Annotated in this window: 116 protein-coding genes, 1 tRNA gene, 1 pseudogene and 3 riboswitches (1 of these 121 only partly in view); of the genes and pseudogenes, 103 read left to right on the top strand and 15 right to left on the bottom strand. The window is 26.7% G+C overall.

What is annotated here, in order from left to right; all coding sequences use genetic code 11:
* The first annotated feature begins 53 nt into the window (after positions 1-53).
* From I2A66_RS03295 to I2A66_RS03410, 24 genes and pseudogenes are all read left to right on the top strand, one after another.
* Positions 54-1,217: a M20 family metallopeptidase gene (locus I2A66_RS03295; protein ID WP_122640029.1), complete on the top strand. Its 1,164-nt coding sequence runs from the start codon at positions 54-56 to the stop codon at positions 1,215-1,217.
* A gap of 176 nt (positions 1,218-1,393) precedes the next feature.
* Positions 1,394-2,815, top strand: a complete 1,422-nt coding sequence (locus I2A66_RS03300; RefSeq protein ID WP_195250948.1) for an NAD(P)/FAD-dependent oxidoreductase — start codon at positions 1,394-1,396, stop codon at positions 2,813-2,815.
* 4 nt (positions 2,816-2,819) lie between these two features.
* Positions 2,820-3,719 carry an NAD(P)/FAD-dependent oxidoreductase gene (locus tag I2A66_RS03305; RefSeq protein WP_147516723.1) on the top strand — a complete coding sequence of 300 codons (900 nt, stop codon included), beginning with the start codon at positions 2,820-2,822 and terminating at the stop codon, positions 3,717-3,719.
* 135 nt (positions 3,720-3,854) lie between these two features.
* Positions 3,855-4,292: a MarR family winged helix-turn-helix transcriptional regulator gene (locus tag I2A66_RS03310; protein WP_122640027.1), complete on the top strand. Its 438-nt coding sequence runs from the start codon at positions 3,855-3,857 to the stop codon at positions 4,290-4,292.
* Between the two features lie 11 nt (positions 4,293-4,303).
* A complete protein-coding gene (locus tag I2A66_RS03315) occupies positions 4,304-5,680 on the top strand; it encodes an MATE family efflux transporter (protein WP_122640026.1) in 1,377 nt (458 codons plus the stop codon).
* A gap of 150 nt (positions 5,681-5,830) precedes the next feature.
* Positions 5,831-7,918, top strand: coding sequence for a CgeB family protein (locus I2A66_RS03320; protein WP_195250950.1), 2,088 nt, complete (start codon positions 5,831-5,833; stop codon positions 7,916-7,918).
* 22 nt (positions 7,919-7,940) lie between these two features.
* Complete coding sequence (locus tag I2A66_RS03325) at positions 7,941-9,638, top strand: heparinase II/III domain-containing protein (RefSeq protein WP_147516721.1); 1,698 nt, start codon at positions 7,941-7,943, stop codon at positions 9,636-9,638.
* A 52-nt stretch (positions 9,639-9,690) separates the two neighbouring features.
* On the top strand, positions 9,691-10,407 hold the full coding sequence (locus I2A66_RS03330; RefSeq protein ID WP_147516720.1) for a glycosyltransferase: 717 nt from the start codon (positions 9,691-9,693) through the stop codon (positions 10,405-10,407).
* 28 nt (positions 10,408-10,435) lie between these two features.
* Positions 10,436-11,266, top strand: coding sequence for a glycosyltransferase (locus tag I2A66_RS03335; RefSeq protein ID WP_195250952.1), 831 nt, complete (start codon positions 10,436-10,438; stop codon positions 11,264-11,266).
* A gap of 100 nt (positions 11,267-11,366) precedes the next feature.
* Positions 11,367-12,197 (top strand): glycosyltransferase, encoded by an 831-nt coding sequence (locus I2A66_RS03340; protein ID WP_195250954.1) that lies wholly within the window; start codon positions 11,367-11,369, stop codon positions 12,195-12,197.
* 12 nt (positions 12,198-12,209) lie between these two features.
* Positions 12,210-13,334 carry a DegT/DnrJ/EryC1/StrS family aminotransferase gene (locus tag I2A66_RS03345; RefSeq protein WP_195250956.1) on the top strand — a complete coding sequence of 375 codons (1,125 nt, stop codon included), beginning with the start codon at positions 12,210-12,212 and terminating at the stop codon, positions 13,332-13,334.
* 10 nt (positions 13,335-13,344) lie between these two features.
* Positions 13,345-14,424, top strand: a complete 1,080-nt coding sequence (locus tag I2A66_RS03350; protein WP_122640017.1) for a glycosyltransferase family 2 protein — start codon at positions 13,345-13,347, stop codon at positions 14,422-14,424.
* A gap of 33 nt (positions 14,425-14,457) precedes the next feature.
* A complete protein-coding gene (locus I2A66_RS03355; protein ID WP_122640016.1) occupies positions 14,458-15,033 on the top strand; it encodes an acyltransferase in 576 nt (191 codons plus the stop codon).
* Positions 15,034-15,052: 19 nt separating this feature from the next.
* Positions 15,053-15,640: pseudogene (rfbC, locus tag I2A66_RS03360) on the top strand (dTDP-4-dehydrorhamnose 3,5-epimerase).
* 7 nt (positions 15,641-15,647) lie between these two features.
* Positions 15,648-16,499 (top strand): dTDP-4-dehydrorhamnose reductase, encoded by an 852-nt coding sequence (gene rfbD / locus I2A66_RS03365; protein WP_122640015.1) that lies wholly within the window; start codon positions 15,648-15,650, stop codon positions 16,497-16,499.
* A gap of 36 nt (positions 16,500-16,535) precedes the next feature.
* Positions 16,536-17,405 (top strand): glucose-1-phosphate thymidylyltransferase RfbA, encoded by an 870-nt coding sequence (rfbA, locus tag I2A66_RS03370; RefSeq protein WP_195250960.1) that lies wholly within the window; start codon positions 16,536-16,538, stop codon positions 17,403-17,405.
* Between the two features lie 15 nt (positions 17,406-17,420).
* The gene (gene rfbB / locus I2A66_RS03375; RefSeq protein ID WP_122640013.1) at positions 17,421-18,377 is read left to right on the top strand and encodes a dTDP-glucose 4,6-dehydratase; all 957 of its coding nucleotides are present in this window, start codon (positions 17,421-17,423) and stop codon (positions 18,375-18,377) included.
* Positions 18,378-18,517: 140 nt separating this feature from the next.
* Positions 18,518-19,309 carry an ABC transporter ATP-binding protein gene (locus I2A66_RS03380; RefSeq protein ID WP_122640012.1) on the top strand — a complete coding sequence of 264 codons (792 nt, stop codon included), beginning with the start codon at positions 18,518-18,520 and terminating at the stop codon, positions 19,307-19,309.
* Positions 19,299-21,335, top strand: a complete 2,037-nt coding sequence (locus tag I2A66_RS03385) for an ABC transporter permease subunit/CPBP intramembrane protease (protein ID WP_195250962.1) — start codon at positions 19,299-19,301, stop codon at positions 21,333-21,335. The genes I2A66_RS03380 and I2A66_RS03385 overlap by 11 nt, the downstream gene beginning before the upstream one ends.
* A gap of 73 nt (positions 21,336-21,408) precedes the next feature.
* Positions 21,409-21,885, top strand: coding sequence for a hypothetical protein (locus I2A66_RS03390; protein WP_122640010.1), 477 nt, complete (start codon positions 21,409-21,411; stop codon positions 21,883-21,885).
* Positions 21,886-22,000: 115 nt separating this feature from the next.
* Entirely contained in the window at positions 22,001-22,357 is a 357-nt protein-coding gene (locus tag I2A66_RS03395) for a GntR family transcriptional regulator (protein WP_122640009.1), read from the top strand.
* Between the two features lie 12 nt (positions 22,358-22,369).
* Positions 22,370-23,068: an ABC transporter ATP-binding protein gene (locus tag I2A66_RS03400; protein WP_122640008.1), complete on the top strand. Its 699-nt coding sequence runs from the start codon at positions 22,370-22,372 to the stop codon at positions 23,066-23,068.
* On the top strand, positions 23,062-23,874 hold the full coding sequence (locus I2A66_RS03405; RefSeq protein ID WP_122640007.1) for an ABC transporter permease: 813 nt from the start codon (positions 23,062-23,064) through the stop codon (positions 23,872-23,874). The genes I2A66_RS03400 and I2A66_RS03405 overlap by 7 nt, the downstream gene beginning before the upstream one ends.
* A 129-nt stretch (positions 23,875-24,003) precedes the next feature.
* Positions 24,004-25,284, top strand: coding sequence for an aminotransferase class V-fold PLP-dependent enzyme (locus I2A66_RS03410; protein ID WP_122640006.1), 1,281 nt, complete (start codon positions 24,004-24,006; stop codon positions 25,282-25,284).
* 58 nt (positions 25,285-25,342) lie between these two features.
* On the opposite strand, the gene I2A66_RS03415 is transcribed toward I2A66_RS03410, so the two are convergent.
* The gene (locus I2A66_RS03415) at positions 25,343-25,708 is read right to left on the bottom strand and encodes a hypothetical protein (RefSeq protein ID WP_122640005.1); all 366 of its coding nucleotides are present in this window, start codon (positions 25,706-25,708) and stop codon (positions 25,343-25,345) included.
* A 251-nt stretch (positions 25,709-25,959) separates the two neighbouring features.
* Here I2A66_RS03415 and I2A66_RS03420 point away from each other — a divergent pair, with 251 nt between their 5' ends.
* Positions 25,960-26,373, top strand: a complete 414-nt coding sequence (locus I2A66_RS03420) for a hypothetical protein (RefSeq protein ID WP_122640004.1) — start codon at positions 25,960-25,962, stop codon at positions 26,371-26,373.
* Between the two features lie 68 nt (positions 26,374-26,441).
* On the opposite strand, the gene ftsH is transcribed toward I2A66_RS03420, so the two are convergent.
* Together ftsH and I2A66_RS03430 are read right to left on the bottom strand one after the other, a co-directional pair.
* Complete coding sequence (gene ftsH / locus I2A66_RS03425) at positions 26,442-28,334, bottom strand: ATP-dependent zinc metalloprotease FtsH (RefSeq protein WP_195250963.1); 1,893 nt, start codon at positions 28,332-28,334, stop codon at positions 26,442-26,444.
* A 198-nt stretch (positions 28,335-28,532) separates the two neighbouring features.
* The gene (locus tag I2A66_RS03430; RefSeq protein ID WP_195250965.1) at positions 28,533-29,189 is read right to left on the bottom strand and encodes a hypothetical protein; all 657 of its coding nucleotides are present in this window, start codon (positions 29,187-29,189) and stop codon (positions 28,533-28,535) included.
* A gap of 234 nt (positions 29,190-29,423) precedes the next feature.
* Between I2A66_RS03430 and bioB the strand changes: the two genes are divergently transcribed.
* The 8 genes from bioB to I2A66_RS03470 all read left to right on the top strand — a co-directional run bounded on the left by bioB (position 29,424) and on the right by I2A66_RS03470 (position 37,798).
* On the top strand, positions 29,424-30,377 hold the full coding sequence (bioB, locus tag I2A66_RS03435) for a biotin synthase BioB (protein ID WP_147516711.1): 954 nt from the start codon (positions 29,424-29,426) through the stop codon (positions 30,375-30,377).
* A gap of 17 nt (positions 30,378-30,394) precedes the next feature.
* Positions 30,395-31,093: a dethiobiotin synthase gene (bioD, locus tag I2A66_RS03440; protein WP_195250966.1), complete on the top strand. Its 699-nt coding sequence runs from the start codon at positions 30,395-30,397 to the stop codon at positions 31,091-31,093.
* A 15-nt stretch (positions 31,094-31,108) separates the two neighbouring features.
* Complete coding sequence (bioA, locus tag I2A66_RS03445; RefSeq protein ID WP_330615442.1) at positions 31,109-32,464, top strand: adenosylmethionine--8-amino-7-oxononanoate transaminase; 1,356 nt, start codon at positions 31,109-31,111, stop codon at positions 32,462-32,464.
* A gap of 32 nt (positions 32,465-32,496) precedes the next feature.
* Complete coding sequence (locus tag I2A66_RS03450; RefSeq protein WP_122639999.1) at positions 32,497-33,000, top strand: hypothetical protein; 504 nt, start codon at positions 32,497-32,499, stop codon at positions 32,998-33,000.
* Between the two features lie 3 nt (positions 33,001-33,003).
* Complete coding sequence (locus I2A66_RS03455) at positions 33,004-33,795, top strand: 6-carboxyhexanoate--CoA ligase (RefSeq protein WP_195250968.1); 792 nt, start codon at positions 33,004-33,006, stop codon at positions 33,793-33,795.
* Between the two features lie 18 nt (positions 33,796-33,813).
* On the top strand, positions 33,814-34,959 hold the full coding sequence (gene bioF / locus I2A66_RS03460; protein ID WP_195250970.1) for an 8-amino-7-oxononanoate synthase: 1,146 nt from the start codon (positions 33,814-33,816) through the stop codon (positions 34,957-34,959).
* A gap of 141 nt (positions 34,960-35,100) precedes the next feature.
* Entirely contained in the window at positions 35,101-36,534 is a 1,434-nt protein-coding gene (locus I2A66_RS03465) for an MATE family efflux transporter (RefSeq protein ID WP_147516706.1), read from the top strand.
* A gap of 175 nt (positions 36,535-36,709) precedes the next feature.
* A complete protein-coding gene (locus tag I2A66_RS03470; RefSeq protein WP_243113365.1) occupies positions 36,710-37,798 on the top strand; it encodes a tetratricopeptide repeat-containing glycosyltransferase family 2 protein in 1,089 nt (362 codons plus the stop codon).
* A 76-nt stretch (positions 37,799-37,874) separates the two neighbouring features.
* On the opposite strand, the gene I2A66_RS03475 is transcribed toward I2A66_RS03470, so the two are convergent.
* On the bottom strand, positions 37,875-38,882 hold the full coding sequence (locus I2A66_RS03475) for a LacI family DNA-binding transcriptional regulator (protein ID WP_122639994.1): 1,008 nt from the start codon (positions 38,880-38,882) through the stop codon (positions 37,875-37,877).
* A gap of 189 nt (positions 38,883-39,071) precedes the next feature.
* Between I2A66_RS03475 and deoC the strand changes: the two genes are divergently transcribed.
* From deoC to I2A66_RS03505, 6 genes are all read left to right on the top strand, one after another.
* Positions 39,072-39,722: a deoxyribose-phosphate aldolase gene (gene deoC, locus I2A66_RS03480; RefSeq protein WP_147516705.1), complete on the top strand. Its 651-nt coding sequence runs from the start codon at positions 39,072-39,074 to the stop codon at positions 39,720-39,722.
* Positions 39,723-39,923: 201 nt separating this feature from the next.
* The gene (locus I2A66_RS03485) at positions 39,924-40,475 is read left to right on the top strand and encodes a fascin domain-containing protein (RefSeq protein ID WP_195250972.1); all 552 of its coding nucleotides are present in this window, start codon (positions 39,924-39,926) and stop codon (positions 40,473-40,475) included.
* A gap of 126 nt (positions 40,476-40,601) precedes the next feature.
* Positions 40,602-41,138 carry a flavodoxin domain-containing protein gene (locus I2A66_RS03490; protein ID WP_164489032.1) on the top strand — a complete coding sequence of 179 codons (537 nt, stop codon included), beginning with the start codon at positions 40,602-40,604 and terminating at the stop codon, positions 41,136-41,138.
* Positions 41,139-41,209: 71 nt separating this feature from the next.
* A complete protein-coding gene (locus I2A66_RS03495) occupies positions 41,210-41,557 on the top strand; it encodes a BMC domain-containing protein (protein ID WP_122639990.1) in 348 nt (115 codons plus the stop codon).
* Between the two features lie 4 nt (positions 41,558-41,561).
* Positions 41,562-41,993 carry a EutP/PduV family microcompartment system protein gene (locus I2A66_RS03500; RefSeq protein WP_122639989.1) on the top strand — a complete coding sequence of 144 codons (432 nt, stop codon included), beginning with the start codon at positions 41,562-41,564 and terminating at the stop codon, positions 41,991-41,993.
* Between the two features lie 26 nt (positions 41,994-42,019).
* Positions 42,020-42,364, top strand: a complete 345-nt coding sequence (locus tag I2A66_RS03505) for a BMC domain-containing protein (protein WP_122639988.1) — start codon at positions 42,020-42,022, stop codon at positions 42,362-42,364.
* Positions 42,365-42,407: 43 nt separating this feature from the next.
* Here the strand turns inward: I2A66_RS03505 and I2A66_RS03510 are convergent, their stop codons facing one another.
* On the bottom strand, positions 42,408-42,839 hold the full coding sequence (locus I2A66_RS03510; RefSeq protein WP_147516703.1) for a hypothetical protein: 432 nt from the start codon (positions 42,837-42,839) through the stop codon (positions 42,408-42,410).
* Positions 42,840-43,013: 174 nt separating this feature from the next.
* The gene (locus tag I2A66_RS03515) at positions 43,014-43,211 is read right to left on the bottom strand and encodes a cold shock domain-containing protein (RefSeq protein ID WP_122639986.1); all 198 of its coding nucleotides are present in this window, start codon (positions 43,209-43,211) and stop codon (positions 43,014-43,016) included.
* A 273-nt stretch (positions 43,212-43,484) separates the two neighbouring features.
* On the opposite strand from I2A66_RS03515, the gene I2A66_RS03520 reads away from it, so the two are divergent.
* Positions 43,485-44,384, top strand: coding sequence for a mechanosensitive ion channel family protein (locus tag I2A66_RS03520; RefSeq protein ID WP_122639985.1), 900 nt, complete (start codon positions 43,485-43,487; stop codon positions 44,382-44,384).
* A gap of 164 nt (positions 44,385-44,548) precedes the next feature.
* The gene (locus I2A66_RS03525; RefSeq protein ID WP_122639984.1) at positions 44,549-45,145 is read left to right on the top strand and encodes a TVP38/TMEM64 family protein; all 597 of its coding nucleotides are present in this window, start codon (positions 44,549-44,551) and stop codon (positions 45,143-45,145) included.
* A 57-nt stretch (positions 45,146-45,202) separates the two neighbouring features.
* Here I2A66_RS03525 and I2A66_RS17760 read toward each other — a convergent pair whose 3' ends face one another.
* On the bottom strand, positions 45,203-45,757 hold the full coding sequence (locus I2A66_RS17760) for a metal-dependent hydrolase (RefSeq protein WP_306666827.1): 555 nt from the start codon (positions 45,755-45,757) through the stop codon (positions 45,203-45,205).
* A 150-nt stretch (positions 45,758-45,907) separates the two neighbouring features.
* Here I2A66_RS17760 and asnB point away from each other — a divergent pair, with 150 nt between their 5' ends.
* From asnB to I2A66_RS03545, 3 genes are all read left to right on the top strand, one after another.
* Positions 45,908-47,746: an asparagine synthase (glutamine-hydrolyzing) gene (gene asnB / locus I2A66_RS03535; RefSeq protein ID WP_147516702.1), complete on the top strand. Its 1,839-nt coding sequence runs from the start codon at positions 45,908-45,910 to the stop codon at positions 47,744-47,746.
* A gap of 69 nt (positions 47,747-47,815) precedes the next feature.
* Positions 47,816-49,060 (top strand): sensor histidine kinase, encoded by a 1,245-nt coding sequence (locus I2A66_RS03540; protein WP_122639981.1) that lies wholly within the window; start codon positions 47,816-47,818, stop codon positions 49,058-49,060.
* A complete protein-coding gene (locus I2A66_RS03545) occupies positions 49,053-49,820 on the top strand; it encodes a response regulator (protein WP_122639980.1) in 768 nt (255 codons plus the stop codon). The genes I2A66_RS03540 and I2A66_RS03545 overlap by 8 nt, the downstream gene beginning before the upstream one ends.
* A 57-nt stretch (positions 49,821-49,877) precedes the next feature.
* Here I2A66_RS03545 and I2A66_RS03550 read toward each other — a convergent pair whose 3' ends face one another.
* Positions 49,878-51,020, bottom strand: a complete 1,143-nt coding sequence (locus I2A66_RS03550) for a 1-propanol dehydrogenase PduQ (protein WP_122639979.1) — start codon at positions 51,018-51,020, stop codon at positions 49,878-49,880.
* A gap of 391 nt (positions 51,021-51,411) precedes the next feature.
* Here I2A66_RS03550 and pduA (I2A66_RS03555) point away from each other — a divergent pair, with 391 nt between their 5' ends.
* The 19 genes from pduA (I2A66_RS03555) to I2A66_RS03645 all read left to right on the top strand — a co-directional run bounded on the left by pduA (I2A66_RS03555) (position 51,412) and on the right by I2A66_RS03645 (position 67,712).
* Positions 51,412-51,690, top strand: a complete 279-nt coding sequence (gene pduA, locus I2A66_RS03555) for a propanediol utilization microcompartment protein PduA (protein WP_122639978.1) — start codon at positions 51,412-51,414, stop codon at positions 51,688-51,690.
* A 28-nt stretch (positions 51,691-51,718) separates the two neighbouring features.
* Entirely contained in the window at positions 51,719-52,543 is an 825-nt protein-coding gene (gene pduB, locus I2A66_RS03560) for a propanediol utilization microcompartment protein PduB (protein ID WP_122639977.1), read from the top strand.
* Between the two features lie 30 nt (positions 52,544-52,573).
* Positions 52,574-54,235 (top strand): propanediol/glycerol family dehydratase large subunit, encoded by a 1,662-nt coding sequence (locus I2A66_RS03565; RefSeq protein WP_122639976.1) that lies wholly within the window; start codon positions 52,574-52,576, stop codon positions 54,233-54,235.
* Between the two features lie 16 nt (positions 54,236-54,251).
* A complete protein-coding gene (locus I2A66_RS03570; protein ID WP_122639975.1) occupies positions 54,252-54,929 on the top strand; it encodes a propanediol/glycerol family dehydratase medium subunit in 678 nt (225 codons plus the stop codon).
* Positions 54,930-54,944: 15 nt separating this feature from the next.
* Positions 54,945-55,448 carry a diol dehydratase small subunit gene (locus tag I2A66_RS03575; RefSeq protein WP_122639974.1) on the top strand — a complete coding sequence of 168 codons (504 nt, stop codon included), beginning with the start codon at positions 54,945-54,947 and terminating at the stop codon, positions 55,446-55,448.
* A 24-nt stretch (positions 55,449-55,472) separates the two neighbouring features.
* Positions 55,473-57,290 carry a diol dehydratase reactivase subunit alpha gene (locus I2A66_RS03580; RefSeq protein WP_147516701.1) on the top strand — a complete coding sequence of 606 codons (1,818 nt, stop codon included), beginning with the start codon at positions 55,473-55,475 and terminating at the stop codon, positions 57,288-57,290.
* A gap of 7 nt (positions 57,291-57,297) precedes the next feature.
* Entirely contained in the window at positions 57,298-57,651 is a 354-nt protein-coding gene (locus I2A66_RS03585; protein WP_124097565.1) for a glycerol dehydratase reactivase beta/small subunit family protein, read from the top strand.
* Between the two features lie 30 nt (positions 57,652-57,681).
* The gene (locus tag I2A66_RS17370) at positions 57,682-58,320 is read left to right on the top strand and encodes a BMC domain-containing protein (protein WP_147516700.1); all 639 of its coding nucleotides are present in this window, start codon (positions 57,682-57,684) and stop codon (positions 58,318-58,320) included.
* An 18-nt stretch (positions 58,321-58,338) separates the two neighbouring features.
* Positions 58,339-58,617, top strand: a complete 279-nt coding sequence (gene pduA, locus I2A66_RS03595; RefSeq protein ID WP_122639970.1) for a propanediol utilization microcompartment protein PduA — start codon at positions 58,339-58,341, stop codon at positions 58,615-58,617.
* A 28-nt stretch (positions 58,618-58,645) separates the two neighbouring features.
* Positions 58,646-59,287, top strand: coding sequence for a phosphate propanoyltransferase (gene pduL, locus I2A66_RS03600; RefSeq protein ID WP_195250974.1), 642 nt, complete (start codon positions 58,646-58,648; stop codon positions 59,285-59,287).
* A 22-nt stretch (positions 59,288-59,309) separates the two neighbouring features.
* Positions 59,310-60,131, top strand: a complete 822-nt coding sequence (gene eutJ, locus I2A66_RS03605; RefSeq protein ID WP_122639969.1) for an ethanolamine utilization protein EutJ — start codon at positions 59,310-59,312, stop codon at positions 60,129-60,131.
* A gap of 14 nt (positions 60,132-60,145) precedes the next feature.
* Positions 60,146-61,003, top strand: coding sequence for a flavoprotein (locus I2A66_RS03610; protein ID WP_122639968.1), 858 nt, complete (start codon positions 60,146-60,148; stop codon positions 61,001-61,003).
* Between the two features lie 13 nt (positions 61,004-61,016).
* Positions 61,017-61,286, top strand: a complete 270-nt coding sequence (locus I2A66_RS03615) for a EutN/CcmL family microcompartment protein (protein WP_122639967.1) — start codon at positions 61,017-61,019, stop codon at positions 61,284-61,286.
* Between the two features lie 13 nt (positions 61,287-61,299).
* Entirely contained in the window at positions 61,300-62,280 is a 981-nt protein-coding gene (locus tag I2A66_RS03620; protein ID WP_147516699.1) for a cob(I)yrinic acid a,c-diamide adenosyltransferase, read from the top strand.
* A gap of 17 nt (positions 62,281-62,297) precedes the next feature.
* Positions 62,298-63,704 (top strand): aldehyde dehydrogenase family protein, encoded by a 1,407-nt coding sequence (locus tag I2A66_RS03625; RefSeq protein ID WP_122639965.1) that lies wholly within the window; start codon positions 62,298-62,300, stop codon positions 63,702-63,704.
* A 13-nt stretch (positions 63,705-63,717) separates the two neighbouring features.
* Positions 63,718-65,049 (top strand): SLBB domain-containing protein, encoded by a 1,332-nt coding sequence (locus I2A66_RS03630; protein WP_195250976.1) that lies wholly within the window; start codon positions 63,718-63,720, stop codon positions 65,047-65,049.
* Position 65,050: 1 nt separating this feature from the next.
* Positions 65,051-65,980, top strand: coding sequence for a hypothetical protein (locus I2A66_RS03635; RefSeq protein ID WP_147516697.1), 930 nt, complete (start codon positions 65,051-65,053; stop codon positions 65,978-65,980).
* 27 nt (positions 65,981-66,007) lie between these two features.
* Positions 66,008-66,556 (top strand): BMC domain-containing protein, encoded by a 549-nt coding sequence (locus I2A66_RS03640; RefSeq protein WP_122639962.1) that lies wholly within the window; start codon positions 66,008-66,010, stop codon positions 66,554-66,556.
* Between the two features lie 136 nt (positions 66,557-66,692).
* Complete coding sequence (locus I2A66_RS03645) at positions 66,693-67,712, top strand: phosphotransferase (RefSeq protein WP_122639961.1); 1,020 nt, start codon at positions 66,693-66,695, stop codon at positions 67,710-67,712.
* Positions 67,713-67,746: 34 nt separating this feature from the next.
* On the opposite strand, the gene aspD is transcribed toward I2A66_RS03645, so the two are convergent.
* Complete coding sequence (aspD, locus tag I2A66_RS03650; RefSeq protein WP_330566207.1) at positions 67,747-69,387, bottom strand: aspartate 4-decarboxylase; 1,641 nt, start codon at positions 69,385-69,387, stop codon at positions 67,747-67,749.
* A 268-nt stretch (positions 69,388-69,655) separates the two neighbouring features.
* Positions 69,656-70,660: a lipoate--protein ligase gene (locus tag I2A66_RS03655; RefSeq protein ID WP_122639959.1), complete on the bottom strand. Its 1,005-nt coding sequence runs from the start codon at positions 70,658-70,660 to the stop codon at positions 69,656-69,658.
* Positions 70,661-70,937: 277 nt separating this feature from the next.
* Positions 70,938-71,113: riboswitch (Lysine riboswitch) on the top strand.
* Between the two features lie 142 nt (positions 71,114-71,255).
* Here I2A66_RS03655 and I2A66_RS03660 point away from each other — a divergent pair.
* The 5 genes from I2A66_RS03660 (at position 71,256) to I2A66_RS03680 (ending at position 77,056) form a co-directional block, all read left to right on the top strand.
* The gene (locus tag I2A66_RS03660; RefSeq protein ID WP_147516695.1) at positions 71,256-72,977 is read left to right on the top strand and encodes a Na+/H+ antiporter NhaC family protein; all 1,722 of its coding nucleotides are present in this window, start codon (positions 71,256-71,258) and stop codon (positions 72,975-72,977) included.
* A gap of 184 nt (positions 72,978-73,161) precedes the next feature.
* Positions 73,162-74,874: a Na+/H+ antiporter NhaC family protein gene (locus I2A66_RS03665; RefSeq protein WP_195250978.1), complete on the top strand. Its 1,713-nt coding sequence runs from the start codon at positions 73,162-73,164 to the stop codon at positions 74,872-74,874.
* A gap of 134 nt (positions 74,875-75,008) precedes the next feature.
* A complete protein-coding gene (locus I2A66_RS03670) occupies positions 75,009-76,205 on the top strand; it encodes a pentapeptide repeat-containing protein (RefSeq protein WP_195250980.1) in 1,197 nt (398 codons plus the stop codon).
* A gap of 53 nt (positions 76,206-76,258) precedes the next feature.
* Positions 76,259-76,342, top strand: a tRNA-Leu gene (locus tag I2A66_RS03675).
* A gap of 141 nt (positions 76,343-76,483) precedes the next feature.
* A complete protein-coding gene (locus tag I2A66_RS03680) occupies positions 76,484-77,056 on the top strand; it encodes a TetR/AcrR family transcriptional regulator C-terminal domain-containing protein (protein ID WP_122639955.1) in 573 nt (190 codons plus the stop codon).
* 35 nt (positions 77,057-77,091) lie between these two features.
* On the opposite strand, the gene I2A66_RS03685 is transcribed toward I2A66_RS03680, so the two are convergent.
* Entirely contained in the window at positions 77,092-78,126 is a 1,035-nt protein-coding gene (locus I2A66_RS03685; protein WP_207734716.1) for a PTS sugar transporter subunit IIC, read from the bottom strand.
* A 281-nt stretch (positions 78,127-78,407) separates the two neighbouring features.
* A riboswitch (PreQ1 riboswitch) is annotated at positions 78,408-78,452 on the top strand.
* A 97-nt stretch (positions 78,453-78,549) separates the two neighbouring features.
* Between I2A66_RS03685 and I2A66_RS03690 the strand changes: the two genes are divergently transcribed.
* The 12 genes from I2A66_RS03690 (at position 78,550) to I2A66_RS03745 (ending at position 87,010) form a co-directional block, all read left to right on the top strand.
* Complete coding sequence (locus I2A66_RS03690) at positions 78,550-79,518, top strand: nucleoside hydrolase (RefSeq protein WP_122639954.1); 969 nt, start codon at positions 78,550-78,552, stop codon at positions 79,516-79,518.
* A 2-nt stretch (positions 79,519-79,520) separates the two neighbouring features.
* On the top strand, positions 79,521-80,084 hold the full coding sequence (locus I2A66_RS03695) for an ECF transporter S component (protein WP_122639953.1): 564 nt from the start codon (positions 79,521-79,523) through the stop codon (positions 80,082-80,084).
* Positions 80,085-80,095: 11 nt separating this feature from the next.
* The gene (locus I2A66_RS03700; protein WP_147516616.1) at positions 80,096-80,785 is read left to right on the top strand and encodes a radical SAM protein; all 690 of its coding nucleotides are present in this window, start codon (positions 80,096-80,098) and stop codon (positions 80,783-80,785) included.
* A 218-nt stretch (positions 80,786-81,003) separates the two neighbouring features.
* Positions 81,004-81,609 carry a DNA-binding protein gene (locus tag I2A66_RS03705; RefSeq protein WP_122639951.1) on the top strand — a complete coding sequence of 202 codons (606 nt, stop codon included), beginning with the start codon at positions 81,004-81,006 and terminating at the stop codon, positions 81,607-81,609.
* A 46-nt stretch (positions 81,610-81,655) separates the two neighbouring features.
* On the top strand, positions 81,656-82,486 hold the full coding sequence (locus I2A66_RS03710) for a hypothetical protein (RefSeq protein ID WP_147516615.1): 831 nt from the start codon (positions 81,656-81,658) through the stop codon (positions 82,484-82,486).
* A 62-nt stretch (positions 82,487-82,548) separates the two neighbouring features.
* Complete coding sequence (locus I2A66_RS03715) at positions 82,549-82,728, top strand: hypothetical protein (protein WP_122639949.1); 180 nt, start codon at positions 82,549-82,551, stop codon at positions 82,726-82,728.
* A gap of 135 nt (positions 82,729-82,863) precedes the next feature.
* Positions 82,864-83,535 (top strand): response regulator transcription factor, encoded by a 672-nt coding sequence (locus I2A66_RS03720; RefSeq protein ID WP_122639948.1) that lies wholly within the window; start codon positions 82,864-82,866, stop codon positions 83,533-83,535.
* Positions 83,525-84,751, top strand: coding sequence for a sensor histidine kinase (locus I2A66_RS03725; protein WP_122639947.1), 1,227 nt, complete (start codon positions 83,525-83,527; stop codon positions 84,749-84,751). The genes I2A66_RS03720 and I2A66_RS03725 overlap by 11 nt, the downstream gene beginning before the upstream one ends.
* A 136-nt stretch (positions 84,752-84,887) precedes the next feature.
* A complete protein-coding gene (gene trxA, locus I2A66_RS03730; RefSeq protein ID WP_122639946.1) occupies positions 84,888-85,205 on the top strand; it encodes a thioredoxin in 318 nt (105 codons plus the stop codon).
* A gap of 15 nt (positions 85,206-85,220) precedes the next feature.
* Positions 85,221-86,117, top strand: coding sequence for an NAD(P)/FAD-dependent oxidoreductase (locus I2A66_RS03735; protein ID WP_122639945.1), 897 nt, complete (start codon positions 85,221-85,223; stop codon positions 86,115-86,117).
* Between the two features lie 148 nt (positions 86,118-86,265).
* Positions 86,266-86,637, top strand: a complete 372-nt coding sequence (locus tag I2A66_RS03740) for an ArsR/SmtB family transcription factor (protein WP_122639944.1) — start codon at positions 86,266-86,268, stop codon at positions 86,635-86,637.
* 1 nt (position 86,638) lies between these two features.
* Positions 86,639-87,010, top strand: coding sequence for a NifB/NifX family molybdenum-iron cluster-binding protein (locus I2A66_RS03745; RefSeq protein ID WP_122639943.1), 372 nt, complete (start codon positions 86,639-86,641; stop codon positions 87,008-87,010).
* A 77-nt stretch (positions 87,011-87,087) separates the two neighbouring features.
* Here the strand turns inward: I2A66_RS03745 and I2A66_RS03750 are convergent, their stop codons facing one another.
* Positions 87,088-87,309 (bottom strand): YdbC family protein, encoded by a 222-nt coding sequence (locus tag I2A66_RS03750; protein ID WP_122639942.1) that lies wholly within the window; start codon positions 87,307-87,309, stop codon positions 87,088-87,090.
* Between the two features lie 325 nt (positions 87,310-87,634).
* Between I2A66_RS03750 and I2A66_RS03755 the strand changes: the two genes are divergently transcribed.
* Complete coding sequence (locus tag I2A66_RS03755) at positions 87,635-89,059, top strand: alanine/glycine:cation symporter family protein (RefSeq protein ID WP_122639941.1); 1,425 nt, start codon at positions 87,635-87,637, stop codon at positions 89,057-89,059.
* A gap of 56 nt (positions 89,060-89,115) precedes the next feature.
* Here I2A66_RS03755 and I2A66_RS03760 read toward each other — a convergent pair whose 3' ends face one another.
* Positions 89,116-89,526, bottom strand: coding sequence for a hypothetical protein (locus I2A66_RS03760; RefSeq protein ID WP_147516614.1), 411 nt, complete (start codon positions 89,524-89,526; stop codon positions 89,116-89,118).
* Positions 89,527-89,746: 220 nt separating this feature from the next.
* Here I2A66_RS03760 and recQ point away from each other — a divergent pair, with 220 nt between their 5' ends.
* The 10 genes from recQ (at position 89,747) to moaC (ending at position 98,786) form a co-directional block, all read left to right on the top strand.
* A complete protein-coding gene (gene recQ / locus I2A66_RS03765) occupies positions 89,747-92,224 on the top strand; it encodes a DNA helicase RecQ (protein WP_122639940.1) in 2,478 nt (825 codons plus the stop codon).
* Between the two features lie 167 nt (positions 92,225-92,391).
* A complete protein-coding gene (locus I2A66_RS03770) occupies positions 92,392-93,765 on the top strand; it encodes a GTP pyrophosphokinase (RefSeq protein ID WP_122639939.1) in 1,374 nt (457 codons plus the stop codon).
* Between the two features lie 7 nt (positions 93,766-93,772).
* Positions 93,773-94,330, top strand: coding sequence for a molybdenum cofactor guanylyltransferase (locus tag I2A66_RS03775; RefSeq protein WP_243113364.1), 558 nt, complete (start codon positions 93,773-93,775; stop codon positions 94,328-94,330).
* A gap of 141 nt (positions 94,331-94,471) precedes the next feature.
* Positions 94,472-94,786 (top strand): YbjQ family protein, encoded by a 315-nt coding sequence (locus tag I2A66_RS03780; RefSeq protein WP_122639937.1) that lies wholly within the window; start codon positions 94,472-94,474, stop codon positions 94,784-94,786.
* Positions 94,787-94,807: 21 nt separating this feature from the next.
* A complete protein-coding gene (locus I2A66_RS03785) occupies positions 94,808-94,960 on the top strand; it encodes a hypothetical protein (RefSeq protein ID WP_164489030.1) in 153 nt (50 codons plus the stop codon).
* 175 nt (positions 94,961-95,135) lie between these two features.
* Positions 95,136-95,954: a selenium-dependent molybdenum cofactor biosynthesis protein YqeB gene (yqeB, locus tag I2A66_RS03790; RefSeq protein WP_147516611.1), complete on the top strand. Its 819-nt coding sequence runs from the start codon at positions 95,136-95,138 to the stop codon at positions 95,952-95,954.
* A gap of 9 nt (positions 95,955-95,963) precedes the next feature.
* Positions 95,964-96,770 carry an XdhC family protein gene (locus I2A66_RS03795; protein WP_122639935.1) on the top strand — a complete coding sequence of 269 codons (807 nt, stop codon included), beginning with the start codon at positions 95,964-95,966 and terminating at the stop codon, positions 96,768-96,770.
* Positions 96,771-96,834: 64 nt separating this feature from the next.
* Positions 96,835-97,341 carry a MogA/MoaB family molybdenum cofactor biosynthesis protein gene (locus I2A66_RS03800; RefSeq protein WP_122639934.1) on the top strand — a complete coding sequence of 169 codons (507 nt, stop codon included), beginning with the start codon at positions 96,835-96,837 and terminating at the stop codon, positions 97,339-97,341.
* A gap of 15 nt (positions 97,342-97,356) precedes the next feature.
* Positions 97,357-98,316 carry a GTP 3',8-cyclase MoaA gene (moaA, locus tag I2A66_RS03805; protein WP_122639933.1) on the top strand — a complete coding sequence of 320 codons (960 nt, stop codon included), beginning with the start codon at positions 97,357-97,359 and terminating at the stop codon, positions 98,314-98,316.
* Positions 98,317-98,318: 2 nt separating this feature from the next.
* A complete protein-coding gene (moaC, locus tag I2A66_RS03810) occupies positions 98,319-98,786 on the top strand; it encodes a cyclic pyranopterin monophosphate synthase MoaC (protein WP_122639932.1) in 468 nt (155 codons plus the stop codon).
* Positions 98,787-98,939: 153 nt separating this feature from the next.
* On the opposite strand, the gene I2A66_RS03815 is transcribed toward moaC, so the two are convergent.
* Positions 98,940-100,223, bottom strand: a complete 1,284-nt coding sequence (locus tag I2A66_RS03815) for an NCS2 family permease (protein ID WP_195250982.1) — start codon at positions 100,221-100,223, stop codon at positions 98,940-98,942.
* Between the two features lie 140 nt (positions 100,224-100,363).
* On the opposite strand from I2A66_RS03815, the gene I2A66_RS03820 reads away from it, so the two are divergent.
* The 11 genes from I2A66_RS03820 (at position 100,364) to I2A66_RS03870 (ending at position 112,173) form a co-directional block, all read left to right on the top strand.
* On the top strand, positions 100,364-102,463 hold the full coding sequence (locus I2A66_RS03820) for a DEAD/DEAH box helicase (protein WP_195250984.1): 2,100 nt from the start codon (positions 100,364-100,366) through the stop codon (positions 102,461-102,463).
* Between the two features lie 43 nt (positions 102,464-102,506).
* The gene (locus tag I2A66_RS03825) at positions 102,507-103,184 is read left to right on the top strand and encodes an HAD family hydrolase (RefSeq protein ID WP_122639929.1); all 678 of its coding nucleotides are present in this window, start codon (positions 102,507-102,509) and stop codon (positions 103,182-103,184) included.
* A 219-nt stretch (positions 103,185-103,403) separates the two neighbouring features.
* Entirely contained in the window at positions 103,404-104,234 is an 831-nt protein-coding gene (locus I2A66_RS03830) for a thymidylate synthase (RefSeq protein WP_122639928.1), read from the top strand.
* A 12-nt stretch (positions 104,235-104,246) separates the two neighbouring features.
* On the top strand, positions 104,247-104,735 hold the full coding sequence (locus I2A66_RS03835) for a dihydrofolate reductase (protein WP_122639927.1): 489 nt from the start codon (positions 104,247-104,249) through the stop codon (positions 104,733-104,735).
* A gap of 67 nt (positions 104,736-104,802) precedes the next feature.
* Positions 104,803-107,985, top strand: a complete 3,183-nt coding sequence (locus I2A66_RS03840) for a ligand-binding sensor domain-containing protein (RefSeq protein ID WP_243238636.1) — start codon at positions 104,803-104,805, stop codon at positions 107,983-107,985.
* Between the two features lie 69 nt (positions 107,986-108,054).
* A riboswitch (Fluoride riboswitch) is annotated at positions 108,055-108,113 on the top strand.
* A 42-nt stretch (positions 108,114-108,155) separates the two neighbouring features.
* Positions 108,156-109,379, top strand: coding sequence for a cation:proton antiporter (locus I2A66_RS03845; RefSeq protein ID WP_122639926.1), 1,224 nt, complete (start codon positions 108,156-108,158; stop codon positions 109,377-109,379).
* A gap of 52 nt (positions 109,380-109,431) precedes the next feature.
* Complete coding sequence (locus I2A66_RS03850; protein WP_147516608.1) at positions 109,432-110,082, top strand: pentapeptide repeat-containing protein; 651 nt, start codon at positions 109,432-109,434, stop codon at positions 110,080-110,082.
* Between the two features lie 153 nt (positions 110,083-110,235).
* Entirely contained in the window at positions 110,236-110,685 is a 450-nt protein-coding gene (locus tag I2A66_RS03855; protein ID WP_122639924.1) for a hypothetical protein, read from the top strand.
* A gap of 21 nt (positions 110,686-110,706) precedes the next feature.
* Positions 110,707-111,135, top strand: a complete 429-nt coding sequence (locus tag I2A66_RS03860) for a MarR family winged helix-turn-helix transcriptional regulator (protein ID WP_122639923.1) — start codon at positions 110,707-110,709, stop codon at positions 111,133-111,135.
* Positions 111,136-111,138: 3 nt separating this feature from the next.
* Complete coding sequence (locus I2A66_RS03865) at positions 111,139-111,534, top strand: HsmA family protein (protein WP_122639922.1); 396 nt, start codon at positions 111,139-111,141, stop codon at positions 111,532-111,534.
* Between the two features lie 90 nt (positions 111,535-111,624).
* Complete coding sequence (locus tag I2A66_RS03870; protein ID WP_122639921.1) at positions 111,625-112,173, top strand: hypothetical protein; 549 nt, start codon at positions 111,625-111,627, stop codon at positions 112,171-112,173.
* A gap of 48 nt (positions 112,174-112,221) precedes the next feature.
* Here I2A66_RS03870 and I2A66_RS03875 read toward each other — a convergent pair whose 3' ends face one another.
* Positions 112,222-112,740 carry an ECF transporter S component gene (locus I2A66_RS03875; RefSeq protein ID WP_122639920.1) on the bottom strand — a complete coding sequence of 173 codons (519 nt, stop codon included), beginning with the start codon at positions 112,738-112,740 and terminating at the stop codon, positions 112,222-112,224.
* Positions 112,741-112,952: 212 nt separating this feature from the next.
* On the opposite strand from I2A66_RS03875, the gene I2A66_RS03880 reads away from it, so the two are divergent.
* A protein-coding gene (locus tag I2A66_RS03880; RefSeq protein ID WP_147516607.1) for an insulinase family protein crosses the window boundary here: on the top strand, positions 112,953-115,343 show its 5' portion. Its footprint extends 537 nt past the window's final position; 2,391 of the gene's 2,928 nt are visible here — the first part of the coding sequence; the start codon lies at positions 112,953-112,955; its stop codon lies beyond the right edge, outside the window.

The following is a 115,343-nucleotide window of genomic DNA, read 5'->3' on the forward strand; positions in this document are numbered from 1 at the left end:
CTAAATATAACTAAAATTATAGTCTTAAAGATTTAACAACAGGGGGATATAATATGAACGTTAAAGAAGAAATAAAAAAGTATAAAGACTATATAGTATCAATGAGAAGAGATTTTCATAAACATCCAGAAAGAAGCGGAGTAGAGATAAGAACTTCAAAAAGAATAAAAGAAGAACTTGAAAAAATGGGAATACCTTATGAGAGTATTGCAAGTACAGGAGTCATAGGTACTATAAAAGGAAATAAATTTGGAAAAACAATAGCCTTAAGAGCTGATATGGATGCTCTTTCTGTTTTTGAAGAAAATGATGTAGATTATAAATCTAAGGAAGAAGGTATGATGCATGCATGTGGACATGATGGACATATGGCTATGTTACTTGGGGCAGCACAATTATTAAATGAGAATAAAGATAAAATAAATGGAACGGTTAAATTACTTTTCCAGCCAGCTGAAGAAATAGCTAAAGGAGCTAAGGCTATGATAGATGGTGGGGCACTTGATGATGTGGATGGGATATTTGGAATGCATTTATGGGGAGATTTAGATTGTGGAAAAGTATCCATTGAAGAAGGACCAGTAATGGCTTCAGCAGATATATTTAAAATAAGAATAAAAGGAAAAGGTGGACATGGTTCACTTCCTCATCAAGGAATAGATGCAGCTGTTGTAGCATGTGCAATTGTTATGAATCTACAGACTATTGTGAGTAGAGAAACTAGCCCAATAGAACCAGTAGTGATAAGTATAGGATCTATAAAGTCAGGAACTAGATTTAATGTAATTGCAAGTGAAGCTATACTAGAAGGTACTTCAAGATGCTTTAATCCAAAATTAAGAGATGAAATTCCAAATATGATTGAACGTATAATAAAACATACCGCAGAGGCATATAGAGCAGAGGCTTTCTTAGAGTATACTTTTGGAATGCCTGTTTCTATAAATAATAAAGAATGTTCAAAATTAGCTAAAAATGCAGTAGAAAAAATAATGGGAAAAGATGGAATAGGACATATGCCAAAGCTTACAATTGGAGAAGATATGTCTGAATATTTAAATAGAGTTCCTGGTGCAATAGCTTTAGTAGGATCTAAAAATGAATCTAAAGGTTATATTTATCCTAATCATCATGGAAAATTTGATATATATGAAGATAGTTTAGAAATAGGGGCAGCATTACATGTACAATATGCTTTAGACTTTTTAAATAAATAAAAGAGGAAATCTAATTTAAGATTTTCTCTTTTATTTTTTGTAAATAATTATATAAGATATATCAAAAAATATAATGGTTATTATAGTAATAATAAATTTTACTTGCAAAGATTAAAAGAATATAATAAATACTATAAATTAACAAAGATTTACTTTTTATAAAAGGAGATGTCACTATGAAAGATGTTGTAATAATTGGAGCAGGTGTAGTAGGTTGCTCAATAGCAAGGGAATTATCAAAATATAATATAGATATATGTTTAGTAGACAAAAATAATGATATAGCAGAGGGAATATCAAAAGGGAATAGCGGTATAGTACATGCTGGATATAATGAAAAAAAAGGAACTTTAAAAGCAGAGCTTAATATACAAGGAAATTTATTATTTGACAGTTTAGCTAATAAATTAGATTTTCCATTTAAAAGAAATGGTGCATTAATATTAGCTTTTAGCGAAGATGAAATGAAAAGGGTAAATGAGTTAAAAATAAATGGGGATGAATTAGGTGTACCAGGTTTAGAAATTTTAGGAAAAGAGCAAGTTCTAAGCTTAGAACCTAATATAAATAATAATGTGGTAGGTGCTTTACATGCAAAATCATCTGCAATAGTAAGTCCATATGAAATGACAATAGCACTAGGTGAAAATGCAGTAGAGAATGGAGTAGAATTTAAGTTAGGTTATAAAGTAATAGATATAATAAAAGAAGGAAAGACATATAAAATAAAGTTTGAAAATAAAGAAAGTATAGAAGCTAAAATAATAATAAATGCATCTGGTCTATATGGTGCTTATTTAAGTAATTTAGTAAATAAAGAAAAATATGAAATACAACCAATAAAAGGAGAATACTGTTTATTTGATAAAGTAGCAGGAGGTATTTGTAATAAAACATTATTTCAAGTTCCAAGTAATTTAAGTAAAGGTGTATTAATAACTCCAACAGCTGATGGAAATTTACTTCTTGGACCTAATGCTAAGTCTGATGAAAGTATAGGTACTTCAAGAGAAGGTATAGATGAAATAATTCAAAAAGGCAGTAAAACAATACAAAACTTACCTATGGGAAGAATATTAACTTCATTTAGTGGCATAAGACCTAAAACTGATAATGAAGACTTTATAATAAGAAACTCAGAAGATAATTCTAATTTTATAAATGTAATAGGTATAGACTCGCCAGGTCTTAGTGCAGCCCCTGCAATAGGAAAATACGTAGTTAAGATAGTATCAGACTTAGTAGACTTAAAAGAAAAAGATAACTTAAAAAATGAAAGAAAAAATTTAGTCAGATTTTCTAATCTTAGTATGGAAGAAAAAAATAAACTGATAAAAGAAAACTCTTCTTATGGAAAAATGGTTTGTAAATGTGAATTAATAACGGAAGGTGAAATTATAGATTCTATAAAAAGACCATTAGGAGCAACCACTATAGATGGAGTCAAAAGAAGAACTAGAGCCATGATGGGAGGTTGTCAAGGGGTTGGATGTATGCTAACAATAGCAAATATACTAAGCAGAGAATTAGGAGTAGACTTAAGTGATATTAAGAAGAATAATGAAACTTCAGTAGTTGTCGGGTATAAGGAGGACTAGAACTATGAGAGAATATGATTTAGTAATTATAGGTGGCGGTGCAGCAGGAATTCTTTGTGCAATAGAAGGTAAAAAAAGAAGTATAGAAAGTATATTAATAATAGAAAAAGATCCGGATCTTGGAGGAATGCTAAGTAATAGTGACTATAATATAGGAAATGAAATTTATATTACGGGTAAAGAGTATAAAGAAAAAATATTAAAAGAATTAGAACGTTATAATGTTGATATAAATTTAAATACAATGGTATTAAATATAGAAGAAAATAATGAGGTAGTTTGTACAAGTTCACAAAGAGGTATAGAGAAAATTAAAGGGAAAAATGTAATTATTGCAAATGGTGGAAAAGAAAAATCAAGGAACTCAATAACTGCAGTTGGAGATAGAGTATCAGGTATACTTACTATAGGTATGGCAAAGAAAATATTTGCTATGGAAGATATGGTGCCTGGTAAAAATATTTTAATTGTAGGTGACGCTACTATATATATGATAGAACAAGAATTAAAAAAGTATAATATAAATGTAGTAGGTATTCTGTGTGAAGATGGAAATGCTGATAGAGTTAAGTCTTTAGGTTTAAAATATAATATATATGAAGGATATAAATTAGTAGGAATATATGGAGATGGAAGAGTTAGCAAGGTTAGTATTGAAAGAGATAATCATATTAAGGAGATATTTTGTGATACTTTAATATTTTCATATCCAATGCTAAGTGATGGAGTAGTAGCTATGAGGAGTAATATAGTTTTAAATCCAGAAACTACAGGATCTAAGGTTGATGAAAATTATAAAACTTCAAGAGATAATATATATGCATGTGGGAATGGAATTTATATTCATAATGACATATATGAAATAGAAAAAGAATGCAAAGAATTAATAGAAAATTTAAAATAAAATTAATAGGGAGTATATTGATATTTATCATTTTACTTCCTATTTTTTATTTTATAAAAAAATAGTTGTAAAAACAACTAAATATGATATAATGATATAGTTGCATAAACAACTAATAAAAAGGTGGAACTTTATATGTGTATAGAAAAATGTAAAGAAAATAAGCATATAGGAAAATACATATCTCATTTATATAGAAAAGGGAGTGTATTTATAAACAAAGAAGTCTCTAAGTTTGGAATTGGATCTGGTCAATTTATGTTTTTACTTGAGCTATATACAGAGGATGGTAGAAATCAAGAAGAAATATCTGAAAAATTAAAAATAGACAAAGGTACAACGGCAAGAGCTTTAAAAAAATTAGAAGATCAAGGCTTTATAACTAGAATTAAAGATGAAAATGATAAAAGATCAAACAAAATTCATTTAACTAATAAAGCAAAAAATATAAAAGAAGATGTGCTAGGAGTGTTAGGTCAGTGGAATAATAAAATCGCTGAAATATTAACAGAAGAAGAAGAAGAAACTATGAAAGAATTACTTGAGAAAGTATGTAAAAATATAAATATATAAGGAGGATACGAATGAAAAATAGTCAACAAATTTTAGGAACAGAGCCTATAGGTAAATTATTATTAAAATACTCTGTACCTGCAATCATAGGAATGATGGTAAATGCACTTTATAATGTTGTAGATAGAATGTTTATAGGTAATATACCAAATGTTGGTCCTATGGCAATAACAGGTCTTGGTGTAACTATGCCAATAATGACAATAATGCTTGCGTTTGGTATGTTAGTTGGTGTAGGTTCTGCAACTAATATATCTATAAAAATGGGGCAAGGAAAAAGAGATGAAGCAGAAGGTATAATAGGAAATGCAATAACTTTATCTGTAACAATCGGAATTATATTAACAGTAATAGGAACAGTTTTCTCAGATAAGATATTATCAGCATTTGGAGCTAGTGATTCAACTTTATATTATGCTAAATCATATATGAGTGTAATATTATTAGGAGCAGTTTTCCAAATACTAGCTATGGCTTTTAATAATATGATTAGAGGAGATGGAAATCCTAAATTATCAGCTATAATAATGACCGTTGGTTGCGTTACGAATATAGTATTAGATGCTGTATTAATATTTGGGTTCAATATGGGAATACAAGGAGCTGCAATAGCTACAGTAACCTCTCAAGGTGTAACTGCTATATGGGGATTATTATATTACTTAAAAGGAAAGTCGAATTTAAAGTTTAGAAAATCAAGTTTAAAGTTAAACTCTAATATAGTAAAGATGATATTTGCAATAGGATCAGCTCCATTTGCAATGCAATTAGCTGCTAGTTTAGTTCAAGTATTAAGTAATAATTCTTTAAGAAGTTATGGTGGAGACTTAGCAATAGGAGCAATGGCTACTATAAGCTCTATAACTATGATATTTTTAATGCCTTCTTTTGGATTAGTACAAGGTATGCAACCAATTGTTGGATTTAACTATGGAGCTAAGAATTATGATAGAGCAGTTAAGACATTTAAGATTACACTTTTAGCTTCTACTTGTATGTTTGTAGTTGGATCTTTATTAATTCAGTTTGCACCACAAGTTTTAGTTGGTATGTTTAATAGAGATGCAGAGCTTATGGACATTACTGTTAATGGTTTAAGAAAATATGCTTTTGCACTTCCAATAGTAGGATTATCTGTTGTTGGTACTAACTATATTCAATCTACAGGTAAAGCTAAAGTTGCTATGGTACTTAGTTTACTTAGACAGGTTATTTTATTAATACCTATGATACTAATTTTACCTAATATTTTTGATTTAAATGGTGTTTGGTTTGCTCAACCAACAGCTGATATAATTGCTTCTGTTATAACTGGTGTGGTTATATTAAGGGAAATTAGAAGTTATAAAATTAAAGAAGTTTACAGTGAAGATATTCAAGCTGTATAGATAAAAAATGCTACCTCAAATTTTGAGGTAGCATTTTTTATAGTCAACTTTTAGTATAAAATGTTGTAACTTAATAAATGTAATATGAATAGAATATATAGGCAGTTAATAAAAATTTACAAAGTTGTCAATTTTAAATGAGGTAGATGTATGGAAATTTATAAATATGAATTATATGAAGATATAAATTTAAATAAGTATGATTTTCAAAAAAAATCTAAATGTAAAATAATATTAGAAAATAATATTTGTAAATCTTTTTACTGTGATAATGAGCATAAATATTTTTATATAGATAAAGATCTTTATGATAAAAGTAGTGAAGATAAAATTAATATTGAGAATGAATACTTATATAAAATAGAGTTTAATGGATTGAAGGATGAAAATATTGATTTAAGACTTTATATAATAACTTGTATAAATGATGAAAAAATTTTAGACAATATAAATTTAAACTCATATAAAGTTATAAGCTTAATGGACAAAAATCAAATAACAAAATTAGCTATTAGAGTTGAAGGTAGTGGTAACTTTAGAATTGATTCAATAAAAATATACAGAAGAAAAAAAATAAATTTTATGTATACGAATAGCATAGAAAATAGATTTATATTTAACAAGATAGACAAGCTTAGTGACTTAAAAATAGCATGTATATTTGATAAACTTACAGAGTCTTGTTTTGATGGAATATGTAACTTGATAAAGGTACATCCATATGAATGGAAGGGTGAATTAGAACTTAATAGACCTAATATATTATTAGTAGAATCAGCCTGGCATGGAAATGATGATGCATGGAATAAAAAAGTACAATATATAAATAAGTATAATACGTTGGAGTTAAAGAATTTAGTTGATTGGTGTAAGAAAAAGTTTATACCAACAATATTTTGGAATAAAGAGGATCCTGTTCATTATAATCATTTTATAAATACAGCAAAGTTATTTGATTATGTATTTACTACAGATGAATCTAGCGTAAACAAATACAAAATAGATTTAAAACATGACAATATATTTGTATTACCATTTGCGGCAAATCCTAAAATTCACAATCCAATAAAAATTGATTTAAATAGATGCAATAAAGCTTGTTTTGCAGGTAGTTATTATAATAATAAATATGAAAGAAGAAGAGAAAGATTAGATACTATTTTAGAAGCAGCAATAGAATCTATAGGCCTTGATATATATGATAGAAATTATAATAGAAACCTAAAGCAGTATGAATATCCAAATAAGTTTAAAGAAAATATAGTGGGATATTTACCGGTGGAAAAACTAGATAAGGCAAATAAGGGATATAAGGTAGTTTTAAATGTAAGTACTGTAGATAATTCTAAAACAATGTTTTCTAGAAGAATATATGAAGTTTTAGCCTGTGGAACACCTATTATAAGTACTTATTCTTTAGGAATTGAGGAGCTATTTGGAGACATAGTAATGGTTAGTGATGATAAGCAAAAGATTAAAGATGAACTTTCAAAAATTGAACAAGATAATTATTATTATGATATTAAATCTATAAAAGGAATTAGACGGATTTTAGAAAATCATACCTACAATCAACGTTTAATGTATTTATTAGATAAAGTAAGTATTAATATTAATAATATAAATAAAGATATTTGTATAATTGGATTAGTTAAGGGGTATGAAGATTTTAAAAAAATATCAGAAAATTATGAAAATCAACTATACAAATATAAAAAACTACTTTTAATAACATATAGTGAAGAACTATATTTAAAGCTAAAAGGTAGTTGTAACTTTGATAAAAATATATTACTTCTAAATAATAAAAGTATGAACTTAAGTTTAAAGGATATTATTGATTCTGACTATATATCAATATTAAATCCTAATAATTATTATGGCAAATATTATTTAAGAGATTTAGTAAATGCAACTATTTACACAAATGCAGAAGTAATAGGTAAAAAGTCATATTTCAAATATAATAAAGGGTTTATACTAAAGAATAATATAACTTTGAATTTAGAAAATGAAGGTAAAGACTTTAAATACACAGACTTATTATATTTGGATAGAAGTATGATTAATAGAAGGATTATAGAGAATTATACTATTTATGAATTACTAAAATATATAAATTTAAATTATATTGATAAATTTGAGTATGGATTTAAGTACTTTTCTATAGATAAATATAACTTTATAGAAAATATCGAAGATTACGATTCAAAGTTTTGTAGATATGTAGAAATATAAAAAATTAAGGGTTGATAAAACAATGGACTATATATCAAAAGATTTAGATCGATTATATGATAAATTTAAAATCATATTAAATAAAAATTCTAATGAAAATTATATAGAAACTAGTAATGACCTTATTGAGAATAATATACTTAATATATTTGGGTATAAAAAAGTTCATTTTGATAAATTTATAAATTGGGAAGATGAAAAAATGGGAAGATCGTATCTTAGAAGATTAAATGGTCATGAATTTCTAGGAGATTTAATAGAAGCTTATAGAGAAACAAAAGAAGAGAAGTATTTAAGTGTAGGATTAGAGTTAGTATATCAGTGGATAGATAAATATGAAAATGAATACGATATAGAATACAGAAATAAATATGATTATCATGATGAAACAACAGCTCTAAGAATGAACTATTGGTTAAATTTTATTTTAAATTGTTATAATTTATTTAGACGCGAATATTTAGAACGATTTGTATCTAATATATCTAAAACAGCAGAATTACTTTCAAATGAAAACTTTCATAATAAAAATACAAATCATGGAATGTATCAAGACTTATCTCTACTATTATATTCACAAATATTTAACTTAGATAGCAAATCAAAAATTTATGAAGAATTATCAAAAAACAGATTAAAAAAATATTTTGATTTTGTTTTTGTTGAAGGTGTTCATAAAGAACACACTCCATTTTATCATTATGAAGTCAGTAAAAGTTTAAAATTATATTCTATTGTAATGAGAAGCATAGATAATGATTTTTCAAAATATTTATATGAAAAGTATGAGAATACATTAAGATTTTCTTATCAAATACTAAAACCAAACGGTTGCTTTCCTGAAATTGGTGATAATGCATCTAAAAAGGTAATTGAATCATACAAAGACTTATATAACGATAAATATTTCGACTATGCAATTACAAGTGGTAATGATGGAGTAATTCCTAAAGAAGATTCTGTAGTATTTAAAGATGCAGGGTATGCAATATTTAGAGATAGTTGGGGTAAAGGTAAGAATGGTTTATATATATTATTTTCAGCTGCTTATAATAGCAATTATCATAAGCACTGTGATGATTTGTCTGTTTTAATATATAAAGGAAAAAATATATTTGTAGAATCAGGATTTAATGGATATGAATATAAAGATAAATTTACAAAGTATGCATATTCTTCATTTGCTCATAACACTTTGATTGTAGATAATAAATCTATAAAATTACGCGAATTTCTTAACCGTGAAAATAAAACTAATAATATGGCACAGTTTGAAGATACAAGTAGTATATACGATGATGTATATATTGAAGATTATATTATAAGAGAAGATAAGAATATGGTTTTAGGTGTGAATAATAGATATAAAGACTTAATTCATAAAAGGAAGTTAGAGTACGATAGAATTAATTCTAAAGTAGAGATAAAAGATTATATCATATCTAAATATGAACATACTTATAAAATACTATGGAACTTGGATAAAAGTATAAAAGTTAAATATGATGATGGAATTTATCTATATGATGATGAGAGAATTATATGCAAGATTTGTATAAATTCTTCAAAAAATTTAAACATAAATGAATACATTGGAGATGAGGAAAATATGAGAGGATGGTACTTTGATTCTCCTAGGAATACACAAAAAAGAATAACACTTGAAGTCGAAATTAAATCTACATCAGTAGAAGTAGATACTATAATAATATTTTATTAAGGTATAAAAATTATTATATAGTATGATGAAAATAAATTAAAAGGAGATAATTATGAAAAAATTAATTTTTATAAAAATTGTATTTAATACTTTTAGATTTAGTGATATTAGACTAGACCCAGAGTGGATAAAATATAGAATGAATATATTTATGAATTATACATGTCAAAGTCTTATCAATCAAACAAATCAATCCTTTATGTGTACTTTACTTTATGATAAATTAAGCAAAGAAATTATAGAAAGTGAACTAAGAAAATATCCAGAGCTACCTAAAAATATTGTATTTGAAAGTAATTTAAATAAACTAAAAGATATGGTAAAAAGTTATGACTATGTTTACGAAGTTAGATTAGATGATGATGATATGTATCACAATAGTTTTACTCAACAGTTGTTAGACTATAGTCCAAATCCTGAAACACAGGTATTGATAAACCAAAAAGGATATGTATATGACATTATAAATGATAAACTAGGTAAATGGTATTTTGAATATCCTCCATTTTATACACTTATATATAAGGCAAGTGATTATCTAAATAATGTACGATATTATTTAGAAGGTGGTCATGCAGGTGCAATAAAGTTAAAATATGAAGTTCTAGAGAGCGAAAATTATATGGTTATATTGCACGGTAAAAATACTTTAAACAAGTTTAATTCTAGAAATCAAGTTGGAGTTATTGAAGATTTATACGAAAAGAATAGAATTTTGAATGAATTTAAAGTTTCTTGTTTTGATAAGCGAGCATATAAAAATATATAGTAAAAGTAAATATATGGAGGTGTATTAATTGAAAGATGTAGATATTAATAACTTAGCAAGTGTAATTGTAATATCTTATAGTAATATAAAATATCTTAAAGAAAATATAAATTCTATTTTGAAACAAAATTACTCACCGATTGAAATAATAATAAGTGATGATTGCTCAAATGAATTTGATGAAGAGTTTAAAAAATCATTAGAGTTGTATATAGAAGAAAACAAGAAGGAAAATATTATAAATTATATAGTTAATAAGAATAAAATAAATGAAGGTGGTGTAAAAAATTTAAATAAAGCAATAAGACTGTCTAAAGGTAAATATATAATACCATTAGAATGTGATGATTGTTTTTATGATAGTGAATCAGTAAAAAACATTGTTGATTTTTTTAAATATAATTCACAATATTTAATGGCTAAATCTTATGAATATAGCTGTGATGTAAATATGAATCCAATTAGTAAAGAACGATTTCCACAATGGTGTATAGATTTGCTAAATGGTGATCCACTAGATTTATATTTAAGGTTGTGTAAAGGAAATTTTATATCAGGATCTCATCTTTATTACACGAGAGAATTTATAGATAAATTTGGAATGTATGATGAAGACTATAAACAATTAGCTGATCATACAAAGTTATTAAATGTAACTAGGCAAGGGTGTAAAATAGGCATAATAGACGCAATAACAATATATAGAAGATGGGGAGGAGAGTCAAGAGATTTTAATGGTTATAATTTGGATCAAGAAAAGAAAATACAAATTAAAAATGAGTTGAATAAAGATAGAAAAACTATGCGTGAAAAAGAAATTATTCCATATATAGATAAAATAAAAAGTGGTAGACCGTGAGATTTATTATATATAAATGTATATAAATTTGTAGAAGTATGTAACTATACAATGGATTATTAATATAATGTAGTAAAAATAATACTAGGAGGTATTATAAGTGCAAAATATTGATGTTAATAATTTAGTAAGTATAATTGTAATTAGTTATAATAATATACAATATTTAAAGCAAAATATTTATTCAATTCTAAAACAAGACTATTCACCGATTGAAATAATAATAAGTGATGATTGTTCAGATAAATTCGATGAAAAATTCAAGAAATCAGTTGAACTATATATACAAGAATATAAAAAAGATAATATTGTAAACTATATAGTAAATAAAAATGAAACCAATGAAGGTGGTGTAAGAAACTTAAATAAAGCAATAACGTTATCCAAAGGTAAATATATAATACCATTAGAATGTGATGATTGCTTTTATGATAGTAAATCAGTTGATAATATTGTCAATTTTTTTATGTATAATCCACAATATTTAATAGCTAAATCTTTTGAATATAGCTGTGATATAAACTTGAAGCCGATAAGTATAGAGAAAATACCTAAAGAGTATAAAGATTTATTAAATGGTGATCCTTTAAATTTATATTTACAATTATGTAAAGGAAATTTTATATCAGGATCACATCTTTACTATACTAGAGCGTTTATAAAAAAATTTGGAATGTATGATGAAGATTATAAGCAATTAGCAGATTATCCAAAGTTATTAAATATAACTAGAAAAGGATGTAGAATAGGAATTATAAAAGTAATAACAATATATAGAAGATGGGGTGGAGAATCAAGAGATATGACTGGATACAATCTAAATCAAGACCGAAAAGTACAAATAAAAAATGAGTTAGAAAAGGATGTAATGATTATGAGAGAAAAGGAGATTTTCCCTTATATTGATAAATTAAATAAAAATCATAATTAATAAGGTGATAAAATGAAGAAGTTTAAAAATCCAATATATGTAACAAAGTCCTTTCTCCCACCTATTGAAGAATATTATGAAAAATTAAAAATAATATGGAATAGTAGATGGTTAACAAATAATGGACCTATACACAATGAGTTAGAGTCAAAATTAAGAGAGTATTTAAAAGTAAAAAATAGTATATTATTTACAAATGGACATTTAGCATTATATAGTGCTTTAAATATATTAAATCTAAAAGGAGAAGTAATAACTACACCTTTTACATTTGCATCAACAACTCACGCAATAATAGAAAATAACTTAAAACCAGTATTTTGTGATATAAATATGGAGAACTTTACTATTGATACAAATAAAATTGAAGATTTAATCACAGAAAGAACATGTGCTATAGTACCTGTTCATGTATATGGATATCCATGTAATGTATATGAAATTGAAGAAATAGCTAAAAAATATAATTTAAAAGTAATATATGATGCAGCTCATGTTTTTGGAGTTGAATTAAATAATATAGGAATAGGTAACTTTGGGGATGTATCAATGTTCTCCATGCATGCTACTAAAGTTTACAATACTATAGAAGGTGGACTTTTAACATTTAATAATAAAGAATTAATAAGTAAACTAAATGATTATAAAAATTTTGGAATAGTAAACTCTGAAAAAGTTGAATCAATAGGTATTAATGCAAAGATGAGTGAATTTCAAGCAGCAATGGGATTAGTTAATTTAAATTATATTGAAAAAGAAATTGAAAAGAGAAAAAATATTTCAAATCTATATAGATCAAATCTAAAGGATATAGATGGTATTTATACAGTTCAAGACAAACCTGGTGTTAAGCATAATTATTCATATTTCCCAATATTAATAAATGAAGAAAAGTTAGGGATTAGTAGAGATTCTCTATATATAAAATTACAAGAGTATAATGTTTTTTGTAGAAAATATTTTTATCCATTGACAGTAGAATTTGATTGTTATAAAGGAAGATATGATACGAAAAATCTATCTAACGCATATTATGTATCAAACAATACATTAACATTACCTATATATGGAGATTTAGAAGAAGAAAGCATATTAAATATTATAGATATAATTAAGTATATTATAAGATGTAATTGAAGGGATTTATATGATTAATGATATAAGTAATATTTTTCTTAGAATTAAGAATAAAGATATGTTTAATAGCATTATGAAAAAAGTAAAAAATAAAAATCTTACTATAGACGGATTAAGATTTTATTTAAATAAGGTAGAGGAGTTGACTAATGAGGATATATCTATGTTAGAAGATTATTTTTTTAAAACTAATTATAGAGAAAATATAGTTTATGGAAATAAAGTAATAAGTATAATAATTCCAACTTATAATAAGGGACATATTATTGTAGAATCAATAGAAAGTATTTTAAGACAAAGCTATAAAAACTTTGAAATTATAATAATAGATGATTTTTCTACAGATAGAACAGAAGATATTATAAAAAATAAGTACAAGAATGAAAGTAGAATAAAATATTATAAAAATATTAAAAATATAGGATCAAGAAAAAGTCAAAAAAAAGGATATAATTTATCCAGAGGTGACTATGTTATATTTATGAATGATGATGATTTTTATATTGATAATGACTTTTTTACTAATTGCATAAATTTATATTCTAGACATAATAATATATCATTTATCGTTGGCGATATGATTGTATATTATGAAGGAAATATAAGTAATAATATAGAAATACGTGAATTAAATCTACCACCAGAAATAGACAAAAATAATTACTTTTTAGAAATTTCATCAGGTATAATAAAGAGAAAACCACCAACAACATTATCAGTTATGCATAATAGACGTAATTTAGAGTATGTAGAAGTAAATCATATGGATGGATTTGGAGATATAGATTTATATCAAAGAGCATTACTTGGAGGTAATGCTTTATCAATAAACAGTATAGTTGCAGTATTTAGAAGACATAAAAGAGCTAATAGTTACTCACTTAGAGTAGAAGAAATCATAGAAACACTAGATGCGATAAAATCCACAAAACAGTTATCTTGTCAAAAGTTTGGATATGATAAAGAATTTATGAATAATGTATTTGATAAAACCTTTAATTTATGTATAGATTGGTACAAAACTGTATCTACGCCTACAAATGAACAAATTGAAATAGTTAATAAATGGTTAAGAGAAAATAATATTTAGCTAATATACGACTCAATTAATTGGAGGATAAAAATGAATAGTTTCTTTTCACGAGAAGAATTGTACAAATTAGGTTTAAAAAATTTTGGAGATAATGTACTAATAAGTAAAAAAGCTAGCATTTATAATGCAGAAAACGTGTATATTGGAAACAATGTTAGGATTGATGATTTTTGTATTTTAAGTGGAAATATAAAGATAGGTAGTTATGTTCATATATCAGCATATGTTGGATTATTTGCAGGAGATGAAGGTATTGAAATAAATGATTTTGTATCAATATCATCTAGATGTGTAATATATGCTATTTCTGATGATTATTCTGGAAATGCAATGGCAAACCCAATGGTAGATGATAAATATAGAAATATATATGGAGGGAAAGTAATTTTAGAAAAGCACTCAATACTAGGAACAGGAACAACTGTTTTACCAAGTGTAAGAGTAAAAGTAGGAACAGCAATAGGTGCTTGTTCGCTAATAAAGAATGATTGTGATGAATGGTCTATATATGTAGGATGCCCTGCTGTAAAAATAAAAAATAGAAGTAAGAATATATTAGAATTAGAAAAGCAGATGCTTATAGATAAATTAAAAAGTATAGATTAATAAAGTTTAAATTATGTATATGATTAGGGTGAATAAATTGGAAAATTTTAAATTTATATATACAAAGATAGATGGATTATACGTAATAGAATCAAAGATTTTTCAAGATAAAAGAGGTTATTTTTTAGAATACTATAATAAAAAAGAATTTTATAATAATGGATTAACAATGAACTTTGTTCAAGACAACTAATCAAAATCAACTCAAAATGTACTAAGAGGACTTCACTTCCAAACTAAAAATCCACAAGGTAAACTTGTAAGAGTTATAAAGGGCACAGTTTATGATGTTGCAGTTGATTTAAGAATAGGATCACCAACATTCGGACAATATGAAATGGTTCTTCTATCAGAAGAAAATAAAAGACAGCTTTATATACCAGTAGGTTTTGCTCATGGATTTTTAGTAAAATCAAAAGAAGCTATATTCACATATAAATGTAGTGATTTTTATAATCCAGAACATGAAAGTGGAATTATATGGAATGATAAAAATATAAATATAGACTGGCCAATAGATAATGTAGATAATTTAATTATTTCAGAAAAAGACAAAAATTTAAAGACTCTGTATGAAGTAGATATACCTTTTAAATATGAAGGATAGTGGTAATATGAAAAATGTGCTGGTTACAGGAAGTCAAGGTCAGTTAGGATATGATCTTGTAAAAGAGTTATATAAAAGGGACTATATTCCAATTTGTCCAACAAAAGAAGAAATGGATATTACAGCAGACCGTCAAACTAAAGACTATATATTAAATAGTAACTGCGATGCAATTATTCATTGTGCTGCATATACTAACGTAGATAAAGCTGAAGAGGAAATTGATTTATGTATGAAGGTAAATGGAAGAGGAACTAAAAATATAGCGAAATGTGCTAATATTTTAAATATACCTATGATATATATAAGCACAGATTATGTATTTGATGGAAATAAACAAAGTCCATATAATGAAGATGATAATATAAATCCAATAAATATATATGGAAAGAGCAAATATATAGGAGAGCAATATGTAAGAACTTTATTAGAAAAATATTTTATAGTAAGAATATCATGGGTATTTGGAATAAATGGTAAAAACTTTATAAAGACGATGTTAGACCTATCTAATAATAAAGAAATAATAAGTGTAATAAACGATCAAATAGGATCACCAACATATACAAAAGATATATCAAAATTATTAGTAGATATGCTTGAAAGTAAAAAATATGGAACATATCATGCTACGAATGAAGGTTATTGCACATGGTATGAACTTGCAAAAATAATATTCGAAATAGCTAATAAAGATATAAACTTAATACCAATAACTACGAATGAATATAAGTCAAAAGCAATAAGACCACTAAATAGTAGATTAAATAAAGATAAATTAAAAGATAATAATTTTCACTTACTTCCAGATTGGAAAGTTGCAGTTGAAGAATATATAAAAGAAATAAATAATTCTTAAGACATAAAAGTATGTAAATGATGAGGTTGATATTAAATGAAAGGTATAATACTTGCAGGAGGTCTTGGAACCAGACTATATCCACTGACAAAATCAATATCAAAACAAATTTTACCTGTATATGACAAACCAATGATATATTATCCATTATCAGTATTAATGTTGGCTGGAATAAAAGAAATTCTTATAATATCTACACCTAGGGATCTACCTATGTATGAAGATTTACTACAAGATGGAAGTCAGTTAGGAATTAAATTAAGCTATGAGATTCAAAATAAACCAAAGGGCTTAGCACAAGCATTTATATTAGGAGAAGAATTTATAGGCAACGATAGTGTATCATTAATACTAGGAGATAATATATTTTATGGATTTGATTTTATAAATAAGATAGAAAAAGCATCTCATTTAAGAGATGGTGCTCTAATATTTGGATATGAAGTAGACAGCCCACGTGAATTTGGAGTTGTAGAGTTTGATGAGAATTATAGAGTAGTATCTATAGAAGAAAAGCCTAAAAATCCAAAATCAAATTATATTGTTCCTGGATTATATTTTTATGATAATAATGTTATAGAAATAGCTAAAAATATAAATCCATCAGAAAGAGGAGAATTAGAAATAACATCTATAAATAATGAATATTTAGCTAAAGGAAAACTTAGTGTAGAATTATTATCTAAGGATACTATATGGCTAGATACAGGAAATTATAATGCACTAAGAAAAGCATCAAATCTTGTTTATAAAATGCAAACTGAAAAAAATATAAATATAGGATGTATAGAAGGAGTAGCATACAATAAAGGATATATAAATGGAGATAAACTCATTAAATTAGCTGAGTCATATAAAAAAACATCTTACTATAATCAATTACTTAAGTTAATTAGCAATAAATAAAGGAGAATTTTAACTATGAAAACAATTTTAGTTACTGGAGGAGCAGGTTTTATAGGAACAAATTTTATATATTATATGATGAATAAGTATAAAGACTACAAAATAATTAATTTAGATAAATTAACATATGCATCTAATATAAGTAATTTAAAAAAACTAGAAAATAATAAAAGCTATAAATTTATAAAAGAAGATATTTGTAATAAGGAATTTATATTTTATTTATTCGAAAATGAAAATATTGATATAGTAGTTAATTTTGCAGCAGAGTCGCATGTTGATAATTCAATATCAAATCCAATGATATTTACACAAACGAATATATTAGGAACACAAGTATTACTAGAAGCATGTAGGAAATATAATATAAAAAAGTTTCATCAAGTGTCAACAGATGAAGTATATGGAGATTTACCAATAGACAGAAAAGATTTATTATTCAATGAAAATTCAAAAATAAATCCAAGCTCACCGTACTCAGCATCAAAAGCATCTGCAGATTTATTAGTTAAGTCATACTATAGAACTTATAATCTGCCTATAACAATTTCTAGATGTTCAAATAATTACGGAGAGTTTCAGCATCAAGAAAAACTTATACCTTTGATAATAAGTAAAGCTATAAATAATGAGAGTCTACCGGTTTATGGAAATGGAATGAATGTTAGAGATTGGATACATGTAAAAGATCATTGTGAAGCTATTGATATAATAATCCATAAAGGCAAACTTGGGGAAATATATAATGTGGGATCTAATAATGAAAAAAGCAATATAGAAATTGTTAAAATGATATTAAAAGAGTTAAATAAGCCTGACTCACTTATTAAATATGTAAAAGATAGACCAGGTCATGATCTAAGATATGCAATAGATTCATCTAAGATACAAAGAGAATTAGGATGGAAGCCCAAATATAGTTTTGAAGAAGGAATAAAAAATACTATTAGTTACTATATTAACATATTTTAAAATGATAAGAAAAATAAAGTCTAATGTAGTATGAATAAAAGAGGATTATGTAATGCATGATTCTCTTTTATTTGTACTACATTGATAATATATACATTATAATATATTTATACAAAATAAAATTTTGAAGGGAGCAAGAGATGATTGAAGTAAGTAATTTATGTAAATCATTTACTAGAGTAGTAAAAGATGAGTCAAATAAAAAAGTAAAATTAAAAACCAAAAAAGAAGAATTTTTAGCTGTAAATAATGTATCTTTTACAGCTGGAAAAGGAGAAATAATAGGAATATTAGGTCCTAATGGAGCTGGTAAAACAACATTGCTAAGAATGTTAGGTGGAATATTAACACCAACATCAGGTAGTATAAAAGTGGCAGGGTACGATTACTTAAAAGATAAGAATTTAGCAAAAAAAGAAATAGGGTATATATCCGGTAATACAAAGTTATATAATAGATTATCTCCAAGAGAACTACTCACTACCTTTGGAAGCTTATATGATATGGAAGAATATGAAATAGAAAAATCAATTGACCATATAGTAGAAGTGATGGATATGAAGAACTTTATAGACAATCGTATCGAAAATTTATCAACAGGGCAAAATCAAAGAACTTCTATTGCAAGATGTCTAATTCATTCACCAAAAATTTATATATTTGATGAACCAACATTAGGATTAGATGTAATAAGTAGTAAGTCTATAATAGATTTTATGAAAAATGAAAGGGATAATGGAAAAACTGTATTATATTCAACTCACTATATGGAAGAAGCAGAAACATTATGTGATAAAATTTATATGATTCACAAAGGAGAAATAATAGCAAATGGAAGTTGTGAAGAATTAAAACGTGAATACAATACACAAAGTTTAAGAGATATATTTATAAATATTGCTAGTAAAAGGGGGAATCTAATTGAGGACTAAAATGGTTAAATCTATATTTAAGAAAGAAATGATAGACATTCTTAGAGATAAAAAAACTTTATTTATGGGAATTGTACTTCCATTAATTCTATACCCTGTAATTATGATAATAATGACACAGATAATGAGTGCATCAATGAGTAGTATGGAAAAAGATGATATAAATATAGCTTTTGAAAAAACTCCAAATCAAGAACTAATAAAGTTGATGGATGAAGAGAAAAATGATAAAAATGGAAATATAAATCTAATAGAGACTAATAATTATAAAAAAGAATTAGAGGATGGAAATATAGATGCTTATATAATTACTAATATAAATAATAATATAGAAGAATATGAAATTTACCTAAATTCATCGAAGGAAAAATCTGGTACAGTAATTAATAAATTAGAAAATATATTTGAAAAATATAAAACTAATATTGTAGAGACAAAGCTTATTGAAATTGGATTAAGCCCTAATGAAGTACTAGAACCAGTAGTAATAGAAACTATAGATGTGGCAAAAACAGAAGAAATAGCAGGGTCATTACTTGGTCAAATTATACCAGTTATTTTAATAATAGGAGTTCTTTTAGGAGCAATTTATCCAGCAATAGATTCTATGGCAGGAGAAAAAGAGAGAGGTACTTTAGAAACGCTATTTACATTACCTATAACGAACTTAGAATTGGTAATGGGGAAATATATGGCAGTATCTTTTTGTACAATAGTGACTGCATTATTAAATGTATTATCCATACTTTTGACACTAGGATTTTTATTTGTAAGTGGAGGTGTAGTAGAAGGAATATCTTTAAGTAGTTTTAATATAGGAGAATTAATTTTTCCTCTAATAATAACATTATTATGTATATGCTTATTTGCAATGGTTATATCTGCTGTAAGTATGTGTGTATGTTCTTTAGCTAAAAGCTTTAAAGATGCTCAAAACTATATAACACCAGTTATGTTTTTAGTGCTTATACCATCATATGCTTCAATGATACCAACTATCAAACTTGATACTTTTACATCTATAATACCAGTGGTTAATATATCTTTACTTATAAAAAGTGTATTAGGATTCAACTCAGAGATTAATTTAGTAGCGATGGTATTTATATCTAATTTTACTTTTGTAATTTTAGCTGTTATTTTATTGTCTAAGATGTTTAACTCAGAAGAAATACTATTTGGGAGTAGTAGAAGTTTTTCATTCTTAGAAAAGCGCTCAAATATTAAAAAGGGAACTGTGCCAAGTATGAGTGATGGTATAATATTATATGCTTTTGGATTAGTTTTACTTATATATGTAGGCAGTTTAGTACAAATGAAGTTTGGAATGGCAGGAATTGCTATGACTCAAGTAATGATAATAGGTATTCCTTTATTATTTGCTTATTATATAAAATCAGACTTTAAAAAAGTATTTAGTTTAAATATACCAAGCATAAAACAAGTATTTGGAGCAATAAGTCTATGGATAGGTACATATGTTGGGGTTATGTTAATAAGTCAAATACTTATAATGTTATTCCCTAAAAGTATGGAAGTAGTAGATGGACTAAATGATGCATTATTTATGAAGGATAATTTTATATTAAATTTACTTATAGTAGCATGTATGCCAGCTATTTGTGAAGAAATATTTTTTAGAGGGTTCTTACTAAGTTCATTTAAAGATAATAAAAAAACTTGTACTGGAGCAGTAATATTAACAGGTGTGTTATTTGGATTTATGCATATGGATTTTATAAGAATGATACCAACAGGAATTCTTGGAATATCTTTTGCTTATGCAGTATGTAAAACTAATTCTATATTTGTAAGTATGCTTATGCACTTTTTAAATAATGGATTATCAGTAGTAGTAAGTCATTTTTTATCTAATATAGAACATGTAGAAACTAGTACTAATGTTTCAAGTAGTTTAAGTATATTTCAGTGTTTAGTATACATCTCAATTAGTATCTTATTTATAGGTATAGCAGTGAAATTGTTAAAAAATAAGAATAAAAATAAAGAAATGTGTCGCAATTAATCGGCTTTTGAATAGTATATATTAAGAGAGATAATTCTCTAATATAATATTAAAAAGGTGGTTAGTGATATTTATGAAAAATAAAACTAGAAAAATGTCTTGTGGATGTAAATCAAATGTGAATAAATCTTGCGGGTGTAATTCTTGCAATACATCTAATGTAGTGAATCCTTCAAGCAATATGTCTAACTGTAATGAATATAAACAACTAGCTAACGAAAAATGTCAACAAGCTGAATGTATAAATAACAAAGCTAATAGAATAGCTCAACAAGCTTTGGCTGCTGAACAAAAAGCTGAATGCTTAAAACAACAAGCTATAGAAGAATGTAAAAGAGCTAATGAACTTTGGGCTCAATATGACCAATTAGCAGATCAAGGTATATGTTTAATGCAACAAGCACAAGCTTGCTTAGCTAAAAGTGTAGAGTGCTATGAAGACTTATATGAAGATGTAGAAGGTTGCAACTTAGCTGATTATGGATATAATTCTTCACATGTATCTAATAATTCATGCGGATGCAATAAAAATTGTGGATGTGGATGCTAGAAGAAATGGTATATCTCAATATTGAGATATACCATTTTTTTATTAAAATATATTGCAAATAAATTTGAATTATTATATTATTGTATTAATTGAATAATACAATTGAGGTGATTAAATGAATTGGCAAATTGATAATAATAAACCAATATATATACAATTATTAGAACAGATAAAATATAAAATTGTATCAGGTGAGATACCTATAGGTTCTAAGTTAGATTCAGTAAGAGTACTAGCTCAAGATGCACAGGTAAATCCTAATACTATGCAAAAAGCTTTATCAGAATTAGAAAGAGATGGACTTGTGTACTCTAAAAGAACTAGTGGAAGATTTGTAACAGATGATAAAGATAAAATTAACAATATGAGAGATGAAATAGCTAGAGCACAAATTAATTATCTAAAACAAACTTTACAAAGTTTAGGATATGATATGAGTGAAATAAAAGAAATTATAAGTAATAATTTGTAGGAGGAATAGATAATGGATAGTGTAGTAAGATTCAATAATGTAAGTAAAAGTTATGGTAAAAAACAAGTTTTACAAAATATAAGCTTAGAAATACCAAGAGGTAAAATTATAGGATTATTAGGTCCTAATGGAAATGGTAAAAGTACAATGATTAAGCTAATTAATGGATTATTAACTCCTAATGAAGGTGAAGTACTTATAAATGGACAAAAACCATCTAAAGAAATTAAAAATAAAGTTTCCTATTTACCAGAAAGAACGTATTTAAATGATTGGATGAAAGTAAAAGATATAATAAAATTTTTTAAGGACTTTTATGAAGACTTTGATGAAATTAAAGCAAATTCTATGTTAAAAGATCTTTCAATAGATATAAATGAAAAACTGAAAAATATGTCAAAGGGAACTAAAGAAAAAGTTCAACTTATATTAGTTATGTCAAGAAAAGCAGATATTTACATATTAGATGAGCCAATAGGAGGGGTAGATCCAGCGGCTAGAAGTTATATATTAAATACTATATTAACTAATTTTGATGAAAATAGTACATTATTAATAGCCACTCATTTAATTAGTGAGATAGAAAATATATGTGACGAGGTAATATTTATATCAGATGGAAGTATAGTTCTTCAAGGAGATGTTGAAGAGATAAGAAGTGAAAAAGGTAAATCTATAGATGCTTTATTTAGGGAGGTATTTAGATGTTAGGTAAATTAATAAAATATGAGCTAAAGGCTTGTGGCAGAACTTTTTTTCCATTATACTGTGCTATTATATTTATGTCATTAATAGTTGGATTTAGTATGAATATGGAAGTTTTTCAAATTCAAGGAATATCAATGATAGTATTATTTGGATTATTTGTAGCTCTTGTAGTGTTGACTATAATGATTACAATACAAAGATTTAGAAAAAATCTATTAGATGATGAGGGATATTTAATGTTTACTCTTCCTGTATCATCAAGAGAATTAGTTTTATCAAAATATATTGTATCATTACTATATGCAATATTAAGTGGGATAGTATCAATACTTTCATTTACTATAATGGGATTTATTATAAGTAAAATAAGTATTTTAGAATTAATATCAGTATTATCTGAAGTATTTTCACAAATTCATCCTATATCAAATATGATTTTAGTAACACTATTGTTTATGATAGTATCATACTCAGTATTTATTTTAACATTGTACTTATCAGTATCTATGGGGCAATTACCAATATTTAATAAACATAGAAACTTAGTAGCATTTATTAGTTTCTTTGTTATAAATATATTATCAAGTAAAATATATGAGTTAATAAGTAGTATTTTTATAAATACAATAGATGAAACTAGATTAGATATACCTATAAATAGTTCAAATGATTTTATGATTAATTTATCAGAAATGAGTAAAGTTTTTTCTTCATATTTTATATATGATATAGTTATATATATCCTTTTAGGAATTATTATTTTATTTGGAATAACTTATATATTAGATAAAAAGCTTAATTTAGAGTAAGTTAATTATGGAATGTATGGAGTAAATTTGCAAAATACATTCTTTTTTATTGTAATTTAAAGGCAAATTGTAAAAAGGAGAATCATTTTAGGTAAAATGCCATATTATTAATATTAAGGAGGTGTTAATTTGGATTATAGGTATTTATTTGAAGGAATAGAAGAGAAGATACAACTTAAAGATGGAAGATATGTAACACCTATAAATTTCGATAATGGTGCGACTACACCACCTCTAAAAAGTGTTATGAAAATAATTGAAGATAATATAAAGAATTATGGACCAATAGCTAGAGGTGTTGGATTTAAAGGTGATTATTGCACAGAGATATTTAATAACACAAGAAAAAGTATATTAAAATTTTTCAATCTACAAGACACTAACACACATACAATAATATATACGAAATCAGATACAGAATCATTAAATATTTTAGCTAATGAACTTATACAAAATAGAGATGATATGATTTTATCTACTAGAATGGAACATCATGCTAATGATTTACCTTTTAGAAAAGTTGGTAAAGTTGTTTATGCTGAAGTTGATGAGTTAGGAAGAGTTAAAATTGAAGATATAGAAAATCAATTAATAAAAGCTAATGGTAAAATAAAAATAGTGACTATCACAGGTGCATCAAATGTAACAGGATATATAAATCCTATACATGAAGTAGCGAAAATTGCTCATAAATATGGTGCAATTATAGTAGTAGATGCAGCTCAATTAATAGCTCATAAGAGTGTAGATATGAAGGGAAAATCAAAGGGTGAGGAAATAGATTTCTTAACATTTTCTGCTCATAAAGCATATGCACCATTTGGATCTGGAGCAATAGTTGGACTTAAAGAGTATTTGAAAGATTCAGAACCGATATTAGTAGGTGGTGGATGTGTAAAAGGTGTATTTGATAAATCTGTAGTTTGGTCACCTTTACCATCTAGGTATGAAGCAGGAACTCAAAACTTTTTTGGTGTAATAAGTATGGCAAAGGCATTGGAAGAGTTAAAGGAGATTGATTTAGACAAAATACAGTTACATGAAAAAGATATAAAAGAATACATTATAAATGGATTAAATAAAATACCTAATATTATTATATATGGAGATACAAATTATATTGATGATAGACTAGGTGTTATTACTTTTAATATAAAAGATAAATGTTGTTATGATATTGGACCTGTTATAGCTGATGAAACTGGAATATCTTTAAGAGTTGGTAAATTTTGTGCCCATCCATATGTACATCGATTATTAGGTGTAAGTGATGCAGATGCGTATAGTGACGTATTTGCGGGAGAAGATAGTTTAGGAATGATAAGAATTAGCTTAGGCTTATATAATACAATAAATGAAGCCAATGTATTACTAAATAAGTTAGAAGATATATCTAAAAGATTTAATTAAATTTAAATAATAAAAGATATAGATATGCTTATTAAAATAAGCATATCTATATCTTTTATTATTTAAATCTACGATTTTTTTTAGATGAATTAGAATAAAATGGAACCTTCGTCTTAGTATTAGAATTATTTTTACTATTAACTTTAGGTTTATCAATTTTTCTTTTAATATCATCTCTAACTTCTTTTCCAGATAATGTATCCATAACAGCTCTTTTTACAGTTTTAGCATCTCCAGATTTGTTTATAAATCCATTAGAAGTTTTTGTTGCAATTGCTAGGTCATAGTAATCAACACCTTTTATTTCATCTTTAAAGTTAATATAAAAGCTGTAGTTTCCACACTTACTATGTATCATTAGAGTTTCTTCATCAAGGCCTATTTTAGAAAATAGACTTAAATCATCAAATTGTAAAAATTCCATAAAATCACCTTTTTCTTAAATTAAAATATGAACATATCATATTTTATACTATAATATACAATTTATAAATAAAAATATGAAAAATAAAAATATATGTATTATTATACAAAATTTAAGTTTTTACTTAAGAGGACAAGCTACTTTTAATATAAAAAATAATAATATGTAATATAGATATAAAAATTAATTTATGTTTGTATAATAATAAATTCAATATTATAAAGATATATTAATTTAAAAGGAGAGATATTATGAGGTTTGGAGACAGAATTTTATATGATGATGGTGAAACTTATAAAGAAATAGGAGTTTTTATACAAGATATAAACTCAAAAGAAGCTATAGTTAAATTTGATAATTCTAAAGAAAAGAGCATAGTTCAGAAAAAATACGTAACATTTATTAGAGATATGAAAGAGATGGATTTGGTTCAAGCAATAACGGTTGCTGATTATATATCAAAAGAAAAATATGATGGGCATTATACATTATTAGCATTTACTAGTGAGTGTAGATTTTGCTTTGGTACTTTAGATAAGATAAGTTATAATACAACTAGTTTAATGGCTAAAGGTAAAACTATAGAAGAAGCTATTGCAAATGCAATAAAAAATAATATAGATTCAGATAGTATATCAAATAAAGAAGATAGGATGTACAAATGATTTATAAAAACGAGCATATGATAATATATAAATAATTGTATATTATCATATGCTCTTTAGCATTTTTATTATTTTTTTATATCTAGTATACTTTGGTTATCATCTATTATTTGAGTTTCAGAAGATTCATTTTCTGATAAATTCTCACTATTTAATATTTTCATAAATTCAGATCCTGTAATGGTCTCTTTTTCAAGTAAATACTCAGATAATTCATGTAACTTATCTATATTTTCTCTTAATATCTTACTAGCTTTCTCATGAGCTTCTTTTATAATACTCAATACTTCTTGGTCCACTTTTGTAGCAGTTTCAGGAGAACAAGTAAGAGAAGCATCGCCACCTAAGTATGGATTATTAACTGTTTCTAAGGCAACCATACCAAATTTATCACTCATACCAAATCTAGTTACCATAGCACGAGCAATTTTAGTTGCTTGTTCTATATCATTTGATGCACCAGATGTAGATATATTGAAAATAATTTCTTCTGCAGCACGTCCACCGGTGAATGTAGTTATTTTATTAAATGCTTCTTCTTTAGACATTAGAACACTTTCTGATTCTGAAACCTGCATTGTATATCCTAATGCACCAGATGTACGAGGTATAATAGTTATTTTATGAACTGGATCACTATTAGTTTGAATAGCAGCAACAAGAGCATGCCCAATTTCGTGATAAGCGATTATTTTCTTTTCTTTATCAGAAATAACGGCACCTTTACGCTGATACCCAGCTATAACAACTTCTACAGCTTCTTCTAAATCTTTTTGAGACACTAAGTTTCTATTATCTTTAACAGCAGCAATAGCAGCTTCATTAACTATATTAGCAAGTTCAGCACCAGATGCACCAGAAGTTGCTCTTGCTATTACATTATAATCTATGTTAGATTCAGTTTTTATATTTTTAGCATGTACCTTAAGTATAGATTCACGACCTGCTAAGTCAGGCATTTCAACTGGTATACGTCTATCAAAGCGTCCTGGTCTAAGTAGCGCTTTGTCTAAGCTTTCGGGTCTATTTGTAGCAGCAAGGATTACTACACCAAGCCCTCCATCAAATCCATCCATTTCTGTAAGTAACTGATTTAGGGTTTGCTCACGTTCGTCATTTCCACCCACTCCATTACCACTATCACGTTTTTTACCTATAGTATCAATTTCATCTATAAAAACTATACAAGGTGCTTTTTCTTGAGCTTGCTTAAATAAATCTCTAACTCTAGCAGCCCCCATACCAACAAACATTTCTACGAATTCAGATCCAGAAATAGAGAAAAATGGAACACTTGCTTCACCAGCAACTGCTTTAGCAAGCAAAGTTTTACCTGTACCTGGAGGGCCAACAAGTAAAGCTCCTTTTGGCATTTTTGCTCCTATTTGTTTATATTTATCTGGATTGTTTAAGAAATCTACGATTTCAGTAAGAGCTTCTTTTGCTTCATCTTGTCCTGCAACGTCTTTAAAGGTTTTACCAGTTTGTGCTTCTACATAAACTTTAGCATTACTTTTTCCAAATTGCATTGCTCCAGGACCACCCATTCGCTTAGCTAACATCCTTGAGAACATTTGACCTAATAAGGCAAATATTAATATTGGACTTATCCAAGTTAGTAAAAAATTAACTATAGGAGAATTTTCCTGAGGTATAACCTTTGAGAATGTTACTCCTGCTTTTTCAAGTCTATTAACTAAATCAGGGTCATCCATTTTACCAGTTATATATACCTTCTTATCATTAGAATTAGATGAAGTAAATACAATTTCATTACTTTGGACTTCAACATCTTTAATTTCTTTATTTTCTAACATTGATATAAATTTGCCATAATCTACTTCTTCTGTACTTAATGACTTCATACTTGGAAATAAAAACGCATTCAGCAACATTACTATTATTAGCGTCGATAAATAATAGTATATTAGAGGTTTTCTAGGTTTTTTATTTTCATCCATATTTTATAATCTCCTTAAATTTAAATAGAAATGGTGAAATAAATAATTATTTGAACTTAAAATTATTTATTGATATATAATAATATATTTTATGTAAATTTACAATAATAAACCCATTATATAATAAACTTTGTTAAAAAAATATACATAAAAAATAAGTACCTTAAATTATATATTTGTAAGATACTTATTTTTTGTTTAAGCAAGAGCCATATTATCGATATCTAATTTCTTATCAATTAAAATATCTTTTATAAATAGGCCTATTTCATTACTTTTTACATCTTTACTTAATATTGACTTTATTTCTTTTATTTCAGAATTAGAGAAATAATTACTTAACACATTACTTTTTAGGAGCAATAAAGTTAAAATAATAATTTCATTAGATGGATGATAATCAGTAAGAACTTCAAACTTTATTTTAGAAATAATTGTGTTAATAATTTCAGGGCTTGATTCATAAATTATTTTTTCATTAAAAAGTCTATTTTTAGTTTTTATGTTAATAGCTTTTTTTGATACTAATGATGATAATAGATTATCTATAATAAAATATAATGAGTAATTTGAATAAGCAAACATATAATCATCAATTATTTTTTGAATTGTTCTATAGCTATAATTATTAATATTATCATAAATGGTTTTAAGATAAGGTATATTATCGTTAAAATCTTTATTAAGAATAATTTTCTTGTTAATATCAAATCTTATTAAACTCATAGTAAATAGTTGCCACAAGCATGCATTTATAATACACGATTTATAGTATTTTGATTTATACAAGGCTGAGTAATTTTTATTATCTAATATACATAAAATATACTTTTCTACTAAAGATAGTTCTTTCAAAATAAAACCCTCCTTTTTATAACTATATAATTTCTAAGTATTCACTTAATATTAAAGAAAATCCTTCTTTTTTATTTAAACAAAATCGAAAATTTACAATTTATAACTTTTTATTTAGATTAATTTTAAATCTTAGGTAAACCTATAAACATATTTAGATTAACCTAAATAAAAAAATAAATTATATTAATAAATATAAACAAATTATTTATATAGAAAATAGGAGAATATACTATGTTACAAGAATTAGCTACTAAAATAAAAAATGGATATTTAATAAATAAGAAAGAAGCTATAAGTTTACTAAATTATGATTTAGAAAGTTTATCTAAATATGCAAATGAAATAAGAGAACATTTCTTAGGAAATAAATTTGACTTATGTTCGATTGTAAATGGTAAAAGTGGAAAGTGCAGTGAGAATTGTAAATTCTGTGCACAGTCAGCCTTTCATAAAACTGATATAGATGTATATGGATTAAAGACTACAGAAGAGTTTATAAAAGATGCAAAATATCATGCTAAAAAAGGTGTAAAAAGATACTCAATAGTTACATCAGGAAGAAGACTTAGCAAGTCAGAAATGAAAAAAGTAGTTGAATCATATAAGTTTATAAACAGAAATGTAGATATAAAAACTTGTGCATCACATGGATTGCTAGATGAAGAAGATATGATATTACTTAGTGAAGTTGGAGTGACTAGATATCATAACAATTTAGAAACTTCTAGAAATCATTTCTCAAAGATTTGTAGTACACATACATATGATGAAAAAATAGATACTATAAAAGCTGCACAAAAAGTAGGTATAGAAGTTTGTAGTGGGGGGATATTTGGTCTTGGTGAAAGTATGGAAGATAGAATAGATATGGCATTTGAATTAAGAGAATTAAATATAACTTCTATACCGCTAAATATGTTAAATAATATACCTGGAACTAATATGAATGATGTAGAAAAAATAACTGAGGAAGATTTTTTAATAGCGTTAGCTATATATAGATTTATAAATCCAAAAGCTCAAATAAGATTAGCAGGAGGAAGAAATTTTTTAACTAACTATGGAGAGTTAGCATTTATAGGTGGAGCTAATGCAACAATAACGGGAGATTTGCTTACGACTTGTGGAAATGGAATATCTGAGGATATAAAAATGATAAAAAATTTAGGATTTAATATAGTTTAAGAAAAGTGGTAAGAATTATGGGAAAAGGAATATTTATAATTGGAACAAATACAGGTATTGGTAAGACATTTATTACTGGAGGTATCGTATATAAATTAAAAAAAGAAGGCTATAGTGTTATACCATATAAACCAATACAAAGTGGAGGGATAAAAAGTGAGGACCTTTTAATTTCTCAAGACATTAAATATATAAAAGAAATATGTGACTTAGATGAGAATTGCGAAAAAATGAATACTTACTGCCTATATAATGAGGTATCACCGCATTTAGCAGATAAAATAGAAAATATAAATATATTAAAAGAAAATATAATAAATCACTATAAAAAACTTACTAATGAATATGATTACGTGGTAGTAGAAGGAGCTGGGGGTGTTGTAGTTCCTTTAATTGATAATGATTACTATATTTATGATTTAATTAAAGACTTGGATTTAGATGTTGTAATGCTAAGTAGTCCATATATAGGAACAATAAACCATACAGTTCTTGCATATGAGTTTTTAAAAAATAAAGATATTAATTGTAAGGGAATATTTATAAATCGATATACTGGAAATTTTTATGAAGATGATAATATTAGTGTAATAAAAAATATAACTAAACTTGATATATTGGGAGTTATACATAAACTAGATGATTTTAAAAATAAAAATATAAAAAAAGAATATGATAATTTTGATACAAGTAATCTTATGAGCTTATTCAAGTAAAGAGGATATATAACTATGAAAATGAAAAAATTACAAGAAAAAGATTTAAAGTATATTTGGCATCCTTGTTCTCAAATGAAAGACTATGAAGAGTTTTTACCTATTGTGATAGAAAGGGGTATGGGTGTATTTTTACAAGATGTAAATAAAAAATTATATTTAGATGCAGTGTCATCTTGGTGGGTTAACTTATTTGGTCACAGTAATATAAGAATAAATGATGCATTATATAGACAAGCAAATAGTTTGGAACATACTATATTTGCAAATTTTACTCATAAGCCAGCTATTGAACTTTGTAAGAGAATTGTAAATATTACTCCAGACAGATTAGATAAAGTATTTTTCGGAGATAATGGATCTTCAGCTGTAGAGATTGCCTTAAAATTAAGTTTTCAATATCATAAGCAAATTGGAAAAGATAAAAAATATAAATTTGTAAAAATAAGTGATTCATATCATGGTGAAACAATAGTAGCCTTATCTGTAGGTGATATGGATTTATATAGCAAAATATACGAACCAATACTTCTTGAAACAGTTAAAGTGGAAGGACCAGACTGTTATAGATGTAAGTTTAATAAGAAAAGAAGTACATGTAATGCAGAATGTTTTAAATATATGGAAGAAAAGATAAGTGAGATACATGAAGAAGTTACTGCAATAATAATAGAACTAATAGTTCAATGTGCAGCAGGTATGAAGATTTATTCACCTAATTACTTAGTTAAACTAAGGCAAATATGTGATAAATATGATATAAATTTAATAGCAGATGAAATTGCAGTTGGATTTGGAAGAACGGGAAAGATGTTTGCATGTGAGCATGCAAATATATCACCAGACATAATGTGTTTATCTAAAGGATTAACAGCCGGATATATGCCGCTTTCACTAGTTCTTATGGGAAACAAAATATATGATGCATTTTATGATGATTATAGTACTATGAAAGCTTTTCTTCACAGCCATAGTTACTCAGGAAATGCTTTAGGATGTAGTGTAGCAATAGAAACTTTAAATATATTTGAAGATGAAGATATATTAAACAAAAATAAGTATAAAAGCGAATATTTAAGAAGTAGAGTAACAAGCATATTAAAGGATATTCCACAAATTGGTGAATATAGACAAATAGGAATGATAGGAGCGATAGAGCTAGTAAAAGATAAAAATACAAAGGAACCTTTTGAAAGTGAACTACGTGTTGGTGATAACATATATAAAATAGCACTAGAAAAAGGTGTATTACTAAGATGCTTAGGAAATATACTTTATTTTATGCCACCATATGTAATAAGTGAAAAAGAAATTGACTTTATGGTTAATGTAGCTAAAGAAAGTATTATAGAATATTTTAAAGAAAAATAAAGAAAGTGACTTTATATTTTAAAGAGGAAAGTATGAAAAGTAATGGTAAGAATATAACACTAGTTGCTCTTTTAGCAACGATAATAGCATTATCTGCTTCGTTTAAACTTCCTGGTATTATACCAGGAACTGAATTTCAAATGTCAGCTCCTATAGCAATAGGAATATGTGCTACATTTGGATTTAGAAAATATATATCTGCTGGAATGATAGCAAGCATTATAAATTTAATAATGGGAACACATACAATACTTAATGTAGTTGTAGCAATGGTATTTAGAATTGTAGTGGGTGAAATCATAAGCGTTTTTGGAACTAGTTTAATAGTAGTTTCACTAGTTGGACCAATAGGAACATTTATGAGCAGAGTAGTTATGTCAAAAATAATAGGCGTTAACTTAAAAGTATTACTTATAACATCTATACCGGGAATGATATACACAGTTCTATTTTCATATTTTATATATAAGTTAATAGAAAAAATTACAAAGCTTACTCCTTATAAAGATTATATTAAGAAATTAAAGGTGAACTAATTTATGAGTTTGTATAGTATAAAAATGAGATCATCTAAAAATGATGAACATATATCTGGAGCAGAGTGTATAGTTGATGAATATAACTTAGAAGATGCAGTATTTATATTACTAAAAAGAGCAAGAAATCATTCCAAAGGAAAATCAGATTTTATAAATATAAAAATAGAAGAAATTAGTAAGAGTAAATTAGAATTTGTAAATCCATTAGAAGTTACCACAATAGAAACTAATGATATTTTTGAGAGTTTAGAATGTATAAAATATATATTAAATAAGTTAGGTATAGATAATGATAAATCTATTAAAATTTTAAAGCTATTTAGAGAAATAAAAAACATGAGAGGTGCTATACTACTTGACATAAATACATTAGAAAGATTGGAAGAAGATAGAACAAGAGGTATAAGAGCAACTTATATGGACTTTGAGGATAATAGTTTGTACCATTTAGATAAGTGTAAAGCACATAATTCTCATTTTACAGAGGCGCTAGCATTATCAAGTAAAGTAACTAATGCTCCTAATATATTTGGAGAAATTTGTTACTCTGATGATCCTAATTATACAGCAGGATATATTGCTTGTAAAAAATATGGTTACATAAGATTTGATAATTTAAAAGAAATTGGTGATAAAAGAGGTGGAAGGATATTTTTATATGACCCTTTTTTAGACAAAGAATATACACTAAATGATACTATAAACTATATTGAAAATACAAAAGTCATAGTAAAAAATAACATAAATATAAAACAAAGTATATCTTATAACGAGATAAGTACAAAGTTGTAGCTATATATGGAGATTAATATGAATAGTATAAATAAAAAATTAGAATATATAAAAGCTAATAATTTATATAGAAAGATAAAATATTTAAGTGAGTCACAAGATAAATACACGACTGTAGATGGTATGAAAGTGCTTTTAATGTCATCGAATAACTACTTAGGACTTTCTAATAATGAAGATGTTAAACAAAGTGCAATAGAGGCTATACAAAAATATGGATTAGGATCAGGTGGATCAAGACTTACTACAGGAAGTTATGATTTACACAGAAAATTAGAAAGAAAGATAGCTGAATTTAAAAACTATGAAGATGCACTAATATTTAATACAGGGTACATGGCTAATTTAGGTGTTATTTCTGCTATATGTGATGAGAATTACTATATATTTAGTGATGAATTAAACCATGCGAGTATAGTAGATGGTTGTAGATTGTCTAAAGGCGAAACAATAGTATATAAGCACAATAATGTTAAAGATTTAGAGAATAAAATAAAAGCTTTAAATCCAAGTAACGGAATTATAGTTAGTGATAGTGTCTTTAGTATGGATGGTGATATTTGTAATTTTGATAAGATATATGAAATATCTAAAAGATATAACCTACTTACGATATTAGACGATGCTCATGCTACTGGTGTTATTGGTAAAACTGGTAGAGGTAGTAGTGAATATTTTAAATATAAGCCAGATATAACTATAGGAACATTAAGCAAAGCTATAGGGAGCGAAGGTGGATTTGTTTGTGCAAGCGAAAGTATAATTGATTTTTTAAGAAATAAAGCTAGAAGCTTTATTTTTTCAACTGCACTTTCACATATAGTTATAAGTGGGGCTATTAAAAGTTTAGAAATTATAGATGAAAATATACAATTAGTAGAAAAGCTATCTAATAATATATCTTATGCGTGCAAAAGATTAAATGAAATAGGGTTTGAAATAGATATTCATTCTCCAATAATACCTATATTAATTGGAGATGAAGAAAAGGCAGTTAAGCTAAGTGAGTTATTATTAGAAAATGGAATTTTCATACCTGCAATAAGAAATCCTACTGTTAAAAAAGGTTGTACAATATTAAGGCTAACTCTTATGTCAACTCATAATTATGAAGATATAGATTACGTGATAGATATTATTAATAAATATAAATTAGAAATCTAACTTATGAGTTGACAATGAAAATAAACAAGACTACAATTCAATTGAATGGGTATTATAAGCTATTTATTAGTTTTAATACCCAATATTTGTGAAAATATAGTTGTGCATGCAACTAAAAATATTATAGGGGGGATAGAGTTTATGGAAGATAAAAATCATCAATGTGAAAATAAAATGGGAATAATGCCTATAAATAAATTATTAATTACAATGTCATTACCAATGATTATATCCATGCTAGTTCAAGCTTTATATAATGTAGTCGATAGTATATTTGTATCACAAATTAGCGAAAATGCTTTGACAGCAGTATCACTAGCATTTCCATTACAAAATTTTATGATAGCTGTTGCTTCAGGAACAGGTGTAGGTATAAATGCATTACTCTCTAAATCATTAGGAGAGAATAATTATGAAAAAGCAAATAAGGCTGCAAATAATGGAATATTCTTAGCTATAATGAGTTATATTTTATTTTTACTTGTAGGATTATTTGGTATAAGACTTTTTTATGAAAGTCAAACTAATATAATAGATATTATAGATGGAGGTTGTTCTTATTTAGTAATATGTACAACGTTATCATTTGGGTTATTTGGTCAACTTGTATTTGAAAGATTAATGCAGTCAACTGGAAAAACTTTTTATACAATGATAACTCAAGGTTTAGGAGCTATTATAAATATAATATTAGATCCAATTTTAATATTCGGATTATTTGGATTTCCTAAAATGGGGATAGCAGGTGCTGCAATAGCTACAGTAAGTGGTCAAATAATAGCAATGATGTTAGCAATTTATTTTAATATAAGAAAAAATAATGAAATAAAAATAAATGTAAAAGGATTCAAACCAGATTTAAAAATTATAAAGAAAATTTATTCAGTAGGCATACCATCTATAATAATGGGATCAATTGCATCTGCTATGACCTTTGGAATGAATAAAATATTAATAGTATTTACATCTACTGCAACAGCTGTATTTGGTGTATATTTTAAATTACAAAGCTTTGTATTCATGCCTGTATTTGGATTAAATAATGGGATGGTTCCAATTGTATCATATAATTATGGTGCGAAAAATAAAGACAGAATGATAAAAACAGTGAAGATAAGTATAATGTATGCAATGGGAATGATGTTTATAGGATTATTTGTATTACAGGTATTTCCAAAAGAATTACTTAATATGTTTAATGCGTCTGAAGAATTAATAAATATAGGTGTGCCAGCTTTAAAAACAATAAGTTTAAGTTTTTTATTCGCTGGATTCTGTATTATATTAGGTTCAATGTTTCAGTCATTAGGAAATGGTATACTAAGTTTAATTGTATCAGTAGGTAGACAGTTAGTAGTATTACTACCAGTAGCATATTTATTTTCAAAAACAGGTAACTTAAATAGTGTATGGTGGGCATTTCCAATATCTGAAATAGCATCAGTTATTTTAAGTTGTATATGCTTTAAATATGTTTATAATAAAGAAATAAAACCACTTGAAGAAGACTCAAGGAAAGTTGAAGGTATAGAGGATAGTAATAAACAAATTATAGATAGTGGTATGAATATATAATAAAAAGACCTTAATCTTGAAGTATATAAGATTAAGGTCTTTTGTAACATACAATGAAAAACAATCATATAGTAAAGTAGCTAATCTAAGGTAGAAAATAAGTTATTTACAATAATATATTATATAGAAAATAAGGTGATCTCATTGAGATTACTATTTTTATATAGGGGGAAATATGGATATAAGTTTGTGTATGATAGTTAAAGATGAAGAAGATGTTATTTGTAGATGTATAAATTGTGTAAAAGATATAGTTGATGAAATTATATTAGTAGATACGGGATCTAAAGATAGTACTATAGAAAAAGCAAAAAAATTGAATGCAAAAGTATACTACTTTGATTGGATCGAAGACTTTTCAAAGGCTAGGAATTATGCTTTTTCAAAAGCAAGTAAAGATTATATATTGTGGCTTGATGCGGATGATATTATTGAACTTAAAGATCAAAATAAATTAAAATTATTAAAAGAAAATTTAGATGAAAATATTGATGCTGTTTCTATGAATTATATATTAAGCACTGATAACAATGGAAATCCTATATATTCACTAAAAAGAAATAGATTAGTAAAAAGAAGTAAAAATTTTAAATGGGTAGGTTTTATTCATGAGTACTTAGATGTTATGGGAAATATAATAGACTCTGATATAAATATAGTTCATAAAAAAGAAAAAAAATATTCAAATAGAAATTTAAAGATTTATGAAAAGCAAATAGCCAAAGGAATTAAGCTATCTACAAGAGATATATATTACTATGCAAATGAATTATATGATAACTCAAGGTATGATGATGCTATAAAAGAATATATAAATTTTATTAATACAAATCAAGGATGGGAAGAAGATATAAAAGGTGCTTGTTCTAAACTGGCAGATTGTTACAGACTTAAAAATGATGCTGAAAATGAATTTAGATATATACTTAAATCCTTTGAATATGGAATACCAAGAGCGGATTTTTGTTGTAGACTAGGATATAAATTTTTAGAAAACAATAAAATAGAAGAAGCTGTATACTGGTATAAGCTTGCACTGCAAGCTGGACCTAAAAAAGGTGATATGAGCTTAATAAATCATGATACTTACACTTATTTACCATGGATTCAACTTTGTGTATGTTATTATAAGTTAGGAAATATAGAAGAATCTTATTATTGCAATGAAATGGCAGGAAAATATAAACCTGATGATTATCTTGTTAAATATAATAGAAATCAAATTAAAGAGAAGATGAATAATATAAAAAATGATAAGAAATAATTGTTACATTTTAAACTTTTACTTAAATTAAAATAGACTATATTTTGTATGATATTGTCTATTTTAATTTAAGTATTTAAGTAGTTTTTCTTTCAATTAACTCAGTTGGAATAATAATTTTTTTATCTGAATTTATATTTTTGTCAGTCATCAGATTTAATAGTAAGTTTGATGCTTTTAAAGCTAGTATTTTTTTATTTTGTAAAATAGTTGTTATAGGAGGATTAGAATACTTTGACACATAAGAATCATCATAACCAATTATTTTAACTTTATCAGGCACATTAATATTATTTTGCTGCAATGTAACTAAAGCACTATGAGCTCTTAAGTCATTAGTTGCAAATATACCATCAAACTTAGTATTATTTTTGATTAAATTATATATAGCTTTTTGGCAATCTTCAAAAACTCCTTCAACTAATTCTAGTTTTAAAATTAATTCAGGTAAAATAGGAATGTTATGTTTTTGCATAGCATCTTCGAATCCCTTAACCTTATGATTAACAGCAGATGCATCTCTATTGTTAGTTAATAAAACTATATTTTTACAACCTTTCTTTAGAAGGTGCTCAGTAGCTAAAAATCCTCCCATATAGTGATCACACTCGATACAAAAAGAATTATCAAAATCGCTATTATTGATGTATACAATAGGAATATTTCTTTTTATATAATTCATAGGATTAACAGATATAGATGATATACAAATAATTCCATCTACCAATTTAGAATCTAAACTTTTAATATAATCTATTTCTTTATTTTTATCTTGATTTGTATTACAAATAAATACGGAATAACTATTTTCAAAAAAGAATTTTTCAATCTCCAAGACTAATTCAGAAAAGAAGGTATTATTTATATTAGGAACTATAATACCGATGGTCTTAGATTTACTAATACGAAGGCTTTTAGCAGCCATGTTAGTTGTATAATTATACTCTTGTATTACACTTAAAACTTTCTTACGTGTTTCCTCAGAAAATCTTCCATTATTATTTATAACTCTAGAGACTGTAGCAACAGATACACCACTAAGTTTAGCAACCTCTTTTATAGATAAGTTATCTTTTTTTTTCATATAATCTCCTTAGATTAAGTAATTTTTAGTCAATATTATAAAGATATAATAACAAATGAAAGTATTAATGTAAATATGAGCAAAACAAGCTAAAAATAATATTGACAAATAAATATTTATTATGAGATAATCAATTTGTAAAAATGAGTAAACGATTACTCAAATACTGTGATTAGGGAGATTGTACATATGAATAATATAAAATTAGAAAGAATGATAGATCATACAATATTAAAGGCAGAAGCTACAAGAGACGAAGTAGTAAAATTATGTAATGAAGCTAAAGAGTATAACTTTGCATCTGTTTGTGTAAACCCATCAATGGTAGAACTTGCGTCAGATATATTAAAATGCACAGAAGTCGATGTTTGTACAGTAATAGGATTTCCCTTAGGTGCTACAACTACTAATGTTAAAGCATTTGAAACTGATGATGTTATAAATAAAGGTGCTACAGAAGTAGATATGGTAATAAATATAGGAAAGCTAAAAGATAGAGATTTAGAGTATGTGAAAAATGATATAAAAGCGGTTGTAGATGCAGCTAAAGGAAGAGCATTAACAAAAGTTATAATAGAAACTTGTTTATTAACTGATGAAGAAAAAGTTATAGCATGTGAGCTATCAAAAGAAGCTGGAGCAGAGTTTGTAAAAACATCAACAGGATTTTCAACTAGTGGTGCTACTGCTAGTGATATAAAGTTAATGAGAGAAACAGTAGGTAAAGAAATGGGTGTTAAAGCATCAGGTGGTGTTAGAACTAAAGAGGATGCATTAACTATGATAAATAATGGAGCTACAAGAATAGGAGCATCAGCATCAATAACTATATGTAAATAATTATGAGAATCTGGGAGATCTAGTATCACCCAGATTTTATTTTATATTTTAGTAAATAATTTATTTAGAGCTAAATAGTGAAATATAGCATATATGGTATATCAATTTTAGATTTAAATACTTACTTATGAATTATAGAACTTTATCTATATTGATTACATAATATAATGTGAATATTAATTTTACAACAGGGGGATAGACATGAAAAATAAAAGTAGAATGCCAATTTTAATAGTTCCAGGAAAGGGTCCTATTATTTTACCTCCATATGGACCAGGACCAGTAATGCCACCAAACAATGAACAAAATCAACCTGGAGGATTTCCAAATTTTCCACCAATTCCAAATCAATCACCAAATGAAAATACAAATAGGATTATAATAAAAATAAAATCTGTATTTAATGATAAATTTGTACAAGTAGGAGCGAATAGATATTTATACTCAATAGGAGAATACTTCAATGATGGTCAAGTATTTGTAATGATACTTCTTGATAGAAATCAAATTAAAATAAGAATTAGAGGTGGAAATTTTATTAGAATTGATGACAAAGGATTTTTAATTGCAGATACAGATAATAAAGGTGCATCTATATTTAATATATATAGTACTAGTCAAAATGAGTATGTATTATTAGCTCCAAATGGATATTATGTAAGAGTTAGGGAATCAGATAATATGTTAGTAGCAAGAGCTGAAAATGCAGGAGCAAGAACAAGATTTAAATTTAGAAAAGTTCAAAACTATTAAATGTGAAGGAGTCTTTATATGGCTCCTTAATTTTGTTTAAACATAAGTTATTTTTGAGTTATTTGAATTATATATAGAATATACATAATAGGAAGATAAAGAAAGGTATATAAGGAGGATAGGATATTGAGAAAAACTGCTATTATATATCAATCAAAGTATGGAAGTACAGAGAAGTATGCTAAATGGTTAAGTGAAGAAATAAATGGAGATTTATATAGAAAATCAGATATATCAGTAAATAGTTTAAAGAATTATAGCACTATAGTTTATGGTGGAGGACTATATATTAGAGGCATTGCAGGATTTTCTTTCATAAAAAACAATTATAAATATTTAGAAGATAAAAAAATTATAGTTTTTGCAGTAGGAGCAGCTCCATTTGATACAGGAATTGTATTTGATATAAAATCAAATAATTTTCCTGATGAAATGAAATATATACCATGTTTTTATTTAAGAGGAGCTTTTGATGAAAGTAAGATGAAATCAATAGATAGGGTTATATTTCAAATATCAAAAAAAATACTTATAAAAAAAGATGAGTCACAGTATGAAGAATGGGAAAGAGCTTTTATAGAAACTACTAGTCGAAAATATGGTAATTGGATTTGTAAGGAGTATATAAAGCCTATAGTTGATTTAGTAAATAAATATAAATAAATTATGATATAAAAATATGTTACAATAATTACATAAAAGTAAAATAAGGGATATAGGAGATTACTAAAGATATGGGAGAAGAGAAACAAAGAGTTATACAGGAATATGTTCCTGGTAAACAAGTTACATTAGCACACATAATAGCAAGTCCAAGGGAGGAGTTATATCAAAAAATAGGTCTTATAGTTGATAAGCGAGAAGCTATTGGAGTGCTTACAATAACACCTAGTGAAGCATCTATCATAGCTGCAGATATAGCTACTAAAGCATCTGGTGTATCGCTAGGATTTGTAGATAGATTTAGTGGATCCTTGGTTATAACGGGAGATATAAGTTCTATAGAATCAGCATTAAATAAAGTTCTTATGATTTTAGGCAATACATTAAAATTTACAACTACAAAGATAACGAGGTCTTAGCTTTATGAAAAAAATAATATTTATGGGTAAAACTGGTAGTGGAAAAACTACATTATGTCAAAAACTGCACGATTTAGATATAAAGTATAGAAAAACTCAATCTGTAGAAATATATAGTGATGCCATAGATACTCCTGGAGAATTTATGGAGAATAGATGGATGTATACCTCTTTAGCGACAACTGCAGTGGATGCAAAAGTTATAGCTTTAGTATATGATTGTACTCAACAAGAGAACTATATAGCACCAGGATTTGCAACTATGTTTTGTAAAGATGTAATAGGGATTATTACAAAGATTTCTAGGGCAGATGAGTATGATATAAAAGTTGCATATGATAGATTGAAATTAGCTGGAGTTAAGGAAATATTTAAAGTAGATACAATAGATAATATAGGGATAAATGAATTAGTAGAGTATTTAAGTTTAATATAAATTTATATTAAAAATGGAGTAATAAAATGTATGAAGAAAAACAAAGAATAATACAAGAGTCAGTTCCAGGTAAACAAATATCATTAGCTCATATAATATCAAATCCCAAAGAGGATTTATATAAAAAAATAGGTCTTATAGATAAAAAGTGTTCTATGGGAATTTTAACAATAACTCCAAGTGAAACTGTAATGGTAGCTTCTAATATTGCTGTTGAATCATCAAATGTATCATTAGAATATGTAGATAGATTTAGTGGATCGATGATTATAACAGGAGATTTTAGTTATGTTGAAGAAGCAATTAAAGCTATACTTATAACATTAGAGAGTACTCTTAATTTTGATGTTACAAATATAACTACAACTTAAAATAAAAGCCTAAATTATAAAAATAATTTAGGCTTTTATAATATTAGAAATTAATATAGTTAATTTCTATATTTGATGTATCAGTATAATCATGAATTAAATATAAAATAGTAATTTTTAAATGATAGCGTTCTTTTTCAGATAAACTGTACTCAAATTTAAATTTACTTGATTTTATATTATTAATAAATAAATCAATAAAACCATCAGAATTATGTAAATCAAGTTTAATACTAAATAATAATTTATTATCAAATGATTTTAATTCAGATTTTATAAAACATAAAATTTCATCTAAAAAATAGTGTTTAAAAGCTGATTCTTCATCTAAATTACAATCTATACAGTATGTATATTTTGACTTTGATTTTGATGTAAGTATTGATAAGTTATTACTTTTACAATAATTACATATATTAGGTGATGTGTATAAATCTAAAAAATTATTTGATAAAATAGACTGATTTGTATTCAATTTTAAAACCCCCGATAAAATATTTTATAAAAATTATTTACTTGCCCTGGATATATTTTAACACCATGTTCAGAAAAAAGCTTTAGGTAAATAATGGGGGCTCTATAGTTTTATATAACAAAAAAAGAAGCTAAAAAGCTTCTTTTTTCTGAATAAATCTATATTAAAAATAAATTATATTCTGTTTACGTTAGCAGCTTGAGGACCTCTAGCTCCGTCAACTATTTCAAAGCTAACTGCTTGTCCTTCTTCTAATGTTTTGAATCCTTCACCTTGTATAGCTGAGAAATGTACGAATACGTCATCTCCACCTTCTACAGATATAAATCCAAATCCTTTTTCGCTGTTAAACCATTTTACTATTCCGTTCATTGTGAACCTCCAAATTATATAAAAAATACAAACAATCAAGATGATTAATTACCTTATCTTGTCTGTTATCTAATATTAACATAAAAAAAATATAAATGCAAGTATATATTAAAAAAAATAAAAAATTTTAGAAAAATTCAATATTATTATATGTATATATTAATAACGATTATAAGCTATAGATTATAGACATATCAAAAAAAATAGTGTAATATATTATAAAAAATGATAGTATGAGTTATTTTAGGATAAAATGTTACAAAGGAGGATTTAATGATGAATGATAAAGAAATTGAAACTACATTAAATCAAATTCAATTAACACTTCAAAATACCAATACAGCAACTTTAGTAGATAAGTTTATTAGCTGGTTTATAGAAAGTGGTATAAGGCTTATAATAGGATTAGTAATATTGTCTATAGGGTTTAAGCTTATAAAAACACTAGTTAGTAAGTTTGATAAATATTTAGAAAAAAGAGACGTTGATATTACATTAAGGAGATTCTTAAGGTCATTTACAGTTGGAGGACTTAAAAGTTTATTAGTAATACTTGTTGTTACATTATTATGGAATGTACAAATTACAGCGTTAGTAGCTTTATTCACATCTGCTGGGGTTGCAATAGGTTTAGCACTTCAAGGAACTTTGTCTAATTTTGCTGGAGGATTTATAATACTTTTACTTAGACCATTCAAAGTTGGTGATTATATACAAGCAGCAGGATATGAAGGAACTGTTGAACAAATAGGTGTATTTTATACTAGCCTATTAACAATAGATAATAAAGTTGCACTTATACCAAACGGAACTTTATCAAATAATAGTCTAATAAACTTCTCGGCTAAAGAACATAGAAGAGTAGACTTAATATTTAATGTAAGTTATGAAAATAGTGTAGTTCAAGTAAGAGATGTATTACAGGAAATAATATATAAACATCCATTAATAGAGAAAGAACCAACACCATTTATAGGAATAGTAGAGCATGCTCAAAATTCTGTTAATTTTGGAGTTAGAGTTTGGTGTAAAAAAGAAAATTACTGGACTATATATTATGACTTACTAGAACAAGTTAAAGTAAGATTTGATGAAGAAAATATAATAATACCATATCCACAAATGGATTTACATGTTAACTATAAACATGAAAATATAAAAAAAGCAAATTAAGAAAAAAACCTTATAAATTATTTTGATTTATAAGGTTTTTTTATGTAAAAATTTAAAAATAGTAATAAAACTTTTACAAAATTGTAATTAAAATGTAAGATAGATTTAATAAAATTATTGTATACTTTAGTTATAACTATCAATTGTAATAAGGGAGAAGACATATGGAGCATATTCAAGAATTATTTAACTTAGCACAAGATTACTTATTTCTTACTATGTTAGTAGGATTATTTAGCACATTTATAGAAAGTTTTGTACCTGTATTACCATTAGTAGCTATAGTTACAATAAATGCAGCAGTTTTTGGTATGGGTATGGGACTTATAATATCTTGGATAGGTTCTAGCCTTGGAACAATAGCAGTATTTTTTATTGTTAGCAAGCTTAGTGGTAGTAAACTAATTAATAAATATAAAAATGAAAAAATAGAAAAAATAGTAAATAAAGTCAAAAATAAAGGTTTTAAGTTGTTATTTATAGCTTATTCATGTCCATTTATACCTACATGTTTGGTAACTGTAGCATCTGCAATTTGTAAATATGAATTTAAATACTTTACAACGGCAATGTTGAGTGGAAAATTTATAATGTTTATAGTAATAAGTTATATAGGAAGTGATATGAAAGGTTTTATTACAAGTCCAATAAAGATATTAACCTTTATATTAGTAGTATTTTTAGCATGGAAAATAGGTAATAGAGTAAATTCAAGTTTAGATCGTAATGAAGAAGAATTAAAATTAAATGAAAATATATAAGAAAAAATGAGAGTAAATCAATATTATTTTGTAATACTCTCATTTTTATTTATACTATTAAATCAGTATATAAAATCTATATCCAAGTAAGAAAATAACTACTAAATTCAAAAACTTGCAAATATTTTTTTCTAATTTAGAACTAGTTTTTATAGATAATATAGAAAAGTTAATTGTAATAGGATAAAATAACTCAACACCTTCCTTTGTTAATAAGTCAAGACAAATGTGAGACATAGAACCAATAATTATTCCAGCACACAAGCAAATAAATACAATATTGTTATCAGTATACTTTAGAAGTAGATCACTTAAAAAATATAAAACACTTAAAAATAGTAAGCTATGAGTGAATCCTCTATGTTTAAGATGTTTTCCGATTTTTTTATAAACAAAGGGGAATCTCTTACTAATATAAGAACCTCTCATATCAATATCTGGAAGTAAAGATCCAAAATAAGAAAAATAAATATAAATTAATAAAAGTATTATCCTATAGTAAAAATTATATTTAAGTATATAATTATTATATATTAATGGGAGAGATAATAATGCAAAGATATATCCTCCTTTAGTATGAGTTTCTTTTGTCATAATTCCTCCAGTTGACATATATTGTAATTTATTTAATTATAAATCATATATAATTATTTTTCAAAGTAATTTATACTAATGATTTGATATCTTAATTAAGAATAAAATTATTAACTATAGATAAGACTATGATATAAAGTAAAAAACTAAATTTTTGGAGGAAACTTTATGTGTGGTCATGTATCTATATATTATAAAAATGAAAATAAAGAGAATAGAATACATATTGAAAAAATAATAGAATTAATAGATCATAGAGGACCAGACTATACAGGATTTTATAAATGTAAAAAGGTAGAATTTGGTTTTAAACGCCTTAGTATAATTGATCTTGATAGTGGTAAACAGCCTATGGAAAAGGACAAAAACGTAATTGTATTTAATGGTGAAATATATAACTACGAAGATATAAAAAGTAAATTAGAATCTAAGGGATATAAGTTTAATACAAAAAGTGACACAGAGGTATTATTAACTTCTTATATAGATAAGGGAAAAGAATGTTTAAATGATTTGAGAGGAATGTTTGCATTCTTAATTTTTGATGAGAGCAAAAAAACTTTATTTGGAGCGAGAGATTATTTTGGAATAAAACCATTATATTATTTAGAAGAAGATGACTTTATTGCATTTTCATCAGAATATAAGGTTTTATTAGAAATAATAAATGATGTAAAAGTAAATAAAAAGAGTTTACAAAGTTATATGTCTTTTCAATATGTGCTTCCAGATGAAACTATGATTGATAAAATAAAGATAGTGCCTTCAGGTAGCTTTTTTATTATAGAGAATAATAAATTAAGATTTGAAAAATATTCAAATTTTAACTTTAACATTACTAAAAATATAAGTACAGACGATGTTAGAAATGTTGTAATAGATTCTGTAAAAAAGCATATGATAGCAAATGTTAATATAGGTACGTTTTTATCGGGAGGAATAGATTCTACGATTATATCTTCTATAGCATCACAAATTAATCCTAATATAAAATCATTTTCAGTTGGTTTTGATGTTGATGGATATAATGAATTAGATTATGCTAAAACAACCGCGAAGAAATTAAATATAGAAAATATACCTATAATAGTAAATGAACAGGATTATATCAAATCTTTGCCTAAGGTAATGTATCACTTAGATGACCCAGTAGCAGATCCTTCTCAAGTTGGTATATACTTATTATCAAAAGAAGCTAGCAAGCATGTTAAAGTAGTTTTATCAGGAGAAGGATCAGATGAACTTTTTGGAGGTTATAATATATATAATGAATATAATAGTATAAAAGGTATATATAATATGCCAAGTTATGTAAAACAAATTATAAATAAAATATCGCTAAAAATACCGAATATTAAAGGGAAAAATTATTTATATAGAGCAACAACAGAACTAAACAAAAGGTATATAGGAAATGCTAAAATATTTGAAAATTATGAAACTGAAAAATTACTTAAGGATTATAGTAACAATTATAATTATGATAAATTATTAGAGAATATATATAAAGAAGCTAGTAATGAAAATTATGACTATGTAACAACAATGCAATATGTGGACTTAAACACATGGTTACAAGGGGATATACTTCAAAAAGCAGATAAAATGTCTATGGCATCATCAATAGAATTAAGGGTACCTTTTTTAGATAAAGAGGTGTTAGACGTAGCAAGTAATATTAAGCTAGATCAAAAGATAAATAGTGGAAATACAAAAATATTGCTTAGAGAAGCATTTAAAGACATTATCCCTGATAATATTGTGTATAAGAAAAAATTAGGATTTCCGACACCTATAAGGGTTTGGTTAAAAAGTGAATTAGGTAATATTGTTAAAGAAACAATAACAAATGCTAATATAGATGATACAATAGACAAACCATATGTTGATAAACTCTTATATGAGCACATAAAAGATATAAAAGATAACTCGAGAAAAATTTGGACCATATTTTCATATTGTTTATGGTATGAACTATTTATAGAAAAAAAAGAAATTACATTTTAAAAAAGTATGATAAAATCATATTAAAGAACATTAAAAAGGGGAAATTTAATTAGTTAGGGGCGTTACTATATGATTAGTATGATTGAGTTAGATAAATTAATTGACGTAAAAGTATTACAAAGTATACAAGATAGCTTTTCTGACACTACAAAATTATCTGCTATTACGGTAAAGCATAATGGAGAACCTATTACTAAACCTAGTAATTTTACAGATTTCTGCAATCTTATTAGAAAAGACGAAAAAATGGCTGAAATGTGTTATAAATGTGATGCATACGGAGGTGTACAATCAGCTATAAGTAAGAAGCCTTATATATATAAATGTCATACAGGATTGTATGACTTTGCAGTACCCATAATGATAGAAGATAATTACGTAGGAGCAATACTTTGTGGTCAAATAAAAATAAAAGATAGTGATGATGAGAGAATAGGTGATTTTGGTAGACATACAAATTGGAATAATAGTAAAGAAATTTATAAAGCATATGAAGATATAAAAGTTAAAACTTATAAAGATGTGGAAGATGCAGCAAATTTAATTTATCAAATGTCTAAATATATGGTAGATAGCGAATTTTTAAGAGTTGTAAAAGAGGAATTAAATAATAAAACAACTAAATTAATGGAAGAAGAAAATAAAAGAATAGAATTAGAAAGAGATTTAAAAGAAGCTGAGCTGAAATCTTTACATTACCAAATTAATTCACATTTTATGTTTAACTCTATGAATAGTATAGCTAATATGGCACGTTTAGAGAAAGCTTATAAAACAGAAGATCTTGTTTATAATTTTTCTGATATGATTAAATATAGTTTGAGAAAAGATAATTCTAGTACTGCATATTTAGAAGATGAGTTGTACTATATTGAAAATTATTTAAAAATACAAAAAGTTAGATTTAGAGAAAGGCTAAAATATGATATAGATGTTGAAAAAAAATTTTACAATGTAGAATGTCCTTATATGATATTACAGCCTATAGTCGAAAATTTTGTGAAGTATGTTGTAGAACCTAGAATATCTGGTGGATATATAAATATTCATGCATATGAGAAAGATAAAGACTTTATAATCGAGATAAAAGATAATGGAGATGGAATAAGTAAGAAGAAAATAGAAAACATATTATCTGGATATGAATACTTAAAAAATAAAGATTGTATAGGACTTTATAATATAAATAAAAGGTTAATCTACTTATATGGAGATAAATATAAATTACAAATATATAGCACTGAGGATATAAAAAACAATGGTACATTAGTAAAAATAAGGTTACCAATTGATAAGGAGGCTATATATGTATAATATTTTAATTGTTGATGATGAATATTTATCAAGAGAAGGAATAAAATCAATTATAAAAGAAGAATTTAAAAATAATATAAATATAAAAGAAGCTATAAATGGAATAGATGCAAGAGCAATAATAGATAAATTTGATTTAGACTTAATATTATTAGATATAAATATACCTGGAATTAATGGAATAGATTTATGCAGATATATAAAATCTAAGTTTAATAAAATTAATATTATTATAACAACAGCATATGATGATTTGCATATAAAAGATAGAGTTCTAGATATAGGTGTTAATAAGTATTTAGTTAAGCCAATTAGACCCCAAAAAATAATTGAAAGTTTAAAATACATACTAACTGATAAAACCTCTAAGATTAAATATAGTGACGTACTTGATTCAATTAGAACAAAAGACAATCCATCAAACAATTATGTAAAGGAAACTTTGAATTACATAGAAAAAAATATAAATAAAAATATAACATTAGAAGATGCTGCTAGCTATGTTAATCTTAGTCCACATTATTTAAGTAAAATTTTTAAAAAAGAAACTGGAGTTAACTTTATAACATATCTAACTAACATAAGAATTGATATAGCAAAAGAAATGTTAGAAGATGAAAGTATTCCAATATCAAACATAGCTATAGAGCTATCTTATAGCAAATCAAATTATTTTAGTAAAGTTTTTAAAAAGAAAGTAGGTATAACTCCTAGTGAATATAGAGAGAGATACTTAAATGAAAATTTAATTATTAGTTAATCTATAAGCCGATGAATGTCTTGAAAAAAGACATATCATCTGGCTTATTTTTTTATTCTAATAAAGTGATTGTATTAAACTTTTTAAATCATTTATGTTTGTCTTTACTGGATTAGTTAAAGTACAGATATCTTTATAAGCTGTTTGTGCTAGACTATCAATTGAATTTTTAAATTGAGATTTAGATATATTTAAGCTTTTTAGGTCTAATGGTATTTCTAATGCTTTATTAATTTCAATTATAAAAGTTTTCAAAATTAATGGAGCATTTTTTATACTAACATTAGATAAACCTATTGAGTCTAATATTTTTAGATATTTGTTACATGTATTTTTATCTTTTCCATTATATTCTATTACAAAAGGTAAAATAATCGCATTACAAAGGCCGTGTGGCAAATGAAATTCAGAACCGATACTATGAGCAATACTATGAGTTATTCCAAGACCACTACTATTAAAGGCTATACCAGCCATACAGGATGCTATTTGTAAATTGCTTCTATATTCTAAGTTATTCAAATTTCTATAGCATTTCAAAAGGTTATTAGACACTAGCTTTATAGATTCTAGTGCATACATTTGAGAAAAAATATTGTTATTTGTAGAAATATAACTCTCAATACCATGAGTTAACACATCCATAGCTGTTGAAGCTGTTATATTTTTAGGTACTGAAGCTGTTAGCTTAGGATCTAGAATTGCTTCATCAGGAAGCATAATATCATCTCTTAAGGGAATTTTTGATTTGCTATTATTATCAGTAATAACAGCGAAATTTGTAACTTCAGATCCAGTTCCAGCAGTAGTGGGGATAGCTATAAAATATGGTTTTTCAATTTTATCTTCATCTATAAAATTCTTTTTTAATTGAATACAAAAATACATTATAGCTTTAGCTGCATCTATAACAGATCCACCACCTACAGCAATTAAAGCATGAGGCTTTAGATTTACTATATGAGAAAGCCCATTTTGTATAATATTCGTAGATGGATCAGGTGTTATTTCATCGAAAATATGATAGTCAATATTATTTTCATCTAATATATCAGTAACTTTATGTATTAACTTACTTTCAGTCATAAATTTATCTGTAGCTATACAAACCCTAGTGAATCCAAACTCTTTAAGAGAGCAAAGTGAATTTTCACCATAGGATATTTTAGGATTTATATAAAATGCATTTATTTCATTCATTATGATACCTCCTTAAGATATATATTTAAATGTTAAATTTTATACAATTATTATAGTTTAAGATTATCCATAAAAAATAAAATAACAAAAATTTACACATAGATATCAATAATTTATAGTTTAGAACATAAAAGTATATATTTAGTATAAAAAATAATTAAAAGTAAAATAAATCTTTTATAGTTCATAATAGGAAAATGATTTCAAGAGTAAATTTTAGTTATTTAAAGTTAAAATAGGATGGAAATTTGCACTAACAAGTTAAGAAATTGTCCCTAATATTAATATAAAATTTAATTAAGATGTATGTGATAATAATATGCATATACAAAAAAATATAAAATTTTAATGGTGTAGGATTTCATTTAATAGTCCTAGGAAGGGGGTAACCATGCAAAAAGAAGCTTTAGGTATGATAGAAACTAAAGGTTTAGTTGGAGCTATAGAAGCTGCAGATGCAATGGTTAAATCAGCAAATGTTACATTAATTGGTTATGAAAAAATAGGTTCTGGTCTTGTAACTGTTATGGTAAGAGGTGATGTAGGAGCAGTTAAAGCATCAGTTGATGCAGGAGCTGTTGCTGCAGAAAAAGTTGGAGAAGTAGTATCTATACATGTAATACCAAGACCACATACAGATGTTGAAAAAATATTACCACATGAAATTTAATTATTAGGGTTATAAGGAGGAAAGTAATATGAATGAAGATTTAATGGCAAAAATAATGGATCAAGTTATGAAAAAAATGGGAGATACTCCAGTAGCTGAAGAAGTAGTAGAATGCGAAGCTTCAGTAGCTGAAGAAAGTACTGGATTTAATATAAGCGGTTGTGGACTTACTGAGTTTGTTGGAACAGCTATAGGTGATACTATAGGACTTGTAATTGCTAATGTAGACTATAATTTACATGAATTAATGAACATAGATAAAAAGTTTAGATCAATAGGTATAGTTGGTGGTAGAACAGGTGCAGGACCACATATATTTGCTGCAGATGAAGCCGTAAAAGCAACAAATAGTGAAATTGTATTAATTGAACTTCCAAGAGATACAAAAGGTGGAGCAGGACATGGGTCTTTAATTATATTTGGTGCAGAAGATGTTTCAGATGCAAGAAGAGCAGTTGAGGTTACATTAAAAGAATTAAATAGAACTTTTGGAGATGTATATGGAACTGATGCAGGGCATTTAGAATTCCAATATACTGCAAGAGCTAGCTACGCTTTAAACAAGGCTTTTGGGGCACCAATAGGAAAATCTTTTGGTATAACAGTTGGAGCTCCTGCTGCTATAGGAGTATTATTAGCAGATACTGCTGTAAAAGCTGCAAATGTTGATATAGTTGGATATTCTACACCTGGTAACGGAGGAACAAGTTTTTCAAATGAGGTAATCCTTACATTCTCAGGAGATTCTGGAGCTGTAAGACAGGCGATAATAGCTGCAAGAGATGTAGGAAAACAAGTATTAGGAAGCTTAGGAAGTGACGATATAGTTTCAACTACAGTACCATATATATAAATTTAATTAGGTTAGAGGGGAGTGAGTTTTTTGAAATCTAAACGTTTTGAAGTATTAGCAAATAGACCAGTAAATCAAGATGGTTTCGTAAAAGAGTGGCCAGAAGTTGGTTTAATAGCAATGGAAGGACCTAATGATCCAACTCCAAGTATAAAATTAGAAAATGGAGTTGTTGTAGAGTTAGATGGAAAATTAAGAAAAGACTTTGATATGCTTGATTATTTTATAGCTGATCATGCTATAAACTTAGAAAAAACAGAAGAAGTTATGAAGATGGATTCTTTACAATTAGCAAGAATGCTTGTTGATATAAATGTTCCAAGGAGTGAAATAGTAGAATTAACTACTGCTATGACTCCAGCAAAAATAACTGAAGTTGTATCTCAAATGAATGTACTTGAGATGATGATGTCAATGACTAAGATGAGGGCAAGACAAACACCATCTAATCAGTGCCATGTTACAAATGTAAAAGATAATCCAATACAAATAGCAGCAGATGCAGCAGAAGCTGCACTTAGAGGATTTGATGAGCAAGAAACTACAGTTGGTATAGTCAGATATGCTCCATTTAATGCATTAGCTATAATGGTTGGTGCACAAGTTGGTAGACCAGGTATACTTACTCAGTGTGCTGTTGAAGAAGCAACAGAACTTGAATTAGGTATGAAAGGATTTACTGCATATGCTGAAACAGTTTCAGTTTATGGAACAGAGCCGGTATTTATGGATGGAGATGATACGCCTTGGTCTAAGGGATTCTTAGCATCTTCATATGCTTCAAGAGGTTTAAAAATGAGATTTACTTCAGGAACAGGATCAGAAGTTCAAATGGGATATGCTGAAGGTAAGTCAATGCTGTACTTAGAAGCTAGATGCTTATATGTAACTAAAGGTTGTGGAGTTCAAGGAATACAAAATGGTTCAGTAAGTTGTGTTGGAGTTCCTGCAGGTGTTCCAAGTGGTATAAGAGCAATACTTGCAGAAAATCTAATAGCAGCAATGCTTGACCTAGAGTGTGCTTCAAGTAATGACCAAACATTTACTCACTCTGATTTAAGAAGAGTTGCTCGTTCTTTAATGCAAATGGTACCAGGTACTGATTTTATATGCTCTGGATATAGTGCAACACCTAACTATGATAATATGTTTGCAGGTTCTAACTGGGATGCAGAAGATTATGATGACTGGAATATAATTCAAAGAGATTTAAAGATAGATGGAGGCCTTCGTCCAGTTGCTGAAGAGGATGTTATAAGAGTAAGAAATAAAGCAGCAAGAGCAATACAAGGATTATTCAAAGAACTTGGCCTTACAGAAATAACTGATGAAGAAGTAGAAGCTGCAACTTATGCTCATGGTAGTAAAGATATGCCAGATAGAAATGTAGTTGAAGATTTAAAAGCTGCAGAAGAAATGATGGCAAGGGGTGTTACTGGAGTAGATATAATAAAAGCTCTTTATAGAGCTGGATTTGAAGATGTAGCTAATAGTGTATTTAGATTAACTAAGCAAAAAGTAGCTGGAGACTATTTACACACAGCCGCTATACTTGATAAAGATTTTAAAGTTCAAAGTGCTGTAAACTGCCCAAATACTTACAATGGGCCAAAAACTGGATACCAAGTTGAAGGGGAAAGATGGGAAGAAATAAAAAATATAACTAATGCTAAAAGCCCAGAAGATTATTAAGAAAGAGGTGATAAAGATGGCAATAGATGAAAGAATGTTAAAAAGTGTTATAGAAGAAGTTTTAAAAGAAATGGCAGGAGAGGAAGTAACAGAAACAGAAAAACCTGTAAGAACTGCTAAAATAGAAGAAATTCCACAAGAAGTAAGTTCTTTGGTTATAACTGAAGTAGGAGATTTTGTACCAAGTAATAGATCGGATGAAGTTGTTATAGGTTTAGCTCCTGCATTTGGTACACATCAAACTAAGACTATAATAGGTGTAGAGCATGCAAAAGTTTTAAAAGAAATTATAGCAGGTATAGAAGAAGAAGGTTTAAGTTATAGATTTGCTAAAATATATAGAACATCAGATGTTTGTTTTATAGCTCATGATGCAGCAGAGCTTAGTGGCTCAGGAATAGGTATAGGAATACAATCTAAAGGAACTACTGTAATACATCAAAAAGATTTATTCCCTCTTAGTAACTTAGAGTTATTCTCTCAAGCTCCACTTATAGACCTAGATACATACAGAGCAATCGGTAAAAATGCTGCTAAGTATGCTAAAAATGAATCACCAACTCCAGTACCAGTAAAAAATGATCAAATGGCAAGACCGAAGTATCAAGCAATAGCAGCATTACTTCATATAAAAGAAACTGAGTATGCAGATAGAAATAAAAAACCTCAAGAATTAAAAATTGAGTTTAAATAAATAGGGGGTGACAATATGAGTCAAGAAGTATTAATAAAACAAATTGTTGAAGAAATTTTAAAAACTATGGGTCAAGAAGCTCCTAAGGATAAACAAGAATGTTGCAGTCATAAAGTAACTAAAGAAAATTATCCTTTAGGTGAAAAAATACCGGAAAAAATTAAATCTCAATCAGGAAAAGGTCTTGAAGAGTTAACTTTAGATAAAGTTATATCAGGAGAATTAAAGCCTGAAGATATGAGAATATCACCAGAAACTTTAGAAATGCAAGCGCAAGTTGCTGAATCTGTTGGTAGAGATGCTTTTGCAGGAAACTTAAGAAGAGCAGCTGAGCTTATAGCAGTTCCAGATAAAAGAATACTTGAGATATATAATGCACTAAGACCGTATAGATCTACTAAATCAGAATTACTAGATATAGCAGATGAATTAGAAACTAAATATGGTTGCAAGGTAAATGCTGATTTTGTTAGAGAAGCAGCAGAGGTTTATGAAAAAAGAGGAAGACTTAAAGCTTAATATTTTAACTTAAGGAGGTTTGCTATGGAAATAGTAGCTGGTGTAGATATAGGGAATGCTACTACTGAAGTGGCTCTAGCTAAGATAGATGGTAAAAATATTGAGTTTTTATCTAGTGGTATAGTACCAACTACAGGAATTAAGGGAACTAAAAGAAATATTAATGGACTGTTTCAATCATTGAAGCAGTCCTTAGATAAAGTTGGGCTTAGTATTGAAGATTTAAATCGAATAAGGGTTAATGAAGCAGCTCCTGTAATTGGAGATGTAGCTATGGAAACTATAACTGAAACTATTATAACTGAGTCTACTATGATTGGCCATAATCCAAATACACCTGGAGGTGAAGGTGTAGGTGTTGGAATAACTACTTTGATAAGTGATATTTCAAATATAAAAGATGAAGAATCTATAATTGTAGTTGTGCCATCTGATGTGGATTTTGAATATGCTGCCAATTTAATAAATAAAAATAGTAATAGACTTAATATAAAGGGAGCTATAGTTAAAAAGGATGATGGAGTTTTAATTAATAATAGATTAGAACATAAAATTCCTATAGTAGATGAAGTATCTTTGGTAGATAAAGTACCTATTGGAATGAAAGCAGCAATAGAGGTTGCTCAAGTAGGAAGAGTTATAGAGGTTCTTTCTAATCCATATGGAATAGCTACTTTATTTGATTTAACATCAGATGAAACTAAACATATTGTTCCAATAGCTAGAGCATTAATTGGAAATAGATCTGCAGTAGTTATTAAAACTCCCAAAGGTGATGTTAAAGAAAGACGTATACCTGCAGGAGCTATAGAAATAATTGGAGAAACTAAAAAGTCTAGAGTTGATGTTGACCAAGGTGCAGAAAAAATTATGCAAGCTATTAATTCTGTAAATAAAATTTGTGATGTAAAAGGTGAACCAGGAACTAATGCAGGTGGAATGTTAGAAAAAGTTAGACACGTAATGAGTCAACTTACTAATCAGCATCCTGATTTAATAAAAATACAGGACTTATTAGCGGTTGATACTTTTGTACCTCAGAGCGTAAAAGGAGGTCTTGCAAAAGAGTTTTCCTTAGAAAATGCTGTTGGTATAGCTGCAATGGTAAAAGCTGATAAGCTTCAAATGCAAATGATTGCGGATGAAGTAAGCAATAAATTAAATGTTTTAGTAGAAGTTGGAGGAGTAGAAGCAGATATGGCTATTCGAGGTGCTTTAACAACTCCAGGTACAAATAAACCATTGGCTATACTTGATATGGGTGCTGGTTCTACAGATGCATCTATAATTACTAGAAATGGGGAGATAAAGTCTATACATCTAGCTGGAGCTGGAAATATGGTAACCATGTTAATTCAATCAGAGCTAGGGTTAGAAGATTTTGACTTAGCTGAAGATATAAAAAAATATCCACTAGCTAAAGTTGAAAGCTTATTTAACTTAAGACATGAAGATGGAACAGTTAAATTTTTTAAAGAACCATTAAATCCTAAGTTATTTGCAAAAGTAGTTATTTTAAAAGATGACATTATGATTCCTATTGAAGGAAATATGTCTATTGAAAAAATAAAATTAATAAGAAAGCATGCTAAAGAGAAGGTATTTGTAACAAATGCTCTAAGAGCTTTATCAGAAGTTAGTCCAACTAATAATATTAGAGATATAGAATTTGTTGTTTTGGTAGGTGGATCAGCATTAGATTTTGAAGTACCTCAATTAGTTACGGATGCATTATCACAATATAATGTAGTTGCAGGTAGAGCTAATATCAGAGGTACAGAAGGACCTAGAAATGCAGTTGCAACAGGTCTTATACTATCTTCAATAGAAGAGGTGAAGTAGTGTGAGAATGGAGAGTATGTTGAATAATAAACCTGTTATAAAGGTTTTTTTTGATAAAAATACAGTTAATGAGACTGAGATAAAAGAAGTATTGTGGGGAATAGAAGAAGAAGGTATACCATATGAGGTATCATCTGTAAATATTGAAAGTGCAATTAGTAGTGGATATGAAGCAAGTTTAGAATCATCTCTTGGGGTCGGAATTGGAATTGACGAGAAAATAATTGTACTTCATTATAATAAACTAGAAAAAGATTCCCCTCTTTTTACTATAAAAAGAAATAGTAGTTCTACTAAAATAAGATCTTTAGGTGCAAATGCAGCAAGATTAGTTATAAAAATGCCATTTAAAGAAATATAAGCTTTAGCTATTATCAAAGGAGGTATTTAAATGTCTCAACTAGCAATAGGTATGATAGAGACAGTAGGGCTTGCTGCTGGAATAGAAGCTGCTGATGTTTGTGTAAAGTCAGCAAATGTTTCATTAATTGGTTATGAATTGACTAAAGGAAATGGAATGACTGTAGTAAAAATTGAAGGCAATGTAGGTGCTGTAAAAGCAGCTATAGAAGCAGCTACTGTGGCAGCAAATAAAGTTAGTAAGGTATTTAGCACAAAGGTTATACCTCGACCAAGTGAAGGTATAGACTTTTTAATGAGAAACTCAGATACTATTGGATATTTAAAAGAGAATACACTAAGTGATAAGAGTAAAGAGGAGTGCAACAATATAATTGAAAATAATGATTTAAATGAAGAAATTTCAGAAAAAATTAATGAAATACAAGAAGAAACAGATATATCTGAATATGAAGATACTTCACAAGAAGATATAAAAGATATTATTGATACTAATGAAGAAATTAATAATTTAGAAATGCAAACAGATGATAGTGAAAATATTGAAGAAGAACTTTCTTCAAATAATGGTGAAGAATATACATGTAACTTATGCAAAGATCCAAAATGTCCACGACAAAAAGGAGACTTGAAAACAAATTGTATTCACTATGAAGATCATAATAAATAAAATTAGGAGGTTTTTACAATGGGAGAAGCGTTGGGATTAATAGAAACAAAAGGATTAGTAGGAGCAATAGAAGCAGCTGATGCAATGACAAAATCTGCTAATGTTATGTTAATAGGATATGAAAAAATAGGTTCAGGACTTGTAACAGTAATGGTAAGAGGTGATGTAGGAGCGGTTAAGGCATCGGTTGATGCAGGTGCAGTTGCTGCAGAAAAAGTTGGGGAATTAGTATCTAAACATGTAATACCAAGACCACATACAGATGTTGAAAAAATATTACCAAAAACTGAAGCATAAAATAATTTAAGTTAGTAAGGTGATTAAAATGGATATATCTCAAGATATTTTAGTAAAGTTAATAACAGAAAAGGTTATTGAAAAGTTAAATGAGAGTAAAGAAGTTTTAATCCCTATAGGTATATCTAATAGACATATACATTTATGTAGAGAAGATTTAAACCATCTTTTTGGAAAAGGATATGAGTTAACTAAAATAAAAGACTTAAAGCAACCTGGTCAATTTGCATCTAATGAAGTTGTAACAATTAAAGGTCCTAAAGGTGAGATTAAAAATGTTAGAATTTTAGGGCCTTTAAGAGATGAAACTCAGGTTGAAATTTCCATATCAGATGGTTTTAAATTAGGAGTAAAACCTCCTATTAAGGAATCTGGTAAATTAGATAATACTCCAGGGATAACTATAATAGGACCAAAAGGAAGTATAGAATTGAAAAAAGGAACAATAGCAGCATTAAGGCATATACATATGACTCCTAAAATTGCTAATCAATTAAATATAAAAGATAAAGATGAAGTAAGAGTAGAGATTAAAGGGATTAGGAGTGCTGTACTTGGAAATGTACTTGTAAGAGTTTCTGATAAATATGACCTTGAAATGCATTTAGATGTGGATGAAGCCAATGCTTGCTATGTTAAAAATGGGGATTTAGTAAAAATAGTAGAATAATAAGCAGAAAATAGGTGATATATTGGATTTAACAAATTGTAATAAGTTAATTGAAGAATTTTCAAATCTTATAGTAAATAAAAAATGTAACTCTTATGAAGGGGAATTAAAAGTAGGTGTTGACTTAGGTACAGCAAATATTGTTTTATCAGTTGTTGATTCTAATAATAGACCGATAGCTGGTGCAATGTATCCATCTAGCGTTGTAAAAGATGGAATAGTTGTAGATTATATAGGAGCAACAAGGGTAGTTAGAAATTTAAAAAATCAAGTTGAAGAGATTTTAGGAGTTCAACTTACAAAAGCTGCTACAGCAATACCCCCAGGAATAACTGAAGGAAATACAAAGGTAATTGCTAATGTAGTTGAATCAGCAGATTTAGAGGTTATAAACGTTATAGATGAGCCAACTGCGGCATCTACTGTACTTGGAATAAGGGATGGGGCTGTAGTTGATGTAGGTGGAGGAACAACAGGAATTAGTATTATAAAAGATGGTAAGGTTGTATTTACTGCAGATGAAGCAACTGGTGGGACTCATATGACTTTAGTATTAGCGGGATTTATGAAAAAATCATTTGAAGAAGCAGAAGAAATAAAAAAAGATAAATCAAATGAAAGAGATGTATTTACAATAGTTAAGCCTGTAATCGAAAAAATGGCATCTATAGTAAATAAATTTATACAAGGATATGATGTTGATACTATATATGTTGTAGGTGGAGCTTGTTGTTTTGATGATTTTGAAAAAATATTTAAAAAGGAAACTAAGGTTGATACTATAAAACCTATAGAGCCTCTTTTAGTAACACCTTTAGGAATAGCTATGAATTGTAATTTATAGAAGGTGATAATAAATTGAATCAAAAAAATCAGATGGAAAGCATAATAATTGAGTCAATAATTGATATAATTGTAGATAAAGTAATAGAAAAAATTATTGACAAGAGTAAAAGAGGAATACTTTTATTTACAGGTGCAACTATAGGTTACAATGAAGCGATAGAGTCTATAAGTAAGTTAAAAATGGAAGGTTGGGAATTTGATGTAGTTATGTCAAAGTCAGCAACAGAAGTGCTTAGTGAAGAGGATATAAAAAAATCCATAGATGTAGAAAAGATAATAAATGATAATAAGTATGATATTAAAGAATTGTTGCAGAGAAATAGTATAGTAATAGTACCTACATTAACTATAAATTCAGCTGCAAAAATAGCTAATTGTATTAGTGATACACTTGTTACTAATATAATATCAAAGGCTCTAATGTTAGGAAAACCTGTAGTGGCATCTATAAATGGATGTTGTCCGGAAAATGAAGAAAGAAAAATTATATACGGAGATAATTTAAGTGATCTTTATAAGAAAAAATTAAGTGAAAATTTAGAGGCATTAAGAAATTACAATATAAGATTATCTTCTTCAGAGAATTTATACAATAATGTAAATAAGATGCTTTTAAAAAGCTTTAATTTATATAAAACAAATAAAAATAATGCATTAAATAAAACTAATATATCAAATGCAACTAGCAAATATATACCTAAATCTAAAGAAAAATTATGTTTTGCAAAGTTAGATAAAAAAGTATTAAGTAGAAAAGATATTTGGGATAATAAAAAATTTAATACAATTTTTATAAACCAAAATACATTGATAACAGATTTAGCAAGGGATGAAGCAGAAAAACTGAATATAAAATTACTTAGAGAATAAGGAGCAATATAATATGTATTTAGGTAAAGTAGTTGGAACTGTTGTATCAACAACTAAAAATGAAGCACTAATAGGATTTAAACTTTTAGTAATAAAAAAGTTAGATGAACACTTAGATGTAACTAATACTAGTGAAGTTGTAGTAGATTCAGTTGGAGCAGGTGTTGGTGAAATAGTTTTAGTTTCTAAAGGAAGTTCAGCTAGATATATACTTGAAAGAGAAAAGGCACCAATAGATTCAGCTGTAGTAGCTATTGTAGATACAGTAGAAGTAAATGGTTAAGGAGTGAAAGTCATTGGCTAACTTATATACCAAAACAGGCGATAAAGGAGAAACTAGTTTATACGGTGGTAAAAGGGTAAAAAAAAGTAGTGCAAAAGTTGATTGTTATGGAACTATAGATGAAGCTAATTCTATGTTAGGTTTGGCTTATTCTCAACTGAAGGATGAAAATATAAAGTTATATGTTAACTCTATACAAAAAAGATTATTTAGTGTTGGAGCAGAATTAGCAAGTGATGAAAATGGGTTAGATATGCTACAAGGAAAAATAAGTGAAAAAGATGTATCTTTTTTAGAGGATATTGTTGATGAATGTACTAAAGTTGTAGGAAAACAAACGTCATTTGTTGTCCCAGGAAAAAATCCTGCATCAGCTTCCCTTCATGTAGCTAGGACTATTATTAGAAGAGCAGAAAGAAAAATAATATCTTTAAAGGATGAAGAGCCAGTAAGGGATGCTTTACTTAAGTATGTAAATAGATTATCTGATGCTATTTATGCCCTTGCTAGAGTTGAGGAATATAATTCTGAAGTTGAAGTTATTAAAAATAAGGTTGTAAAAAAGTTAAAAGCTAAATTTTCTAAAGACTTTAATCTTGCTAATATAAAGAAAATGGCAGAATTTGCTGAAAAGAAGGCTATAGAAATAAATGTACCTATGGTTTTTTCAGCAGTAGATGAAGGTGGGAATATAATACTTGTTCATAGAATGGAAAATTCATTATTAGCAAGTTTAGATATATCACAAAATAAAGCGTATACAGCTCTTTCTTTAAAGATGCCAACATCAGATTTAACTGATTTAGCCAAAGAAAGTGGAAGCCTTTATGGAATTCAAAGTAGTAATGACAATAGAATTGTAATCTTTGGAGGTGGTTTTCCTATAGAGGTTAATGGCAAGATAGTGGGTGCTATCGGGGTAAGTGGAGGTACTGTAGAAGAAGACATGGAAATAGCTCAATATGCAATAAACTCATTAATGAATTCATTATAGAGACAGGGGGTAATTAAATGGATATAAGTAGTTTAGACATAGAAACAGTTGTAAAAAAAGTAATAGAAGGTATGGATATAAAGAAAACAGAAGAATGCTCTGAGTGTATAGATGGTATATTTGAAAATATGGACGATGCAGTAGATGCTGCATATATAGCACAAAGAGAATATATGAAGTGTAGTATGGCTGATAGAGATAAGTTTGTAAAAGCCATAAAGGAAGAATTTTCAAAAGATGAAGTTATTGACCTTATATCTAGAATGTCTGTTGAAGAAACAGGGATGGGTGAATATGAATATAAGGTTATAAAAAATAGATTAGTTATAGAAAAAACACCAGGAATAGAAGACTTAAAAAGTGAAGCTATATCAGGAGATGATGGGCTTACTTTAGTAGAACTATCACCTTTTGGTGTAATAGGGGCAATTGCTCCAACTACAAATCCAACAGAAACACTTCTTTGCAATAGTATAGGAATGCTTGCTGCAGGAAACTCAGTAGTATTTAGTCCTCATCCAAGAGCAAAAAATGTATCTAAACTTACTATTCAAATGATAAATAAAGCGCTTAGAAAAGCTGGTGCACCAGAAAATTTAGTAGTATCAGTTAAGGAGCCTTCTATAGAAAATACTAATAAAATGATAAGTAACAATAAAGTTAAATTACTAGTAGCTACGGGTGGACCTGGAATTGTAAAATTAGTTTTATCTTCTGGGAAAAAAGCTATAGGAGCAGGGGCCGGAAACCCACCTGCAGTTGTAGATGAAACTGCCGATATAGAGAAAGCTGCCAAAGATATAATAGATGGTTGTAGTTTTGATAATAACTTACCATGTATAGCTGAAAAAGAAGTTATAGCAGTAGACTCTATTGCGGATTATTTAATATTTAATATGAATAAAAATGGTGCTTATCAAATAAAAGATAAAGAAGTTATAGATAAGCTTGTAAAACTAGTTTTAAATGATAAGTTAAAGATAAAAACAGAATTTGTTGGTAAAAGTGCAAAATATATACTTAATAAGTTAGGAATAAAAGTTGATTATAATGTTAAAGCCATAATAATGGAAACTGATAGAAATCATCCATTTGTTCAAGAAGAGTTAATGATGCCAATATTACCAATTGTAAGGGTTAATGATGTAGATGAAGCTATAGATCTTGCAGTAGAAGTAGAGCATGGAAATAGACACACAGCTATAATGCATTCTAAAAATGTTGATAAATTAACTAAAATGGCAAAACTTATTCAAACAACTATATTTGTTAAAAATGGGCCATCATATGCAGGTATAGGTGTAGGTGGAGAAGGACATACAACATTTACAATAGCTGGACCAACAGGAGAAGGATTAACATCAGCTAAAACATTTACAAGAAAAAGAAGATGCGTACTTGTAGAAGGATTTAATGTTAGATAAAGAGGTGGGTTAATTGGATAAAGATTTGTGCAGTCTAGTAAAAGATGCAGGGATAGTTGGTGCAGGTGGAGCTGGATTTCCAACTCACGTAAAATTAAATGCTAAAGCAGAGTATGTAATTGTAAATGGAGCAGAATGTGAACCTCTTTTAAGAGTTGATCAACAGCTAATGGATGTAGAGTGTAGAAAAATTTTAGAAGGACTAAAACTTGTAAAAGAGCAAGTGGGAGCAAAGTATGGAGTTATAGCTTTGAAAGAAAAATATAAAAAAGCGATTAATTCATTAGAAGGTATAATAGGAGAATATGAAGGAATAAAAATTCATAAATTACAAAATTTTTATCCTGCTGGTGATGAACAAATTATAGTGTATGAAGTAACAAAAAGAATTATTCCCGAAGGTGGAATACCTCTAAATGTTGGAGCTATAGTTTCTAATGTAGAAACTATAGCAAATATATATGACGCATACTATAATAACTTGCCTGTAACTGAAAAATATGTAACTGTAACAGGTGAGGTGAGATATCCTAAAACACTTAGATTACCAATTGGTTTAAGTATAGGTGAAGCAATTGAGTTAGCAGGAGGAACCGATTTAACCGATTTTGTAGTAATTAATGGTGGTCCTATGATGGGAAAAATAACAGATGTAAAAAGTCCTATAACAAAAACAACTAAAGGTCTTATAGTGCTCCCAAAAGACCATTCATTGATTAAATCACTTACTAAAGATGTAAATACAATGTTAAAAGAAGCTAAGTCTGCATGTATGCACTGTAGTCATTGTAGTGAAGTATGTCCAAGAAATTTACTTGGACATAGAATATATCCGGACAAAATGATGAGGCTATCTAGTTATAATAGTGTATGTGATGATAAAATTACTCCTATAAATGCATTCTTATGTTGTGAATGTAGGTTATGCGAGTATGCATGTGTTATGGATTTACAACCTTGGAAATTACATAATTCCATAAAAAAAATGCTATCTTTTAATGGTATAAAAAATACTTGTAAAAACCAACCAGAAAAAGTTCATCCATTTAGGTCATATAAAAAATATCCGGTGAATAAATTAATTTATAAGTTAGGATTAAATTCATATAATGTTGAAGCACCTTTAACAAAAGAAGAAATAAATGTAACATCAGTATCAATTCCTTTAAGTCAACATATTGGAGCACCAGCTGTTCCGAAAGTACAAATTGGCGACAAGGTTCATAAAGGGGATTTAATAGCATATGTCGAAGAAGATAAATTAGGAAGTAATATTCACTCAAGCGTTGATGGAGTTATAAGCGATATTAGAAATAATATAATTATAATTAGTGGAGGGATGTAATATGAGTATTTTATCAATACTTGCGGCATTTGGTGGAGGCGCTTTTGGAGCAGCTGTAGGTGGATTACCTGCATTTATTATGACTGGTGTTGTGGCAATTGTAGGAACTGCTATAGCTTTAGGAACTGGTGTGGATGTAATAACAGGTAATGTAGCTTTTGGTCCATTCTTTGGCCCACATGTAGCTTTTGCTGGAGGTGTTGCAGCAGCAGCTTATGCAGCTAGAAAAAATAATACTTTAGCTGGAGGAAATTTAGGTGGAGGAGATGTAGCAGTTGCTTCACCTCAAGGAATAACTAATGGATCTGATATACTTTATTCTTTAAATGGAACAGGAGACTGGTCAGTTTTAGCAGTAGGTGGACTATTTGGGATATTAGGATTATTAATAAATTTTTTATATTCAAGTGTACTTTCACTTCCTACTGATACAGTAGCAATGACTGTTGCAACTTGTGGTTTGATATCTAGATTTGCAATAGGTAAATCAGGCTTAACTGGTAAATATGAAGGTAGTGAACCTAGACAACACTTTGCTAAAGGAAAAGAATTAGTCTATAACATAATGATAGGATTAGTAGTTGGTTTAGCTGTATGCTATACAGGAGCAATACTTCATGAAGAGGTTGGAATATCTATGGAAGTATTACAAGGATCATATCCAGCGTTTGTATTTGCAATAAGTGCAATAACATTAATTTTTGCTCAGACTGGATTTACTTCACCTACAACACATCATATAAGTATAACAGCAGGTTACGCTTATGTATGGTCTGGAAGTCTAGTGATAGGAATAATAACTGCTATAGTTGCATCTTTACTAGGAGATTTCTTTGTTAAAAATGTAAATAGTAATGTTGATAGTCACGTTGACCCACCTGCATGTACTATATGTATATTATCTTTTATAATATTTATGGCATTTAAATAATTAGAAACAAAGAAGAGGGGGATACCATTGAAGAAAGCAATAGGTCTTGTTGAAATAAAAAGTATTCCTATTGGTATTGAAACAGCAGATGAAATGCTAAAAGCTGCTAATGTGGAATTAATTATGGCTAATCCTATATGTCCAGGAAAATATATGATATTGATTACTGGAGATGTAGGAGCAGTAAAAAGTTCTGTAGAAACAGGAAAAAAGGTTGCTGGTATATTTTTAGTTGAATATCATGTAATAAACAATATACATGAAGATGTATTAGTAGCATTAACTGGGTTTACAGATATAGAAAGTATAAAATCTATTGGTGCAATAGAAACAATATCGGCATTAACTGCTATAAAAGCTGGTGATATTGCTGTAAAAGCATCAAATGTAAAATTGATAGAAGTAAGAATTGCTAAAGGTCTTGGAGGAAAAGGTTTCTTGATATTAACAGGTGAGGTATCAGCTGTTAAATCAGCAGTTAAGTCTTGTTTAAATGAATTAGGAGAATCAGGATCTATAATAAGTACTTCTGTAGTATCTTCACCTCATAGAAGCTTGATAGAGAAGCTTAGATAGAGATGAATGCTTTTATTAATTAGTAAAATTAGGGCTTATAAATAGATTTAATTAAATCTATTTATAAGCCTTTCTTAATTAATATTTAAAAATTTTAATAAAGAAAAGTGTATAAACTTACATAAGGAGAAGTAGTATGGGGGTATATAAAGCAAACTCATTAAAGGATCTTCTAAGTAAAAATGTATTAAGTAAAACTATAGATAATATTGATAATATGGAGATATATGCTATAAACACGAGTGGATTATCTGGATCTAAGATGTATAAATTAATAATAACATCTAAAGAAAAAGAAAAAGTATTATATCTAAAAGTAAATAATTTAAAAGAGGATTGGCTAGCAAAAGTAAGTAATGATAAGGGTAGAGAGCTTACAATATTTGAGGAGAGTATTTTTATTAAAATTGAAGAATTTATAAAAGATGTATATATTGCGTATTATAAAAATGATAGTTATTATGCAATATTAATGAATGATATGTCTGAATATATTGGAGCCGATAAAAATAGCGAAGATTATTATACATACTTAGATAATTTAGCTAAATTTCATTCAAAATTTAACGAATATGATATTATAAAATATAAGTCATTACTTAGCGTGGAAGAGTACTATGATTTTTTAACTGAAGAAAAGATCAGCGAAGAATTTAGAGAAAAAAATTCATATGGGTGGAGAAAAATAAGAGAACTTTTAGGTGAGAATCTATATATAGAGTACTGTGAATTAAACCATATAGATAATAAATTTTCATACTATCCTAAAACATTTTTACATGGAGACTATAGACCAGATAATGCTCTATATATGAGTAATAATGAAATCAGGTTTATAGATTGGGCTAATAGTGGATGTGGTCCTTGTACATTAGATTTATTTTGGTATTTGATAAGCTCAGTTGATTATAAATCAGATAAAATTGATCTTATATATTACTATAAAGAAAGGATAGAAAGTTATCAAGGATATAAATTCACACAAAAGACTTGGGATACACTACTAAAAGTAGGAATTATATGTACTTGTAGAATGTTTTTAGCTACTTTAATAAGCATGAATGATATAAATGATAAATTTGTATTATATAATATTGATTGGTGGATGGAAAACCTAAAAATAATACTTAAAAGTATATATACTGAGTTAAAATAAAAAATGTGGATACAAAAGTCATCCACATTTTTTATTAGTTTTGAGCGATAGCTACTTTGCTAGTTTCTTTCCATTGTTCTACATATGAATCTAAAATTTCTTTTATAGATTGTCCTATTTTATAATAAGCTGAACTTTCTAAGTTTGCTAAAGATACTCTTATTGACCAACTAGGTCCATTAAATCCATCACCACTTAATAAGATAATTGAATATTTATCAGCTAGTTTATATAAAACATCAAGTAAATCATAATTAGATTTTAAGAAATCAACTAATTCATCTCCATGATAAATTCTTGCCCAATTTTCTATATCAAACTGATAGTAGTAAGCTGCATCATTTTTATTTTCATTTAATTCTAATCCTAAACCTTTAAATAATAGTTTTTTACGACTATTACATATATCAATATTAAGTGATTTATAATCGTTATCAGTATCTATTAATGCAAATGCAGAGAAAAATGCCATTTGTACTTGTTGAGGTGTAGAAAGTCCTGCTGTATGATTCAAAGCAACTAGTCTACTATCAGCAACAATTCTATCCATAAAAGATATAGAATCTGGGTTTACATTCATATCTTTATATCTATTATTTACAGATCTTTTTAACTCTTCATTTAGTTCACTTATTTTTTTATCAAAAACATTGTTTTCATGTAAAGCCATTGTACCTAATCTCCAACCAGTAACACCGAAGTATTTAGAATAAGAATAAACTCCGAGTGTATTGTATGGAAGCATAGCCATTAAAGATGTGAATTCAGGCACAAAAGTACCATATACATCATCTGAGATTATCATTAAATCTTTATTATAATTTTTAACAACATTTATTATATTATTAAAAGTATTTTCATTCATAGCTATTGATGCTGGATTATTTGGATTTACAAGGAATAAAGCTTTTATAGAATTATCATTTAGCTTTTCTAATTCTTTTTTAGAATACTGCCAAGTATGTATCCCATTTTCATCGACTTCATCAGCATTTATATAAACTACATTAAACTTATATCTAGGTAGATGAGGTATTTCAAGATAAGGTGTAAATATAGGTGTCATAATAGCGATTGAATCACCTTTTCTTAAAAGTTCATTAGCCATTAATGAATCAAATATATAGCACATGGCAGCTGTTGCACCTTCTACAGCAAATATATTTAGCTTACCACCATTTTCAGTATCATACCTCATTTCTTGTACAAGATAATCATGAACTATTTTTTCTATATGAGGTAGCATTCTATCAGGAAATGGATAATTATCTCCTATTATTGCATCTGCTAGTTCATATACAAATTCATCACCATTAAAATTAAGCTTATTTATACCATAATCTATTATTTTTTTTAATAAAGATACTCCAGGCATGTTTTTATTTTGGGTCATATAATCATAAAAACGTTTAGAAATGCCTTCTTTTTTAGGCATTCCAGCTAAATCACCTAAGTCCCAAGTTAAGCGTGTTTCGTTAACTGCAAATTGTCCAAATGTAAAAAATGCTTCACGAGGAGTAGCGGCAGTCCAGTTAGGATTACCACGACCAGCATCTAGTACATTTACATTATTTTTAATAGCATTATTTTTAGCTAAATCCATTAATTTATCTTTAAACTCAAAAGGGCTTATTTTATCATAGATCATTTTTAATTCTTTATAAGAATACTTCAAAATTAATTCCTCCTAAAAGTACATATTAACTGTTTGCGTTACTATATAATTATATATATTTTTAGGAAAAAGTAAATGAAAAAAGTATTTTTCGTAAAACTATTAAAAAAGTATTGATTTATTGATAATTATGTTTAAAAAATTAAGTTTAAATAGAATATGCATTATAAAAATATAGTTATTGATAAATGTGATTAAGTGAATATAAAGAATAAAAAGTATAAATTTAGACTGATAATATATCAGTCTAAATAAAAATTTATTAAATTTAATAAGCTTTAACTTCTTGTTTAGCACCTAATATACCAGCAATTAATATATCTGAATCTGCACCTAAAAAATAGTTATCGATATTTATATGAGAAAAAATATCTCTTAAGCTTTGCTCTTCATGTCGAACACCACATAAAAGAACTTCTAAAGTTGATATATCATCCTTTCCGAAAAAATCACCAAAAAACTTTATCCTTGTTATAAATCCTTTTTCAACTTCTAAGTTAAATTCTATATTACCACCAGGATATTTTAACTCATTTAAAAGAGAATATTTAGGCGAATTACCAAAATTCCATTCCCAAGTACTGTATTTTTCTTCTACTAAATTTTCTATTTTTTCAATATCATCTTTAGTTAAGTTATAGAACGTATTGTTAGAACTAATAGAATATATATAATTCATAAGCAAATTTTTAAATTCAAGAATATCTATATCTTCATTTAAGTGACTACTTATATTGGTTACACGAGATTTAACTGACTTTATTCCTTTTCCTTCAAACTTAATACTTTTTACTTTTAAAGCATCAGATAAGTCTGAAATTTGTGATGAGAATAAAAGTGTACCATGATGCATTACTTTATTTTTGTAGTTATACTGAGCATTACCAGAGAATTTCTTACCATCAATTAATAAATCATTTCTTCCAGAAAACTCTGCATTTAATCCTAATGTTTTTAGTAAATCTATTATTGGTTGTGTAAACTTTTTAAAGTCACTAAAAGAGTTTTTATTGCAGGAGATAAAGGTAAAGTTTATGTTGCCTAAATCGTGAAAAACAGCCCCACCTCCAGAAAGTCTTCTTACAACAGGGATTGAGTTATCCTTAACATAATCTATATTTATCTCAGATAATGTATTTTGATTTTTTCCAACGATTATAGAAGGTTTGTTTCGCCATAAAATAAATAAATCTTCATTAGTATTTTTTAATAGGTATTCTTCCATAGCTAAGTTGAAATAGGGATTTGTATTATCGTTATATATAAGTAACATATATATTCCTCCTAAAAATATTTATTATATACATTAAACTCATGACAATTTATATTCTATAAAAAAAAATTACATTCCTTTATTTTATTTAAATGAATTTATACAAAATTTATGTATAAAAATAATAATTATACATAAAAATACATAATCCTTCTTAATTAAATAGAAATACTTGTAAAATAATTGTATCAATAAAAATAAAATAAAAAATTTTCAGAAAAGTATTGCGTTATTATGAAAATTACCATATAATTTAAGATATAAAACAAGTGAATAGAAAAAGGGTAGAGGCGCAATATTTATCAGTAGTAATAATGAGTTAAGCACTGTGATTTATTACAAAAGGAAATATTGCCGAAGCATATAACTGATGCTTTAAGGTTATATAGCTGGGGGTATATATAAGATATATACCACTGTCACAAAATTATTTTGTGGTGAGCTACATTTAAGGAATTATTATATTTCTATGTATTATTGCATGTTAATAGAATTTTTAGCCTTGAGTGTAAACTCAAGGCTTTTTATAGTTGTATAGAAAAATGTATTACAAACCCTCATATATTCACTTAATAATTTTAAGGGGGAAAATATTATGAAAAGAAAAAGTTTAAAAATAGTTATTATGGTATTAACTATAATTATGATGTCATCAACTTTAGGATTTGCAGAAACTGATATAGGGCAGATAAATACAAATAAATTTGGGATATGGACACTAATACCTCCATTAGTTGCAATAGTTTTAGCATTTATAACTAAAAATGTTGTTGTATCATTATTTATTGGAATTTTGTCAGGAAGTTTTATTTTAAATATAAGTGGTTCAAGTGTACACTTTGCATTAGTTAATGCTTTTTTAGATGTTGTAAACAGAGCAGTTGGGTCTTTAGCAGATCCGTGGAATGCAGGTATAATACTTCAAGTTTTAGCAATAGGGGGAGTGATTAATTTAGTTGCCAAAATGGGAGGAGCTAAAGCAATAGCTGAGGGCCTTTCAAGAAGAGCCAAAACTGCAAAAAGTACACAATTGATAACTTGGTTTGCAGGGCTTTTAGTATTCTTTGATGATTATGCAAATTCACTTATCATAGGACCTATGATGAGACCAGTAGCAGATAAAATGAAAATCTCAAGAGAAAGATTAGCATTTATAATAGATGCAACAGCAGCACCAATAGCAGGATTGGCTATAGTATCAACTTGGATAGGTCTTGAAGTTGGATTAATAGGAGATGCATTTAATGGAATAGGTATAAAAGCAGACGCTTTTGGTGTGTTTTTAAATACAATACCATATAGATTTTACAATATACTAATACTAGCGTTTATAGTGATAACAACTTTATTATTAAAAGATTTTGGTCCTATGAGAAAGGCAGAGATAAGAGCTAGACAAGGCAAAAGTTTAGATTCTGAGATTGCAATAGATTCTGTAAACGATCATTCAGATTTAGAACCAAAAGAAGGTGTTAAATTAAGTATATGGAATGCAATAATACCAATAGGAACATTGATAGTAGCCGCATTAATAGCATTTTACTATAGTGGATATAGTTCTATAATGAGTGGAGAAGATGCTAGTTTAATACAATTGCTTAGTGATTCACCATTATCATTTGTATCAATTAGAGAAGCATTTAGTGCATCAGATGCATCGGTTGCGTTATTCCAGTCTGCATTACTTGCAAGTGTAGTAGCTATAGTAATGGCGGTATCTCAAAAAATATTTACAGTTTCAGAAGCTATAGAAGTTTGGGTAGATGGTATGAAAACATTAGTTATAACAGGTGTTATATTAATATGTGCTTGGTCATTAAGTTCAGTAATAAAGGAATTAGGAACAGCTAAATATTTAATTAAATTACTATCAGGTTCATTCCCACCATTCTTATTACCTAGTTTAATATTTGTATTAGGAGCTATAATATCATTTTCAACGGGTACAGCATATGGAACAATGGGAATACTTATGCCATTAGCAGTTCCACTAGCTAATTCTATAAATCCAGATATGTCATTTATAGTAGTTAGTACAAGTGCGGTATTAACAGGTGCTATATTTGGAGATCATTGTTCACCTATATCAGATACTACAATACTATCGTCAATGGGAGCAGGATGTAATCATATAGATCATGTAAGAACACAGATGCCTTACGCCTTATTTACGGCATTAATAACAGTAGTATTTGGATATATACCAGCTGGACTTGGTATACCAGTATACATAGTACTACCACTTGCAATAGTAGCGGTATTTATAGGTGTACAAATATTCGGAAGAAAAGTTGATATAGTTGAAGAATGTGTATAATATGATATAAAATAAAAATTCCACAATTGTGTAGTATTAAATAATAGCTACATAATTGTGGAATTTTTTATGTGCAAAAATAAATTGATAAAGGACAGGTTCTTTCCTTAGTTTTTTGAATATAATGGAGTAATATTAATACATTAACAATATTGTACTTTTAATATGTACAAGGAGGTGTTTTATGAAAAATAGGAATAAGTGGATTGTTATCATAGCTTTTTTTGTTTTACTTATGATGCCAAGTATTTGTTTAGCCGCAGAGGTAGACGTAGGTTATTTCAATGCTCAAAAATACAAGGTATTAACTCTTATTCCTCCGATAGTGGCCATAATATTAGCATTTTTAACAAGAAATGTAATAGCATCTTTATTTATAGGTATTATTTCTGGCAGTTTGTTACTAACTATTCCTGGAAATAATATATTTTATGGAATAGTTGATGCTTTTATTGATGTTATAAATAGAATGGTTACTTCTTTAGCAGATACTTGGAATGCAGGAATAATACTCCAAGTTTTAGCTATAGGAGGATTAATTAATTTAGTAACTAAAATGGGAGGAGCTAAAGCAATAGCAGAAAGTTTATCTAAAAGAGCTAAAAATAGAAGAAGTTCTCAAATTATTACTTGGTTATCAGGTCTTATCATATTTTTTGATGATTATGCAAATGCAATGATAGTTGGAACAATGATGAGACCTATAACTGACAAAATGAAAATATCTAGAGAAAAATTAGCGTTTATAGTTGATGCAACAGCTGCTCCAGTGGCAGGTATAGCAGTTATTTCAACATGGATAGGTATGGAACTTGGTCTTATTAAGGATGCATTTAGTACAATAGGAGTAAATGCTGATGCATTTGGCGTATTTGTTCAAACTATACCCTATAGATTTTATAATATACTAATCCTTTTTTTTATAGTAATAAGTGTACTTTTACTTAAAGATTTTGGGTCTATGAGAAAGGCTGAAGTTAAAGCAAGAAAAGAAGGTATAATAAGTTCTGAACATGGTATAGATATATCCGATTCAAATGAAGGTATAAAACATTTAGATCAAAAAGGATTAAAACCTAGCATGTCAACAGCAATATTACCAATAGGAGTACTTATAGTTGTAGCGTTACTTTCTTTTTATTTTAGTGGATATAAAAATATTATAGGAGGAGATAGTCAAGCATTAATTAATTTACTCAAAGAATCACCAATATCATTTGTAGCGATAAGGGAAACCTTTAGTGCATCAGATGCTTCAATAGCACTTTTTCAATCATCATTACTTGCAGGTATAATTGCTATTATTATGGCAACAACTAAGAAGATATTTACTTTTTCAGAAGCTATAGATATATGGATGGAAGGTCTTAAACGTTTATTAATAACTTGTGTTATATTAGTATGTGCATGGTCATTAAGTTCTGTAATTAAAGAATTAGGTACTGCAAAATATTTAATTACCTTATTATCCGATGCAATTCCTCCATTTTTGTTACCAACTATAATATTTTTACTTGGAGCTATAATATCATTTGCAACAGGTACATCATATGGAACAATGGGAATACTTATGCCATTAGCAATTCCATTAGCATATTCTATGAATCTAGAAATGTCATTTATAATAGTAAGTACAAGTGCAGTATTAACAGGAGCGATATTTGGAGATCATTGTTCACCAATATCAGATACAACAATATTATCATCAATGGGAGCTGGATGTAATCATATTAACCATGTAAAAACTCAATTGCCATATGCCTTATTTACAGCTGTAATAACTATTATATTTGGGTATATACCAGTAGGTTTAGGAATGTCTATATATATTGTATTACCGTTATCAATAATAGCATTATTTATTGGTATTCAAGTTTTAGGAAAGAAAGTAGAGTAAGTAGAATATAAAATATATAAAATAGATAGAATATAATTTAAAGGGGATTATTTATATAATAAATTACAATTAGTTTTTATTACTTTAACTAATCCCTTAAACTTATGTTTTTTTAACGTTATAAGGAGTTACGTATGGCATATATAAACTTTAAAGAAGAACGACATTCTATCAATAATCAAATAATAAATAGAAAAAAAAATAATGAAAATATAATGAAATATATACTAAAGAACAAGGAGAATGTAATGGATTATACTCCTTGCAAAGAGTATAGTTTTAAAAATTTTGAAGGTATTGAATTTGGAAAAGATGGTATTTTAGATGAGGCAGATTTTAGGATTATAGAAAGTAAAGATATACTTTGTACGAAATTTATAGATTGTAATTTTAAAAATATAAAATACAAAGATTGTAACTTTATAGGCTGTGTATTTGAAAATTGTAATTTCTATAAAGGTGGAGTTATATTTGAAAATTGTTCTTTTATTAAAGAAGGAACTGAAAAATTACCATCTCTTAATAATAAGGATAACTTAGGTTGTAGTTTTTATAAATGTAATATATACTCTAAATTTATGAATTGTGATTTATCTCTAGCTTTGTTTGAAGAATGTGAAATAATAAATACATCATTTCAACTTACTTATATGAAAAAATGTATAATAAAAAATTGTGAGCTAGATAAAATTAATTTTAAAGATTGTAATTTATCTGGGTTTAAAACTTTAAGTTGTTATATTATAGATTTAGACTTTACAGATGAAGATAAAACAAAATTTGATGAAAAGACTTGTTTTGATAAAATAATTCCAAGGGAAAAAACGAAACAGGAATATGAAGGTATTTATATGACTTATGAAACTTTATCAGATAAATTTAAGGAAAATAACTTACCAGATAATTCTTCAGAGTACTACTATTTAGGTAAGGTTTTTGAAAGGAAATCATTAAAAAAAATAACTCCTAAAATAGGGTCATATATATATTGGATATCATGTGGTTATGGTCAAAGAGCACTATTTCCAGTAGTTACATCTATTAGTATTATGATTATATATACAATATTATATTTATTTATAGGAGTTAAAGTTGGAGATGAAACTATAAGGCTTTCAATTGGATATCTTTCTAGTACAAATTTAAAAGAAATATTAAGTGTTATAAATGAAGCATTTAATTTAAGTGTAGGTATGTTTGCAGGTGTTGGATGTATAAATTCAGAACCTATACCTCGTACATATATGCTTGCTAATACGGAAATGCTATTGGGAATACTCATGATGGGAGTAGGAGTTGCAACATTAATAAAAAAAGCAAAAAACAATTAAATTATGTTGCGTTAAGTTATAAATTCTGCTACATTTATAGTATAATAAATCTTGCGGATGTGGCGGAATTGGCAGACGCACCAGACTTAGGATCTGGCGCCTTTGGCGTGGGGGTTCGACTCCCTTCATCCGCACCATTAAAAAGCGTTGATATTTTAATATCAACGCTTTTTTCACATGTAATAAATTATTAGTAATTTAAGTAAATATATATATAGATTTATAAATGAAAATGTAATATATTTATCTTATAAATATAAATGAAAGTAGGATGATTCATGGAAAGAAAAAAGGAGATGACAAAAAAATTACTAGCAGATAGTTTTAAAGAACTTATGCTGAATAGTTCCTTTAAAAAAATAACTATTAAAATGATTACAGACGGAGCTGGAGTTATTAGACCTACTTTTTATAATTACTTCAAAGACAAGTATGAAATATTAGAATATTGCTTTGAAGAATATATAATGAAAAATGTATATGAACTTATAGATAAGGATATGGAATTAGAAGCATTAAAAATGATATTTATTCACTTAGATAAAAATAAGGAGTTCATAAGCAGATCTTTTGAAGTTACAGGTCAAAATTCATTTAAAGAAATATTATCTAATAGTATATACAATATGTTTAATAAAATTTTAGATAAATATGGAATAAAAGAAACAGAATTAACTAATATTATGACTAAGGAAAGTGTAGCAAGGTATTATACCATAGGATTAGTTTCTTCGTTAGAATTATGGTTGAATACTGATAATGATAATAACGGAAATGATATGTTTAATACTTATAAATACCTAATATCTCATTCGGTTTTAGATATAATCGAAACTAAAATAAAATATTAAAAAGTCGTTACCAATATTGATAACGACTTTTTTTATTAAGCAGCTTCGTTAGATTCTCCTCTAACTACGTCAGCTGTTGTTATTTTGTAATTTTTGAATATAGCGTATCCTATGAATCCAGCTAATATACTTACTAAAGCACATCCTACAGCTGTTATTATAACTTTTGTTGCTGGGTTGTAAGCAAACATTACAGCAAGCCCAGCTATTGGAGTAGCAGTTCCTGGAGAGTTGTTTGTTAGTCCCATTAAAGCGATTATAACACCAGACATAGCACCACCTATGAAGTTAGTAACATATACTGGTATTGGGTTAGCTGATATTAAGTCAGCTTGAGTTAATGGCTCTATAGCAACAGCTATATTATCTTTCTTAGAACCAAACTTCATTTTTGAGAAGAATACAAAGTTCATGAAAGAAGAACCGAATACTGATAATGCACCTATTGCCATTGGAGCACCAGTTAAACCTATCATAGCAGTTAATGCCATTGAGCTAAGTGGAGCAGTAGCAACAACTGTTATAAGTCCACCAAGTATTATACCCATTAATATTGGAGAAGCAGAAGATGCTTCAGTTAAAACAGATCCTACTGTTGATAATACACCGTTAACTACTGGGCTTGTTACATCTCCTATTAAGTAAGCTAATGGAGTAGCAACAACTATTATAACTATTAAATCAAGTCCAGCTGGTATTTTCTTTTCTAAGAATTTGATTACGAAAGAAATTAAGTAACCAGCTATGAAACCTGGTAATATTTTAAAGTTCATACAAGCTAAACCAACCATTACAGCATAAACTGGAGAAACTCCTAATGCTAATGGTACTAATGTAGCAGCAGCAACACCACCTAAAGAACCGTTTGCAGCCCCAACATTTTCTAAGAATTTGATTCCTAAAACTTCACCAAAGAATGAGAAATGGAATGCTTCAACTAAGAAACTTGCACAAGCAGCGTTTGCAAGGCCACCCATTGCTTTCATACCTTGTGGTGCTTTGTAACTAAATAATGTGAATAAAGCTAATACTACTAATAATAAAGCAGTACCTGTTAATATTTGTATCATACTTATTACCTCCTGATTTATATATTTTATAAGTCCTAATGATACTGTTTTCCTTCAATTCAATCACTTAATAAAAATTGAATTGTTAGATTAATAACGATTATAATGTATCTTTTTATAAAAGTAAATAGATTTTATAAAAAAAAGTTAAAAAAAATCAAAAAATGTCGAAAATACTTATTTTAAAAGTTAGTTAACAAAATATTTGTAAAGTTTATATTGTATGATATAATGTTTATGAATATATAATACTAGTAGATATTAGATATAACTAATTTTTACTGGGACTTGTTCGAGAACCTCCAAGTATAAAAAACTAAGGTATTTATATATTGGCAGTATATAAGTTGTATCCTTAGATATAACTTTTGTTGTAAAAGTTATATGGTTCTCCTTTAAATTATTTTTTAGGAGGAATTTGCAATGCAAAAAAGAAAGGTAATAATTGACTGTGACCCAGGAATAGACGATTCGCTGGCAATTCTTCTAGCTGTAAACTCACCAGAGCTAGAAATACTAGGAATAACTACATGTAGCGGTAATGTAGTAGCCTCAACAGGAGCTGAAAATGCTCTAAAAGCACTTCAGATGTGCTCTTCATTAAATATACCAGTATATATAGGAGAAGAAAAGCCTCTAAAAAGAGAGCTAGTAACAGCTCAAGATACTCATGGAGAGGATGGAATTGGAGAAAACTTTTATGAGAGAATAAAAGATATACCTATAAATAAAAATGGCGTAGATTTTATAATAAAAACATTAAGAGAAAATGAAGATGTATCTATAATAGCTTTAGGCCCATTGACTAATATAGCAAAGGCTATTATGAAAGATAAAAAAGCATTTGATAATTTAGATGAGTTTGTATCTATGGGAGGAGCTTTTAAAATTCATGGTAATTGTTCTCCTGTAGCAGAGTTTAATTATTGGGTAGATCCTCATTCAGCAGATTATGTTTATAAAAACTTACCTAAACAAATTCATATGATAGGATTAGACGTAACTAGAAAAATCGTACTTACACCAAACATTATAGAGTTTATAAATAGGCTTGATAGTAGACTAGCAAAATATATAACTGAAATTACTAGATTCTATGTAGATTTTCATTGGGAGCAAGAAGGTATAATTGGATGTGTGATAAATGACCCATTGGCAGTTGCATATTTTATAGATAGAAGCATATGTAATGGTTTTGAGTCTTTTGTGGAAATTGTAGAAGATGGAATAGCTATGGGGCAATCTATAGTAGATTCTTTTGATTTTTATAAGAAAGAAAAAAATGCCTTTATTTTAACCGAAGTTGATGAAAAGAAATTTATGTATATGTTTTTAAAAAGGTTATTTAAAGGATATGAAAATATTATAGATTCAGTAAAAGGAGTTATATAAATATGAAAAATACATCTATTAAAAATATTGCACTTGTAGGTTTAGGTATTTCTATAAATGTAGTTGGTGCATTTATAGCTTTAAGTCTTAAACTTCCAATATATTTAGACTCAATTGGTACTATTTTAATTGCTGCAATTCTAGGTCCTAAGTATGCTGTTATATCAGGGTTTCTTGGTAGTATAGTTAGTGGAATGACTTTTGATATATATTCTCTTTATTTTGCACCAGTACAAATTAGTACAGGATTACTTGCAGGGATTATGTTTAAAAAAGGAATGCTAGAAGGAAAGAAAACTCCTATTGGAACATTTATATTTGTTCTTCCAACTTCAATAATAAGTGCAATGGTAGCAGCTGTAGTATTTGGAGGAGTTACATCATCTGGTTCAGCATATATTGTTCAAGTTTTAGAGGTATTAAGTGTAGGAAATTTATTTAGCAATATATTTTTAACTCAAATAGTAACTGATTATATAGATAAGTTATTAGGTGTAATTTTAGTTAATTTGGCTATGAATGTAATGCCTAAAAGCTTAAAAACATCTTTTAGCATAAGCAAATAAGGAGATATTTTATGGATAGATATAGTGTTATAGAAAATAAAAATAAAAGAGAAATAGTTTTATTAAAGGGATTTCCTTGTATATGGGGGAAATGTGCTTTTTGTGATTATATAGAAGATAATTCTACAATAGAAGATGAAATAAATAAAGTTAACTTTGAAGTTTTAAGTAATATAACTGGAAAGTATAAAGTATTAGAAGTTATAAATTCAGGAAGTTGCTTTGAACTTCCAAAACAAACTTTAAGTAGAATAAAGGAAATAATAAATGAAAAAAAAATAGAAAAGCTTTTTTTAGAAAGCCATTGGTGCTATAGAAATAAATTAAATGAAATGAGAGATTTTTTTGGAGTGCCTATAATTTTTAAAATAGGTGTAGAAACTTTTGATTATGATTTTAGAAATATAATTTTAAATAAAAATGCAAGGTTTAAAACAGTAGAAGAGTTAAAAAATCATTTTGATTCACCATGTATGTTAGTTGGTATGGTAGGTCAAACAAAAGAAATGATAGATAAAGATATGGAAATAATATTAAATAATTTTGAACATGCAACTATAAATGTATTTGTGAATAATAGTACCAGTATAAGAAGAGATGAGGAGATTGTAAAATGGTTTGTAGAAAAATATAAATACCTAGATGATAATCCTAAAATCGACATTCTTTATAATAATACAGATTTTGGAGTTGGAGATTAATAAAAATAAGCGGTTATATATACCGCTTATTTTTATTTTTAAAATAAATTTGCTATAGTAATAATATTAATGTATTATATTTATTATATATGTAAGTATTGAATAGATATAATACATTAACATTATTATGTTGGATGTATATTGAAATAAAATTTTACAAAATAATTAGGAAAACATTTACAAATACATAAATGTGAAGTTGACATACGGAGGAACAAATGAAAGGTAACGAAAGATTGGACAAGTTTTTAAAACTTCAGGATAAAAATATAGGCTTTGAAAATATAGCTAAAGATATTGGAATTAGTACAACTACTTTAAGAAAATTCTTAAACAAGATGGGATATAAGTCTGAAAATGGAAAATATGTTTCTTACAATTCTAATTTAGAGAAAGATATTAAAATATCAAAACCTAAAATAAATTCGAAAAAAGAAACTCAAATATCATTTGAGCAAATAAATAAAAATGTAAATGATAAAGGTAAATCTAGTAAAAATAAACTTACTAAAGGAAATTCAAAGCCTAAAAAAGATAGAAAAATTAATATAACTCAGGAAGATTTGGACAAAATATGTGAGGTATATGATTGGTATTTAGAAGTAAAAGATTATAAATCGATGAAACCTAAAAAAACAACTAAGAAAAAGGATATATTAATTGAAGAACTAGAGTTAAAAGAATTAAAAACTGCAAGTATAAAAGTTGAAAAAAATACATGGGAAGACTTTGAAAGGCTATGTAGTAATTCATCATTTACTAAACAGCAAATAATAACTCAAGCATTAAAGGATTTTATGAAAGAATATAAAAATTTATTATAAGTTTAATAACAGAGAAATAGATACTAAATATGAGGTGCATTAAAATATGATTAAAATACTCAATAAATCAATACTAATAATATTTATATTAGTAGTAAGTATAATTGGATTAGTATCATGCAATAAAAATAATATTGAAAATGATAATAAGGTTACTTTAAACGGAACATTAATTGAAAAAAGTAAAGCTAAAGCATTATCAATAGATGAAATAAATATTAGTCAAATACATAATAAAGAAAATAATGGAATGATTATAGATAAGATAAAAAACGTATCAGATTTTAATATATCTGATATTTGGATAATATATAATGAATTAGATAATGATGGTAAAATAATATCTGAATCAAAGATGTTTCTTGATATGACCTTACTACCGGGTGATGTATTTAAAGCTACATTTAAAGTTAAAGAAGCAAGTGAAGGTATAAATATAACTTCATATGCGTATACAACAAATGATAATGATGTAGTTGTAAATTTGAAGGATGGAAGTGTAAAGGTAAGTGAAAAGTCAAATGAAGTAGTTGAGAGTGGTGAATATGAAGTTTTATCATTTTCAGATATTGAAAAAATCGAAGAGTCTAATGATGGAGATACATATGTAGTTAAAATGAAAAATAATTCTTCTAAAAATTTGGGTAATATAACCTTAAAGATAGTAGAAATTAATAAAAAAGGAGAATATATAAAAATAAATCATGAATCTTCTTATTCTGCACTTAAACCATTAGAAGAAGCTGAAATTACTATAAAATCATATAAATACACAGAAGAAATAAAATTAATTGGATATATTTATGATGATGTAGATACAAAATCCAATATAGATATAGATTTAGAATCTAAGGAAGCTCAGATTAGCAAATACTAAATGTATAAAAATTATGATTAAGATAAATAATAAATTATATCTTAACAAGGGGGTATAACTTTATGAATGATAATAATCATGATTTTAAAAATTTAGATTATGAAAAACTTAATTCTTTATTAGCTAATCAGGAATTTGCTAGTTGGTATTATGAAAAAATGTCAGACAAATCAAAAGATGATATAAGTATTGAAGATTTTGTAGGCATATTACAAGATTACTCCAATAATCACTTTGAATAAAACTAAAATAAAAAGGTCAGTTTTAAAATAAATTATTTTAAAACTGACCTTTATTTAATTTTAAATAATTATATATTAAAATATTTTATATAAAGGTATATAATGTAATTTAAGAAGTAATAGGTGGAGGGTTCAATGAAAATATTAGTAGTAGAAGATAACAAAAAACTTTTAGAAAGTATTGAAAAGGAAGTAAGTTCTCACTTTCAATGTGAGATTTGTTCTGATGGAGAAGAAGCTCTTTATTTAATAAATCAAGGGATATACGATTTAGTAATACTTGATCTTATGTTACCAAATTTAAATGGTTTAGATATATTAAAAAAGATGAGAGATAACTATATAGAAACACCAGTTATAATTTTAACTGCAAAAGAATCATTAGATGATAAAGTAGGTGCTTTTTCAATAGGAGCAAATGATTATTTGACAAAGCCATTTTATATGGAAGAGTTAATAGCAAGAATTTATGCAATTCTTAGAACTAATGGTAAACTAAATGATAAAAATAGTTTATATTTTCAAGACTTACATTTAGATCTTAGCAAAAGGAGAGTTTTTATAGGTGAGAATGAAATAGAGCTTCAAAATAAGCAGTTTGGATTATTAGAATATTTCTTGCTTAATAAAGGAACAATTTTATTAAAGGAACAAATTTATGATAGGATATGGGGTGTTGAGTCTGATGCAACTATAGAGATTGTGGAAGTTTATGTTAGCAATTTAAGAAAAAAGCTAGGAAAATATGGATATGATAAATATATAAAGACTAAGCGCAAGGTAGGATATATGTTCGATGATAAATAAAAATGTGTTTGAAGATACTAGAAGAAGGTTAATAAAAATAAATCTATTTGTTGTAGGAGGATTTTTATTGATTTTTTCAACATTTATATTTTTCTATTTTAAAGAACGTACATATAGTGATATAGATTCTAAAATAAAAGAGGAGTTAGAGTCTATAACAATACAATTTAATAGAAGTTCTTTTTTTAACCCAATTATTTTAGAAGATCCTAGAAATATTGTATATGTATATGAAAATGGAAAGGTAAGGTATTATACTGATAATGGATATTTTGATAATATATATCCAGAAATAGAAGATGAAAAACAAGATACTTTTTTTACATGGTCAAATAATGGATATACATTTAGAGTATTAAATTTAACTGTAGGAAAATATACTATAGAGATAATAAGAAATATAGATTCCGAAATAAGTTCGCTAAAACAATTAGTACTTTCCTTAGTTATAGGAATTTTAATATCTTTAATGGTAGCATACTTTATAGCAATATATCTTACGAGAAAAGCCTTAGTTCCTATTGAAACAGCATGGAGTACTCAAGCTAAATTTATACAAGATGCATCTCATGAACTTAGAACTCCAATTGCAATAATATCATCTAAATTAGAGGGGATGTTAAAAAATCCTAATAATACTGTAAGTGATGAAGTAGAAACAATCGCAGACTCTATGAGAGAAACTAGAAGAATGAAAAAAATGATAAGTGATTTACTATCTTTAACAAAAGAAGATTCTATTTATAAAGTAACTATGGAAGAAGCTGACTTGGAAGATATAATTAATAAAATATATATAAATTATGAAGAAATAGCAGAAATGCAAGATAAGGAATTTACTGTAAAGAGCGAATTAAAGAATAAAATAATACATACAGATAAAAATAAGTTAAGACAGCTAATTCTTATTTTTATTGAAAATGCATTTAAATATACAAATGAGGGAGATAGTATTAGTATTATAGTAAATGAAAAAGAAAGCTATATAAGTATTTTCATAAAGGATACTGGAATTGGTATAAAACAAGATGAATTACCTTACGTTTTTGATAGATTCTTTAGAAGCGAAATTGTAAGAAGTAAAGATATAGATGGATCAGGAATTGGTCTTTCAATAGCTAAAATGATAAGTATAAATTTAAAGTATGATATAAATGTTGATTCTAAACAAGGTGAATATACTATTTTTGAAATAAAAATACCTAAAAATAGGTAAATTTACAATAAAAATTTGATTTATCAAGCAAATTATGGGTATAATTGTACTATAAAAAATTAAATCTAAAATTATGATAACTAAAATCAAAATATATCATAATATAATTATAGAGAAGGGCTAGGAGGAAATTTAAATGGCTAAAATAATAAAAACATCAGAATTTAGAAGTGAAGTTGAAGAGAAACAAGGAGTAGTTGTAGTTGACTTTTTCGCAACTTGGTGTGGACCTTGTAAAATGTTAGCTCCAGTATTTGAAGCACTTGGAGAAGAAATGGATGGAAAGGCTAATTTTTATAAATTAGATGTTGATCAAAGTTTAGAAATAGCACAACAATTTAGTGTATCAACAGTTCCAACTATGATAATATTTAAAGATGGTAAAGTAGTAGATAAAATGATAGGATTCGTTCCTAAAGAGCAAATAAAATCTAAGGTAGAGTCTTACTTATAAAATATAGGTGATATTATGAGATATGATATAGCTATAGTCGGTTCAGGTCCAGCAGGATTATCAGCGGCTATAAATGCAAAAATAAGAAATAAAAATATAATTTTATTTGGAAGTGAAAATTTAAGTAATAAACTTGTAAAAGCTCCTTCAATTGATAACTATTTAGGATTTTATGAGATTAGTGGAGAAGATTTAAAAAATAAGTTTGCAGACCATATAAAGCAATTAGATATAGACATATGTGAAAAAAGAATAAATAATATTTATTCTATGGGAGACTATTTTGCATTAATGTCTGGAGATTCTATGTATGAAGCTACTACAGTTATTTTAGCAACTGGTGTAGAATATGGAAAACCTATAAAAGGTGAAGAAGAATTCTTAGGTAGAGGTGTTGGGTACTGTGCAACATGTGATGCTCCTTTATATAAAGATAAAAAAGTAGCTATAATAGGTTATAATAAAGAATCTGAAGAAGAAGCAAACTTCTTAAGTGAAATAGCATCGAAAACTTACTTTATACCAATGTATAAAAATGAATCATTAATGAGAGGAAATCATGAATTAGATAGTTCTATAGAAGTTATAAATGATAGACCTATACAGATTCAAGGTGAAACTCTTGTAAATAAAGTTTCATTTAAAGAAAAAGATATTGATGTAGATGGTGTATTTGTTATAAAAGATAGTGCATCAGTAAAATCTTTAGTACCAGGTTTAGAAACGGATGGACCACACGTAGTTATAGATATAAATATGAATACAAATATAAAAGGATGCTTTGCATGTGGAGACTGTGCTGGTAAGCCATATTCATATATAAAATCTGCAGGTCAAGGACAAATAGCTGCATTAAATGCAGTTTCATATTTAGATAAACTAAAAATGGAAGCAAGAAAGTTACAAAAATAAAATAAAAAAGCTTGAAGATTTATCACAATCTTTAAGCTTTTTTTATTTTACAAAGGTATATAAAATTAAAATTTATATAAGTGTTGCAGGATTTAAATAAGAATACTATAATTTAATTAAGTAAATACTTAATCAAAAGAGGTGACTGATGGAAAATCTAAGTAAAGTATTTAAAGCATTGAGTGATGAAACCAGACTTAAAATACTAGTTCTAGCATCTAAACGTAATATATGTCAAAAAGGAATATCTAAGTTATTAGGTATATCAGACTCAGCGGTATCTCAACATATTAAAATATTAAAAGATGTGGGCATTTTAAAAGGAATTAAGGAAGGTTACTTTGTTTTTTATACTATAGATAAAGAGATATTTGATCAGTGCATATCATTTATTAAATTTATAAAAAATGACAGTGTAGAAGACATTTTAGAATACAATGAATTTAAAGAAATTCATGAAGTAGGGTGTAAAATTAATTGTAAAGCATTGAATAAGTGCTGTAAAAAGGGAGGATTTTAAAATGAAAATTTGTGTACCAGTAGAAATGAATGAAGGATTAAATAGTAAGCCATATGGACATTTTGGATCAGCACCATTATTTGTTGTTTGTGACTTAGAGAATAACGAGATAACAGAAATAAACAATCATGATTTGAATCATGAACATGGTATGTGCCAACCACTTAAAGCATTACAAGGTACAATGGTAGATGTAGTTATAGTTGGAGGAATAGGGGCAGGAGCTATAAATAAATTAAATTCTATGGGAGTAAAAGTATATAGATCTCAAGGAGATACAATAAAAGAAAATCTAGCGCTATACAAAGAAAATAAGCTTATTGAATTTCCTACAAATCATACTTGCAACCACGATGGATGTGGACATCATTAAAATATATTAAAAATAAAATTACTAGTTATAAAGTTAAATAACTAGTAATTTTTTATTTTATAAATTTACATCTGATATTATAGATCTAAATTATTTAAAAGCTCTTTTAAGTTAATTAATTCTTCTTTAGTAAGAGTTATACCTTTTCCCATTTTTTCATGGTATTCATCCCAATCTCTTATATCATATTTTGCTTCTCTATTATTCCAACTAATTAAGTTAAGTTCTTTATTCCAACCTTTTGCAGACTTCGATATTATACCTAATTCTTGTTCTATATCATATTTAATATTAGCCATAAATTTAATTCCTTTCAAATTATGTAATGAATAGTTTTAATTATATCATATTTAAAGATTATTTACATAAAACAAAATAGTATACTATATCATAAATAGTAAAACAAAATTTATATATAATTTAGAAATAAAAGGGTAAAAATATAAATATATTAAAATATTGCAACATGAAAAAATAAAATTGCATTTTTATGTTGTATTTTATGAAAAAATAGCTTATAATTATACCAAATGAATAAGTAGATTAATAAATTGCATTTTTATAGAAAATTTAATCAACTTTATACTTGATAATATAAAAATAACTACAAGGGGGATTTAATAAATGGAATTATTAAATGAAGTGATATTAAAATTTAATGATTTTTTATGGACGTATATACTAATAGCAATGCTTATTGCATTAGGTATTTACTTTACAATAAAAACTAGATTTGTACAATTTAGATACTTTAAAGAAATGTTTAAACTTTTAGGAGATAGTACTTCTAAAGATGCTAAACAAGAAGGTAAAATATCTTCATTCCAAGCATTTTGTATAAGTACAGCATCAAGAGTTGGTACAGGTAATATAGCAGGGATTGCAATAGCAGTAGTTGCAGGTGGACCTGGGGCAATATTTTGGATGTGGCTTATAGCATTAATGGGTTCTGCATCAGGATTTGTAGAAAGTACGTTAGCTCAAATATATAAAGTAAAAGATGGTAAATCATATAGAGGTGGACCAGCATACTATATGGAACAAGGTTTAAATAAGAAGTGGATGGGAGTTACATTCTCAATACTTATAACAATATGTTTTGCATTTGTATTTAATGCAGTTCAAGCCAATACAATAACAGCTGCTTTTAATAATGCTTTTGGAATAAATAGACTGGGATTAGGTATAGTAATAGCAATAGTGACAGCTTTAGTTATATTTGGTGGTTCTCATAGAATAGCTAAGGTATCTGAAGTGATAGTACCAGTTCTTGCTGTATTATATATATTAGTTTCATTATTTGTAATGGCTATTAATATAAATGAAATACCAAATGTAATAAAGTTAATATTCTCAAGTGCTCTTGATTTTAGAAGTATGTCAATGGGTACTATGGGTGGAATAATACTAGTAGGAGTGAAAAGAGGTTTATTCTCAAATGAAGCAGGAATGGGTAGTGCACCTAATGCAGCTGCAAGTGCAGAAGTATCACATCCTGTTAAACAAGGATTAATACAAGCACTTGGAGTATTTGTAGATACACTAATAATATGTTCTTGTACAGCATTTGTAGTATTATTATACCCAGGATATGCAACAAGTTCTGCTGAAGGTATAGGATTAACACAAGAAGCTTTAGCCTATCATATAGGACCTATAGGAAATATATTTATAGCAGTGTGTATATTGCTATTTGCGTTTAGTTCAATAGTAGGAAACTATTACTATGGACAAGCTAATATAGAGTTTATGAATAATAAAAAATCTATAATGACAGTATTTAGAATAGCAGTTGTAGGGTTTGTATTATTTGGTTCTGTAGCAAAGATAGATATAGTATGGAATTTAGCAGATGTATTTATGGGATTAATGGCTGTAATAAACTTAATTGCCATAGCTCTATTAGGTAAATATGCATTTCTAGCGCTTAAAGATTATGAAGCACAACGAAAATCAGGTATAGAAGATCCAATATTTAATGCAAAAAATATAAAAGGTCTTGAAAATTTATCTGGATGGGAATCTGAAAAAGATGAGATAATAGCATAATTTAAATAAAAAGGACTATTTCGAGTAGAATAATCAATCTACACGAAATAGTCCTTTTATAGTTTGGGTTCAAAGTTTTCAAGATAATTACAAAATGATTTGAATTCTTGAATATTTTTTATTTTATTTAAATTTCTAAGGTCTATAAATGTATCGCTATATTTATGTTTTATAAATTCCATATCATATAATTCACACTTTATAAATCCCGATTGATAATTATATATATAAGGATCATATTTCGAGAAATTTGATTCAAAATATTTGATTTTAGCATAACAAAGTTTATATATATGAAATAGAAGGGTGAGTGTAGAATGTTTTATAGCAAACTTATGAGAAAAGTATTTAACTTTAAAATATTTAGTATGGTTGAACTCCCAAATCAAATCATCATTAAGTACTAAAGAATATTTATTAATAAGATTTTGCTTATCCTTATTTAAATCATTAATATAGTTGTACATAATTTAATACCTCCAAGGTTTATAGATACTATTAATAAAAGTATATTTTATATAGTTTATGCATATCTAAGATAAATTTTAAAATAGAAATTTACTATAAGTAGAATAAAAGATATAAATAAAAGCTATAGAGCAAATTTTATGATATTATATATGAATAAAAGATAAAAAAAGCGATTATAATTAAAACAAACGTAAGTTCGGAGAGGTGGATAAAAATATGAACACTAAACCTTTAGATATATTAGTTAAATATTACGGATATACTAGCTTTAGAAAAGGTCAAGAAGATATTATAAGCTCAATAATAAATAAAAAAGATGTACTTGCTATTATGCCAACAGGTGGTGGAAAATCTATATGTTATCAAGTTCCTGCACTTTGCCTAGATGGTATAACATTAGTAATATCACCATTGATATCTCTTATGAAAGACCAAGTTGATGCATTAAATATCATGGGAATTGATGCAGCCTATATAAATAGTTCTCTTAGTAGTACTGAATTTAATGAAGTGATAAATAATATAAAAGATGATAAATATAAGATAATTTATGTTGCACCAGAAAGGTTAGATAGTTATGAATTCAATAGTATAATAAAAGAGAAAAATATAAGTCAAATAGCAATAGATGAGGCTCATTGTGTATCTAGTTGGGGACATGATTTTAGAGTAAGTTATACAAAAATACATCATTTTATAGATACTCTTTACAATAGACCAGTTGTAACAGCTTTTACTGCAACTGCATCTCAAGAAGTTAGAGAAGATATAATAAATAGTCTAAAACTAAGAGAACCAGATGTATATATAACTGGATTTAATAGAGAAAATTTATTTATAAATATAGTAAAATCATCAAGTAAAAATAAATATATAATTGACTATTTAGAGAATCATAATAATGAAAGTGGAATAATATACGTTGCAACAAGAAAAGATGTAGAGAAAATATATGAAGGATTAAAAAAGAGAGGATATTTAGTATCTAAATATCATGCAGGACTTTCTAAAGAAGAAAGAAAGCAAAATCAAGAAGATTTTATAAATGATAAAATTAATATAATGATAGCGACTAATGCATTTGGTATGGGAATAGATAAATCAAATATAAGATGGGTTATACATTATAATATGCCTCAAAGTATAGAGAACTATTACCAAGAAATAGGAAGAGCGGGTAGAGATGGTGAAGCAAGTGAGTGTATACTTTTATTTTCTCCAGGAGATATATACATTCAGCAATATTTAATTGATATAAGTGTAGAAAATACTAAGAGAAAATTAGTACAACATGAAAAATTACAGCATATGAAAGATTTGATATATTCTAACCATTGTTATAGAAAAGGTGTATTAGCCTATTTTGGAGAGGATTCTAATGATAGATGTGATAATTGTAGTAACTGTCTAAGTGAAGGTGAAGTTATAGATAAAACCTTAGATGCTCAAAAAGTTATATCGTGTGTTTATAGGATGAAACGAAGTTTTGGTATTAATGTAATAGTTGATGTACTTAGAGGGTCTAAAAATAAAAAAATATTAGATTTAGGATTTAATGAGTTATCTACTTATGGAATAATGAGAGATTATTCTAGTGATAATTTGAAAATTTTTATAAATACGTTAGTATCTCATGGATATTTAGATCTAGTTAAAAATATAGGGTATAATGGTACTTTTCCTACTGTAAAATTAAATGAACTATCAACTAAAGTATTAAAAGGCGATATTGAAGTAAAATTCAGAGAAGTTGTAGTTAGTAAAGCATTAAATACAAATAATGAATTATATGAAATGCTAAAATCATTAAGATATAATATAGCAATAGAAGAAAATATAGCTCCATACATGGTATTTGGAGATAGTGTATTAAAAGAAATGTCATCAATGTATACTACAAACAAAGAAGAAATATTAAAAATTTCTGGAGTAGGAGAAATTAAATATGAGAAATATGGTAATAAATTTATAGAGCTCATAGAAGGATATATAACTGAGAAAAATATAAATAAGGAAACTAATATAGATATATTATCTAATAAAGATGATGAAGAATTTTTCTTTGTAAAAACAGATGAAAATTTATATAAAAAATTAAAAGAATTAAGAGAAGAATATGCTAAAAAAGAAAATACATTGCCGTATCGAGTTTTAGGTAATAATACGTTAAAAGAAATAAGTGGTAGATACCCAGTAAATAATGAACAGCTTGAAGATATATCAGGAATTGGTCCTATAAAAATAGAAAAATATGGTGAGGATATAATATCTTTAGTTAAATATTATATATTAGATAATAATATAAATGTGAATTGGATATATAGAAAAAAATTAAAAGTTGTTATAGATGGTGAAAGTAGAAAAAATAATGAAATAGCTTTGGATTTGTTAAATCAAGGTAAAAATATTAATAATATAAGTGAAGATCTAGAAACTTCCATATCAACTATTTTAGGATATGTATACGATTATGTTAAAGAAAATAAGAGTATACAGTTTAATTTGAATCTAAAAGAATTTTATACTGAAGAAGAAAAGGAAATTATATTAAGTGCATGTAATGTATTTGGAAGAGAAAAGATAAGTTTAATAAAGAAAAATCTTCCTAATTATATAAAATATGAATCTATAAGAGCGATTATTCTTGAAGAATATTTAGAGAACACAAATAAAAAGGAATTAATTTTTGAGTAAATAAATAATTAAAATAAAAATAAGCCCTGTATAAGGGTTTATTTTTATTTATAGCAAATACTTAATTATGAAGTTATCATGAATTTTAGTCCTGTTTAGTTTACTTTATATAATAAATAATGATAAAATTAATCAAGTAAAATAGATAATAATTAGGAGTGTAGATTATGGGATTACTAGAGTTTGATTTTATAGAAGAATCAATAGATATGTTAACATCTATGAGTTCAACATTAGAGTTAATAGGAGATGAGCTAGAGGAGTTCTTCGAAGAGATTTTAAATCTTAAAAAAGAAGAATATATAAATGTAAAGTCTAGAGTAAAATCAGAGAGCAGTTTAAGAGAAAAGATTATTAGAAATAGATATTTAAAAAAATATAATGAAGCAGAAAATCTTATTCACAATTTATCTGACTTAATTGGAGTAAGAATAGAATGTAGATTTATAGAAGATGAAAATAAGATATATAGGGTTTTAAGAAGATATTTTAATAAAACTGATGATAGAATTTATTATTATAATAAACAAAATCCTAATATAACTTTAAAGTTAAGTGAGAAACAACCTAAAAAACAAAAGAATGGATTTGAGATATATAGAATTGATGGGAAATTTAAATATTTAGATAGGCAAATAAAATTTGAACTTCAGATAAAATCTCTGGTAAATATATTCTGGAGCGAGATTGAACATAAGGTTATTTATAAAAATAATACATATTTATTAGGAGATAGCTTCTTAAAAGATATGATGATATCTATTAAAAATAACCTTACAATGATTGATAATCAATTATTAAACATATATAAAAACTTTAATACAGTTGGCTTAGATCACTCATCTAGTAAAAAGAAAGAATTAGAGAAAGTGTTAGCTAAAATGGCTCATGATACTTTTTCTATGAAAATGAAAGAAAGTATTGGATTTGTTGTAGATTTTAAAAAACCTTGTGAAACTATATTAAATTATTCATTTAACAAAAATATAGATGAAGTAGATGATGGCTTATTTGGAGACCTAATGATTAATGGATTAACGAGAATAAATGATATATCAAAAAAAGATATTGACTTTAATCAACCAATTGTTTTTGATCAACCACCGCTTTTAGAAGATGAATTTTGTAAGGACCTTGGAGATTATATAGTAGATAAATTAAATAGTGAATTTGCATGGAATTTATTCTTTAGAATATTATTTGAAATAGAGCCATATAACAATAAACAGGACTTTGAAAGTTTTATAAAATTTATAAAGCAAAAAGTTATTTCTAATGAAAGTAAAGAAATAATTATGAATAATTTTGAATTTGGTGGAGATGTAATAATAAAAGATTTATATTTATGCATATGTAAGATACTTATTGAAGTTGATAGTGTTGAAACTATGTACGATTATAATTTGGAGAAAATCAACTTTATCATAGGAGAGTCAATAAGTAGTATTTGTAGAGACTATGGAAGTTATAATGACTATTTACAAAATAAGGATAACATATTAAATAAGGTGAAAATAAAAATCGATAAAATATTTAGCTAGATAGCAGGTGATTATTATAAAAAAGACAGGTGTAATTTTAGCTGGTGGAAAAAGTAGTCGTATGGGTGAGAATAAAGCATTAATGTATATTGAAGGTAAAACTTTTATAGAAAAGGCAATAGATGCATTTAGTAATTTTGAAGAAGTGATAATTATTGCAAATGATACTAATTTGTACTCAAAATATAATTTTAAAATATATGAAGACATTATAAAAGATATAGGCCCAATAGGGGGAATTTATACAGCACTAAATTATGCCAAATATGATATTGTTGTACTTGCATGTGATATGCCTTTTATTGATAATAGTGTGGTAGATAAAATTGGATTAAGTATGAAAAATAAATCCATTATTTCTATTTCTAACAATAGAATTCAACCATTATGCTCTGGATACAAAAAAGATATAATTAGTAAAGTTAAAGAATGTATAGATAATAATAATTACAAATTGCTTAAACTTATAGACAGTATAGAAAAAGAATATATAAACTTTGATGAAGCTAAAATTTTCTTAAATATTAATACTAAAGTTGAATATAATGAAAATATAAATATTTAATCTAAAGAATTGTATAGAAGTTATCAGTGATGATTTTTATACAATTCTTTTATTTTAAATAGGATTGATTTACGTCTAAAATAAAATTATAATCTTTATAAATAATATTTAAAATTATAGAACTAAAGGGGATGAAATTACATGCTAGTAGTTACAACCGATTTAATACCAGGAAAAGAAATTAAAGAAGTATTAGGTTTTGTATCAGATAGTACAGTTAGAAGTAAAAATATAGGTAAAGATATAGGAGCTAGCTTTAAGACGTTAGTTGGTGGAGAGATAGTATCATATAATGAAATGATGACAGAAGCTAGACAAATTGCTATAGGTAGAATGGTAGAAAAAGCAGAACAGATGGGAGCTAATGCAATTGTTGGAATGAGGTTAGGTTCATCAGCAGTTATGCAAGGAGCTTCAGAAGTTATAGCTTACGGAACTGCTGTAATTATAGAATAATTTATTTGGAGGTAATTTTAATTGGATTTTCTAATTGCTAACTTTATTGCTTTTATGTATTTAGGTGGAGTGTCTATTGCATTTATTGGAGCAGTAGTTTTACTTATTGTAAAGGTTAGAGAAAGAATTAAAGAAAAAAAGAATGAAGATTTAAATAAATATAAAAAATATTAAAATAAAAAGTATGTATTAATAAGCTTTATAAGTTTATATTGATACATACTTTTTTATTTTAAAAATACGAAATATTTTAAAAAAATAAATTTTAATATATGTCATTCACATATGAAAAAATGTCGATCTATTGTATAATGTTGAATAAGGTAACTTATTTAAGCAGGAGGACTAAATGGACAATATTATTTTAATCAGAGGTGCAGGAGATTTAGCATCTGCTGTTATTCATAAACTACATATGTGTGGATTTAAGATAGTAGCACTTGAGATAGAAAAACCTCTAGCAATAAGAAGAAATGTAGCATTTAGTGAAGCTATATATAATGGCGAGGTAGAGGTAGAAGGTGTTTATTGTAAACTGTGTAATAGTATTAGTGAAATAAAAGATACATTAAAAGATAATAAAGTCGCTTTATATATAGATCCTAAGGGGGAGTGTATAAACCAAATAAAACCTAAAGTTGTAGTTGATTGTATATTGGCAAAGAAAAATACTGGAACCAAAAAGGATATGGCTGATTTAACTATAGGACTAGGACCTGGATTTTATGCAGGAGAAAATATAGATATAGCAATTGAAACAATGAGAGGTCACAACTTAGGTAGGGTAATTAGAAATGGAAGAACAATTGAAAATACAGGTATACCAGGTGAAATTAATGGAGTATCAAAGGATAGAGTGGTATACTCTCAAGCTCAAGGAACAATTTATACTTATTGTGAAATCGGTGATATAGTAGAAAAAGGTGATATAGTAGCTCATATAAATGATGATGATGGTAATAAGCATGAAGTTATAGCTAGTATAAGTGGAGTTCTAAGAGGTATTATACGAAGTGGATCTTACGTAAAAAGTAATTTAAAAATTTTAGACATAGATCCTAGAATAGATGAGGTTAAAAACTCATTTACAATATCTGATAAAGGTCGCAATATAGCAGGCGGAGTATTAGAAGCTATTTTATCTAATAAAATAGTTCCAAAGTATTAGGAGGAAAATATGCATGAAATAATTCTATCAAAAATAAATAATGAAGTTAAGTTAGGTAATAAAGTAGCATTAGCTATAATTACAGATGTACAAGGATCGAGCCCTGGAAAACAAGGAGCAACACTTGCATATTTCTCCAACGGAAGTACAATTGGAACTGTTGGGGGAGGTATTTTAGAACATGAAATTATAAATAAATGCAAAGTATGTTTAAAAAGTGGAGAAGATGCCAACTTTATCCATTCGTTGATAAAGTCGTCAGAAGAGACACCAATGGAATGTGGTGGAAATGTAAAAGGATATATAAAAGTATTTAAGCCTAAACCAAGATTAATTATAATTGGAGGAGGACATGTTGGATATTCATTATATGAGATTTCAAATACTTTAGATTTTTATACAATAATAGTAGATGATAGAGAAGAATTTGCAAATAAAGAAAGATTTAAAAAAGCAGACGAAGTTTATAGTGGTAGTATAAAGAATATACTTAACAATATAAAAATAGATGAAAATACTTATATAGTTATAGCTACAAGAGGATATGAAAAGGATATAGAAGCTCTAAGAGAAATAATTAATAAAAATGCTTCTTATATAGGAATGATAGGAAGTTTAAAAAAATGGACAACACTGAAAAAAACTTTAATAGAAGAAGGAATAGATGAAAATTTATTAAATTCTGTTTATGCACCAGTTGGTCTTAACATATCATCAAATGATGTAAATGAAATTGCATTTGGAATAATGGCAGAGTTACTACTAGTTAAAAATAATGGGAATTTAGAACATAGGAAATATAAAAAATGTAAATAAAGGTTAAATTTAGAAGATATATGAGATATTTTAATATATAATAAAATTATAAAGAGGTGATTTTATGTTTAAGGTAGCAATTATAACATTAAGCGATAAAGGATATGAAGGTAAGAGAGAAGATATAACAGGTGAGAAAATTAAAGAATATATAGAGGATACAGGTCTATATAAAGTTGTACATTATACATTAATAAAAGATGATAAAGATATGTTAGCTAATGAACTTATTGATATATGTGATAATAATAAGGCAGACTTAGTATTAACTAATGGAGGTACAGGATTTTCAAAAAGAGATATAACGCCAGAAGGGACTAAGGAAGTTGTAGAAAGAGAAATACCAGGAATTAGTGAATACATGAGAATGATGTCATCTCATATAACTAAAAAAGCTATATTAAGTAGGGGTGTGAGTGGTATAAGAAAAAATACTATAATAATAAATTTACCAGGAAGTCCAAAAGGTGCTATAGAAAATTTAAGCTTTGTCATTGATGAATTAGGCCATGGAATAGAAATTTTAAGAGGAGATGCTAGTGAGTGTGCAACTACTATTAAAGATAATTAATAAAGAGGAAAAGCAATGATAGATAAATATGGAAGAAATATAGATTATCTTAGGATATCACTTACTGATAAGTGTAACCTAAGATGTATTTATTGTATGCCATCTGATGTGAACCATAAAGATGGGTATATAAATAACAGTTTGAGCGTAGATGAATATAAGTTTGTAATAAAATCAATGGCAAATGTAGGAATTAAAAAATTAAGATTTACAGGTGGAGAGCCTACTTTGTATCCTGGACTAAATGAATTAATTAGGTTCGCTAAGAATGAATGTAATATAAATGATATAGCTATAACTACAAATGGTATAAATCTTGGCAAAATAGTATCTCAGTTAAAGATAAGTGGATTAAATAAGGTAAACATAAGTTTAGACTCTTTAAAAGAATACAAGTACAAGTCTATTACTAGAGGTGGAGATTTAAAAGTGGTTCTAGAAAGTATAAACACTTGTCTAAGAGAAGGTATAAAAGTAAAAATAAACTGTGTAGCTATAAAAGGGTTTAATGATGATGAAGTATATGATTTTATAGAGTTAACTAAATATAATCCAATAGATGTAAGATTTATAGAACTAATGCCTATAGGAGAAGCAAAAAACATATATGAAAGTGGATATATGAATGTAAATGAAATTATTAACACAGTTGATAGCTTAAATAAGATAGAGTGTGAACAAGGCTCTCCTGCTAAATATTATAAATATAATAATTCAAAAGGTAGGGTAGGAATAATAACTCCACTTAGCTGTAGTTTCTGCAAGGAATGTAATAGGATAAGAGTTACATATGATGGTAGAATTAAATTATGTCTTCATTCAAAAGAAGAGATAGATATAAAAGATTATCTTAATAAGCCACTAATATTTAGAGAAGTTTTAAAGGATATAATTCTATCAAAGCCAGAAAAACATGAATTAATTGAAAAGAAAAGTAGTAAAACAAATAGAAAAATGTATCAAATAGGAGGGTAAATATGTTAACTCATATAAATGAAAAGGGCTATGCAAAAATGGTTGATATAAGTGATAAAGATAATACTGTAAGAGTAGCTACAGCAAGTGCAACTATTACAATGAGTGAAGAAGCATTATATAAAATAAAAAACGGGCAAATAAAAAAAGGGGATGTACTTTCTGTAGCACAAGTAGCAGGGATAATGGGCGCAAAAAATACATCTAATAATATACCTATGTGTCATCAAATTAATTTAGTTGGTTGTGATTTAGATTTTGAAATTCAAGAAGAAAACTCTTTAATAAAAATATATGCAACTTGTAAAAGCTTAGGTAAAACTGGTGTGGAGATGGAAGCTTTAAATGCTTGTTCTATAGCAGCTTTAACAATATATGATATGTGTAAGGCAGTTGACAAAAGAATGGTAATAAGTGATATACATTTAATAGAGAAAACAGGTGGAAAATCAGGAGATTTTAAATTTTAATAAGTCTGAAGAAATTAATCTTAAAATAGTATAAAAAGTAGGATAAATTATAAATAATATAGAACTTAAAATTAAAAATAAAAGGAGTATCTGAGTTATATTTTACACAATAGTAAATAACAGACACTCCTTTATTTTATATTAATGAAGTAATTACATTGATGTGCTTAATATAAAGTTTAATAAAAATAAACCTGTTAATATATACATTGCAGGAGAAACTTTCTTGTATTGATTAGAAGCTATATTCAGTATAGTGTAAATTATAAATCCTGAAGCTATACCATTTACTATATTATAAGTAAGAGGTATAACTGTAATAATAATAGCTATAGATATTGTTTCTATAATATCTCCTTTTTCTAAATCAAAGAAAGTTTGAATCATAAGTATACCTATAAAAATAAGTACGGAACTTATAACACTGTTTGGTATAAGCTTTAATACTGGTATTAAAAATAAGGATAATAAAAATAATATTCCAGATGTTAAAGCTGATACTTTGCCTTTTCCTCCAGAGCTTATACCAGAAAAGTTTTCTGCAGCAACTATAGTTGGGCTTGTACCAAATACACCAGCAATCATGTTTGAAATACCAGCTAAAGCAAATGTCCTTTGGAAGCTTTCTTCCTTATTTAAAGTTCCTAACATTCCATATAAAATACCCATATTTTCAAATACTATAACCACAGTTATTGATAATACAGCCATAAAAAATGGTACTGTAAATATATCTCTAAATGATAAATTTAAAAATACATTTTTAAACTCGTTTATATTGAAAGCAGTAAAATCTAAATTATCTAATGAAGTTATATTCATAATTATGGCTAATGCTGTTCCAATAAGAATACTTATAAGTATACCGCCACTAACTTTTCTCAAATCTAGTATGAATATTATAAGTAAAGTTATTAAAGTTAAGATAACTTCTTTACTACCTAAGTTTCCAAGACCTACTAAGGTATTTTCATTACTAATTACAAGTCCACTTTTTTGAAGACCTATGAATAAAATTAAGAAACCTACACCAGCGGTTATTGCATGTTTTAAATTATTTGGTATTGATTTCATAAGTATTGGTGTTATTTTAGTACTTGCAATTATAGTGAAAATTATGCCACTTACAAATACTGCAGCTAAGGCAGATTGCCAGTTAAGTCCCATTGAATTTACAATTGTGTAAGTAAATAGTGAGTTAATACCCATTCCAGGTACTACTATAAATGGTGTGTTTGAAACTAGCCCCATTAAAAATGTTGAGACTGCACAAGTAAATATAGTTGCTATCATAGCAGCATCTGAACTGATACCAGCATCTGATAGTATGAGAGCATTAGTCATTATGATATAAGCACTTGATATAAAAGTCGTCATACCAGCTAATACCTCTGTTTTGATATTGTTTTGTTGAAGTGTTAATGTTTGTTGATTCATGCCTCTTTCCTTTTTATTGTGTATCCCTCGCCCTCCCACATATGAAATATGCCTATATATAGTATCATTAAAAAATTTAATTGTCTAGTAAATAATAATTTATTTTTGTATAATTATAAGAATGAAAGAGTGGTGATTAAATGGATATTAATATAATAAAAAATATAATAGAATTTAATAGTGATAGAACTAGATATAATAGTGGTTTTACATCATATAAAAGAAATTTAGTAAGAGATAGTTATTCAAAAGAAGATGAAGGAATATTTACTTTTTATGGAACTGTCTTAGATGAGTATTCAAATAAAAGTTATACTAGTATTATAATGATTAATAGCAAGACTAGAGCGATTTTAAACTATAGCTGTGACTGTAAAGATTTTATTTCAAGAGATAGTCAACCTAAAATCTGTTCGCACATAGTAGCAACAGTGTTGAGTGGCACTGATAGTTTAAATAAAAAAGAAGATTTTGCATATAAAGAAAATATTGATAATATAATAGATCCAAGTTTGACATTTAATACAAGTCAGTCTAGAGGTGGTTATATAGGTGTAGATTTAGATATAGATGGAATAAATAAAAATGAATATAGAAGAATTTTTAATTCATATAAAGAAAATAAAAAACTACACAGGTTATCTACGGGGAGTTATTTAGATTTAAAAAATAAAGACTTGATAAATGTATTTAAAATTATAGATACATTAGGTATATATATTGACTTTGATAATATGAAAATACCAAATAATAAGTCAATGTATCTAGAAAATGTAATAGAGAAAGAAAATATAGATTTTGTAGTTGGAAAGAATTATATAACTAATATTTCTAAACGATACAAAAAAGTATCTAAGTTTAAACATGAAATTCCAATTAATTTAAATGCAAAATTAAGAGATTATCAAATTAAAGGTTTCGATTATTTAAATACTTTATCAGACTATGAATTTGGAGGAATTTTAGCTGATGAAATGGGTCTGGGTAAAACATTACAAGCAATATCGTTTTTACTTTATAAGAAGGAAAAAAAGAGTATTGTTATTACTCCAACTGCGTTAATACATAATTGGAAAAATGAATTTGAAAAGTTTGCATCAAGTTTAAATATAGGATTGGCTCATGGAAATAAGGCAGAAAGAGAAAAAATAATAAGTAGGGCTAATGACTATGATATAGTACTTACAACTTATAATACTTATAGAAATGATCAAGAGCAATATAAAGGTATTAAATTTGATTATTGTTTTATAGACGAAGCTCAAAATATAAAAAATCCAGATTCTATAATTTCTAAAACTATAAAAGGTGTAAATGCAAAAATTAAGTTTGCTCTTACAGGTACTCCAATAGAAAATAATCTAATAGAGTTATGGTCTATATTTGATTTCATAATGCCTAATTATCTTTATTCTAAAGAAAGATTTAAAAATATATTTGTAAATGATGAAAAAAATAGAGAAGAGCTAAAAAGAATGATACAACCTTTTATATTAAGAAGAACTAAAACTGAAGTTATAAAAGAATTGCCAGATAAGATAGAACATAAGTATTATATTGAATTAGAAAAAGAACATAAAAGAGCTTATATAGGATTTGTAAAGCTAATAAAGAATAAGATAAAAGAAATTAGCAATGATAATATATCTATATTTTCTTATTTAACAAAGCTTAGACAGTTAGTATTGGCACCAGAAATTATGGTTAAAAATTATAAAGGCAAGAATTCTAAGATTGATATATTATTTAATATAATAGATGAAAATAAAGATAGAAAAATACTTGTATTTTCTCAGTTTACTAAGGTTTTAAATTTAATAGAAGACAAATTAAATGAAAAAAATATATCATATAGCTACTTAGATGGAAAAACTAATGCGAAAGATAGAATAAGATTAGTTGATGAGTTTAATGCAAATGAGAATATTAAAATATTTTTAATATCATTAAAAGCCGGTGGAACAGGACTTAACTTAACAAGTGCATCTATGGTAATACATTTTGATCCTTGGTGGAACCCTTCTGTTGAAAATCAAGCTAGTGATAGGGCACATAGAATTGGTCAAAAAAATGTTGTAGATGTAGTTAAACTAATAGCAAAAGATACTGTTGAAGAGAGAGTTGTTGGCCTTCAAGAAAGTAAAAAAGATTTAATTGATAACGTTATAGATAATAATTTAGAAGATAGTAGTATTCTTAAGAACTTATCAAAAGATAATTTAATAGATTTATTCATGTAATTCTGATAATATACAAAGTAAGTATATTAAAATGGAGGGAAAAATGGAGAATATAAAGGGGATTATATTTGATATGGATGGAGTACTCATAGATACAGAAAAAATATCATTTGAATGCTGGGTTAAAGCATTTAAAAAGTATGGGTATAACTATAATATGGATGTACATACATCAATTATTGGAAGAAATAATGAAAGTATAAGAAATGTACTGGGACAAACTTATGGTATAGAATTTCCGTTAGATGATATTTATGAATGTAGAACTAAATATATGAATGAATATTTAGAATTAAATGGAACACCATCTAAATTAGGAGTACATGAATTACTAAGATTTTTGAAAGAAAATGAATATAAGATTGCATTAGCAACATCAACTAATAGGAAAAGAGCTATTAAGAGATTAGAAAGTGCAGGAATAGAAAATGTTTTTGATGGTATTATATGTGGAGATGAAGTAGAAAATTCTAAGCCAAATCCAGAAATATTTTTAAAAGCTGCGAAAAAATTAGGGCTTAGACCAGAAGAATGTATGGTTGTAGAAGATTCACCAGCTGGAATAGAAGCAGGATATAATGGAGGCATGACCGTAATACATGTTCCAGATATGATAGAACCTAGTGAAGAAATGAAAATGAAATCTTCATATATATTTGAAAATTTATTTATGGTAAAACAGTACTTAGAAGAATATAAGCAAAACGCGTATACTGTATAAAGATTTTGTAATTATAGTAAGTATAAAATATTTCTTCCTTAAAAATAAAAGTAATTAATTGAATATTGTCTATCTTACATTATAAAAGAACAAAAAGAACAAATTAATTTGTTCTTTTTTGTTTTTATAAATTATAATCTATATAATATAAAAAACGATGATAAAATTCAGTATTTATTATATAATAAAAAAGAATATTAATCGGAGGTAGTATAAATTATGAATAAAGCAGATAAAATTTTTAAAGATACAATGAGAACAATATTAGCAGAAGGTACTAAAGATAAAGGACCAAGACCGTACTATCCATCAGATCATGCACCAGCTCATAGTACTTTTATAACTCATCAAGTACATACTTATGATATAGATAAAGGTGAATTACCAATAATAACACTAAGACCAATTGCTATAAAAAATGCAATAAAAGAAATACTTTGGATATACCAAGATCAAACTAGTAGTCTAGATATATTAAAAAATAAGTATAATATACATTGGTGGGACGAATGGGAAAGTAAAGACAGACCTGGAACTATTGGCCAAAGATATGGAGCAACAGTTAAAAAGTATAACCTTATGAATAATCTTTTAGAAGGAATAAAAAAGGATCCTTATGGAAGAAGACATATAATGAACTTATGGCAAGAAGAAGATTTTAAAGAAACTGACGGATTAAAGCCTTGTGCATATGAAACAATATGGACTGTTAGAGGTGACTATTTAGACATGTCATTAACTCAAAGAAGTTCTGATTTTATAGTTGCAGGTCATATTAATGGAATGCAGTACACAGCCTTATTAATGATGGTAGCTAGACATTGTGGTCTAAAGCCAGGTAAATTTACTCATTATATAATAAATCTTCATTTATATGATAGACATGAAGAAAATGCAAAAATAATGTTAGAAAGAGAACCTATTAACTGTCAACCAAAGTTAATATTAAATCCAGAAAAAACTGATTTTTACTCATTCACAATAGATGACTTTGAATTAGTTGGATATGAGAGTGTTAAACCTCAGTTAAAATTTGAATTAGCAATATAAAGAGAGGTAGACATGATAAAAATTATAGTAGCAGTAGATAAAAATGGTGCAATAGGAAGAGATAATGACCTTTTATTTCATATAAAAGATGATTTAAAAAACTTTAAAAAATTAACATCAGGAAATATAGTAGTAATGGGAAGAAATACATGGGAATCACTACCAGTAAGGCCTTTACCAAATAGAGAAAATATAGTACTTACAACTTCAGGAAAATCTTATGAAGGTGCTAAAGTATTTACTAATTTTGATGAATTAAAAAATTATTTAGATAATGAAGATAGAGATGTATATATAATAGGAGGTGCATCTATCTACAATCAAATACTAGATAAGAATATTGCAGACGAAGCACATGTAACATTTGTAAATGAGATAGTTAAGGATGCAGATACTTTTATATCAATAGATAAATTAAAAGAACTATTTCCTAATGAAAGTTATATAACAACTTTCGAAGAAGATAATATAAGTGCAGATTATATAGTCCTTTCTAAGTAAATAATATAGGGTGGCTTTGTAGCTACCCTATATTTATATATAAAATCAAGTGTTTTAGGAGATGAGTATGATTAAGAAATTATTAAAAATCCCTATTATATTCTGTTTATTATTACTTTTTGTGTATAAAGATGTTTATGCATATGATGATAATATTCAGTTTAATAGCATAACGACGATAGACGGTTTATCTCAATCAACGGCAGAGTCAATATACCAAGACAGTAAAGGATATATATGGATAGGTACTAATGATGGTCTTAATAGATATGATGGATATAATTTTAAAGTATATAAATATGGAAAAGATTCAAAGACAAGCATAGCGAGTAATTATATTTTTTCTATAAAAGAAGATTTAGATGGAAATATATGGGTTGGAACTATATCTGGAGTAAGTAAAATAAGTAATAAAGATAACACAATTACTAATTATTATGAAGGAAAAGATAATGGTAATTTATCAAGTAATAATGGAGCGGATATATTAGTAACTGATGATGGAAGGGTGTTAGTTGGAACTGAAAATGGATTAAATTTATATAACCCCAAAACAGATAGTTTTGATAGAATACTTGATGATGAAGATACATTAACATGTCAAGATATATACAGTTTGGCTCAAGATGAGAATAAAGATATATGGATAGGAACATATTTTGGTTTAAATAAGATTGATGTAAGTGAAAAAACAATACAAAAATTTTACAGCACAGAAGATGAAAACTCTATAAGTGAAAATTGTATTTATAAAGTATATAGTGATAGAAATGGATATGTATGGGTAGGAACAGAAAGTAAAGGATTAAATAAAATAAATATAAATACAAATGAAATAACTGTATATCAAAATGTTGAAGGTGATGAAACATCTCTTCAAGGCGGTTACGTTACAAATATATTAAGAGATAAAAGTGGAACTATATGGGTATGTACAGATGAAGGATTATCAAAATATATAGAAGAAAGTGACAGCTTCATAACTTATCAAAATAAGTTATATGATAGATATAGTTTATTAAATAATCAAACATTTGGAATACTGGAAGATAATAATGGACTGATTTGGGTCGGTACTTACTCAGGAATAAATATATTTGACCCTAATAATAAGGTAGAACATTATAAAAATTCAATAGACAATGATAAATCATTAAATGATAATGTAATTCACGGATTATATGAAGATAATGATGGATATCTATGGGTAGGTACAAAATCTGGTGGAATAAATATAATATCTAGAAATAATAGAGATGTTATTAAAGTCATTGATCAAGAAGATGGTTTATCAGATAGTAGCATAAATTTTATAGTTGGAGAAGACGATTATGTATGGGTAGCTACTAGAAATGGGCTAAATAGAATTGATAAGCAAGATTACTCTATAAAAAAATATAGTGAAGATAATGGGTTACTAAATAATAATATAAAAGTGCTAATGTTAGATAGTAAAGGATATTTATGGATAGGCTCACCTAGTGGAGTTAATATATTAGATACAAAAACTGAAAAAATAATAAGTTTAAATGATAAATTTGAAAAATATGGTATAGAAGATAATTATGTCAAATCTATATATGAGTTAAGAGATGGAAGTTATTTAATTGGAACATTTAAACAAGGTTATACTATAAGACTAGATATTAATAAAAATATAATAAATGTTTATAGAGAGAATAAAGAAGATATAGGATCAACAACTATATATGCTTTTTATGAAGATGATAATTACATCTGGGTAGGAACTAGTTATGGTCTTAATAGAATAAATAAAGAAACTGAAGAATATAAAAAATATACAGAATTAGATGGTTTATGTAATGATAATATATATTCTATAATAGCTGATGATAATAATAACTTATGGATGAGTACTAATTATGGAATTTCTGTACTAAACCCTAAAAGTGAAAGATTTATTAATTATAGTATTATGGATGGGCTTCAAAGCAATGAGTTTAATGCAGGTGCTTATTATAAAAATAAAGGCGGAGAAATAATGTTTGGTGGGATTAATGGATTTAATACATTTAATCCAAAAGATATGAAAAAAGGAAATAGTAATACAAAAGTTGTTTTTGAAGAATTTGAAGTAGATGGAAAAAGTTATACAGATATAAGTAATATGAAACTTTCTAATAATTCTAATTTAACTATAAAATTCTTTTTACCAGACTATACTGATACTAATAATACTAAATATTTTTATAAAATAGACGGGATAGATGAAAAATGGAGTTTATCAGATGGAAATAAAATAATATATAGAAATTTAAACTATGGAGAATATACTTTTAAGATAAGGGCAGTAGATCATAATGGTGTAATTAGTGATGAATCTAATTTTACATTTTATGTAAAACCTCATATATTATTTAGTCCTATTGCCTATATAATTTATACAATATTAATAATAGTTGCCATTTATATAAATAGAACAAAAGTAAAAAGATTAGATAGATTGGTAAAAAATAGGACTATAGAATTGAATAATGAGATGAATAAAAATAAGGAATTGTTTGATAAAGTAATAAAGTTGGAACGTAATAAAAATAATTATTTTGTAAATTTATCTCATGAATTAAGAACGCCTTTAAATGTAATATCTAGTACGCAACAACTGTTATTAGAGTTTAATAAAAGGAAAAATGGAATAGAAAGAGATCGCTTAGATTACCATATAAATGTGATGAGAAATAACACTAAAAGGTTACTTAATCTTATAAATAATATAATAGATACATCTAAAGTAGAACATGGAAATTATCATATAGATTTAAGAGATGAGGATATAGTATATATAGTAGAAGAAGCAGCTCTAGATATGAAAGATTATATAGAAGCTAATAATATAGAATTAATTATAGATCCGCATATAGAAGAAAAAATTATAGAGTGTGATAGAAGAGAAATTGAAAGATGTATAATTAATTTAATTGATAATGCTAGAAAGTTTACACCACCAGGAGGAAAAATAGAAGTAAAAATATATGATTTAAAAGAAAAAATCAAGATAACAGTAAGAGATACTGGTAGTGGTATAGATGTAGATAATCAAAAATATATATTTGATAGATTTAATCAAGTTATAGATCACAGTTCTGAAAGTAAGGGAGGAAGCGGTTTAGGGCTTACTATAACTAAACATATTATAGATATGCATAATGGAGAGATTTTTGTAGAAAGTGAATTAAATAAAGGGAGTACTTTTACAATAATACTTCCAGTCAAAGTTAATAAAATATAACTTACGATAAATTATATTTTGTTAATATTTACAATTATATATAATTCTGATAAAATTAAATGTAATAATAACTAAATCGGCGATGGAGTTCGCCTTAAAGTGCGAAAGCTAATGACTCCTACTCTCTAATTGAGGGTAGGAGTCTATTTTTTTGAAAATAGGAGGAGTGTATGTTTTTAATATTAAGTTTAGTAATAATAGGGTTTATAGCAAGTTTTAGTGGTCAAGTAGCTGAAAAATTAAAGCTACCATCACTTATAGGAATGATGATAGTTGGTATGTTAATAGGGCCATCATTTTTTGATTTTGTACCAAAAGAAGTCTTAAATTTATCGCCAACATTAAAAGATATTGCTTTAGTTACAGTTTTATTTATAGGAGGTCTTGGAATAAATATATCTCAAATAAAAAGGATAGGTAGACCAGCTTTACTTTTGAGTATACTACCAGCAACGTTAGAAGGATTTGCTGTAGCATATTTATCTATGATATTTTTAGATTTTACTTTTACACAAGGAGCTATCTTAGGTTTTATTATAGCTGCAGTTAGCCCTGCAGTATTAATACCATCTATGGTATCGTTGATAGAGAGAAAAATAGGTCAAGATAAAGCAATACCACAAATGCTATTAGTTGGTGCAAGTGCAGATGATACTATAGCGATAACTTTATTTACAACATTCTTAGGTATATATATTCAGAGTAATAGTGGTGAAAAAATATCAATATTTAATCAAATTATCAGTATACCATTAACAATTATATTTAGTTTATTTGTAGGATATATAGTTTTTAAATTAAGTAGGATATTAATAGAAAAGTCTAAAAATAAATATATAAAATCATTAATACCATTTGCTATATGTTTAATAATGAGACTTGTAGAAAAAAGTTTATATGTTGAGATATTTAATTCATTATTAACTGTTATGATTTATGGATTTTTTATAAGAAATTATACTAATGATAGTTCTCAAGTAATTTTAAATAGTATGAACTCTATTTGGAGAATAGGTAAATTATATTTATTTACTTTTGTTGGAATGGCAATTAATCCAAATGTAGTTGGAAAATACTTCTTTGGTGGAGTAGTTATTCTAAGTATTTCTCTATTTATAAGGTCAATAGGGGTATTATTAGCTCTTACAGGTACAAATCTAAATAAAAAAGAAAGAATATTTTGTATTATAGCTTATCTACCTAAAGCAACTGTGCAATCAGCTAAAGCTAATATACCTTTGCAAATGGGAGTAGTAGGTGGAGATATAATGCAGGCTATAGCAATATTAAGTGTGCTAATTACAGCACCTATAGGTGCTATTGGTATAAAGTTAACTAGTGATAAGTTATTGAGTTTAGAAAGTGAGAATATAGAAAAAGCTTTATCTTATTAAATATAGTCTATATGGTAAAATATTATAAAATACATTAAGATTGGATGATGAAATGAACAAGAAGACAAAGATACAAAAACCTAAAATTTTAAATAACCTGTATAAATATACAAGTGAAGAAGTTTTAGATAAAATATTTGATTACGAAACGGTAGAGGATGCATTAATTGAGGATGATAAAATACATGATATAAGTGAAGTAAGTATTAGATTAAATGGCTGTGTATTTAGAAATGTAGTTTTTGAAAATTGTGATTTTAGAAAAATTGATATGGTAGATGTTATATTTGAAAATTGTGATTTATCTAATATAGATTTTTCAAACAGTGGAATATATAGAGTTGAATTTATAAATTGTAAATTAGTAGGAAGTTTATTTAATGATTGTATTTTAAAAAGTGTAGTTTTTAAAGAAACTATGGGAAGATATTTGAATTTAGCATTTTCAAAATTTAAAGGAATTAATATTATTAATTCGGATTTTAGTTATTCTGTCTTTCAAGAGGTCGAAAATGAAGGTATGTATCTAGAAAATTCAAATTTAATAAAAACTGTATTTACAGGAATATCCTTAAATGATGTAGATTTTACAACTAGTAATATAGATGGTATAGAATTAAGGCTAAAAGATGTTCAAGGAGGAGTTTTTTCTGTAGAACAAGCTTTAGACTTAACAAAATTAATGGGTATAGTTATAAGATAAAAAAATAAGTTATCTCTAAGTAAATGAGATAACTTATTTTTTTATAGTAAATATTATTATAATAATTTTATTGACAAAAATGATTTATAGTAATAAAATAGTTTGCATAGAAACTAATCGGTTTGCATAAGAACTAAGTTGGGAGGTCATAAAATGGGTAACATAATAAAAGCAAATAAAAAAACACTATTATTAGTAGCAGGATTAGTATGGTTAGTAGCAGGATTTAGAGTATTCACACTAGGTCAAATAGATGTAAATAACAATAATGCAAATATAATAATAATTTTAGGAATAGCTATAGTAGTTTATTATTTATTCTTTAACTTTATTTTTAGTAAGATGTTGAAAAAACATATTAAAAGAATTTTAAGTCACGAGTCAGAAAGAAGATGTATATTTGCCTTTTTTGATAAGAAAAGTTATATAATAATGGGATGTATGATGTTTTTTGGAATTACAATAAGAAGTTTAAATATATTTAATCCAGTTTATTTAGGCAGTTTTTATATGGGCCTTGGAGGTGCATTATTTACATCTGGTGTGCTTTTTTTAATAAATTGTTTTAACTTTGAAAATACTAAATTAAAATACAATAATTAATGATAGGGAGAGTACATTTAAGTGAAATACGATTCATTTGAAATAGCAATGTTGATAAAAGAAATATATGCAAGTACCATAGAGATTGTAAATGATAATTTAAAAGAAAGTAGTCTTACACATCAGCAAACTATGGTTATAAAGTTAATAGCTCATAAAGGAAAGATTACGATATCAGAATTATGTAAAGAGATGTCATTAGCAAAAGGAACCGTATCAGGTATAGTCAGTAGATTAGAAGCGGCTGATTATGTTAAAAAATTTAAACTAGAAAATGACAAAAGAAATACTTATATAGAGTTTTCAAATAAAGGATTAGAATACGCTAAAAACTTTAGACATGATATAAATAGGAGTTTTGATAAAATATTTGAAAATTTTACTGATGAAGAAGTAAAAGAAACGAAAGAAAGTTTAATTAAATTAAGAAATAAATTAAAAGGAGAATAAAAGATGAATAGTACTTTAATATTTGCAATAGTTACAATAACTTTAGCTTTAGTATTTTATACAATAGGTGTATTTGGAGAGAGAAGATCAAAGAGTCTTAATAAAACTCATTTAATTTTATTTTGGTTAGGATTAATATGTGATACAACAGGAACTATGATTATGAGTAAAATAGCTAAATCTGGAATGGCTATAGGTGATGTGGCAACTCAAACATTACATGGTTTAACAGGATTTTTAGCAATCGTATTAATGTTATTTCATGCACTTTGGGCAACTTATGTTTTAGTTAAGAATGATGAAAAAAGAAAAGCTACCTTCCACAAATTTAGTATAGTTGTTTGGGTTATATGGCTAGTACCATATGCAATAGGAATGATAATAGGAATGGGAAGATAGTATTAAAATTTTTATTAGGATGAAAATAATATTAACTTTAAATTGGCATAATATAAAATAATACTAACATTTTTTTTAGGAGATAATCATATGAGTAAGATAAAAAATAATGTTATATATGTATTAATTATATTATTGCTTTTAATGTCTGTAATTTTAAATATTTCTTTATCTAAAAATTTAAAAGATGTTTTTAATTATCAGTCTCAATGTTTGGTGAATGTAGCTGATTACAACTCTGATTTGAGTGAAGTCGTAAATGGAAGCAAAGAAAATGAAAGTAAAAACAAAGCTATTTATAATGCAAAAGAGCATTGGGATGATTTAAGAGGATTTATGATAAATTCTAGAAATTATACTTTAAATACAGTATTATTAAGAAAATACCTTAGTAAAGTAGATGGAACTATGATTAATATATCTGATAAATTAAATGCTATTTTACTTAAGGATGTAAATGATTTAAGTAATGAAGATAAAGATTTTTTAAACAAATTTATTAACTTAACTAGTAGTATACAAAAAGAAGGTAGCGATATGAGATCAAAAGTAAATTTCATGATACCAATATACACTAATTTTAAAGTAAGAGGAAATTTGAATAATATAGTAGACACAATTATAGGTTCTCAAATATAAAAAGTCTATCTGATACTATATTAATAATAAAAGTATCAGATAGACTTTTTATATTTGACTATGTTTTTTTAAAGATTTTATATAGTTTATATTGCTCAAAGACTGATATATTGGAAGTGATACAATTATACTTACAATTCCTTGTATGGAGTTTGATGGTATAGATGTTGATGAAACCGCAAAACTTCCTTCTAAAAATGCTCCAGCTATAAAGTATCCTAATACCATAATTATTGCACCTATAATAGTTGATGATACATTTTTAAAAATTGTATCACCTTTTTTTGCTAACATTCCAACTATATATCCTTCAAGTCCTTTTATAATAAATGTAAATAAAGCCCAATGTGTATAACCACTTAAAATGTCTGCAAAAGCGGAACCCATACCTCCAGCTAAAAATCCAGATATAGGGCCAAATAAAATTGAAGTAACAAATATAATTGAATCACCTATATTAACATAACCATGAGTTCCTGGAACAGGTATTTGTATAGCCATTGTAGATATGCAAACTAAGGCTATCATAAGTCCATTTAGTACTATTTTTTTTGTTTTATTGTTCATAATAACCTCCGAATTTATAAATAAATTTAATAACTTAATTATATTGAATTACAAAATAGAAAACAATAAATATTGTACTGATACAATTGTAAATTTAAAAATAAATATTATATAAGAATAAAAAATAAATATTTAAGGTTTACCAAAAAATAGGGTATAACTATAATATAAATATAGGAAAATATATATACAAAGAAAAATAGGAGGTAAAAATGGAATATAAAATAGGTAAATTATATAATGGTTTCATTTTAAAGAGTGAAGAATATATAGAAGAAGTTAATTCAAAAGCTAAAATATTTGAACATGAAAAAACAGGAGCAAGACTTTTACATATGGAAAATGATGATAGTAATAAAGTCTTTGCAATAGGATTTAAGACTCCTCCTAATGATAGTACTGGAGTTATGCATATATTAGAACATAGTGTGTTATGTGGATCAAGAAAATTCCCTACAAAAGAACCATTTGTAGAACTAGTAAAAGGATCTTTGAATACATTTTTAAATGCTATGACTTATCCTGATAAAACAATATATCCAATAGCAAGTCAAAATGATAAAGATTTCTTTAACTTAATGGATGTTTATTTAGATGCTGTATTTTTCCCTAATATATATAACACTAAGGAAATTTTAATGCAAGAAGGTTGGCATTATGATCTTGAGAATAAAGATGAGGATTTAACTTATAAAGGCGTAGTTTATAATGAAATGAAAGGGGCATTTTCTTCTCCAGAAGGTATACTTTTAAGAAGAATACAACAAACATTGTTCCCTGATAACACTTACTATAACGAGTCAGGAGGAGATCCTAAGAATATACCAGATTTAACTTACGAACAGTTTATAGATACTCATAAAAAGTACTATCATCCATCGAATAGCTATATTTTCTTATATGGAGATGGAAACTTAGAAAAACAACTGGAGTTTATAAATGATAATTACTTATCTAAATTTGATAAGATAGAAGTTGATGCAGATATAAAACCACAAGATGCTTATAATGAAATGAAAGAAGTAAATTACTCATACTCTATATCCATGGAAGATGATGATAAAGAAAAAACTTACTTAGCATTAAATTATGTAACAGGTAGGTCTACAGATGATGATGTTTATACAGGATTAAATATATTAGAATATTTATTATTAGAAACAGAAGGTGCACCACTTAAAAAAGCATTAATAGATGCAGAGATAGGAAAAGATGTATTTGGTAGTTTTGATAATGGGATATTACAACCAGTATTTAGTATAATCGTTAAAAATAGTGATATAGATAAAAAAGAAGAATTTAAAAGAATTGTATATGATACACTTAATGATCTTGTGAAAAACGGTATAGATAAAAAATTAATAGAAGGTTGTATAAATGTATTTGAATTTAAACTAAGAGAAGGCGATACAGGAAGTTATCCAAAAGGTCTTATATATTATATGAATGCTATGGATACATGGCTTTATGGTGGAGATCCACTTATGCATATAAAATATGAAAAGGCTATAGAAAATGTAAAAAAGGCACTTACAAGTAACTATTTCGAAAATCTTATACAAAAATATATTTTAGATAATAATCATTCTTCTTTACTTGTACTAAAGCCAGAAAAAGGGTTAGCTGAAAAAGAAGATGAAGAATTAAAAGCAAAGCTTAAATTATATAAAGAGAGATTAAATGATGAAGAATTAGATAAAATAGTTGAAGAAACACAAAGTTTAATACTACGTCAGAGTACACCTGACTTACCAGAAGTCCTAGAGACCATACCAATGTTATCTATAGAGGATATAGGAAAAGAGGTAGAAGATTTAAGTATAGAAGAAAGTAAGTATAATGATATAGACTTACTTCATTTTAGATCATTTACTAGCAATATAGCTTACTTAAATTTTATGTTTTATGCAAAATGTATTAAAGAAGAAGATATACCATATTTTAGCTTATTAGGTAACTTACTTACTAAGGTAGATACTAAAACTTATGATTATAAAGAATTATCAAATGAAATACTTATAAACACAGGAGATTTATTCTTCAAAAACGTAGTATATTCAAATGATAAGGATATAAATAAATTTTATCCATTCATAGAGGCTCATATTAAAGTAATGGACGATAAGTGTAGAAAGTCAATAGATATACTATCTGATATAATAGAAAATACACTATTTGAAGATAGTAAAAGAATAAGAGAAATTATAAGAGAACTAATTTCTAGAATAGAGATGAATCTAATGCAAGCTGGTCATCAAGTAGCTAATGCTAGACTTACATCATATTTCTCTCCAACTGCATCTTATTTAGAAAAAATATCAGGATATGATTATTATGAATTTTTAAAGAATATAGAGAAAAACTTTGATAGTGAGTTTGATAATCTTAAAGAAAAATTATATGAACTTCAAAAAACTATATTTAATAAAAATAACTTAACTGTATCAATTACAGGAGAAGAGAAAGAAGTAAATCTATTAAAAGAAAATTTAGATAGATTAACCAATATATTAAGTAATGAAAAACTAGAAGCTTATGAGTATAAATTTGTAAATAAGCAAAAAAATGAAGGATTGATGACTCCTGCAAATGTACAGTATGTT

The sequence above is a fragment of the Romboutsia sp. 1001713B170207_170306_H8 genome (assembly GCF_015550495.1).
Classification (GTDB): Bacteria; Bacillota; Clostridia; order Peptostreptococcales; family Peptostreptococcaceae; genus Romboutsia_E.

Coding starts and splice junctions, on each gene's coding strand:
- deoC (WP_147516705.1), top strand. CDS start 39,072: ATGAATAATATAAAATTAGAAAGAATGATAGATCATACAATATTAAAG.
- I2A66_RS03800 (WP_122639934.1), top strand. CDS start 96,835: ATGTTTAAGGTAGCAATTATAACATTAAGCGATAAAGGATATGAAGGT.
- I2A66_RS03470 (WP_243113365.1), top strand. CDS start 36,710: ATGGATATAAGTTTGTGTATGATAGTTAAAGATGAAGAAGATGTTATT.
- I2A66_RS03745 (WP_122639943.1), top strand. CDS start 86,639: ATGAAAATTTGTGTACCAGTAGAAATGAATGAAGGATTAAATAGTAAG.
- I2A66_RS03345 (WP_195250956.1), top strand. CDS start 12,210: ATGAAGAAGTTTAAAAATCCAATATATGTAACAAAGTCCTTTCTCCCA.
- bioB (WP_147516711.1), top strand. CDS start 29,424: ATGTTACAAGAATTAGCTACTAAAATAAAAAATGGATATTTAATAAAT.
- I2A66_RS03685 (WP_207734716.1), bottom strand. CDS start 78,126: ATGATACAAATATTAACAGGTACTGCTTTATTATTAGTAGTATTAGCT.
- I2A66_RS03545 (WP_122639980.1), top strand. CDS start 49,053: ATGTATAATATTTTAATTGTTGATGATGAATATTTATCAAGAGAAGGA.
- I2A66_RS17760 (WP_306666827.1), bottom strand. CDS start 45,757: ATGTCAACTGGAGGAATTATGACAAAAGAAACTCATACTAAAGGAGGA.
- I2A66_RS03755 (WP_122639941.1), top strand. CDS start 87,635: ATGGAATTATTAAATGAAGTGATATTAAAATTTAATGATTTTTTATGG.
- I2A66_RS03475 (WP_122639994.1), bottom strand. CDS start 38,882: ATGAAAAAAAAAGATAACTTATCTATAAAAGAGGTTGCTAAACTTAGT.
- I2A66_RS03295 (WP_122640029.1), top strand. CDS start 54: ATGAACGTTAAAGAAGAAATAAAAAAGTATAAAGACTATATAGTATCA.
- ftsH (WP_195250963.1), bottom strand. CDS start 28,334: ATGGATGAAAATAAAAAACCTAGAAAACCTCTAATATACTATTATTTA.
- I2A66_RS03725 (WP_122639947.1), top strand. CDS start 83,525: ATGATAAATAAAAATGTGTTTGAAGATACTAGAAGAAGGTTAATAAAA.
- I2A66_RS03325 (WP_147516721.1), top strand. CDS start 7,941: ATGGACTATATATCAAAAGATTTAGATCGATTATATGATAAATTTAAA.
- I2A66_RS03395 (WP_122640009.1), top strand. CDS start 22,001: ATGAATTGGCAAATTGATAATAATAAACCAATATATATACAATTATTA.
- I2A66_RS03495 (WP_122639990.1), top strand. CDS start 41,210: ATGGGAGAAGAGAAACAAAGAGTTATACAGGAATATGTTCCTGGTAAA.
- I2A66_RS17370 (WP_147516700.1), top strand. CDS start 57,682: ATGTCTCAACTAGCAATAGGTATGATAGAGACAGTAGGGCTTGCTGCT.
- I2A66_RS03750 (WP_122639942.1), bottom strand. CDS start 87,309: ATGGCTAATATTAAATATGATATAGAACAAGAATTAGGTATAATATCG.
- I2A66_RS03350 (WP_122640017.1), top strand. CDS start 13,345: ATGATTAATGATATAAGTAATATTTTTCTTAGAATTAAGAATAAAGAT.
- I2A66_RS03420 (WP_122640004.1), top strand. CDS start 25,960: ATGAGGTTTGGAGACAGAATTTTATATGATGATGGTGAAACTTATAAA.
- I2A66_RS03550 (WP_122639979.1), bottom strand. CDS start 51,020: ATGAATGAAATAAATGCATTTTATATAAATCCTAAAATATCCTATGGT.
- I2A66_RS03770 (WP_122639939.1), top strand. CDS start 92,392: ATGGGATTACTAGAGTTTGATTTTATAGAAGAATCAATAGATATGTTA.
- I2A66_RS03695 (WP_122639953.1), top strand. CDS start 79,521: ATGAAAAATACATCTATTAAAAATATTGCACTTGTAGGTTTAGGTATT.
- pduA (WP_122639970.1), top strand. CDS start 58,339: ATGGGAGAAGCGTTGGGATTAATAGAAACAAAAGGATTAGTAGGAGCA.
- I2A66_RS03820 (WP_195250984.1), top strand. CDS start 100,364: ATGGATATTAATATAATAAAAAATATAATAGAATTTAATAGTGATAGA.
- I2A66_RS03415 (WP_122640005.1), bottom strand. CDS start 25,708: ATGGAATTTTTACAATTTGATGATTTAAGTCTATTTTCTAAAATAGGC.
- I2A66_RS03795 (WP_122639935.1), top strand. CDS start 95,964: ATGCATGAAATAATTCTATCAAAAATAAATAATGAAGTTAAGTTAGGT.
- I2A66_RS03500 (WP_122639989.1), top strand. CDS start 41,562: ATGAAAAAAATAATATTTATGGGTAAAACTGGTAGTGGAAAAACTACA.
- I2A66_RS03835 (WP_122639927.1), top strand. CDS start 104,247: ATGATAAAAATTATAGTAGCAGTAGATAAAAATGGTGCAATAGGAAGA.
- I2A66_RS03585 (WP_124097565.1), top strand. CDS start 57,298: ATGGAGAGTATGTTGAATAATAAACCTGTTATAAAGGTTTTTTTTGAT.
- I2A66_RS03740 (WP_122639944.1), top strand. CDS start 86,266: ATGGAAAATCTAAGTAAAGTATTTAAAGCATTGAGTGATGAAACCAGA.
- I2A66_RS03570 (WP_122639975.1), top strand. CDS start 54,252: ATGGCAATAGATGAAAGAATGTTAAAAAGTGTTATAGAAGAAGTTTTA.
- I2A66_RS03405 (WP_122640007.1), top strand. CDS start 23,062: ATGTTAGGTAAATTAATAAAATATGAGCTAAAGGCTTGTGGCAGAACT.
- trxA (WP_122639946.1), top strand. CDS start 84,888: ATGGCTAAAATAATAAAAACATCAGAATTTAGAAGTGAAGTTGAAGAG.
- bioD (WP_195250966.1), top strand. CDS start 30,395: ATGGGAAAAGGAATATTTATAATTGGAACAAATACAGGTATTGGTAAG.
- I2A66_RS03655 (WP_122639959.1), bottom strand. CDS start 70,660: ATGTTACTTATATATAACGATAATACAAATCCCTATTTCAACTTAGCT.
- moaC (WP_122639932.1), top strand. CDS start 98,319: ATGTTAACTCATATAAATGAAAAGGGCTATGCAAAAATGGTTGATATA.
- bioA (WP_330615442.1), top strand. CDS start 31,109: ATGAAAATGAAAAAATTACAAGAAAAAGATTTAAAGTATATTTGGCAT.
- I2A66_RS03825 (WP_122639929.1), top strand. CDS start 102,507: ATGGAGAATATAAAGGGGATTATATTTGATATGGATGGAGTACTCATA.
- I2A66_RS03635 (WP_147516697.1), top strand. CDS start 65,051: ATGAGTATTTTATCAATACTTGCGGCATTTGGTGGAGGCGCTTTTGGA.
- I2A66_RS03665 (WP_195250978.1), top strand. CDS start 73,162: ATGAAAAATAGGAATAAGTGGATTGTTATCATAGCTTTTTTTGTTTTA.
- pduB (WP_122639977.1), top strand. CDS start 51,719: ATGAATGAAGATTTAATGGCAAAAATAATGGATCAAGTTATGAAAAAA.
- I2A66_RS03690 (WP_122639954.1), top strand. CDS start 78,550: ATGCAAAAAAGAAAGGTAATAATTGACTGTGACCCAGGAATAGACGAT.
- I2A66_RS03870 (WP_122639921.1), top strand. CDS start 111,625: ATGAGTAAGATAAAAAATAATGTTATATATGTATTAATTATATTATTG.
- I2A66_RS03615 (WP_122639967.1), top strand. CDS start 61,017: ATGTATTTAGGTAAAGTAGTTGGAACTGTTGTATCAACAACTAAAAAT.
- I2A66_RS03735 (WP_122639945.1), top strand. CDS start 85,221: ATGAGATATGATATAGCTATAGTCGGTTCAGGTCCAGCAGGATTATCA.
- asnB (WP_147516702.1), top strand. CDS start 45,908: ATGTGTGGTCATGTATCTATATATTATAAAAATGAAAATAAAGAGAAT.
- I2A66_RS03645 (WP_122639961.1), top strand. CDS start 66,693: ATGGGGGTATATAAAGCAAACTCATTAAAGGATCTTCTAAGTAAAAAT.
- I2A66_RS03575 (WP_122639974.1), top strand. CDS start 54,945: ATGAGTCAAGAAGTATTAATAAAACAAATTGTTGAAGAAATTTTAAAA.
- bioF (WP_195250970.1), top strand. CDS start 33,814: ATGAATAGTATAAATAAAAAATTAGAATATATAAAAGCTAATAATTTA.
- I2A66_RS03505 (WP_122639988.1), top strand. CDS start 42,020: ATGTATGAAGAAAAACAAAGAATAATACAAGAGTCAGTTCCAGGTAAA.
- I2A66_RS03455 (WP_195250968.1), top strand. CDS start 33,004: ATGAGTTTGTATAGTATAAAAATGAGATCATCTAAAAATGATGAACAT.
- I2A66_RS03760 (WP_147516614.1), bottom strand. CDS start 89,526: ATGTACAACTATATTAATGATTTAAATAAGGATAAGCAAAATCTTATT.
- recQ (WP_122639940.1), top strand. CDS start 89,747: ATGAACACTAAACCTTTAGATATATTAGTTAAATATTACGGATATACT.
- I2A66_RS03830 (WP_122639928.1), top strand. CDS start 103,404: ATGAATAAAGCAGATAAAATTTTTAAAGATACAATGAGAACAATATTA.
- rfbD (WP_122640015.1), top strand. CDS start 15,648: ATGAAAAATGTGCTGGTTACAGGAAGTCAAGGTCAGTTAGGATATGAT.
- pduA (WP_122639978.1), top strand. CDS start 51,412: ATGCAAAAAGAAGCTTTAGGTATGATAGAAACTAAAGGTTTAGTTGGA.
- I2A66_RS03400 (WP_122640008.1), top strand. CDS start 22,370: ATGGATAGTGTAGTAAGATTCAATAATGTAAGTAAAAGTTATGGTAAA.
- yqeB (WP_147516611.1), top strand. CDS start 95,136: ATGGACAATATTATTTTAATCAGAGGTGCAGGAGATTTAGCATCTGCT.
- I2A66_RS03865 (WP_122639922.1), top strand. CDS start 111,139: ATGAATAGTACTTTAATATTTGCAATAGTTACAATAACTTTAGCTTTA.
- I2A66_RS03845 (WP_122639926.1), top strand. CDS start 108,156: ATGTTTTTAATATTAAGTTTAGTAATAATAGGGTTTATAGCAAGTTTT.
- I2A66_RS03485 (WP_195250972.1), top strand. CDS start 39,924: ATGAAAAATAAAAGTAGAATGCCAATTTTAATAGTTCCAGGAAAGGGT.
- moaA (WP_122639933.1), top strand. CDS start 97,357: ATGATAGATAAATATGGAAGAAATATAGATTATCTTAGGATATCACTT.
- I2A66_RS03850 (WP_147516608.1), top strand. CDS start 109,432: ATGAACAAGAAGACAAAGATACAAAAACCTAAAATTTTAAATAACCTG.
- I2A66_RS03450 (WP_122639999.1), top strand. CDS start 32,497: ATGAAAAGTAATGGTAAGAATATAACACTAGTTGCTCTTTTAGCAACG.
- I2A66_RS03540 (WP_122639981.1), top strand. CDS start 47,816: ATGATTAGTATGATTGAGTTAGATAAATTAATTGACGTAAAAGTATTA.
- I2A66_RS03390 (WP_122640010.1), top strand. CDS start 21,409: ATGAAAAATAAAACTAGAAAAATGTCTTGTGGATGTAAATCAAATGTG.
- I2A66_RS03380 (WP_122640012.1), top strand. CDS start 18,518: ATGATTGAAGTAAGTAATTTATGTAAATCATTTACTAGAGTAGTAAAA.
- I2A66_RS03840 (WP_243238636.1), top strand. CDS start 104,803: ATGATTAAGAAATTATTAAAAATCCCTATTATATTCTGTTTATTATTA.
- I2A66_RS03320 (WP_195250950.1), top strand. CDS start 5,831: ATGGAAATTTATAAATATGAATTATATGAAGATATAAATTTAAATAAG.
- rfbA (WP_195250960.1), top strand. CDS start 16,536: ATGAAAGGTATAATACTTGCAGGAGGTCTTGGAACCAGACTATATCCA.
- I2A66_RS03625 (WP_122639965.1), top strand. CDS start 62,298: ATGGATATAAGTAGTTTAGACATAGAAACAGTTGTAAAAAAAGTAATA.
- I2A66_RS03670 (WP_195250980.1), top strand. CDS start 75,009: ATGGCATATATAAACTTTAAAGAAGAACGACATTCTATCAATAATCAA.
- I2A66_RS03520 (WP_122639985.1), top strand. CDS start 43,485: ATGATGAATGATAAAGAAATTGAAACTACATTAAATCAAATTCAATTA.
- I2A66_RS03660 (WP_147516695.1), top strand. CDS start 71,256: ATGAAAAGAAAAAGTTTAAAAATAGTTATTATGGTATTAACTATAATT.
- I2A66_RS03780 (WP_122639937.1), top strand. CDS start 94,472: ATGCTAGTAGTTACAACCGATTTAATACCAGGAAAAGAAATTAAAGAA.
- rfbB (WP_122640013.1), top strand. CDS start 17,421: ATGAAAACAATTTTAGTTACTGGAGGAGCAGGTTTTATAGGAACAAAT.
- I2A66_RS03525 (WP_122639984.1), top strand. CDS start 44,549: ATGGAGCATATTCAAGAATTATTTAACTTAGCACAAGATTACTTATTT.
- I2A66_RS03700 (WP_147516616.1), top strand. CDS start 80,096: ATGGATAGATATAGTGTTATAGAAAATAAAAATAAAAGAGAAATAGTT.
- I2A66_RS03815 (WP_195250982.1), bottom strand. CDS start 100,223: ATGAATCAACAAACATTAACACTTCAACAAAACAATATCAAAACAGAG.
- I2A66_RS03705 (WP_122639951.1), top strand. CDS start 81,004: ATGAAAGGTAACGAAAGATTGGACAAGTTTTTAAAACTTCAGGATAAA.
- I2A66_RS03875 (WP_122639920.1), bottom strand. CDS start 112,740: ATGAACAATAAAACAAAAAAAATAGTACTAAATGGACTTATGATAGCC.
- I2A66_RS03300 (WP_195250948.1), top strand. CDS start 1,394: ATGAAAGATGTTGTAATAATTGGAGCAGGTGTAGTAGGTTGCTCAATA.
- I2A66_RS03855 (WP_122639924.1), top strand. CDS start 110,236: ATGGGTAACATAATAAAAGCAAATAAAAAAACACTATTATTAGTAGCA.
- I2A66_RS03355 (WP_122640016.1), top strand. CDS start 14,458: ATGAATAGTTTCTTTTCACGAGAAGAATTGTACAAATTAGGTTTAAAA.
- I2A66_RS03515 (WP_122639986.1), bottom strand. CDS start 43,211: ATGAACGGAATAGTAAAATGGTTTAACAGCGAAAAAGGATTTGGATTT.
- I2A66_RS03315 (WP_122640026.1), top strand. CDS start 4,304: ATGAAAAATAGTCAACAAATTTTAGGAACAGAGCCTATAGGTAAATTA.
- I2A66_RS03305 (WP_147516723.1), top strand. CDS start 2,820: ATGAGAGAATATGATTTAGTAATTATAGGTGGCGGTGCAGCAGGAATT.
- I2A66_RS03720 (WP_122639948.1), top strand. CDS start 82,864: ATGAAAATATTAGTAGTAGAAGATAACAAAAAACTTTTAGAAAGTATT.
- I2A66_RS03710 (WP_147516615.1), top strand. CDS start 81,656: ATGATTAAAATACTCAATAAATCAATACTAATAATATTTATATTAGTA.
- I2A66_RS03580 (WP_147516701.1), top strand. CDS start 55,473: ATGGAAATAGTAGCTGGTGTAGATATAGGGAATGCTACTACTGAAGTG.
- I2A66_RS03330 (WP_147516720.1), top strand. CDS start 9,691: ATGAAAAAATTAATTTTTATAAAAATTGTATTTAATACTTTTAGATTT.
- I2A66_RS03680 (WP_122639955.1), top strand. CDS start 76,484: ATGGAAAGAAAAAAGGAGATGACAAAAAAATTACTAGCAGATAGTTTT.
- I2A66_RS03465 (WP_147516706.1), top strand. CDS start 35,101: ATGGAAGATAAAAATCATCAATGTGAAAATAAAATGGGAATAATGCCT.
- pduL (WP_195250974.1), top strand. CDS start 58,646: ATGGATATATCTCAAGATATTTTAGTAAAGTTAATAACAGAAAAGGTT.
- I2A66_RS03715 (WP_122639949.1), top strand. CDS start 82,549: ATGAATGATAATAATCATGATTTTAAAAATTTAGATTATGAAAAACTT.
- I2A66_RS03310 (WP_122640027.1), top strand. CDS start 3,855: ATGTGTATAGAAAAATGTAAAGAAAATAAGCATATAGGAAAATACATA.